Origin of the sequence: Candidatus Regiella insecticola LSR1 (assembly GCF_000143625.1) — a bacterium.
Lineage (GTDB): Bacteria > Pseudomonadota > Gammaproteobacteria > Enterobacterales > Enterobacteriaceae > Regiella > Regiella insecticola.
In genome coordinates this window covers 230,687-346,029 of the sequence record NZ_GL379592.1, presented here as the reverse complement: position 1 = coordinate 346,029, position 115,343 = coordinate 230,687, and the positions used below count along the sequence as shown (strand labels likewise).

At 42.5% G+C, this 115,343-nt stretch carries 106 protein-coding genes, 3 tRNA genes, 1 other RNA gene and 7 pseudogenes (2 of these 117 running past the window's edge); 42 read left to right on the top strand and 75 right to left on the bottom strand.

Annotated elements, in window-relative coordinates:
* The 5 genes and pseudogenes from REG_RS07385 to prfB all read right to left on the bottom strand — a co-directional run.
* A pseudogene (locus REG_RS07385) lies at positions 1 to 224 on the bottom strand (peptidylprolyl isomerase); it reaches 270 nt to the left of the window's first position.
* Between the two features lie 78 nt (positions 225 to 302).
* Positions 303 to 1,115: pseudogene (gene yidA, locus REG_RS07380) on the bottom strand (sugar-phosphatase).
* A 127-nt stretch (positions 1,116 to 1,242) separates the two neighbouring features.
* Positions 1,243 to 2,490, bottom strand: a complete 1,248-nt coding sequence (gene mtr, locus REG_RS07375; protein WP_006705071.1) for a tryptophan permease — start codon at positions 2,488 to 2,490, stop codon at positions 1,243 to 1,245.
* A gap of 214 nt (positions 2,491 to 2,704) precedes the next feature.
* A complete protein-coding gene (lysS, locus tag REG_RS07370; RefSeq protein WP_006705070.1) occupies positions 2,705 to 4,219 on the bottom strand; it encodes a lysine--tRNA ligase in 1,515 nt (504 codons plus the stop codon).
* A gap of 9 nt (positions 4,220 to 4,228) precedes the next feature.
* Positions 4,229 to 5,327 (bottom strand): peptide chain release factor 2 gene (gene prfB / locus REG_RS07365; RefSeq protein WP_141553640.1). Its coding sequence is split into 2 segments (ribosomal slippage): positions 4,229 to 5,251 and positions 5,253 to 5,327, totalling 1,098 coding nucleotides; the frame shifts between segments, so codons are not numbered across the junction.
* Between the two features lie 323 nt (positions 5,328 to 5,650).
* On the opposite strand from prfB, the gene mutS reads away from it, so the two are divergent.
* A complete protein-coding gene (gene mutS / locus REG_RS07360) occupies positions 5,651 to 8,254 on the top strand; it encodes a DNA mismatch repair protein MutS (protein WP_006705068.1) in 2,604 nt (867 codons plus the stop codon).
* Between the two features lie 154 nt (positions 8,255 to 8,408).
* Here the strand turns inward: mutS and bamD are convergent, their stop codons facing one another.
* Positions 8,409 to 9,149, bottom strand: a complete 741-nt coding sequence (gene bamD / locus REG_RS07355) for an outer membrane protein assembly factor BamD (protein WP_006705067.1) — start codon at positions 9,147 to 9,149, stop codon at positions 8,409 to 8,411.
* A 196-nt stretch (positions 9,150 to 9,345) separates the two neighbouring features.
* Between bamD and rluD the strand changes: the two genes are divergently transcribed.
* The 3 genes from rluD to REG_RS07340 all read left to right on the top strand — a co-directional run bounded on the left by rluD (position 9,346) and on the right by REG_RS07340 (position 12,432).
* Positions 9,346 to 10,323 carry a 23S rRNA pseudouridine(1911/1915/1917) synthase RluD gene (gene rluD / locus REG_RS07350; RefSeq protein ID WP_006705066.1) on the top strand — a complete coding sequence of 326 codons (978 nt, stop codon included), beginning with the start codon at positions 9,346 to 9,348 and terminating at the stop codon, positions 10,321 to 10,323.
* Positions 10,316 to 11,083: a purine nucleoside phosphorylase YfiH gene (gene yfiH / locus REG_RS07345; RefSeq protein WP_006705065.1), complete on the top strand. Its 768-nt coding sequence runs from the start codon at positions 10,316 to 10,318 to the stop codon at positions 11,081 to 11,083. The genes rluD and yfiH overlap by 8 nt, the downstream gene beginning before the upstream one ends.
* 389 nt (positions 11,084 to 11,472) lie before the next feature.
* A complete protein-coding gene (locus REG_RS07340; protein WP_006705064.1) occupies positions 11,473 to 12,432 on the top strand; it encodes a hypothetical protein in 960 nt (319 codons plus the stop codon).
* A gap of 67 nt (positions 12,433 to 12,499) precedes the next feature.
* Here the strand turns inward: REG_RS07340 and REG_RS07335 are convergent, their stop codons facing one another.
* From REG_RS07335 to zapA, 3 genes are all read right to left on the bottom strand, one after another.
* Positions 12,500 to 13,135, bottom strand: coding sequence for a 5-formyltetrahydrofolate cyclo-ligase (locus REG_RS07335; protein ID WP_039907820.1), 636 nt, complete (start codon positions 13,133 to 13,135; stop codon positions 12,500 to 12,502).
* A 31-nt stretch (positions 13,136 to 13,166) separates the two neighbouring features.
* A non-coding RNA gene (ssrS, locus tag REG_RS11340) (6S RNA) lies at positions 13,167 to 13,352 on the bottom strand.
* Between the two features lie 82 nt (positions 13,353 to 13,434).
* The gene (gene zapA, locus REG_RS07330; RefSeq protein ID WP_039907722.1) at positions 13,435 to 13,782 is read right to left on the bottom strand and encodes a cell division protein ZapA; all 348 of its coding nucleotides are present in this window, start codon (positions 13,780 to 13,782) and stop codon (positions 13,435 to 13,437) included.
* A gap of 122 nt (positions 13,783 to 13,904) precedes the next feature.
* Between zapA and pepP the strand changes: the two genes are divergently transcribed.
* The 3 genes from pepP to REG_RS07315 all read left to right on the top strand — a co-directional run bounded on the left by pepP (position 13,905) and on the right by REG_RS07315 (position 17,131).
* Positions 13,905 to 15,215: a Xaa-Pro aminopeptidase gene (gene pepP / locus REG_RS07325; RefSeq protein ID WP_006705061.1), complete on the top strand. Its 1,311-nt coding sequence runs from the start codon at positions 13,905 to 13,907 to the stop codon at positions 15,213 to 15,215.
* Positions 15,215 to 16,396 carry a 2-octaprenyl-6-methoxyphenyl hydroxylase gene (gene ubiH, locus REG_RS07320; RefSeq protein WP_006705060.1) on the top strand — a complete coding sequence of 394 codons (1,182 nt, stop codon included), beginning with the start codon at positions 15,215 to 15,217 and terminating at the stop codon, positions 16,394 to 16,396. Before pepP ends, ubiH begins: the two co-directional genes overlap by 1 nt.
* A 345-nt stretch (positions 16,397 to 16,741) precedes the next feature.
* Entirely contained in the window at positions 16,742 to 17,131 is a 390-nt protein-coding gene (locus REG_RS07315) for a transposase (protein ID WP_071985193.1), read from the top strand.
* 105 nt (positions 17,132 to 17,236) lie between these two features.
* On the opposite strand, the pseudogene REG_RS07310 reads toward REG_RS07315, so the two are convergent.
* The 5 genes and pseudogenes from REG_RS07310 to REG_RS07290 all read right to left on the bottom strand — a co-directional run bounded on the left by REG_RS07310 (position 17,237) and on the right by REG_RS07290 (position 21,342).
* Positions 17,237 to 18,526: pseudogene (locus REG_RS07310) on the bottom strand (tyrosine-type recombinase/integrase).
* A 163-nt stretch (positions 18,527 to 18,689) separates the two neighbouring features.
* Positions 18,690 to 18,775, bottom strand: a tRNA-Leu gene (locus REG_RS07305).
* Between the two features lie 135 nt (positions 18,776 to 18,910).
* Positions 18,911 to 19,183: a hypothetical protein gene (locus REG_RS07300; RefSeq protein WP_050749355.1), complete on the bottom strand. Its 273-nt coding sequence runs from the start codon at positions 19,181 to 19,183 to the stop codon at positions 18,911 to 18,913.
* A 332-nt stretch (positions 19,184 to 19,515) separates the two neighbouring features.
* Positions 19,516 to 20,241 carry an amino acid ABC transporter ATP-binding protein gene (locus REG_RS07295; RefSeq protein ID WP_039907720.1) on the bottom strand — a complete coding sequence of 242 codons (726 nt, stop codon included), beginning with the start codon at positions 20,239 to 20,241 and terminating at the stop codon, positions 19,516 to 19,518.
* 487 nt (positions 20,242 to 20,728) lie between these two features.
* A pseudogene (locus tag REG_RS07290) lies at positions 20,729 to 21,342 on the bottom strand (TfoX/Sxy family DNA transformation protein).
* A gap of 1,119 nt (positions 21,343 to 22,461) precedes the next feature.
* On the opposite strand from REG_RS07290, the gene ompA reads away from it, so the two are divergent.
* Both ompA and folE read left to right on the top strand, forming a co-directional pair.
* Positions 22,462 to 23,511, top strand: a complete 1,050-nt coding sequence (gene ompA, locus REG_RS07285; RefSeq protein WP_039907819.1) for a porin OmpA — start codon at positions 22,462 to 22,464, stop codon at positions 23,509 to 23,511.
* Between the two features lie 125 nt (positions 23,512 to 23,636).
* On the top strand, positions 23,637 to 24,290 hold the full coding sequence (folE, locus tag REG_RS07280; protein ID WP_176603475.1) for a GTP cyclohydrolase I FolE: 654 nt from the start codon (positions 23,637 to 23,639) through the stop codon (positions 24,288 to 24,290).
* Positions 24,291 to 24,296: 6 nt separating this feature from the next.
* Here folE and sanA read toward each other — a convergent pair whose 3' ends face one another.
* The 3 genes and pseudogenes from sanA to metG all read right to left on the bottom strand — a co-directional run.
* The gene (gene sanA / locus REG_RS07275; protein ID WP_039907718.1) at positions 24,297 to 25,013 is read right to left on the bottom strand and encodes an outer membrane permeability protein SanA; all 717 of its coding nucleotides are present in this window, start codon (positions 25,011 to 25,013) and stop codon (positions 24,297 to 24,299) included.
* Between the two features lie 314 nt (positions 25,014 to 25,327).
* Positions 25,328 to 27,025 (bottom strand): NAD-dependent malic enzyme, encoded by a 1,698-nt coding sequence (locus tag REG_RS07270; RefSeq protein ID WP_039907716.1) that lies wholly within the window; start codon positions 27,023 to 27,025, stop codon positions 25,328 to 25,330.
* A 13-nt stretch (positions 27,026 to 27,038) separates the two neighbouring features.
* Positions 27,039 to 28,688: pseudogene (gene metG / locus REG_RS07265) on the bottom strand (methionine--tRNA ligase); the annotation flags it as partial.
* A gap of 451 nt (positions 28,689 to 29,139) precedes the next feature.
* Here metG and ubiG point away from each other — a divergent pair.
* Positions 29,140 to 29,868 (top strand): bifunctional 2-polyprenyl-6-hydroxyphenol methylase/3-demethylubiquinol 3-O-methyltransferase UbiG, encoded by a 729-nt coding sequence (gene ubiG, locus REG_RS07260; RefSeq protein WP_006705053.1) that lies wholly within the window; start codon positions 29,140 to 29,142, stop codon positions 29,866 to 29,868.
* Positions 29,869 to 30,190: 322 nt separating this feature from the next.
* Here the strand turns inward: ubiG and REG_RS07255 are convergent, their stop codons facing one another.
* The 5 genes from REG_RS07255 to rpmH all read right to left on the bottom strand — a co-directional run bounded on the left by REG_RS07255 (position 30,191) and on the right by rpmH (position 33,830).
* Positions 30,191 to 31,237: an LD-carboxypeptidase gene (locus tag REG_RS07255; RefSeq protein WP_260200231.1), complete on the bottom strand. Its 1,047-nt coding sequence runs from the start codon at positions 31,235 to 31,237 to the stop codon at positions 30,191 to 30,193.
* 212 nt (positions 31,238 to 31,449) lie between these two features.
* On the bottom strand, positions 31,450 to 33,078 hold the full coding sequence (gene yidC / locus REG_RS07250; protein WP_006705051.1) for a membrane protein insertase YidC: 1,629 nt from the start codon (positions 33,076 to 33,078) through the stop codon (positions 31,450 to 31,452).
* On the bottom strand, positions 33,062 to 33,349 hold the full coding sequence (yidD, locus tag REG_RS07245) for a membrane protein insertion efficiency factor YidD (protein WP_006705050.1): 288 nt from the start codon (positions 33,347 to 33,349) through the stop codon (positions 33,062 to 33,064). Before yidD ends, yidC begins: the two co-directional genes overlap by 17 nt.
* Positions 33,328 to 33,672 (bottom strand): ribonuclease P protein component, encoded by a 345-nt coding sequence (gene rnpA / locus REG_RS07240; protein ID WP_006705049.1) that lies wholly within the window; start codon positions 33,670 to 33,672, stop codon positions 33,328 to 33,330. Before rnpA ends, yidD begins: the two co-directional genes overlap by 22 nt.
* A gap of 17 nt (positions 33,673 to 33,689) precedes the next feature.
* A complete protein-coding gene (rpmH, locus tag REG_RS07235) occupies positions 33,690 to 33,830 on the bottom strand; it encodes a 50S ribosomal protein L34 (RefSeq protein WP_004871828.1) in 141 nt (46 codons plus the stop codon).
* Between the two features lie 525 nt (positions 33,831 to 34,355).
* Here rpmH and dnaA point away from each other — a divergent pair.
* From dnaA to REG_RS07190, 10 genes are all read left to right on the top strand, one after another.
* Entirely contained in the window at positions 34,356 to 35,744 is a 1,389-nt protein-coding gene (gene dnaA / locus REG_RS07230; protein ID WP_039907714.1) for a chromosomal replication initiator protein DnaA, read from the top strand.
* A 5-nt stretch (positions 35,745 to 35,749) separates the two neighbouring features.
* Positions 35,750 to 36,877 carry a DNA polymerase III subunit beta gene (gene dnaN / locus REG_RS07225; RefSeq protein ID WP_006705046.1) on the top strand — a complete coding sequence of 376 codons (1,128 nt, stop codon included), beginning with the start codon at positions 35,750 to 35,752 and terminating at the stop codon, positions 36,875 to 36,877.
* Between the two features lie 207 nt (positions 36,878 to 37,084).
* Complete coding sequence (gyrB, locus tag REG_RS07220; RefSeq protein WP_006705045.1) at positions 37,085 to 39,499, top strand: DNA topoisomerase (ATP-hydrolyzing) subunit B; 2,415 nt, start codon at positions 37,085 to 37,087, stop codon at positions 39,497 to 39,499.
* 186 nt (positions 39,500 to 39,685) lie between these two features.
* Complete coding sequence (gene relA / locus REG_RS07215; protein ID WP_006705044.1) at positions 39,686 to 41,914, top strand: GTP diphosphokinase; 2,229 nt, start codon at positions 39,686 to 39,688, stop codon at positions 41,912 to 41,914.
* 351 nt (positions 41,915 to 42,265) lie between these two features.
* Positions 42,266 to 42,778, top strand: a complete 513-nt coding sequence (locus REG_RS07210; RefSeq protein ID WP_260200228.1) for a hypothetical protein — start codon at positions 42,266 to 42,268, stop codon at positions 42,776 to 42,778.
* A 246-nt stretch (positions 42,779 to 43,024) separates the two neighbouring features.
* Positions 43,025 to 43,531, top strand: coding sequence for a CS1 type fimbrial major subunit (locus tag REG_RS07205; protein ID WP_006705042.1), 507 nt, complete (start codon positions 43,025 to 43,027; stop codon positions 43,529 to 43,531).
* A 204-nt stretch (positions 43,532 to 43,735) separates the two neighbouring features.
* On the top strand, positions 43,736 to 45,532 hold the full coding sequence (locus REG_RS07200; RefSeq protein ID WP_176603468.1) for a TcfC E-set like domain-containing protein: 1,797 nt from the start codon (positions 43,736 to 43,738) through the stop codon (positions 45,530 to 45,532).
* 1 nt (position 45,533) lies between these two features.
* A complete protein-coding gene (locus tag REG_RS12250) occupies positions 45,534 to 46,094 on the top strand; it encodes a CS1-pili formation C-terminal domain-containing protein (RefSeq protein WP_050749353.1) in 561 nt (186 codons plus the stop codon).
* A 2-nt stretch (positions 46,095 to 46,096) separates the two neighbouring features.
* A complete protein-coding gene (locus REG_RS07195) occupies positions 46,097 to 46,588 on the top strand; it encodes a hypothetical protein (RefSeq protein WP_006705041.1) in 492 nt (163 codons plus the stop codon).
* Positions 46,557 to 47,384, top strand: coding sequence for a hypothetical protein (locus REG_RS07190; RefSeq protein ID WP_006705039.1), 828 nt, complete (start codon positions 46,557 to 46,559; stop codon positions 47,382 to 47,384). The genes REG_RS07195 and REG_RS07190 overlap by 32 nt, the downstream gene beginning before the upstream one ends.
* Here the strand turns inward: REG_RS07190 and REG_RS07185 are convergent.
* The 19 genes from REG_RS07185 to REG_RS07095 all read right to left on the bottom strand — a co-directional run bounded on the left by REG_RS07185 (position 47,331) and on the right by REG_RS07095 (position 60,395).
* Entirely contained in the window at positions 47,331 to 48,392 is a 1,062-nt protein-coding gene (locus REG_RS07185; protein WP_006705038.1) for an EscU/YscU/HrcU family type III secretion system export apparatus switch protein, read from the bottom strand. The two genes, REG_RS07190 and REG_RS07185, sit on opposite strands and share 54 nt — an antisense overlap.
* Positions 48,385 to 49,191 (bottom strand): type III secretion system export apparatus subunit SctT, encoded by an 807-nt coding sequence (sctT, locus tag REG_RS07180; RefSeq protein ID WP_039907712.1) that lies wholly within the window; start codon positions 49,189 to 49,191, stop codon positions 48,385 to 48,387. The genes REG_RS07185 and sctT overlap by 8 nt, the downstream gene beginning before the upstream one ends.
* A 1-nt stretch (position 49,192) precedes the next feature.
* Positions 49,193 to 49,462: an EscS/YscS/HrcS family type III secretion system export apparatus protein gene (locus tag REG_RS07175; RefSeq protein WP_006705036.1), complete on the bottom strand. Its 270-nt coding sequence runs from the start codon at positions 49,460 to 49,462 to the stop codon at positions 49,193 to 49,195.
* Positions 49,459 to 50,109, bottom strand: coding sequence for a type III secretion system export apparatus subunit SctR (gene sctR / locus REG_RS07170; protein WP_006705035.1), 651 nt, complete (start codon positions 50,107 to 50,109; stop codon positions 49,459 to 49,461). Before sctR ends, REG_RS07175 begins: the two co-directional genes overlap by 4 nt.
* Before the next feature lie 67 nt (positions 50,110 to 50,176).
* Positions 50,177 to 51,148, bottom strand: coding sequence for a YscQ/HrcQ family type III secretion apparatus protein (locus tag REG_RS07165; protein WP_039907710.1), 972 nt, complete (start codon positions 51,146 to 51,148; stop codon positions 50,177 to 50,179).
* Positions 51,126 to 51,512 carry a hypothetical protein gene (locus tag REG_RS07160; RefSeq protein ID WP_006705033.1) on the bottom strand — a complete coding sequence of 129 codons (387 nt, stop codon included), beginning with the start codon at positions 51,510 to 51,512 and terminating at the stop codon, positions 51,126 to 51,128. Before REG_RS07160 ends, REG_RS07165 begins: the two co-directional genes overlap by 23 nt.
* The gene (locus tag REG_RS07155) at positions 51,493 to 51,861 is read right to left on the bottom strand and encodes a hypothetical protein (protein WP_006705032.1); all 369 of its coding nucleotides are present in this window, start codon (positions 51,859 to 51,861) and stop codon (positions 51,493 to 51,495) included. Before REG_RS07155 ends, REG_RS07160 begins: the two co-directional genes overlap by 20 nt.
* A gap of 11 nt (positions 51,862 to 51,872) precedes the next feature.
* Positions 51,873 to 53,198 (bottom strand): EscN/YscN/HrcN family type III secretion system ATPase, encoded by a 1,326-nt coding sequence (locus tag REG_RS07150; RefSeq protein ID WP_039907709.1) that lies wholly within the window; start codon positions 53,196 to 53,198, stop codon positions 51,873 to 51,875.
* On the bottom strand, positions 53,185 to 55,230 hold the full coding sequence (locus REG_RS07145) for an EscV/YscV/HrcV family type III secretion system export apparatus protein (protein ID WP_087943406.1): 2,046 nt from the start codon (positions 55,228 to 55,230) through the stop codon (positions 53,185 to 53,187). Before REG_RS07145 ends, REG_RS07150 begins: the two co-directional genes overlap by 14 nt.
* Positions 55,227 to 55,598: a hypothetical protein gene (locus tag REG_RS07140; RefSeq protein ID WP_006705029.1), complete on the bottom strand. Its 372-nt coding sequence runs from the start codon at positions 55,596 to 55,598 to the stop codon at positions 55,227 to 55,229. Before REG_RS07140 ends, REG_RS07145 begins: the two co-directional genes overlap by 4 nt.
* Before the next feature lie 77 nt (positions 55,599 to 55,675).
* A complete protein-coding gene (locus REG_RS07135; protein ID WP_006705028.1) occupies positions 55,676 to 56,662 on the bottom strand; it encodes a TyeA family type III secretion system gatekeeper subunit in 987 nt (328 codons plus the stop codon).
* Positions 56,663 to 57,301 (bottom strand): type III secretion system stator protein SctL, encoded by a 639-nt coding sequence (gene sctL / locus REG_RS07130; protein WP_006705027.1) that lies wholly within the window; start codon positions 57,299 to 57,301, stop codon positions 56,663 to 56,665. It lies immediately after the preceding gene.
* A complete protein-coding gene (locus REG_RS07125; RefSeq protein WP_006705026.1) occupies positions 57,298 to 57,897 on the bottom strand; it encodes a type III secretion system domain-containing protein in 600 nt (199 codons plus the stop codon). Before REG_RS07125 ends, sctL begins: the two co-directional genes overlap by 4 nt.
* Before the next feature lie 12 nt (positions 57,898 to 57,909).
* Positions 57,910 to 58,641 (bottom strand): type III secretion system inner membrane ring lipoprotein SctJ, encoded by a 732-nt coding sequence (gene sctJ, locus REG_RS07120; RefSeq protein ID WP_006705025.1) that lies wholly within the window; start codon positions 58,639 to 58,641, stop codon positions 57,910 to 57,912.
* Positions 58,638 to 58,931 carry a hypothetical protein gene (locus REG_RS07115; RefSeq protein WP_039907706.1) on the bottom strand — a complete coding sequence of 98 codons (294 nt, stop codon included), beginning with the start codon at positions 58,929 to 58,931 and terminating at the stop codon, positions 58,638 to 58,640. The genes sctJ and REG_RS07115 overlap by 4 nt, the downstream gene beginning before the upstream one ends.
* 68 nt (positions 58,932 to 58,999) lie before the next feature.
* A complete protein-coding gene (locus REG_RS07110; RefSeq protein WP_006705023.1) occupies positions 59,000 to 59,263 on the bottom strand; it encodes an EscG/YscG/SsaH family type III secretion system needle protein co-chaperone in 264 nt (87 codons plus the stop codon).
* 12 nt (positions 59,264 to 59,275) lie between these two features.
* Positions 59,276 to 59,497 carry an EscF/YscF/HrpA family type III secretion system needle major subunit gene (locus REG_RS07105; protein WP_039907704.1) on the bottom strand — a complete coding sequence of 74 codons (222 nt, stop codon included), beginning with the start codon at positions 59,495 to 59,497 and terminating at the stop codon, positions 59,276 to 59,278.
* Complete coding sequence (locus REG_RS07100) at positions 59,494 to 59,682, bottom strand: hypothetical protein (protein ID WP_039907701.1); 189 nt, start codon at positions 59,680 to 59,682, stop codon at positions 59,494 to 59,496. Before REG_RS07100 ends, REG_RS07105 begins: the two co-directional genes overlap by 4 nt.
* Positions 59,683 to 59,690: 8 nt before the next feature.
* The gene (locus tag REG_RS07095) at positions 59,691 to 60,395 is read right to left on the bottom strand and encodes a helix-turn-helix transcriptional regulator (protein WP_006705022.1); all 705 of its coding nucleotides are present in this window, start codon (positions 60,393 to 60,395) and stop codon (positions 59,691 to 59,693) included.
* Positions 60,396 to 60,673: 278 nt separating this feature from the next.
* Here REG_RS07095 and REG_RS14300 point away from each other — a divergent pair, with 278 nt between their 5' ends.
* Positions 60,674 to 60,910, top strand: coding sequence for a hypothetical protein (locus REG_RS14300; RefSeq protein ID WP_260200227.1), 237 nt, complete (start codon positions 60,674 to 60,676; stop codon positions 60,908 to 60,910).
* Here REG_RS14300 and REG_RS14295 read toward each other — a convergent pair.
* The 6 genes and pseudogenes from REG_RS14295 to REG_RS07065 all read right to left on the bottom strand — a co-directional run.
* Positions 60,871 to 61,197, bottom strand: a pseudogene (locus REG_RS14295) (hypothetical protein); the annotation flags it as partial. The gene REG_RS14300 and the pseudogene REG_RS14295 sit on opposite strands and share 40 nt — an antisense overlap.
* A 361-nt stretch (positions 61,198 to 61,558) precedes the next feature.
* Entirely contained in the window at positions 61,559 to 62,164 is a 606-nt protein-coding gene (gene sseD / locus REG_RS07085) for a type III secretion system translocon protein SseD (protein ID WP_006705020.1), read from the bottom strand.
* A gap of 9 nt (positions 62,165 to 62,173) precedes the next feature.
* Entirely contained in the window at positions 62,174 to 63,637 is a 1,464-nt protein-coding gene (gene sctE / locus REG_RS07080) for a type III secretion system translocon subunit SctE (protein ID WP_006705019.1), read from the bottom strand.
* Between the two features lie 102 nt (positions 63,638 to 63,739).
* Positions 63,740 to 64,183 (bottom strand): SycD/LcrH family type III secretion system chaperone, encoded by a 444-nt coding sequence (locus REG_RS07075; protein ID WP_006705018.1) that lies wholly within the window; start codon positions 64,181 to 64,183, stop codon positions 63,740 to 63,742.
* Positions 64,184 to 64,205: 22 nt separating this feature from the next.
* Complete coding sequence (gene sseB, locus REG_RS07070) at positions 64,206 to 64,799, bottom strand: type III secretion system translocon protein SseB (RefSeq protein WP_006705017.1); 594 nt, start codon at positions 64,797 to 64,799, stop codon at positions 64,206 to 64,208.
* Between the two features lie 49 nt (positions 64,800 to 64,848).
* On the bottom strand, positions 64,849 to 65,139 hold the full coding sequence (locus tag REG_RS07065; RefSeq protein WP_006705016.1) for a hypothetical protein: 291 nt from the start codon (positions 65,137 to 65,139) through the stop codon (positions 64,849 to 64,851).
* 331 nt (positions 65,140 to 65,470) lie between these two features.
* Between REG_RS07065 and feoB the strand changes: the two genes are divergently transcribed.
* A complete protein-coding gene (feoB, locus tag REG_RS07060) occupies positions 65,471 to 67,753 on the top strand; it encodes a Fe(2+) transporter permease subunit FeoB (protein WP_039907698.1) in 2,283 nt (760 codons plus the stop codon).
* A gap of 143 nt (positions 67,754 to 67,896) precedes the next feature.
* Complete coding sequence (locus REG_RS07055; protein ID WP_006705013.1) at positions 67,897 to 68,148, top strand: FeoC-like transcriptional regulator; 252 nt, start codon at positions 67,897 to 67,899, stop codon at positions 68,146 to 68,148.
* A 62-nt stretch (positions 68,149 to 68,210) separates the two neighbouring features.
* On the opposite strand, the gene REG_RS07050 is transcribed toward REG_RS07055, so the two are convergent.
* Positions 68,211 to 69,239, bottom strand: coding sequence for a leucine-rich repeat domain-containing protein (locus tag REG_RS07050; protein ID WP_006705012.1), 1,029 nt, complete (start codon positions 69,237 to 69,239; stop codon positions 68,211 to 68,213).
* 263 nt (positions 69,240 to 69,502) lie between these two features.
* On the opposite strand from REG_RS07050, the gene carA reads away from it, so the two are divergent.
* The 7 genes from carA to REG_RS07010 all read left to right on the top strand — a co-directional run bounded on the left by carA (position 69,503) and on the right by REG_RS07010 (position 79,799).
* A complete protein-coding gene (carA, locus tag REG_RS07040; RefSeq protein ID WP_039907695.1) occupies positions 69,503 to 70,675 on the top strand; it encodes a glutamine-hydrolyzing carbamoyl-phosphate synthase small subunit in 1,173 nt (390 codons plus the stop codon).
* 33 nt (positions 70,676 to 70,708) lie between these two features.
* Positions 70,709 to 73,960 (top strand): carbamoyl-phosphate synthase large subunit, encoded by a 3,252-nt coding sequence (gene carB, locus REG_RS07035; protein ID WP_006705010.1) that lies wholly within the window; start codon positions 70,709 to 70,711, stop codon positions 73,958 to 73,960.
* Entirely contained in the window at positions 73,957 to 74,439 is a 483-nt protein-coding gene (gene folA / locus REG_RS07030) for a type 3 dihydrofolate reductase (RefSeq protein WP_006705009.1), read from the top strand. Before carB ends, folA begins: the two co-directional genes overlap by 4 nt.
* Before the next feature lie 347 nt (positions 74,440 to 74,786).
* Positions 74,787 to 77,075 (top strand): class 1a ribonucleoside-diphosphate reductase subunit alpha, encoded by a 2,289-nt coding sequence (nrdA, locus tag REG_RS07025; protein ID WP_006705008.1) that lies wholly within the window; start codon positions 74,787 to 74,789, stop codon positions 77,073 to 77,075.
* A 15-nt stretch (positions 77,076 to 77,090) separates the two neighbouring features.
* Positions 77,091 to 78,221 carry a class Ia ribonucleoside-diphosphate reductase subunit beta gene (gene nrdB, locus REG_RS07020; protein ID WP_039907693.1) on the top strand — a complete coding sequence of 377 codons (1,131 nt, stop codon included), beginning with the start codon at positions 77,091 to 77,093 and terminating at the stop codon, positions 78,219 to 78,221.
* A gap of 8 nt (positions 78,222 to 78,229) precedes the next feature.
* On the top strand, positions 78,230 to 78,490 hold the full coding sequence (gene yfaE / locus REG_RS07015; protein WP_006705006.1) for a class I ribonucleotide reductase maintenance protein YfaE: 261 nt from the start codon (positions 78,230 to 78,232) through the stop codon (positions 78,488 to 78,490).
* Between the two features lie 157 nt (positions 78,491 to 78,647).
* Positions 78,648 to 79,799 carry an IscS subfamily cysteine desulfurase gene (locus REG_RS07010; protein WP_006705005.1) on the top strand — a complete coding sequence of 384 codons (1,152 nt, stop codon included), beginning with the start codon at positions 78,648 to 78,650 and terminating at the stop codon, positions 79,797 to 79,799.
* Between the two features lie 224 nt (positions 79,800 to 80,023).
* On the opposite strand, the gene rcsB is transcribed toward REG_RS07010, so the two are convergent.
* From rcsB to REG_RS11335, 3 genes are all read right to left on the bottom strand, one after another.
* Positions 80,024 to 80,683, bottom strand: a complete 660-nt coding sequence (rcsB, locus tag REG_RS07005; RefSeq protein ID WP_039907691.1) for a response regulator transcription factor RcsB — start codon at positions 80,681 to 80,683, stop codon at positions 80,024 to 80,026.
* A gap of 102 nt (positions 80,684 to 80,785) precedes the next feature.
* A complete protein-coding gene (gene rfaC, locus REG_RS07000; protein ID WP_039907688.1) occupies positions 80,786 to 81,751 on the bottom strand; it encodes a lipopolysaccharide heptosyltransferase RfaC in 966 nt (321 codons plus the stop codon).
* Between the two features lie 985 nt (positions 81,752 to 82,736).
* Positions 82,737 to 82,937, bottom strand: a complete 201-nt coding sequence (locus REG_RS11335; protein WP_006705002.1) for a hypothetical protein — start codon at positions 82,935 to 82,937, stop codon at positions 82,737 to 82,739.
* 399 nt (positions 82,938 to 83,336) lie between these two features.
* Between REG_RS11335 and REG_RS14290 the strand changes: the two genes are divergently transcribed.
* The 4 genes from REG_RS14290 to REG_RS06980 all read left to right on the top strand — a co-directional run bounded on the left by REG_RS14290 (position 83,337) and on the right by REG_RS06980 (position 85,079).
* On the top strand, positions 83,337 to 83,720 hold the full coding sequence (locus tag REG_RS14290) for a hypothetical protein (RefSeq protein ID WP_050749352.1): 384 nt from the start codon (positions 83,337 to 83,339) through the stop codon (positions 83,718 to 83,720).
* A gap of 318 nt (positions 83,721 to 84,038) precedes the next feature.
* Positions 84,039 to 84,224 carry a hypothetical protein gene (locus REG_RS06990; protein ID WP_039907687.1) on the top strand — a complete coding sequence of 62 codons (186 nt, stop codon included), beginning with the start codon at positions 84,039 to 84,041 and terminating at the stop codon, positions 84,222 to 84,224.
* Positions 84,225 to 84,279: 55 nt separating this feature from the next.
* Positions 84,280 to 84,633 carry an IS630 transposase-related protein gene (locus tag REG_RS06985; RefSeq protein WP_006704355.1) on the top strand — a complete coding sequence of 118 codons (354 nt, stop codon included), beginning with the start codon at positions 84,280 to 84,282 and terminating at the stop codon, positions 84,631 to 84,633.
* Between the two features lie 14 nt (positions 84,634 to 84,647).
* A complete protein-coding gene (locus REG_RS06980; RefSeq protein ID WP_006705000.1) occupies positions 84,648 to 85,079 on the top strand; it encodes a transposase in 432 nt (143 codons plus the stop codon).
* A gap of 6 nt (positions 85,080 to 85,085) precedes the next feature.
* Here the strand turns inward: REG_RS06980 and REG_RS06975 are convergent, their stop codons facing one another.
* The 5 genes from REG_RS06975 to prmA all read right to left on the bottom strand — a co-directional run bounded on the left by REG_RS06975 (position 85,086) and on the right by prmA (position 89,641).
* The gene (locus REG_RS06975) at positions 85,086 to 85,940 is read right to left on the bottom strand and encodes a TcdA/TcdB catalytic glycosyltransferase domain-containing protein (RefSeq protein WP_006704999.1); all 855 of its coding nucleotides are present in this window, start codon (positions 85,938 to 85,940) and stop codon (positions 85,086 to 85,088) included.
* Positions 85,940 to 86,200: a hypothetical protein gene (locus REG_RS06970; protein ID WP_039907684.1), complete on the bottom strand. Its 261-nt coding sequence runs from the start codon at positions 86,198 to 86,200 to the stop codon at positions 85,940 to 85,942. Before REG_RS06970 ends, REG_RS06975 begins: the two co-directional genes overlap by 1 nt.
* 167 nt (positions 86,201 to 86,367) lie before the next feature.
* Positions 86,368 to 87,756 (bottom strand): multifunctional CCA addition/repair protein, encoded by a 1,389-nt coding sequence (locus tag REG_RS14485; RefSeq protein WP_006704998.1) that lies wholly within the window; start codon positions 87,754 to 87,756, stop codon positions 86,368 to 86,370.
* Between the two features lie 60 nt (positions 87,757 to 87,816).
* Positions 87,817 to 88,437, bottom strand: a complete 621-nt coding sequence (locus tag REG_RS06960) for a TIGR04211 family SH3 domain-containing protein (protein ID WP_006704997.1) — start codon at positions 88,435 to 88,437, stop codon at positions 87,817 to 87,819.
* 316 nt (positions 88,438 to 88,753) lie between these two features.
* The gene (gene prmA / locus REG_RS06955) at positions 88,754 to 89,641 is read right to left on the bottom strand and encodes a 50S ribosomal protein L11 methyltransferase (protein ID WP_039907682.1); all 888 of its coding nucleotides are present in this window, start codon (positions 89,639 to 89,641) and stop codon (positions 88,754 to 88,756) included.
* Positions 89,642 to 89,669: 28 nt separating this feature from the next.
* Here prmA and REG_RS13365 point away from each other — a divergent pair, with 28 nt between their 5' ends.
* Complete coding sequence (locus tag REG_RS13365; RefSeq protein WP_176603465.1) at positions 89,670 to 89,810, top strand: hypothetical protein; 141 nt, start codon at positions 89,670 to 89,672, stop codon at positions 89,808 to 89,810.
* A gap of 31 nt (positions 89,811 to 89,841) precedes the next feature.
* Here REG_RS13365 and REG_RS06950 read toward each other — a convergent pair whose 3' ends face one another.
* The gene (locus REG_RS06950) at positions 89,842 to 90,612 is read right to left on the bottom strand and encodes an ABC transporter permease (RefSeq protein WP_039907679.1); all 771 of its coding nucleotides are present in this window, start codon (positions 90,610 to 90,612) and stop codon (positions 89,842 to 89,844) included.
* A gap of 10 nt (positions 90,613 to 90,622) precedes the next feature.
* Entirely contained in the window at positions 90,623 to 91,540 is a 918-nt protein-coding gene (locus REG_RS06945; protein WP_006704994.1) for an ABC transporter ATP-binding protein, read from the bottom strand.
* Between the two features lie 303 nt (positions 91,541 to 91,843).
* Between REG_RS06945 and can the strand changes: the two genes are divergently transcribed.
* Positions 91,844 to 92,500 (top strand): carbonate dehydratase, encoded by a 657-nt coding sequence (can, locus tag REG_RS06940; RefSeq protein ID WP_039907793.1) that lies wholly within the window; start codon positions 91,844 to 91,846, stop codon positions 92,498 to 92,500.
* A gap of 42 nt (positions 92,501 to 92,542) precedes the next feature.
* On the top strand, positions 92,543 to 94,990 hold the full coding sequence (mrcB, locus tag REG_RS06935; RefSeq protein ID WP_039907676.1) for a bifunctional glycosyl transferase/transpeptidase: 2,448 nt from the start codon (positions 92,543 to 92,545) through the stop codon (positions 94,988 to 94,990).
* 211 nt (positions 94,991 to 95,201) lie between these two features.
* Here the strand turns inward: mrcB and truB are convergent, their stop codons facing one another.
* From truB to REG_RS14280, 12 genes are all read right to left on the bottom strand, one after another.
* Complete coding sequence (truB, locus tag REG_RS06930; protein ID WP_006704991.1) at positions 95,202 to 96,134, bottom strand: tRNA pseudouridine(55) synthase TruB; 933 nt, start codon at positions 96,132 to 96,134, stop codon at positions 95,202 to 95,204.
* Entirely contained in the window at positions 96,134 to 96,550 is a 417-nt protein-coding gene (rbfA, locus tag REG_RS06925; protein WP_006704990.1) for a 30S ribosome-binding factor RbfA, read from the bottom strand. The genes truB and rbfA overlap by 1 nt, the downstream gene beginning before the upstream one ends.
* A 175-nt stretch (positions 96,551 to 96,725) precedes the next feature.
* A complete protein-coding gene (gene infB / locus REG_RS06920) occupies positions 96,726 to 99,374 on the bottom strand; it encodes a translation initiation factor IF-2 (protein ID WP_006704989.1) in 2,649 nt (882 codons plus the stop codon).
* Between the two features lie 23 nt (positions 99,375 to 99,397).
* Positions 99,398 to 100,918, bottom strand: a complete 1,521-nt coding sequence (gene nusA / locus REG_RS06915; RefSeq protein ID WP_006704988.1) for a transcription termination factor NusA — start codon at positions 100,916 to 100,918, stop codon at positions 99,398 to 99,400.
* Positions 100,919 to 100,941: 23 nt separating this feature from the next.
* The gene (rimP, locus tag REG_RS06910; protein WP_039907673.1) at positions 100,942 to 101,394 is read right to left on the bottom strand and encodes a ribosome maturation factor RimP; all 453 of its coding nucleotides are present in this window, start codon (positions 101,392 to 101,394) and stop codon (positions 100,942 to 100,944) included.
* A gap of 213 nt (positions 101,395 to 101,607) precedes the next feature.
* A tRNA-Met gene (locus REG_RS06905) sits at positions 101,608 to 101,684 on the bottom strand.
* Positions 101,685 to 101,744: 60 nt separating this feature from the next.
* Positions 101,745 to 101,831, bottom strand: a tRNA-Leu gene (locus tag REG_RS06900).
* An 81-nt stretch (positions 101,832 to 101,912) separates the two neighbouring features.
* Complete coding sequence (gene secG / locus REG_RS06895) at positions 101,913 to 102,239, bottom strand: preprotein translocase subunit SecG (protein ID WP_039907790.1); 327 nt, start codon at positions 102,237 to 102,239, stop codon at positions 101,913 to 101,915.
* A gap of 162 nt (positions 102,240 to 102,401) precedes the next feature.
* The gene (purC, locus tag REG_RS06890; RefSeq protein WP_006704985.1) at positions 102,402 to 103,151 is read right to left on the bottom strand and encodes a phosphoribosylaminoimidazolesuccinocarboxamide synthase; all 750 of its coding nucleotides are present in this window, start codon (positions 103,149 to 103,151) and stop codon (positions 102,402 to 102,404) included.
* A gap of 65 nt (positions 103,152 to 103,216) precedes the next feature.
* Positions 103,217 to 104,263, bottom strand: coding sequence for an outer membrane protein assembly factor BamC (gene bamC / locus REG_RS06885; protein WP_006704984.1), 1,047 nt, complete (start codon positions 104,261 to 104,263; stop codon positions 103,217 to 103,219).
* Positions 104,264 to 104,279: 16 nt separating this feature from the next.
* Positions 104,280 to 105,161 (bottom strand): 4-hydroxy-tetrahydrodipicolinate synthase, encoded by an 882-nt coding sequence (gene dapA, locus REG_RS06880; protein ID WP_039907672.1) that lies wholly within the window; start codon positions 105,159 to 105,161, stop codon positions 104,280 to 104,282.
* A gap of 65 nt (positions 105,162 to 105,226) precedes the next feature.
* Positions 105,227 to 105,349, bottom strand: a complete 123-nt coding sequence (locus tag REG_RS14280) for a hypothetical protein (RefSeq protein ID WP_260200226.1) — start codon at positions 105,347 to 105,349, stop codon at positions 105,227 to 105,229.
* A 290-nt stretch (positions 105,350 to 105,639) separates the two neighbouring features.
* Here REG_RS14280 and REG_RS06875 point away from each other — a divergent pair, with 290 nt between their 5' ends.
* Both REG_RS06875 and REG_RS06870 read left to right on the top strand, forming a co-directional pair.
* Complete coding sequence (locus REG_RS06875; RefSeq protein ID WP_039907670.1) at positions 105,640 to 105,828, top strand: hypothetical protein; 189 nt, start codon at positions 105,640 to 105,642, stop codon at positions 105,826 to 105,828.
* A complete protein-coding gene (locus tag REG_RS06870) occupies positions 105,777 to 107,102 on the top strand; it encodes an anthrax toxin-like adenylyl cyclase domain-containing protein (RefSeq protein ID WP_087943405.1) in 1,326 nt (441 codons plus the stop codon). Before REG_RS06875 ends, REG_RS06870 begins: the two co-directional genes overlap by 52 nt.
* Before the next feature lie 22 nt (positions 107,103 to 107,124).
* Here the strand turns inward: REG_RS06870 and rluA are convergent, their stop codons facing one another.
* The 5 genes and pseudogenes from rluA to REG_RS06845 all read right to left on the bottom strand — a co-directional run bounded on the left by rluA (position 107,125) and on the right by REG_RS06845 (position 113,481).
* The gene (gene rluA / locus REG_RS06865; RefSeq protein ID WP_006704981.1) at positions 107,125 to 107,763 is read right to left on the bottom strand and encodes a bifunctional tRNA pseudouridine(32) synthase/23S rRNA pseudouridine(746) synthase RluA; all 639 of its coding nucleotides are present in this window, start codon (positions 107,761 to 107,763) and stop codon (positions 107,125 to 107,127) included.
* Between the two features lie 12 nt (positions 107,764 to 107,775).
* Complete coding sequence (gene rapA / locus REG_RS06860; protein WP_006704980.1) at positions 107,776 to 110,679, bottom strand: RNA polymerase-associated protein RapA; 2,904 nt, start codon at positions 110,677 to 110,679, stop codon at positions 107,776 to 107,778.
* A gap of 354 nt (positions 110,680 to 111,033) precedes the next feature.
* Positions 111,034 to 111,965: pseudogene (zitB, locus tag REG_RS06855) on the bottom strand (CDF family zinc transporter ZitB).
* A 153-nt stretch (positions 111,966 to 112,118) separates the two neighbouring features.
* Complete coding sequence (gene gpmA, locus REG_RS06850) at positions 112,119 to 112,871, bottom strand: 2,3-diphosphoglycerate-dependent phosphoglycerate mutase (protein WP_006704979.1); 753 nt, start codon at positions 112,869 to 112,871, stop codon at positions 112,119 to 112,121.
* 316 nt (positions 112,872 to 113,187) lie between these two features.
* Positions 113,188 to 113,481 carry a helix-turn-helix domain-containing protein gene (locus tag REG_RS06845; RefSeq protein ID WP_006704978.1) on the bottom strand — a complete coding sequence of 98 codons (294 nt, stop codon included), beginning with the start codon at positions 113,479 to 113,481 and terminating at the stop codon, positions 113,188 to 113,190.
* Positions 113,482 to 113,580: 99 nt separating this feature from the next.
* Here REG_RS06845 and REG_RS06840 point away from each other — a divergent pair, with 99 nt between their 5' ends.
* From REG_RS06840 to rpsB, 3 genes are all read left to right on the top strand, one after another.
* Positions 113,581 to 113,943 (top strand): hypothetical protein, encoded by a 363-nt coding sequence (locus REG_RS06840; RefSeq protein ID WP_006704977.1) that lies wholly within the window; start codon positions 113,581 to 113,583, stop codon positions 113,941 to 113,943.
* Positions 113,940 to 114,164, top strand: a complete 225-nt coding sequence (locus REG_RS11330) for a hypothetical protein (protein ID WP_006704976.1) — start codon at positions 113,940 to 113,942, stop codon at positions 114,162 to 114,164. The genes REG_RS06840 and REG_RS11330 overlap by 4 nt, the downstream gene beginning before the upstream one ends.
* Positions 114,165 to 114,623: 459 nt before the next feature.
* Positions 114,624 to 115,343, top strand: partial view of a 30S ribosomal protein S2 gene (rpsB, locus tag REG_RS06835; protein WP_039907665.1) — the 5' portion only. 9 nt of this gene lie beyond the right edge of the window; only the first 720 of its 729 coding nucleotides appear in the window; it begins with the start codon at positions 114,624 to 114,626; the stop codon falls past the right edge of the window.

The window sequence follows — 115,343 nt, the reverse complement described above, 5'->3', positions numbered from 1 at the left end:
GCCGTTATTCGCTTCATTTTTGATTGAAGGCTGTGCTTTTTTTCTTGCATATTTGGCTCGAAGCCACCACCTTGGACTATAAATCCATGGATGGCACGATGAAAAATAGTGCCATTATAAAATCCTTGGCGGCAATGTTGTAAAAAATTCCTCACGGTAATGGGAGCCTTACTATCAAAAGTATTAATAACAATATCACCGTGATTGGTATGAAGAGTAACCATATTATCCCTATTAAATATAATTAAAGTGCCATTTAAGCAGCTCTTATAGCATATCGATATGACTGAGTCAGTTAGGATTTAATTCAAAACATATTTTTTAATTGCGTGCGCAACACCGTCCTCTGCATTGCTGTGGGTGGTATATTGGGCTATTTTTTTCAGTTCGGGAATGGCATTTCCCATGGCGACACCGATACCTGCATAATGGATCATTTCGCTATCATTAGCTTGATCGCCCAATGCCATAACATTTTCTTGAGCAATGCCAAGGTGCTCTGCCAGTATTTTCACCCCAGCGCCTTTATTGGCTTGTTTATTCAAAATTTCTAGAAAATGCGCTGCGCTTTTTACAAAAGTAAAGCGTTTATGTACATCTGCCGGAATGCGGGCAATGGCGTTATCTAATATTTCAGGTTCATCAACCATCATGAGTTTAGGAAAACGTGATGTGGTATTCATTTCACTGACAGCGCGACGTTTTATTGGAATACCGGTCAGTGCAACCTCATGCAACGTATATTTGCTAACATTTTGATTGGCGGTGTATAAACAATCAAAATCAATAGCATGGAAATGTACCCCTAAGTCTCGCGCTAATGCTTCTAATTCGAGATAATCGGCAAAACTCAGTGTCTCCTGTGATATACATTCCCCAGTCATGGCTTTTTGTACCAGTGCGCCATTACTGGTGATACAAAAATTATGCTCATTATGTAAATTCAATTTATGTAGATGTTTTTGTACTCCGATATAAGACCGTCAGGTCGTCAGTACGACATACACTCCTTTTTGTTGAGCGTCATGTATGGCCTGTTTTACCGCTGGAGTAATAGTATGATTTGGATCGAGTAGGGTTCCATCCATATCAATTGCAATTAATTTAATAGCCATAATGCTCTCCTTGATTCAGCTACTGTCACCATACTACAAAATAGAGTATGAGTGAAATCTACTTATATACCCTTCGCCTTTGAAGCCGCCGCGTTGTTGGCTGCGGGTATAAGGCGTCCATAATTGTTTACTGATAGAGCGGTAATAAATTTAATAACGTAGCAATAGGTATGCACGCATTAAGCAGGCCAAAAATCACAATAAAAATGATCATCGCCTGGCCTCCCGGGACTTGATAACTCGCCTGTGGAAAACGATCGCGACTAGCACGTGCCATTAGCGCCGGAACAATAACCGCCCAGATGGTCGCGGCTAAACCCGCAAAACCGATGGCATACAAGAAACCATTAGGGAAACACAGTGCACCTAATGTGGGGGGCAAAAAAGTCAAAAGCGCGGTTTTAGCACGGCCACTTTTTTCATCGGAAAATTTAAAAAAATCGGCTATATAATCAAATAGGCCAAGTGATACGCCTAAAAATGAACTGGTTAGCGCCATATAAGAGAAAGCATTAAGCAACTGATTGGTGAGACGACTATCGCAGATGGTATCCATGTTTTTGAGTAGACTGCCAATGTTACCTCCCTCGGCAATAATTTGTTTAAAAACATCACGGGTTATATTTCCTTGAATAACAAATTGCCACAGAAAATAAATGATTAACGCAATTAAGGTGCCATACAATAGGCAACTTACTACGGCGCGACTGTCTTTTTGATAATATTTCACTAATCCAGGGACGTTACCGTGATAACCAAAGGACGTTAAGAGATAAGGTAATGCTGCTAATGCATAGGGTAAATAACGAGCATTATTATCATCTTGATCAAATAACACTTTGATTTGAACATGTGTAAACATGTCGCTGACTGAAAAAACAAAACTGACTATCATACCAATAATTAAAATCGTGCTTAAACGGTCAACCGCACGAGTAGATAACCAAACGATAAAGGTGACGATCAAGGCAAAAATCAAAGTCGCTTCGGTTTGATTCACATCCATTATTTTTTCCAACGTGTGAGAGGTTATCGACCCCCCAGCGGAAATATAGGCATAAGTTAAAATATATAATACAAAGATAATCGACAGGCCGTTGATAGCACTCCATACCTTGCCCAACAGATCACCGACCATGGTGTGAAAGCTGGCACCGGTTGGATAGTTAAGATTGACTTCTAAAATCATTAAGCCAGAAATAAACATGCAAACCCAGGTATAGGTCAGTAGCAGCACAGCGCCACTAAACCATACTCCCGCCGTTACAATGGGAATTGAAAACATACCAGCACCCACAGCAGTACCGGCAACAATCATGGTTCCCCCAAGAATTGACGGCCTGCAGCCGGCCTGTTGAGATGAAATTATCGACATAGAGGGTTCCTGGAATATTTAAACAACATTTCTTGCTGATTGAACGAGGCTTTCCAATTTAAAGGTAATTTAATAGACTTCTTGCAAAACCGTAGCGAGGGGTGTGAAGTCAAGGCGCCCGGAGCGCAGCAACCTTCGTTACCACGCGAGTACATGAGGATTGCGAGCACCGCGTAACGCCGAATTCACCCACGCAGTAGGTTATGCAAGAAGTCTAATGGGGACGCATGGCTGGGAACAGTATGACATCACGAATGCTATGGCTATTGGTAAACAGCATCACCATACGATCAATACCAATACCGAGACCCGCGGTGGGTGGCATGCCATGTTCTAATGCTGTCACGTAATCTTTATCATAGAACATCGCCTCGCTATCCCCTCCTGTCCGCGCCTTCACTTGTGCATCGAAACGTTCGGCCTGATCTTCCGCATCGTTCAATTCAGAGAAGCCATTGCCTATTTCACGCCCGCCGATAAAAAATTCAAAACGATCAGTGATAAGAGGATTATCGTCGTTACGGCGTGCCAATGGGGAGACTTCTGCCGGATATTCAGTAATAAAGGTGGGTTGTACTAGATGCTCTTCAGCTGTTGCTTCAAAAATTTCACACTGAATGCGACCTAATCCCCAATTTTTGTCTATTTTAATGCCGAGAGATTGGGCAATTTTTACCGCTTTATCCATTTTATCAAGATCGGGTGCATCAATTTGTGAGCAATATTGGCAAATCGCCTCTTTCATTGTCAATCTGGCAAAGGGCTTAGCGAAATCAAAAGTATTATCGCCATAAGTGATGATATTACTACCTAACACGGTTTGAGTCAGTGTACGAAAAAGTTCTTCGGTTAGTTTCATCAAATCACGGTAATCGGCATAGGCCATGTAGAGTTCCATCATGGTGAACTCTGGATTGTGGCGGGATGAAAGGCCTTCATTACGGAAATTACGGTTAATTTCGAATACACGTTCAAAACCGCCAACCACTAAGCGTTTCAAATACAGTTCAGGGGCAATACGCAGGTACATATCGATATCGAGCGCATTATGATGAGTGATAAAAGGCCGCGCCACCGCGCCACCGGGGATCACCTGCATCATGGGGGTTTCCACTTCCATAAAGCCTTTATCCACCATAAATTGGCGCATACCGGCAATCAGCTGTGATCGTATTTTAAATGTACGGCGGGCTTCTTCATTAACGATTAAATCAAGATAACGCTGACGATAACACATTTCTTTATCCGCAAGACCGTGAAATTTATCCGGCAGTGGACGCAATGCTTTTGTTAACAGGCGTAGCTCTGTGCAACGAATGGAAAGTTCGCCGGTTTTGGTTTTGAACAAGGTACCCTGAGCGCCTAAGATATCGCCTAAATCCCATTTTTTAAATTTTTCGTTATAAAATTCTTTTGGCAAATGATCACGCTCGACATATAACTGAATACACCCACCGGCATCTTGCAGCGTAACAAATGAGGCTTTGCCCATAATACGGCGGGTCATCATACGACCCGCAACCTTAACTTTGATATCAAGCTTGCTAAGATCATCATTATCTTTATTATCATATTGTTCATGCAACTCATGAGATAAAGTATCACGCCGGAAATCATTGGGGAAAGCGATGCCGTTTTCACGCACTGCCGCCAATTTTGTTTTGCGCACTTGTTGTTCGTTAAGCTCTGTTTCTGCTTGCTCAATGATTGATGGTTTTTGCTCTGACATTGATGTTCCTTATAACCCGGCTTTTAAACTTGCTTCGATAAATTTATCTAGATCGCCATCGAGGACAGCCTGTGTATTACGTGTTTCCACATTGGTGCGTAAATCTTTAATCCGTGCATCATCTAACACATAAGAGCGAATTTGACTGCCCCAGCCGATGTCTGATTTATTGTCCTCTTGCAGCTGCTTGTCCGCATTTTTTTTCTGCATTTCAAATTCGTATAGCTTTGCTTTCAGTTGCTGCATTGCCTGATCTTTATTTTTATGCTGTGAGCGATCATTTTGGCATTGAGTGACGATATTGGTAGGAATATGAGTAATACGGACGGCGGATTCAGTTTTATTGACATGTTGCCCACCAGCACCGGATGCACGATAAACGTCAATACGTAAATCTGCTGGGTTAATTTCAATATTAACCTTATCATCTATTTCAGGATAAACAAAAGCTGAACTGAAAGATGTGTGACGACGACCGCCAGAGTCAAACGGGCTTTTTCGCACTAAACGATGAACCCCGGTTTCTGTCCGTAACCAGCCAAAAGCATAATCGCCGATAATTTTAATCGTTGCCGATTTTAGCCCCGCCACGTCGCCGTCAGAGGAATCAATAATTTCTGTTTGAAAGCCTTTCGCGTCAGCCCAACGCAAATACATGCGTAGCAACATATTGGCCCAGTCTTGTGCTTCGGTTCCTCCCGAGCCGGCTTGCAAATCTAAATAACAGTTGGCGCTATCGTATTCCCCTGAAAACATACGCCGAAATTCTAATTGAATGAGGTTATTTTCAACTGCTTTTAATTCAGCGAGAACTTCGTTAAAAGTTGCTTCATCATTTTCTTCAACGGCTAAATCCAGCAAGCCATTTACATCAGCCAATTGTCGCTCAAGTTGCTGAATGGTTAACACTATTGCTTCAAGCGTTGAGCGCTCTTTACCTAATTGCTGCGCATACTCTGGTTTATTCCAAACATCAGGTTGTTCCAGCTCAGCACTAACTTCTTCTAGTCTTTCTTGTTTGACATCATAGTCAAAGATACCCCCGAAGGATCTTTGTTCGTTCAGTAAAATCTTGAATACTTTTTTTTATCGGACTGATTTCAAACATAATAGTCATATCTTACGTTGGATCGTGGATGGGTAAAAATCATGGAAAGCCTCGATTTTAACGGATCTACGAAAGGGTTAGTAGAAAAAATTATCGGTGACCTATGAGCTGAAATCCCTTTAGGCTTTCCTTTATAGCCGAATCAGTTTAATTTGATTTAAGTGTTGTCGTCGCTTGCCGTACTATTTGTACTGTCTGCGCGCCTCAGCCTTGAATCAAATTAAACTGATTCGGCTATTACCCTTCGCTTTATCTTCTTGAGTGAGCATAAGAGATTTCCAACAGACCCTAAGAAGTCTAATAAATTTTAATGGAATAATAGCATGCATAGAAATGAAAAATTAGACGCACACACCCCGATGATGCAGCAGTATCTTCGTCTAAAGGGTGAACATCCTGAAATATTATTATTTTACCGCATGGGTGATTTTTATGAGCTTTTTTATGACGATGCTAAACGAGCCGCAAAGTTATTGGATATTTCTTTAACTAAACGTGGCCAATCTGCTGGAAAAGCGATTCCTATGGCAGGGATCCCCTATCATGCTATCGAAAATTATTTGGCTAAACTGGTTCAATTGGGTGAGTCGGCGGCGATTTGTGAACAAATAGGCGATCCCAGCAGCTGCAAAGGTCCGGTAGAAAGAAAAGTCGTCCGCATTGTGACCCCTGGTACGGTCAGTGATGAAGCCCTGTTGCGAGAACGACAAGATAATTTATTGGCCGCAATTTGGCGTCAGGGCACGCAGGGTTTTGGTTATGCAACATTAGATATTAGTTCGGGTCGTTTTTTAATCACCGAACCCGCCGATAGGGAAGCCATGATGGCAGAATTAGAGCGTACTAATCCTGTCGAGTTATTATATTCAGAAACATTTGAAGACATGGCGCTGATCGAACAACGTCATGGACTGCGACGCCGTCCTGTGTGGGAATTTTCACTTGAAACCGCGCGACAACAACTCAACCGGCAGTTTGGCACACAAGATTTAAGCGGATTTGGCGTCGAACAAGCTGATTTGGCACTCCGGGCAGCTGGCTGCTTGTTGCAATATGTTAAAGATACTCAACGTACTGCGCTACCGCATATTCGAGAACTGATTATGGCACGTCAGCAGGACAGCATTATGATGGATGCCGCTACTCGTCGTAATTTAGAACTGACACAAAATTTATCAGGAGGCAGTGAGAATACCCTGGCCGCAATTTTAGATCACAGCGTGACGCCAATGGGCAGCCGGATGTTGAAACGTTGGTTACACATGCCAACGCGAGACAACAGCGTACTTCTTCATCGGCAGCAAGCGATTCAAGAATTACAGCCGATAGCGACTAATTTACAACCGCCCCTGCGTCAGGTGGGTGATTTAGAACGCATATTGGCGCGATTAGCATTGCGTACAGCCAGGCCGAGGGACTTAGCAAGAATACGTCATGCTTTTCAACAACTGCCTGAAATTCATGATTTACTCAAATCAAATAAAACGACTCACATACAAAATTTGCTATCACACATAGGGCAATTTGATGAATTGCTGGATCTGTTAACGCGAGCGATTGTTGATTCTCCTCCGGTATTAGTACGTGATGGCGGTGTTATCGCGCCAGGTTATAACGCTAAATTGGATGAATGGCGCGCCTTGGCGAATGGCGCTACTGACTATTTGGATCAACTGGAGATCCGTGAACGGGAAAAATTAAAGATAGATAGCTTGAAAGTCGGTTTTAACGGCGTGCACGGTTACTACCTTCAAGTGAATCGGACACAGAGCCATCTTGTTCCGATACATTATGTACGCAGACAAACGCTCAAAAATGCGGAACGTTATATCATTCCGGAACTGAAAGAGTATGAAGATAAAGTACTCACTTCCAAAGGAAGAGCACTCGCCATTGAAAAAATATTGTATGAAGAAATTTTTGATTTGTTACTGCCCCACCTTCCGGCTTTACAATCTAGCGCTAGTGCTTTAGCTGAACTCGATGTGTTGACCAATCTGGCTGAAAGGGCAAACGTACTAAATTATGTTTGCCCGCGTTTACATGACAAATCTGAAATTACTATTACCAAGGGACGTCATCCCGTTATTGAAACCGTGTCAAAACAGCCGTTTATTAGCAACTCATTATTGCTTTCTTCACAACGTCGAATGCTACTGCTAACCGGGCCTAATATGGGCGGTAAAAGTACTTATATGCGTCAAACAGCACTGATTGTGTTACTGGCTTACATAGGCAGTTTTGTCCCTGCAGAACAGGCAGAGATTGGGCCAATTGATCGTATTTTTACTCGGATTGGCGCAGCAGATGATCTTGCCTCTGGCCGATCAACTTTTATGGTAGAGATGACTGAAACGGCAAATATTTTACATAATGCTACAGAAAATAGCCTGGTTTTGATGGATGAAATTGGCCGTGGAACCTCTACTTACGATGGCCTCTCCCTCGCCTGGGCTTGTGCCGAAGATCTCGCCCAGCGCATTAAAGCAATGACGTTATTTGCTACACATTATTTTGAGCTGACAAGGTTAGCAGACAATTTATGCGGGGTGGTGAATGTCCATCTTGACGCAATGGAGCATGATGACACCATTGCTTTTATGTACAGCATACAAGAAGGGGCGGCGAGTAAAAGTTATGGTCTGGCAGTGGCGACATTAGCGGGTGTCCCACGCCATCTGATACAGCGAGCGCAGCAAAAATTAAAAGAATTGGAATCTGTTACGCACCATACTCCCGCAAGCAACGATGGTGATCCACAATATAATCATGCGCCATTTAAAAAATATCAAAATAAGGCGTTACCAGCAGAGATCCCACCAGTAAAAGTAGCCCCGGCAATAGAGGCATTAGCCGGTCTAGATGCCAATGCACTCACACCTCGACAGGCTTTGGAATGGATATATCAGCTGAAGAATATGATTTGATCAATATACCCTTCGCCTTGCAAGTTACGGCGGCGTTGGCAGCTCGCACTCATCCCAGTCATGTACTATCTGTACACTCCTGGGATTCGATTGATTGCCGCCTTGCCGTAACTCGAAATTCATTGGGTATAAAACGAACTAATTAGCGATACTTTCACTCTCCGCCGACTGGATTCGCCGCGATCAATTTGGCGACTTGATCTGCTTGTTCGTTTAATTGCAACCGTTCATAGGCATTTTTCATCAAGGGTAAAGCATCGCGGGTTGCTTGGGTATCAGGGTAGTTCTGCATCATCTGTTCTATACGGTTAACAACGGCGACATGAGCACCCCGTTTAGTGTAGTATCGTGCGATATCCAGTTCATGTTTAGCGAGTCGATTCTTTAAATATAACAGCCGTTTTTGGCTGTCCGTAGCGTATTGGCTGTCTGGATAATTTTCAATCAACTGAGTGAAATCACGGAAAGCAGCAAGTACATATATTGGATCACGATCTGAACGGTCAATACCAAAAAGGCCTTGTAGTGCACTGTCATCTAATGCCATATCGGTCAAACCACGCAGGTATAGCATATAGTCAATATTAGGATGTGTGGGGTTGAGACGCATAAAGCGGTCGATCGATACCAGAGCCATCGACAAATTTGCCGACTTGTAATAAGCGTAAATCAAATCAAACTGAACTTGTGATGAATACGCACTGAAAGGATAACGGCTATCTAAGGCTTCCAGTTGCGTAATGGCGCCCTGAAAGTTGCCACTCTGTAATTTTTGCTGAGCATCAGTGTAAAGCTCAGTAGGTGGACTGTCGGGAACAACGTCGTTACTGTTGGAGCAGCCCATCAACAATAAGCTCCAAATGGCGGTCGCGACCAGATATTTTATGCGTTTCATGACGTTTTATTATCCTCGGAGTGTTATTTTATTAAACTTTTTAGAGCCTGTTCCAAATCTTCTTGAGCGACGCTCTACCCTTCGCCTTTGAAGTAGAAGCCTCGCCCAATAGGGCAGGGAGCAGTCTCTGCAATAACTTATTATATTAAACGGCTTTGCCGTCAAAACCCAACGTTAACAAAAGAAGCCGCATATTATGGTACAAAAATTACAACTCAGCGCAACAGTCGCTGAATCACAAATTGGACAACGTTTAGATCAAGCTTTGGCTGAATTGTTTCCTGATTATTCACGCTCTCGTATCAAAGAATGGATCTTGGCAGATTGCGTCCTCGTCAATGGTAAAAAAATTAACACACCCAAAGGAAGAGTGCTTGGTAGCGAATCGGTCACCATTAATGCTGAAATCAAAGAAAATGTTCGTTCGATACCTCAACAGATCCCTTTAAATATTGTTTACGAAGATAACGATATTTTAGTCATTAATAAGCCCCGTGGTTTGGTTGTTCATCCCGGTGCGGGCAACGCTGATGGTACAATATTGAACGCACTACTGCACTATTATCCTGCCATCAGCAATGTTCCACGGGCAGGTATCATTCATCGTTTGGATAAAGATACGACTGGCTTAATGGTGGTCGCTAAAACCGTCCCCGCACAAACCCATTTGGTGGAGGCGTTACAAGCACGCAAAATCACGCGCGAATATGAGGCGATTGCTATCGGTAACATGATAGCCGGCGGAGCCGTTGAAGAGCCAATCGCTCGCCATGCCAGCAAACGAACACATATGGCGGTACATCCTATGGGCAAACCCGCAGTCACTCATTACCGCATTATGGAACATTTCAGAGCGCATACCCATCTTCGTTTACGTTTGGAAACAGGCCGTACTCATCAAATCCGCGTTCATATGTCTTTTATTAGACATCCGCTGGTGGGGGATCCACTCTATGGTAGCCGCGCATGTCATCCTAAGGGGGCATCTGATGCTTTTATCAAAATACTGCGGGGTTTTGATCGTCAAGCACTGCATGCCAGTATGCTCCGTTTAAAACATCCTATCAGTGGTATTGAAATGGAATGGCGAGCTGCTTTACCACAAGATATCGTTGATTTGATCTCGGCATTACAAGCAGATAAAAAAATAGTCGACGAGCAAAAATATGGATGAAAATGGCTTAATCATTCCTGCTTGGCCTGCCCCTGCCCCTGCCCCTGCCCCTGCCAATGTCAATGTCAAGGCTTTTAGCACTACCCGCCATGGCGGGATAAGCTTATCTCCCTATGATTCGCTTAATCTTGGTCTTGACGTAGGTGATGTTGCCGCTAACGTCATTGCTAACCGCCTGCGCTTAATGAAGCAAGCCAATTTACCTCATATGCCAATTTGGCTAGATCAGGTGCATGGCATCAAAGTACTCAATGTGGGTAAAGAATGTGGCCCAGATCGGCGAGCAGACGCCGCTTACAGCCAGATCCCTAAACAGGTTTGTGCGGTGATGACCGCTGACTGCTTACCGGTACTTTTTTGTTCATTCGATGGCAGCGAAGTTGCAGCAGCGCATGCTGGATGGCGGGGGCTGTGCGCAGGGGTGCTTGAGAGCACGTTGAGGCAATTTCGTGCTAAACCTTCTACTATTCTTGCGTGGTTAGGACCCGCTATCGGGTCACAACAATTTATTGTCGGGGCTGAAGTCAAGCAAGCATTTACCCGTATCGATGAGCAATCTAGCCTCGCCTTTACCCCTCATGACAACGACCCTGAGTATTCAGCAAATATCTATTTATTGGCAAAATTACGGTTACAAAAAGCAGGTATTGAAGCGATTTACGGAGGAGGGCGTTGTACTGTGACGGAATCCAGCCAATTTTTTTCTTATCGGCGTGAAGGTATCACCGGGCGGATGGCGAGCTTAATTTATATCTGTTGATTTAGCTAAGAGCCTATTCTGTTGGTTTATATACCCTTCGCCTTTCGAGTTACGGCGGCGTTGGCAGCTCGCACTCATCACAGTCATGTACTACCTGTACACTCCTGAGATTCGCTTGATTGCCGCCTTGCCGTAACTCGAAATTCATTGGGTATAGCCCCAACTTTAGTCGCGGTTTTTACTGTTTGGCAAGTTTTCCAAAAAAGTGCACTTTTAGCATCATGTTATCGCTTTTATCGGCGTAAAAGTTTAGCTTGATTGAGAGGTATTTATCTCCTCTGCGAATGCATGGTAATCCTCGTCTTTAACGTATTTCTTACTGCGGATATTTCTATAAAACATATTAATCTGAAAGAAACTTAATTTTTTAAATTAATAGATATAACCAGATGCTCTCGAATATTACAAATTGTCTCCCCATTGGGGTAACGCCGCTAGAGCGAAACTCAATACAACTATCAGAGCTGATAAAACGACTTGATTCTGTAAGAGCATCACCCATTCAATTAAAACAAGTACCAACCCCACTAGAAAAACCACTGACCCGATTGGAACAATCACTAATTTCAGAAATACTTGAGCTATGTCGAAAAGCATTTGAATTCATTGCTGAGAATAAAGTACATAAAAGAATTGAAAAGAGTATGGCAGGAGTGAAAATAGCTACGCTTGTTGCTACAGATCTAGGGGGTGAGATATCCACTCTAGGCCCAGCAGCTATGGGATTTGTTGCAGGATGGTTCAGCCTCGACTACATACCGGAGATAATAAAGCAAATAGAAAAAACAGCCTGTAGTTTGAATCAACAACATTTACATGACCCATCATTACAGCTTTTTTTGGCATCAATATCAGGAATGGCAGTCGGTAACCTAATCGCTTCTCTAAGTGGCGCTAAAAAGCATAGTATTGAGATTGCATCGGTTTTAGGCAGCCTATGCGGTGGTTTAGGAGCAATAACAGGGGATCCGGCAAAATATATGGAAATCATTACTTCTGTTAGTATCGCTCTTGGTCTTATAACAGGTTATTCCACATTAAAACCCTTTGGTCTTACTGGTCATTTCAAAATAAATACGCTAAAACTTGATCCCAGTTCGTGGATTAGGCTAGCAGCGACCATAATCGGTTCGGTTGTTGGAACACTACTCATTCGAAAAAAATTCATAAATGAAATAATATATTCAGCATATGATGTATTACCCATTGCTTTTTCTGCTACTACTGCTGGGTATAAAGGATGCTCTTTGACTTTTTTATTTTCAATATTTAACGCGGTAGATAAAGCAACCGAGGGACAGTTACAGCAAAAAATAGATTATTTGACTTGGCCACTTTGGGATAAATGATGGGATCTCAAGAATGGTCAATGGCCTGCATCAAATACCGAATGATATAGCTGAATCAGGATCCGCGTCACTCAGTAGGTTTCGCAAGAGGTCTAATAAATGGGTTTTTAAATTGCCAAACTTGGGCAGGGGTGATGACTTCAGGCAGTGGAATATCCCAATCTTCAGCCACCAGCTCATCGACTAACTGACAGTCATGCGCCAAGCCAATAGGATAAAAACCGCTTTGTTGCCAATATTGCAAGGTGCGATCATAAAAACCGCCGCCTCGTCCCAAACGCCTCCCTTGACGATCAAATGCCACCAAAGGGGTGAGAATAATATCTAATTCTGCTAACGGGAGCACAGTGCGTACGTCTAATTGAGGCTCAGGGATCTTGAAACGATTAACAATCAGTGGTGTGTTGGCATGGTAATGCAAAAATAAAAGATGACCCTTGCTGAAAGGATGTAAAACAGGGAGATAAACCTGTTTTTGTAGAAACCAAAGTTGTTTAATCAGAGGTTGAGTCTCTATCTCGCCATCACAAGAAAGAAAAACAGCAATATTCTTGGCGTGCTGGATTTTTTCATGATTAATCACTCGTCGAGTGACCATTTTTGCTGCAAATTCTTGCTGTTCTGGCAAAAGCGAAGCGCGCCGCTGGCGCATCTCAGACCTGATCTGCTGGCGTAATAAAATCTGCTGCGCGTTTAGCGTCATAAACGAATTGTTTACAAATAGATGAAATGAAGGGGTCTCCGCGAGATGCCGCTGTAGGCGGTAACCCTTGAACCAAGGGTTCAAGGCGAACGTAACGCCATAACCTTCAGGCTTCTCATTAGTACCGAGCATGCGCACAGGTAACGAGTCATCACATTCTTATTAGCATAAATATCGGCTCAGGGGATTGGCCCACTGGCAAACATCTCAGAGAATTTTTTTATGTACCACCGAAATCTATCACTCGACAGTAGACCTCTTTCGAAACTTACTGCGTGACAAAGGGTCTAGTATTTTATTCAAGTTGCCTGTTCCAGCGATTCAGAGATACAATTTTGATTCGGTAAAGCTTGTTCAATAACCTGTTGGAGCAATCTGATACGTTGTTCCATTTTATTTAAAAACTCAGCCTTTTTTATGTTTTCTTCACGCATTTTCTTTGTTTGCTGAGCAAGTTCATGACAGAGATTTAAAGCCGCGGTCAGCGCTAAACATTCCGTTTTATTGACCTTAGTACGATTTTTGAGATCATGCAATCGTTGTTCAAGATCTGCCGCCGCTGTATTTAACGCATCTTGTTGTTCTGGAGGACAATTAACCCTGAGTGAACGTCCAAAAATTTGAATATCTACCGGTTGTGCAGACATGTCACCTTCCTGCCTATATCTTTGTGCCAAATATCCAACACTAGAAAAAAAAGTATATCACAACATCATGTATCGCTTTATTCAACATAATCTCATTAATTAAAAAATTTCAAGGCAACGTAATGACGCAACAAGAATACCAAGAACGTCGCAAAAAACTGTTGGCTAAAATGGCAGACGGCAGTATCGCCATTATTTTTTCCGCCCCGATCCTATTCCGCAACAATGACTGTGAATATCCTTACCGTCAGAACAGTGATTTTAGTTATCTAACTGGTTTTCATGAGCCAGAAGCTGTATTGATATTAGTCAAAAATAGCGCAATTAACAATCAATGCGAATGCATGCTGTTTAATAGAGCGCGTGATCCTGCCGCTGAAATCTGGTCTGGGCGCCGTTTAGGGCAAGATCGTGCTCGTGATGAATTAGGCATTGAAAAAGTTTACCGTTTCGATGAATTTGATCAGCAATTACATTTGCTGCTGAGTCAGCATGCGATCCTTTATCATGCATTGGGACAATATGTGTATGCTGATCAAATCCTATTGACCACATTAGAACGCTTACGCCGTGGTTCACATGCACCATCAACATTAATTGATTGGCGTCCGCTATTGCATGAAATACGTTTATTTAAATCACCAGAAGAAATTGTTCTCATACGTCGTGCCGGAGAAATCAGTGCGAAAGCGCATCTACGTGCAATGAAAAAATGTCGTCCAGGGATGTTTGAATATCAACTCGAAGGTGAAATACAGCACGAATTTATCCAAAATGGCGCCCGTTTTCCGGCCTACAATACGATTGTTGGCAGTGGCGCTAATGGTTGTATTTTACATTACACTGAAAATGAATCTAAGCTGAGTGACGGCGATTTAGTGCTAATTGATGCGGGATGTGAATATCAAGGCTATGCTGCTGATATCACTCGTACCTTTCCGATTAATGGTAAATTTAGCCCGGAACAACGGGCACTTTATAATATTGTGTTGGCATCAATGAATACGGCATTGGCGTGGTATAAACCCGGTATCAGTATTGGTGAGGTCAACGAACAGGTAACCAGGATCATGATCACAGGTCTCGTTGAATTGGGGATCTTACAGGGTGACGTTGAATCATTGTTAGAAAATAAAGCGCATCGCCCTTTCTTTATGCATGGTTTAAGCCATTGGTTAGGAATGGATGTTCATGATGTTGGCGATTACGGCGAAAATAAGAATCGAAAATTGCAAAGCGGCATGGTGTTAACCGTCGAGCCCGGTCTGTATATCGCCGCCGATGCGTCTGATGTTCCAGAAGAATATAGAGGCATCGGTATTCGTATTGAAGACAATATTCTGATCACTGAAGAGGGTAATGAAAATTTAACGGCAGGCGTTGTAAAAGAGGTGGAGGACATTGAAATGTTAATGGCATCCGCAGCGAACTGATGACGATTATTATTGTTGGGGCGGGGATGGCAGGCGCCACCTTAGCATTAGCTATTTCATCTTTAAGTCATGGCAAAATTCCGATTGCTTTAGTGGAAACGCTTTCGCCCGATAACACAAGTCATCCTGGCTTTGACGCTCGGACGATTGCTTTGACACAAGGAGCCTGTCAACAATTAACCGATTTAGGCATTTGGCCGACGCTGGTGGATTGTGCGACCGCGATAACGCACATTCAGGTGAGTGATCGGGGTCACGCTGGTTTGGTTAATTTGTCGGCTGAAGATTATGGTATAGCGGCACTGGGGCAGGTTGTTGAATTGCCTGAAATGGGTAAACGGTTATTTTCGCTATTGGCGCAAGCGCCCTGCGTTAGCTTATTTTGCCCGGCCAAAGTGGTCGAAGTGACAAGAACAGAGAAAACAGCCAGGGTCACTTTAGATAATGGGCAGCAATTAACGGGTAAATTACTGGTTGCTGCCGATGGCTCTGGTTCATTATTGGGTCGTGCATGTCACATTCAGTGGCAACAGCAAGACTATCAACAGATAGCCGTTGTCGCCAATATTATGACGGAAAAAAAACCGGTAGGATGGGCTTTTGAACGCTTTACTTGTTCTGGCCCCTTGGCGTTATTACCAATGTCACAACAGCGCTGTTCACTGGTTTGGTGTCATAATGAACGGGATCGTGAACAGGTGGGTAATTGGTCTGATTCTCGTTTTTTATCGGAATTACAACAAGCTTTCGGTTGGCGCTTAGGAAAAATATTACAAGTGGGCAAGCGGTATAGCCATCCTCTGCATTTATTGACTGCATCGCGTCATATTAGCCATCGCGTCGCATTAGTGGGGAATGCGGCGCAAACATTACATCCGATTGCTGCTCAAGGGTTTAATCTCGCCTTGCGGGATGTGATCGCTTTATCTAACAGCATTGTGCAAGCCGTTCAGGCGGGTGTCGATCCGGGAGAATATCGGGTTTTGAGTGAATATGAATCAGGGCGGCGTCACGATCAGCAGGCAACCATCAAGGCGACGGATGGTTTAATTCGTTTATTTGCTAATAATGACTTCCCTTTGGTTATCGGGCGTAATCTGAGTTTACTCGCTATGGCACAGATACCCTGCATGCGGCATGCCTTTATTCGGCAGACGTTTAAAAATGCGATAAGGCGTTAGCGCATTTATGCGTTGTAGCCTGTATAGAAACCCTGAAGAACCGATAAAAGTAGTCTATTCTGTCATTAATAATTTTTTTAGGTTAATAGTGAAATGAAAACGAAATCGACGAGACGAGCCGACTTTTTAGCGCAAATGAATAAGATAGTTCCCTGGGAAAAAAATTCTAGCCAAACTCAGTCGTCATTACCCGAAGGCAAGCCCTAAAGGCGGGATGGGTGTGAGTGCCAGGGGTATCTGTGATGCCTTAAAGCGGGCGGGTTTTAGCTATAAAAAAAACATTTTATCCCCCCAAAGCCGACGTCCAAGCTCGAAAAGATTTTCAGACTAAGCTCCAGGGCTAACGTGGATGAAAGCGGTTTTGCTCATGATATGCCGCGTCTTTATGGTTATTCAGTGAAAGGGAAGCGCTGTTACGGCCAACACGATTGCCATGCCAAAGCACGTACTAATGTCATTGGTGCACAGCTTAACGGAAAATTAACTACGGTTTGTACCTTCGACTGCCATATCAACAGCGATATTTTTTATGCCTGGGTCACCCAAGATTTACTGCCAAAATCCCCTCCAGGGGCAGTCCTTGTGATGGATAATGTGCGCTTCCATAAACGCCAAGACATCCAGACTGCTATACAGAAAGCTGGCTTTATTCTCGAATATCTCCCCACGTATTCTCCTGACATGAATCCCATTGAGCACAAATGGGCTCAAGCTAAAGCCCTTCGCAGAAAGTGACTATGTGATATCGATACCTTGTTTTCTGACCCTTTATTTTAAATCAATTTATACCGCATAAGCCATAATGCCTATTTCAGACTAGCACCGTCTACTCACCCAGCGCTAAGCTGACTGGCTAAATAGCCTTTGCATCACATTTTTCGTCCGTGCAAATTCATAGGGGGTGATGGCGCAGTCTCTATTCGCATCCAGATAATCTGCCCACCATTGCACCATTAAACGTCTTTCTTCTAGGTGTTCAGATGTGTGGATGTACGCCGCACGAACCCCATTGCGCTCTGTATGGCTCATTTGGCGCTCTATAGCATCTTCAGCCCATAGACCTGATTCCCCCCCATAGCACCCCGAGCCATCGTCCTGAATCCATGCCCACACACTTCCGTTTGTGTGTTATAGCCCATCACTCGCAATGCATTATTCACCGTGTTCTCACTCATTACCCTGCTTGGATCATGGTCGCCCGGGAAAAGTCGTTGATTATCTCTGCTCAGTTCTTTGAGTTGCTGTAAAACATCCATCGCTTGCCTACTCAACGGGACAAGGTGAGCCGTTTTCATTTTCATACCACGGTAAGAATACCGTACCCCTTTGATTGGCTCACGCTCACCGGGGATTTCCCAGACAGAGCGATCAAAGTCAATCTCATGCCAGCATGCAAAACGTAGCTCACTAGAACGAACAAAAGTGAATAAAGTCAATTCCACTGCCAAACGTGTCATTTTTCTGCCACGATAACCGCTTATGCGGGCTAATAATTCAGGAAATCGACCAGGTGGCAATGCGGGGTAATGCTTAACTTTAGTTGTCGATAACGCTCCCGCCATATCTGTAGCGGGATTGCTATCGATAATGGTTTTGTACAGCATAACGCATAATAGCCGTCACTCGCTGCTGAAGTCGTTGTGCTACATCGTGTTTTCCTGACTCATCCACCACCCGAATAGGTGCTAATAGATGACTAGTCTTTAACTGACGGATATCCGTTTTACCGAGATGAGGAAAAATATATTGTTCAAGACTACGCAGTACTAGTGCCCTATTATATTCACCCCATCGTTTATTACTGGCGTGCCATCTTCGTGCTATTTTTTCAAAAGTGAATTCACCTGTTACTGCTGCTTGTGTTTCCCTCTTTACTGCTTTGGGATCGACACCGTTGGCAATGAGTTTTTTCGCTTCATCACGTTTAGCCCGAGCATCAGCAAGTGAAACCAGCGGATAAACACCAAAGGCTAATCTATCTTCTTTTTTATCGGTAGGTCGGCGGTATTTCATGCGCCAATATTTTGAGCCGCGAGGAGTGACCTCTAGATACAATCCTCCACCGTCAGTGATTTTATAGGGTTTATCCTGGGGTTTTGCTGTCTCTATCTGTCGGGCATTGAGTTTCATTGGGGGCACATTATTTATCGAATCGGCTGATGCCCCCAATTATGCCCCCACTTGAAGGTAGAATGCAATGGACGACGGTTGACCTTGGTAGACTGGTTTTGTTGGATATATTAATGAGTTACGGGGAAAAATAGACTTGAGTAGACCGCTGTAAAATTGTTAATGGTGCCGAAGGCCGGAATCGAACCGGCATGCCCAGAAGGCGGTTGATTTTGAGTCAACTGCGTCTACCGATTTCGCCACTTCGGCACTGAAATACTATACTGCTTGAAGCGGGATGGATTATACCGTTCATTGTCGTGTATGCAACTATTATTCTATTCATGGCCATCTAACTGTTGAAAAAATGGCACTACGACATACGGATATCGAATTTTATTTATGTTATGGAGTACTGTTAAGGAGATAAAACATCGGCCACATTTGCTGAGATTCCCAGCAGGGAATGCCCAGACCAGTTTGCGTATCCACACCAATATGCACTTTCATACCAAAGTAACACTGATTGCCTTTACCGGCGGCTTTCATGTCAGAATCGCGGCCATTTTGCCGGTTTTTAGTTGAGCCAGGTACATGAATACGCGTGGCACCAACAATGCCGCCCCGTTTGATAAAAAGCTTGCGTGAAGATAAATACGCATTGATCTCCTCACACAACGATTCGCTTAAAGCGTATTTTTCCAGCCAGTGTCAAAAATACAGGATCGTAATTTTCTCAGGAATAGCATCAATGGAAATACCGGTAAATTGACATAATAAAGGGATGTCGTATAACGCTTCTTAGCGCCTATTCGAAATCTCTTGTACTCACTGATACTTTGTCAAAAAAGGCGCCTTTACACACGCCCCTGTAAATAAAAAAGCGACCGGGTTTTTACATCCTTTTTCATTCAGGAATGATTTCAAATAGCGCTAGGGTCATCTCTCTTCTGATCCTTAATTAATAAGCAATAATAGGTGACGGAGTTTCGAAAAAGGGTGCTTATCGCTTAATGTATAATTTTCGCCAAAAAATCTTTAGCACGATCAGATTTGGGGTAATTGAAAAAATCATTTTTATTACTATCTTCAACAATTCTACCTTCATCCATAAAAATAACTCGGTCAGCAACTTTACGAGCAAAATCCATTTCGTGGGTTACCACCATCATGGTCATACCTTCATCCGCTAATTCGACCATGACATTCAATACTTCATTAATCATTTCCGGATCGAGTGCAGAGGTAGGTTCATCAAATAATATTGCAATAGGATCCATACATAAGGCTCTTGCAATAGCGACACGTTGTTGCTGACCACCAGACAATTGGGCTGAAAATTTTTCTGCATGAGAAGCAAGCCCTACACGGTCTAGTAATTGCGTACCTTTCTCATAGGAAATAGTTTTATTGCGTTTGAGTACTTTCATCTGTGCTAGAGTCAGATTTTGAATAATAGAGAGGTGTGGAAATAGTTCAAAGTGCTGAAATACCATGCCAATTTTAGATCGTAATTGTGCTAAATTGATATTTTTATCGTTAATGGAAATGCCATTAACAGTAATATTTCCTTTTTGAATAGGTTCTAGGGCATTAACCGTCTTAATTAAAGTAGATTTTCCTGAACCTGAAGGGCCACACACTACTACTACTTCACCTTTTTTTACCTCAGTAGAGCAGTTTATTAAAACTTGAAAATTGTCATACCACTTAGATACATTTTCTAGGGAAATCATAAACAATCCTTCTAGGTGACTTCTCCCCGCCCTATTGGGAGAGGTTTCTCACTTTAAAAGCCGCCACTTGTGCATGACAAGTCTAGAGCCTATTCAAAATCTCTTATACTCGCTGATACTTCGCAAAAACGAGCTCAAAATGCTCATTTACTCTCTTGTTTTGTACAAAAAAGACAACTGCGCTTTTTCGCTCGTTTTTTCCTTGTCTGAGCGCAGCTCAAAGAAGATTTCGAATAGGCTCTTACGCAGGCCTCCATGGGCAGAAACGACGAGACCCGCGGCGCCTGTAATTCAAATATGCTTTGCTGCTTGATATTCAGCGCGGCGTTAATGTAGCCATCCTTAAGCCCTCGAGCTTTTTACCTTATATCCCCGCCCGTATTCAGCGAGGGTTTACGGCGAATTTTGCTAAATAATAAATTATGAATATGGGGATGTATAGGAAATCATCACTACTAATCTAAAATCTTCTACTCAAGATCTCTGATTAATGAGTGCTAACTATCGACCCCTTTATCCCCTCAAACCACTCAAGTAATTCATGGCGAAGAATTTTGGGTAATACCGCATATTAATAGCTCCAGCCAGTGCTAACAGTATATTCACACCCAACGAACTTTTGAGTGCACGGAGTTGTAAATAACTTGATTTTGCACCTTTAAGCCGCAATTCACTAACATTTTTAATTCCTACTTTCCACAATAATCGCTCAATACCAATACTTAAATTAGGTAAATCCTTTAGCCTAAGTGCTCTATATTTTTTATTTAGCGCTTCAGTTACAGCACCCTGATAGGCAAGTTGAACAAAATTAATCAAGGTATCGTTATCCATCTATAATGCTGGGTCAACCCAATAGTAACGCAACAAAACGGGTATTCCACGCTTAGCATAAACTAAATTGGGCATGTTACGCTCAATAAATAGGTGTTCAACATTATCGTTGGCTCTTAAATAAAGCTCACCTTCGGAGACAAGTGCAAACATGACATTATTAGATAGCAAACCATATCCCCCAAACTGGGAACGAGAAGTGATAGGCTCAAGAAAGGTAAAATCTGTCTTAATCCGAGCGATTACTTTTTCTGATAAGTGCTTCATTTAACTGCTCCTTTCGTAGAATTAAAATCACTATTCCGTTGTAATAAGTGTTACAGGAACAACTAATATAAAAAATACGCAATATGCACCAGGTATCCAAATACAAAGTGCGTTTTCATCCACTTACATCACAATTCTGCGAAGCGCTTTGAAAAATTGACTATATCTTCAACACGACATTGAAAAATATGTTTAAATACGGGTTAAGTAATATGAAGCTGACTAACATATATCCACAGTCCTTCAAATTACCTCTTGAGCAGCCAGGAAGTGAGACCGATGAGCATAGACATACTAGCTGATTCGGGCAAATCCCCGCCGCCAACAACACGGCAGCTTCAAGGGCGAAGGGGATACACAAGTACATGAGGATTGCGAGCACCGCGCAACACCCGAATTCACACCACGCAATATGGCCGAATCAGTTTAATTTGATTCAAGGCAAGGAGTGCAGACAGTACAAATAGCACGGCAAGCGACGACAACACAGAATCAAATTAAAATGATTTGGCTATAGGTTTTGCAAGAAGTCTAAAGTATCAGCGAGCACAAGAAATTTCGAACAGACCCTAACAGGAATCCTTCCATGAATTTCAGCTAAGGAGAGTGTCAAGGTTCTTTATGTGAATCAAGGTGTCCAAGGCGCGCAGCGACCACGCTGTCAACAGCGGTATATGAAGATTACGAACGCTGCGTAGCATAAAATTTTCGGCCGTCAATATGGTTTTGCACAAAAAGTCTATTTCACCGTGGCATTTTAGTACGCCTCAGCTTGATGCGAAAAAATTTAACAATTTATTATGTTAAACATAAAAAATATCTATAAAACTAAGTAAAGCGGGCTTTACTGGTTGAATTTATGCTGTAAATATCGTTAATTTATGACAATAATCATTAAACTTTAGATATAATTTCATGTTTTTTTAGGGCGCTTCACCACATCATACTTGTAAGTTTTCTACTACGTTGTAGACTTTACATCGCCGGGGTTGCTTTATAATGCCAAATTACACTGGCAACGTCATAAACGGGAGCATAAAAATCTTGGCGAAAATTTTAATCAAGAGCTTAAATAATGTTTCAGGCTCATTGCCTATTTGGATGATAACGAGGCGTAAAATGAAAAATACAGCTATAGCATTAGCAGTGGCACTGGCTGGTTTCGCTACTTTAGCGCAAGCCGCCCCTCGCGATAACACTTGGTACGCTGGCGCTAAAGTAGGTTGGTCTGGGTACCATGATACACTTATGAACCATACTTACAAAGGTGTGGGTGATGGTTCAACTCGAAAAGATCAATTGGGTGCCGGTGCGTTTTTAGGCTATCAGATAAACCAATATCTTGGCTTAGAAATGGGATACGATTGGTTTGGTCGCATGCATTACAGCGGCGATGTCAAGAATGGCGCTTTTAAAGCACATGGGGTTCAACTTGCAGCTAAACTGAGCTACCCGGTCTTAGAAGATCTGGATGTTTATACTCGTCTGGGGGGTATGCTTTGGCGTGCTGATTCTACAGGTAACCTCGGCGACCCTAGAAAAAAAATTAGAGATTATGATATAGGTGTTTCTCCAGTAGCTGCCGTGGGTCTTGAATACGCCCTTACCCAAAATTGGGTAACACGTTTGGACTACCAGTTCGTTAATAATATGGGTGATGAAGCCACTCTTGGTACTCGTCCAGATAACACTAATCTAAGTTTGGGTGTGGCGTATCGTTTTCAAGATGCACCGATAGTACCGGTAATTCCGCCTACACCAGCAGAGCCTGAGAGATTCACTTTGAACGCGGATGTTTTATTTGATTTTAACAAGTCTGCGCTAAAACCAGAAGGTCTGACACAGCTGGATGATCTGTATAGCCAGTTAAGCAGCATCAATCCTAAAAATGGTAGTGTGCTGGTGTTAGGTTATACTGATCGTATGGGTAAAGAGGCATATAATCAAGCACTGTCTCAAAGACGCGCACAAAGTGTTATGGATTATCTGATTACTAAAGGCATCCCAGCTGATAAAATATCAGCGCGGGGTATGGGTGAAGCAAACCCAGTAACAGGCTCTACTTGTGGTGACGATATGAAAAGAGCAGCGAAGATTGAGTGCTTGGCTCCAGATCGGCGCGTAGTAATCGAAGTAAAAGGTGAAAAAGAAGCGGTTGTTCAGCCATAAGCTGAATCAATTTCTTATGTATAAAACCCTGCAATGCGGGGTTTTTTTATTTAAAAAAGCGGTGGGAAAAAATAATGCCGTTGCTAAGTGAAGAAATGAGCCAAATAAATAAAAAAGCAGAAAAAATGAATAAAGAAGCAGAAAAAGTCCGTGATGCGCTGAAAAAAGAAGGCCTTGAAACACCATTATCAGGTGAAGTGTTAGATGCTAAAACGCGTAAAAAATGTATTGAAGAGAATATGAAAGAAATTATGGAGTTACTTAACCTTAATTTAAACGATGATAGCTTGGCTGAAACACCGAATCGAATAGCTAAAATGTACGTTGATGAGATTTTTTCCGGGTTAGATTATGCTAATTTTCCTAAAATTACTCTCATTGAAAATAAAATGAAAATCAATGAAATGATTACAGTCCGCAATATTACCTTGACGAGTACCTGTGAACATCATTTTGTTGCCATTGACGGTAAAGCAACCGTTTCTTACATTCCAGAAAATTGTATTATTGGTTTATCAAAGATTAACCGTATCGTCCGTTTCTTTGCTCAACGGCCACAAGTGCAGGAGCGGCTAACACAACAGATTTTTCTGGCGTTAAAGACTTTACTTAATACGGAAAATATAGCGGTATCGATTGATGCGGTTCATTTTTGTGTCAAAGCCAGAGGGATCTGTGATGCGACCAGTGCAACCACCACCACTTCTCTCGGTGGATTATTTAAATCTAATCAAAGTACGCGGCAAGAATTTTTACGGGCAGTTAATAATAACGATTAATTCAACTTAATGATTTTTTCTTTTCTCTATGCTTCTTTCCCGCCCTAATTCACTCAGTTCAGGATATCCTGTATCACTGGGAATAATTACCGCGGGAATTTGGATCTTTGGGCCAAGAAAGCGCGGTTCACGTTTAAAAATGTAGAGATCAGCAAAGGTGCTAAAGCGTGCAAAAACTTCACGTATGCGAACTAAAAACATATTTTTAGGCGATGGGATAGCATAACATTGCGCTTGTAAACCCATATAAAACGCAATAAATAATGCCCGTTCACAATGAAAGCGTTGAGTAATAATAGTAAAATCATTGGTAGCGAAGACTTTATGTGTCCGCACGATAGAGTCTAGGGTACGAAATCCGGCGTAGTCCAATACGATGTCAGCTGGAGCAACACCGGCGGTGATCAAGTCACGGCGCATCGTTTTCGGTTCGTTGTAATTGTGCTGCGCGTTATCACCACTCAGTAATAAATAGCTTATTTTTCCGCTGTTATAGGCATTAAGTGCGCCCTGCATACGGTAGCGATAAAATTGATTAATCACCCCCCTACGATAATATTTTGCGGTGCCTAAAACCACACCAACCTCTCGATGTGGTAATAATTGAACTTCTTCATAGATATAAAGCGTCGTTTTCCAACTCACCCAACGATCAATGGCTATCGCCATTATTATAAAAATCCCGAAAATGACTAATAAGCTAATTATTATACGCTTTAACATTATGTCACCTTCGCACATTGCTTTAATTAATCTGTCACTAGGCTACTGCAGCTAACAGGATGAAGCAAGGCTCACTACAGCACTGAACAAATGATCTCCATTAAAGAGTGATACTGATCACAGTGTCGGGCTTCTATTTCAGTGGACAGCCTAAGAGCCTATTCCAAATCTTCTTGAGCGACGCTAAGACAAGGAAAAAATGGGCGAAAAAGCGTAGTTCCTTTTTGTACTTAATGAAGAGCGTAAATGAGCATTTTTAGCTCGTTTTTGACGAAGTATCAGCGAGCGCAAAAGATTTCGAACAGGCGCTAAGATCAAAAGGAGGTTCTTTTATACATACGATATTGTGGCCGCCAATAATTACTTTTGATAGATTCAGCTAAAGCTTGCTCGGATACCATTATTGCCACCCCTTCTGCTTGTGCTTTTTTACCTACCTGCATAGCAATCTCTTTTGATACTTTTTGGATATCATTTATATCAGGCAATAAGGCACCTTTCCCATCAATGGCCAATGGCGAAAGATCCGCCAGGGCAAGACTTGCCGCCATCAACATACCATCAGTGATTTTACGGGCGTTTGATGCTAATACACCTAAACCAATTCCGGGGAAAATATAAGAATTATTACATTGGGCAATAGGGTAAAGTTGTCCTTTATAACTTACTGGTGGAAATGGACTCCCAGTCGCGACAATTGCTCTGCCTTCTGTCCAAGTAATAATATTCTCTGGCAGCGCTTCAACTTTTGACGTCGGGTTGGATAATGGCATGATAATAGGACGTTTACAATCATGGCACATGGCGCGGATAAGTTCTTCATCAAACAGCCCTGGCTGACCAGAGACACCAATTAAAACGGTAGGTTTAGCATTACGTATCACATCTAATAAGGAAATCTTATCAACCGGTAAGCCCCAGCTTTGTAACTTATCACTGCTTTGTTGCAATTTACTTTGAAAATCGAGTAAGTGAGATGATTTATCAGTCATTAAACCAGAGCGGTCTACCATAAAGATCCGATTACGGGCTTCTACTTCACTCAATCCTTCTGACCGCATCTGCGCGATAATTTGTTCCGCGATCCCACAACCCGCCGAACCGGCACCAAGGATAGCCACGGTTTGATCACGTAGCTGACAGCCCGCCGCCCGACTAGCGGCAATTAAACTACCGAGTGTCACTGCCGCTGTTCCTTGAATATCATCATTGAAACAACATAGTTCATCACGGTAGCGATTTAACAATCGGGTGGCATTTTTTTGAGCAAAATCTTCAAATTGCAAGAGTACATTCGGCCAACGACGTTTTATCGCTTGAATAAATAGATCAACAAAAGCATCATATTTATCATCCTCAATACGCCGATGTTTCCAGCCCATATACAGAGGATCGCTTTGTAATTTTTCATTATTGGTGCCAACATCAAGTACCACCGGCAATGTATAGGCGGGACTAATACCGGCACAAGCCGTATAAAGTGAAAGCTTACCAATAGGGATCCCCATACCACCAATGCCTTGATCACCTAAGCCAAGAATACGTTCACCATCCGTAACCACTATCACTTTTACATTTTGTTTAGTGGCATTTTGTAACATGTCATCAATATGAACACGGTTAGGATAAGAGATAAATAACCCTCGTGCGCGCCGATAGATAGCCGAAAAATTTTTACAAGCTTCACCAACAGTAGGAGTATAAATAATAGGCATCATTTCACTAAGATGCGTGTCGAGTAGGCGGTAGAATAGTGTTTCGTTAGTGTCTTGGATACTACGTAGATAGATATGTTTATCATTGTCATTATTAAGCGCTTGATATTGTTGATAGGCGCGCTGAGTTTGAGCCTCTATTGTTTCTACTTCTTTGGGCAGTAAACCATGCAGATTAAAATGGTTACGTTCATCTTCTGTAAAGGCGCTTCCCTTATTGAGTAATGAAAACTCCAGCAGTATCGAGCCGGTGTAAGGAATATAAAGTGGGCGTTTACTTTCGCATTCAAGTTCCATCGGTTTTACTCTCAAGATTTTCTTTCGATGAATTGACCATTTGGTTAACTTTATCTAAATCAATACGGTTAAACAGGGCGTTAAATTTATTTATTTGATGGTTCAACAAGGGGAAAGCAAGCTTATCCCAATCCAATTCACTGTTTAGAAAAGCTTGGCTGCGAGTACTTAAGCTTGGCATAACAGGTTTGAGGTAGATCATCAGTACTCGAAATAAGTTGATTCCCATAGAACAAATCATTTGCAAATCTGTGGTGCGACTCGCGTCTTTTGCCACCACCCAGGGGGCCTGTTCGTCTACATAACGATTAGCTAAATCAGCCAACGCCATAATTTCGCGGATAGCTTTACCGCTTTCACGGTTATCATAGGCTTGTGCAATAGTAACAGCTGCATCAGTAAAGGTTTTATACAGCGCCGCATCAGCAAGCTGATGCGCTAACTTGCCAGCAAATTTTTTATTAATAAAACTCGCATTGCGGGCAGCTAAATTGACCAATTTATTAACGACATCGGTATTAACCCGTTGCACAAAGTCTGCTAAATTTAAATCTATATCATCAATACGAGAAGATAACTTAGCCGCATAATAATAACGTAGACAATCAGGATCAAAATAGTTCAGATAAGTGCTCGCTTTAATAAAAGTGCCTCGTGATTTAGACATTTTAGCGCCATTAACCGTGACATAACCGTGAACAAATAAGTTAGTTGGTTTACGAAAACCACTTCCGTCTAACATCGCTGGCCAAAATAAACTGTGAAAATACACAATATCTTTACCGGTAAAATGATATAAATCAGTAGTCGCACCTTCACACCAAAATGCATTAAAATCCAGATCGCTGCGTTTGCTACAGAGATTTTTAAATGCACTCATATAACCGATAGGAGCATCTAACCAAACGTAAAAATATTTACCAGGCGCATCGGGTATTTCAAAACCAAAATAGGGTGCATCGCGCGTTATATCCCACTGCTGTAGACCTGATGTAAACCATTCCTGCATTTTATTGGCAACTTGTTCTTGCAAGGTTCCTGAATGGATCCAACTTTGCAGCATGTCACTAAAAGCAGGTAGATCGAAAAAAAAATGTTCAGATTCACGTATCAGGGGGACAGCGCCAGAAAGTGTAGATTTTGGATCCATCAACTCTATCGGGCTGTATGTTGCACCACAGGCTTCACAATTATCACCATATTGGTCTGGGGATTGACACTTTGGGCAACTGCCTTTCACAAAGCGATCCGATAAGAACATTTCTTTTTCAGGATCATACAATTGAGAAATAATACGCTTTTTGATATAGCCTTTTTCTTTCAAACGACAATAAATTAACTTTGATAGTTCCAGATTTTCTTCGCTATGGCTGGAGTGATAATTATCATAGCTGATGGAGAAACCAGCAAAATCCTGTTGGTGCTCCTGGTTCATTTCCGCAATCATTTGCTCTGGCTTTAGCCCTAGCTGCTGTGCTTTTAACATAATAGGTGTGCCATGTGCATCATCCGCACAGATAAAATAAACCTCGTTGCCACGCATTCGTTGATAGCGAACCCATATATCAGCCTGAATGTGTTCAAGCATGTGGCCAAGATGAATAGAGCCGTTAGCGTAGGGTAATGCGCACGTTACCAATATTTTTTTTGCCATTTTATCCATAAGAGAATATTTTTAACCGTGATTTGCATTAAACGATGCCAAATGTTAACCGATCATACCCTTGGTCGCTAGCTGTGTTGATGTTTGATTATTATTTGCATGATAATTAAGTGAAAGAAAGCCTTGTCTGTCATTTACACGAAAATGTTTTATTTGTTTTTAATAGACCTCTTTGGAAACCGTAGTTCGTTATGTGGAGTCAAGGCGCCCGGTGCACAGCAACCTTCGTTAACATAAAGTACATGAGGATTGCGCGCACCGGACAACGCAGGATCCGTATCACGCAGTAGGTTTCCGAAGAGGTCTAATGAATGATTTTACATTAGGGGCACTAAGAGCCTGTTCCAAATCTTCTTGAATGATACTCAGACGAACACAAAAGATTTCAAATGGCTCTTAGTAATTCATGTGTATAATTTTCCTCAACGATCAATTCAAGAGATACTGATTTATGCACGCCAAACTCACCAATAATCCACCTAACATTGATCAACAAGAAATAGCTAAATTTGCGGCAATCGCGTCTCACTGGTGGGATTTACAAGGTGATTTAAAATCGCTTCACCGCATTAATCCATTGCGCCTTAACTATATTTTACAACGCGCAGAAGGTATTTTTGCGAAGAAAGTATTAGATGTTGGTTGTGGTGGCGGTATTCTCGCAGAAAGTATGGCCAGAGAAGGTGCAGAGGTGACTGGACTGGACATGGGTAGCGAACCGTTACAAGTAGCACGATTGCACGCCTTAGAAAATAAAGTACAACTCAATTACATTCAGCAAACAGTCGAAGAGCATACAAAAACCCACAGGGAACAATACGATTTAGTCACTTGCATGGAGATGCTAGAACATGTTCCTGATCCCGCATCGGTGGTGCATGCTTGCGCGCAATTAGTTAAACCCGGGGGACATGTTTTTTTCTCTACCATCAATCGCAATATTAAATCCTGGTTAATGGCAAAAGTTGCAGCGGAATATATTTTACGCCTGGTTCCGAAAGGGACACATGATGCGAAAAAGTTTATCCGACCGGCGGAACTAATAGGATGGCTAGAGTCAACATCATTAATTGAACGTCACATCATTGGACTACATTACAATCCATTCAATGATAATTTTAATCTGGGTTACAAGGTAGACGTTAATTATATGTTGCATACACAACGACACCATCATTAAACCTCTTTCCAAACCTACTGCGTGACGCGGATCCTGCGGTGCCCGCTGCGCGCAATCCTCATGTTTATGGCAACGAAGGTTGCTGTGCGCCAAGCGCCTTGCATTAGCCTCACTCGCTACGGTTTGGAAAGAAGTCTATTAAAAAAAAACCTTTCTGCAGCCTGAGCTGAAGAAAGGTTGCCAATTCCGGCCTAATACCAGGGAAGAGGCTAATATACGCCATTTATAAGTAAAATCTACCTTTTTATTTGCCAGCCAGGGCAATAACATTTTTACATCCTCCCCACTATAACGTTCTATGCGATCCTCGTGGCTTCTAAAACTATTTTGATTTATTCGATAACGCCATTTTTTTCTGCGTCAAAGAACAATATTCATCATTTTTGTTGCAGTTGATCTTCACATCATTAAAAAGAATCAGTGGTTTATTAGTTTTGCCGTGTCCAAAGAGCGGGTAATAGTAAACAGGATAAGGTGCTTTAGCTGCAAAATCTTTAATCACTGTTTTAAATATTAACCGCTCTTCATCTGTAGCAGAAAGAGAATAAAACTGCCCAAAGATGATGCCTTTAGGTTTGAATTGATTTTTATAAAGCAATTGATGTAAGGAGCGGTCAAGTTGACGATAGGTCACACCAACATCTTCAACAATGAAAATATCGTCAGCGCTTACCGTTTCGTATTTTGTTGAGAAGAGAGATTGTAATAAAGTCAGGTTGCCGCCAAAAAGTTTACCCGCAATATTTTTTCTAGCCTGATTATTCAGTGGTATCACATCACGATATTTAATCTCCTTTTCCGCTAAAGAAAAAATATCCTCTACATCACTATTCCTACTGATTTCTGATTTTGTTTCATTGGGAACATACAGGTTTTTATTGAAAGAAGCCAAAACCCCATGAACAGAAGGCCACTTTATCTGTCTATTGATAAAATAATGGATGGCAGTAACATCACTAAACCCGACGATAATTTTTGGCGTGGATTTTTTTATCTTATCTTCAGCAGCATAAAGATAGGGTAATAAATTTAATGCCCCTGCCCCACCGCGTACAAACCATAAATATTTAACATTATCGTCGGTCAGAGCGTTAATAAGGGTCTTTGCTCTGCTTTTATCCGTATTAACATAACCGAAATCAGAAACCTGTTGATCGAGGTATCGGGTATCTACAGGATGTCCTTTTTCCTTGAACATGGTAATTATGCTAGGGATCACTTCCTCGTTATATTCACTAGAACTTGATATAAGATAAATCGTTGATTTTTCTTGTGCAGTTAGCTCAAATGATAAAATAAAACCTAATAAAAAAATAAAAATATAGGACACTTTCATATCAAAGCTCCGCTGTAATTTTCGTTTTATCAATCGTTCCCTAGACCCTTTTTCGAAACCTATTGCGTGATGCGAATTCTGCGTTGCCCGGTGCGTACAATCCTCATGTACTTGCATGTTAACGAAGGTTGCTGTGCGCCGAGCGCCTTTGACTTCGCATAACGAACTACGGTTTCGAAAGAGGTCTACTGAACTTTTTTTCACAAAACAGGTTATCAGTGATCAAATGGCTTCTTTTCATCAAGTCATTTTTTTTCGCGTTGATGTAAGCCGCGTTTCTCTAAACCATGATAAATCAAATATTGCTGCAAGATAGTCACCAAATTACTGACGATGTAGTACAGCACCAAACCAGCGGGAAACCATAAGAAAAATACCGTAAAAATAACAGGCATAAACGTCATGATTTTTTGCTGCATAGGATCGGTGATAGTGGTTGGTGACATCTTCTGAATAAAATACATGGTGATACCCATCAAAATCGGCAAGATATAGTAAGGATCTTGCGCTGATAAGTCATGGATCCACAATATAAAGGAGGCGTGGCGCAGTTCAACCGAACTCATCAACATATAATACAATGCTAGAAAAATCGGCATCTGAATCAGTAACGGTAAACAACCGCCCAACGGATTAACCTGTTCAGTTTTATACAACGCCATCATTTCTTGGCTCATGCGTTGCTTATCGTCGCCAATACGCTCGCGCATTTCGGTGAGCTTGGGTTGAATCATCCGCATTTTTGCCATCGAAGTATATTGAGCCTTTGTCAGTGGATACATAATGCCACGGACAATAAAGGTAATAACAATAATGGAAAAACCCCAATTACCGATAAAACCTTGAATAAAATGCAATAACTTAAACAATGGCTGAGAAATAAACCATAACCAACCATAATCTACTGTCAAATCAAGATGAGTGGCAATTGCTGCCATCTTGTCCTGGATCTCTGGACCGATCCATAACGTCGCTGCTAAATCTTTTTGTTCCCCCGGAGGGATAACCACTGGCATACTCTTAAAACCAATAGCAGCCAGGCCATTGCTGAGCTTATTGGAGTAAAAAGTGTGAGTCTCTTGAGCGGCTGGGATCCAAGCAGTGGCAAAATATTGCTGTAACATCGCAACCCAGCCACCTTGGGTTACCGTATTTAAGTTAGTCTCTTCAATATCACTAAAACTGTATTTTTTATATTTCGTTTCATCAGAAGAGTATGCCGCTCCACGATAAGTCTGTAACGCAAAATTACTACTGCCGGTATCGCGGTATTGAGGCAAATTAATACTTTGTTTCAATTGACCAAATAAACTGAATTCCAAGGGCGTAGCAAAGGTATTTTTAACCTGATAATGCACTCCAATCGCATAATCGTTACGCTTCAGCACAAAGGTTTTAGTAAATATTACGCCTTCTTGGCTAGTGAAAGTTAATGGGATACGTAGTTCATCTTGGTTTTCAGCCAGTACAAAGTGATCCTGAGTGGCCGTAAATAACGGGCGAGCCCCGTTAGCAGGATTATCCGGCCCATTTTTGCCGGTTAAACCGCTTTGTGCTTGATAAATAAAAGCCGGGGTGGTTTCTAATAGTTCAAAAGGCTTATCTGAACCTAATACATTTGGATAGGCGAGTAAATTGGCCTGTTCAATATCCCCTCCACGTGTATTAATGGTCAAAGACAATACATCAGTCTGTACTTTAATCAATTGCTTTTGAGTATCAGCTGCCGTTTGGTTTGCCATACTGACCGTATCCGTACTCTGTTGCGCAGTCTGGGAAGAGGAGGGTGGGTTATTGTCCACTTGCCACGTTTGCCAGATCATGAAAGAGACGAACAACAAAGCGATGAGGAGGAGATTACGTTGCGGAGCCATCGTGAGTGTTCTCTAAATTATCTTCGGGTTTTGGCGGCACAAGATCAGTGCCACCTGGGTTCAAAGGGTGGCATTTTAATACACGCTTCAGTGTTAACCCACTGCCTTTTAGCAGGCCAAACTTAATCAAGGCTTCAATTGCGTAATCGGAACAGGTCGGATAAAAACGGCAGCGAGGCCCCAAAAATGGGCTAATAATGCGCTGATATCCCTTAATCAGTCCGATCAGAACATGGCAAATTAGCGGTATTAACGACAATAGCGATGCCATAATTTTTCTAACATTTTCGCCAGTACCAAATTATCAAGCTCAACGGCACCTTTTTTAGCCAACACCACAAAATCCATAGATGGCAACTGATGCTGACGCAAACGAAAACTTTCGCGGATTAGACGTCTAATCCGGTTACGCTCATGTGCTCGTTTAATCTGCTTTTTTGCAATGGCAAAACCTATTCGAGGGTGGCCTAATTCGTTCATACGGCCAAGGAACGTAATTTGCGGTGTACCAGCCTGTTTTGGCTGTTGAAAAACAAAAGCAAAACTAGCAGGAGTTAACAAACGTAACTCCCTAGGAAATGCTAACTTAACCACTTAAACGGTGAGCTTAATTACTTAGACACAGTCAGGCGAGCACGGCTTTTTGCTCTACGGCGCGCCAACACTTGACGGCCATTTTTTGTCGCCATACGAGCACGGAAACCGTGACTGCGATTACGTTTCAATACGGATGGTTGAAAGGTACGTTTCATAACAATTTTACCTAATATAACAGGGCGAAGACGGCGATTATACTGACTCCCGTTCAAATCGCAAGAACATATCCGGAGAATTTTTTTAGCCTGTAATTGACATCTTCCTCGCCTTGAAGGCCGAGGTTTTACGGCATATCCCCTTCGCCTTTCAAGCTGCCGCGTTGTTGGCGGAGGGTGTTCGCCTGAATCAAATTAAAATGATTCAGCTAGAGTATGTCTACGCTCATCGGCTTCACACTCTGGCCACCTAGCAGCAACTTGAAAGCCTTTGGGTATAAAACTGTGATGAATTAGCCGCTTCGGTATAATGATCGCCTGTCAGCAAATCGTCTGTCGACAAAAAGGCTTGAATCTGCAAGTTAAGGGGAAGATATATTGCTGCGTTTGCGCTATGATCTTCTGCCCTGTTGGTGATCTCGATACTCCAAATTGGACAGCACGTAGCAGGTCGTTGTCGTATGATGAATTCATAGCCTTTTCTTTTTATTTCTTTTTATTGGTCTTGTTAGAGTGGAGTTTACCGTGTCACTTTCGCTTTGGCAGCAATGTCTTGCCCGATTGCAGGAAGAATTACCTGCCACAGAATTTAGTATGTGGATCCGCCCATTACAGGCGGAACTGAGTGATAACACACTAGCTCTTTACGCCCCTAATCGTTTTGTTTTAGACTGGGTTCGCGATAAATATTTAAACAATATCAATGGATTACTTAATGATTTTTGCGGGGAAAATATTCCTTTGCTGCGTTTTGAAGTCGGGAACAAACCTGTAATACAAACGACTAACCCGTCGGCGATAAGCAGTGTTGGTGTACCAATCGTGCCTATCACTCACAATGTCACTGGGCGACTTGGTTGGGATAGTGCGCTTACGCAACCTCAGCGTGATTACCGTTCAAATATCAACACGAAGCATTCATTTGATAATTTTGTAGAAGGAAAATCTAATCAGTTGGCTCGAGCAGCCGCACGTCAGGTTGCTGATAACCCTGGTAAAGCATATAACCCCTTATTTCTGTATGGTTGTACCGGTTTAGGTAAAACGCATCTTTTGCATGCAGTGGGTAACGGTATTATTGCTAATAAATCTAAAGCGAAAGTAGTGTATATGCACTCTGAACGCTTTGTGCAGGATATGGTTAAAGCACTACAAAACAATGCGATTGAAGAATTTAAACGTTATTACCGTTCACTTGATGCTTTACTCATTGATGATATTCAATTTTTTTCCAACAAAGAACGTTCTCAGGAAGAATTTTTTCATACTTTTAATACGTTATTGGAAGGCAATCAGCAAATTATTTTGACATCAGATCGTTATCCAAAAGAAATCAATGGCGTGGCAGATCGGCTAAAATCTCGCTTTGGTTGGGGTCTGACAGTCGCCATTGATCCACCAGAGCTTGAAACCCGTGTCGCTATTTTGATGAAAAAAGCAGATGAGAATGATATTGTTTTGCCGAATGAAGTCGCTTTTTTTATCGCAAAACGTTTACGTTCTAACGTACGTGAATTAGAAGGGGCCTTAAACCGCGTGATTGCTAATGCCAATTTTACCGGCCGAGCAATCACCATTGATTTTGTGCGCGAAGCACTGTGTGATTTACTTGCATTGCAAGAAAAGCTTGTTACCATTGATAATATTCAAAGAACGGTCGCTGAATATTATAAAGTTAAAGTCACCGATCTGCTTTCCAAACGGCGTTCTCGTTCAGTAGCACGACCGCGTCAAATGGCCATGGCCATGGCCAAAGAATTAACCAACCATAGTCTGCCTGAAATTGGTAATGCATTTGGAGGTCGTGACCATACCACGGTGTTGCATGCCTGTCGAAAAATTGAACAATTGCGTGAAGAAAATCACCATTTTAAAGAAGATTTCTTAAATCTAATTAGAACCTTATCCGCCTAAGCGCCATGAAATTTACTATTAAACGTGAACATTTGCTCAAACCCTTACAACAGGTCAGTGGTCCGCTCAGTGCACGTACAGCCTTGCCGATTCTGGCTAATTTACTGCTACAAGTTAGCGACAACACACTGACCTTGACCGGTACTGACCTAGAAATTGAGATGGTGGCAACAATTGCTTTGTCTCAGTCTCATAAAACTGAAACTGGATCCACTACGGTACCCGCCCGCAAGTTTTTCGATATTTGTCGAGGTTTGCCGGAAGACGCTGAAATCACCGTGACACTAGAAACTAAACGTTTATCAATACGTTCAGGTCATAGCCGTTTTTCGCTTTCCATACTGTCCGCTAGGGATTTTCCTAATCTGGCCGATTTGAAAAAAGAAAAAGAAGTCGAATTAACTGTTTCACCGGCAGCCTTAAAGTGTTTGATTGATTCAACTCAATTTGCTATGGCGCATCAAGATGTACGCTACTATCTCAATGGAATGTTATTCGAAGTTGAAGGTGAAAAATTATGTGCGATCACCACTGATGGTCATCGTTTGGCAGTCTGTTCAACCTCTATAATTCAAAAAGACACCGCGCAAGAGTTGAAAAAATATTCGGTGATAGTACCACGTAAAGCTGTCATCGAATTAGCGCGCTTACTCAGTGGTGGCGAGGATAGGTTGTGTCTACAAATTGGCAGCAATAATATCCGTGTTCATCTCAATGGCTTTATTTTTACCTCAAAATTAGTTGATGGCCGTTTCCCTGACTATAAACGTGTCTTTCCTAAAAATCCGTCAAAAATAGTTATTGCAAACTGTGAGCAACTTAAACAAGCCTTTTCACGGGCGGCGATTTTATCCAATGCAAAATTCCGGGGTGTCCGGCTGCATATTAGCGCGGGTAAACTTAAAATTACCGCAAATAATCCAGAGCAAGAAGAGGCAGAAGAAACCCTCGATGTCGACTATCAGGGCGAGGATATTGAAATCAGTTTCAATGTAGGTTATCTGCTGGATGTCCTTAATGCGCTTAAATGCGACAAAGTCAAGCTGCTACTGATTGACTCGGTTTCTAGTGTGCAAATTGAAAATATTGAAAATCAAATCACCACCTATATTGTGATGCCAATGCGTCTTTAAATATACCCACAGTACTTCAAGTTACCGCTAGGCGGCAGGGGGTGAGAGCGATGAGCATAGACATACCATGAGGGCGAGCACCCGCAGCCAACAACACAGCGGCTTCAAAGGCGAAGGGTATAGGCTCTAATAAAGGCAAGATGTTCCGTATCGAACATGGCAAAATAGAGTTTCAATCACAGGATTACAAATAAGCGAGAAACGTTGATGTCAAATATTTATGACTCTTCAAGTATCAAGGTATTAAAAGGACTCGATGCGGTTCGTAAGCGTCCAGGCATGTATATCGGCGATACTGATGATGGTACTGGTCTACATCACATGGTATTCGAGGTGGTAGATAACGCTATCGATGAAGCGCTTGCCGGCCATTGTAAAGAGATCATCGTTAAGATCCATATGGATAACTCAGTATCTGTACAAGATGATGGGCGAGGGATCCCTACTGGTTTACATGAAGAAGAAGGGGTTTCCGCAGCGCAGGTTATCATGACAGTGTTACACGCTGGCGGTAAATTCGATGATAATTCCTATAAAGTCTCCGGCGGGTTGCATGGTGTCGGTATATCGGTAGTGAATGCTTTATCTGAAAAACTAGAATTGGTCATTCATCGTGAAGGGAAAATTCACGAACAAACTTATATGATGGGAGAGCCCCAGACGCCCCTTCGAATCGTTGGTGAAACAGCACAAACCGGAACCCGTGTGCGATTCTGGCCGAGTTTGCAGACATTTACCAATAACACCGAATTTCAATATGATCCCCTGGCAAAACGACTGCGAGAGCTGTCTTTTCTTAACTCGGGTATTTCCATTAAATTGCATGATGAACGTGATAATAAAGAAGATCATTTTCATTATGAAGGGGGGATCAGGGCTTTTGTTGAATACTTAAATAAAAATAAAAATCCAATCCATCCTAAAATCTTTTACTTTTCCACTATAAAAGATGACATCGGTGTAGAAGTAGCATTGCAGTGGAATGATGGTTTTCAAGAAAATATTTACTGTTTTACTAATAATATTCCACAACGTGATGGTGGCACCCATTTGGTGGGATTTCGTACGGCAATGACACGTACTTTGAACAGTTATATGGATAAAGAAGGTTACAACAAAAAAACAAAAATCAGCGCAACAGGGGATGATGCTCGTGAAGGTTTGATCGCGGTGGTTTCGGTTAAAGTGCCTGATCCTAAATTCTCTTCACAAACAAAAGACAAATTGGTCTCATCAGAAGTGAAAACCGCCGTTGAAACTTTGATGAATGAAAAATTAATAGAGTATTTATTAGAAAATCCGACTGACGCTAAAATTGTCGTTAATAAGATTATCGATGCGGCTCGCGCACGTGAAGCGGCGCGTAGAGCACGTGAAATGACAAGGCGTAAAGGCGCTTTAGATTTAGGCGGATTGCCGGGTAAACTGGCGGACTGCCAAGAACGTGATCCGGCGCTATCGGAGCTCTATTTAGTCGAAGGTGATTCGGCAGGTGGCTCGGCAAAACAAGGTCGTAATCGTAAAAATCAAGCGATTTTGCCGCTAAAGGGTAAGATCCTCAATGTAGAAAAAGCCCGCTTCGATAAAATGCTATCTTCACAAGAAGTGGCAACACTTATCACCGCCCTGGGATGTGGCATCGGACGAGATGAATATGATCCTGATAAACTACGCTATCACAGCATTATTATCATGACCGATGCCGATGTTGATGGTTCACACATCCGAACGTTGTTATTGACCTTTTTCTACCGCCAAATGCCCGAAATTATTGAACGTGGCCATGTCTTCATCGCGCAGCCCCCACTGTATAAAGTTAAAAAAGGTAAACAAGAGCAGTACATCAAAGATGATGAGGCGATGGAACAATATCAGATATCATTAGCCCTTGATGGCGCTGCATTACATACTAATGCTTATGCTCCTGCGTTAGCGGGTCAAGCACTGGAGAAATTGATTACAGAGCACTATGCGGTGCAAAAAATCATAGCCCGTATGGAGCGTCGCTATCCCCGCGCTTTGTTGAATCATCTCATTTATCAACCCAATTTACTGCAAGAAACATTGGCTAATAAAGAAACTGTTCAGCAATGGATCGACTCGCTAGTGATTTTATTAAACCAAAATGAACAACAGGGTAGCCACTATAGCGCTATCGTACGTGAAAACACCGAGCGCCAATTATTTGAACCCCTATTACGAACCCGTACTCATGGTGTTGATACTGACTACCCTCTAGATTTTGATTTCATCCACAGTGGTGAATATCGAAAACTTTGTCAATTGGGTGAAAAATTACGTGGCCTACTGGAACAAGATGCCTTCGTCGAGCGTGGGGGACGTCGCTTAGCTGTTGACAGTTTTGAAGCGGCACTCGATTGGCTAGTAAAAGAGTCTCGGCGCGGTTTGACTATTCAACGTTATAAAGGATTAGGTGAAATGAATCCTGACCAATTATGGGAAACCACGATGGATCCAGCGAATCGCCGTATGTTACGTGTTATGGTCAAGGATGCCATTGCTGCAGACCAGTTATTTACTACATTAATGGGTGATGCCGTAGAGCCTCGGCGCGCATTTATCGAAGAAAATGCATTGAAAGCGGCCAATATCGACATTTAATGAAATTTGTTGAATGCGCCTGAAAAGGAAAAAGATCTGGATTATACCCAATGAATTTCGAGTTACGGCAAGGCGGCAAGGGCGACCGACCGATGAGCATAGACAGGCTACCTGATGAGGCGAACACACGCAGCTAACGCCGCCGTAACTTGAAAGGCGAGGGGTATAGGCTCTTAGAGGAAAATTATGGTTGCTATCAGAAGGACACATTTGAATTCAACAGGTGAATTTTCTCTCGACCCTTGGATCGCTAATTTAGGACTAAGCAATTTACATTCATCTAAAAAACTCGCTGAAACCTGGCATTACTGTGAACAAAAGACGAAAAATCATCCAGAGGCTTCATTGCTACTGTGGCGTGGCCTGGAAATGGTTGAAATTCTTGCCACACTGGGTATGGATAATGACAGTCTGTGCGCCGCACTGTTATTTCCTTTGGTAAATGCCAATTTGCTGGAGGGAAAAACACTCAGCGAAAAGCATGGCAAAGATATTGCCGCATTGATTCGAGGTGTGCGCGACATGGATGCTATTCGCCAATTGAGGGCGGTTCATCATGATGCAACAAACGCCAATCAAGTAGATAATGTCCGACGTATGTTGCTAGCGATGGTCGAAGATTTTCGCTGTGTCGTTATCAAGTTGGCAGAAAGGATCACGCAGCTACGAGAAGTGAAAAATGCGCCAGAAGAAGAGCGGCTATTGGTAGCGAAAGAATGTTCAAATATCTACGCTCCCCTGGCCAATCGACTGGGTATTGGTCAGATGAAATGGGAGCTAGAAGATCTTTCTTTCCGCTATTTGCATCCCACTGAATATCAAAAAATCGCCAAATTATTGCATGAACGCCGCATTGATCGCGAACAATTTATCACCAATTTTGCCACGACATTACGTAAAGCAATGGCAGATGAGGACATTAAAGCTGAAATTTGCGGTCGACCAAAACATCTCTACAGCATCTGGCGTAAAATGCAGAAGAAATCATTAACCTTTGACGAATTGTTTGATGTACGTGCGGTTCGTATTGTCGTGGAACGTTTACAGGACTGTTATGCGGCGCTAGGTGTTGTCCACACGCATTTCCGCCACTTACCTGATGAATTTGAAGATTATGTCGCTAATCCTAAACCGAATGGTTACCAATCCATTCATTCTGTCGTTTTGGGGCCAGGAGGAAAAACATTAGAAGTTCAAATTCGCACTAACCAAATGCATGAAAATGCCGAACTGGGTATTGCCGCTCATTGGAAATATAAGGAGGGTACTACGGTAGGGCGAGCAGGCTATGAAAGTCGGATTGCTTGGTTACGAAAATTGATTTCCTGGCAAGAAGAGATGGCAGATTCGGGCGCCATACTGGATGAAGTACGCAGCCAAGTATTTGATGATCGCGTATACGTTTTTACCCCTAAAGGCGATGTTATTGATTTACCGGTTTATTCTACCCCGCTGGATTTTGCTTATTACATTCATAGTGATGTTGGCCACCGTTGTATTGGCGCTAAAGTTGGCGAACGCATCGTGCCTTTTACCTATCAATTAAAAATGGGTGACCGAATTGAAATCATCACGCAAAAGCACCCCAATCCAAGCCGTGATTGGCTAAATCCTAATCTGGGTTATATCACCAGCCCTCGGGCGCGCGCGAAAATTCACAATTGGTTCCGTAAACAAGATCGCGAAAAAAATATTTTGGCCGGGCGTCAAATAATAGATAACGAATTAGCACAGCTCGATATTAGTTTAAAAGAAGCCGAAAAATGGTTGGTCCCACGTTACAACGTTAATTCACTCGATGAAGTCCTAATGGCGATTGGTGCAGGTGATATCCGCATCAACCAGATGGCTAACTTCTTACGCGGTAAATGCAATAAACCCAGCCCAGAAGAAGCCGATAAGCAGGCAATGCAGTATTTGGCCGACAGAACACAACAAGGAGCGGTCAATAGTAAAGAGCCTGGGCGCATTATTGTCGGAGGGGTGGGTAATCTGATGTACTCTATCGCCCACTGTTGCTATCCGATACCAGGCGATAACATTGTAGGTTTTATCACTAAAGGGCGAGGGATCTCCATTCATCAGGCGCATTGTGAACAATTAACCGAGCTTCGACTGCATGTACCTGAACGTATTGTCGATGTGGCATGGAGTGAAAATTATTCTAGTGAGTATTCACTGTTAGTGCGTGTTACCGCTCATGATCGCAGCGGATTACTGCGTGATATCACCACGGTTTTAGCTAACGAAAAAGTGAAAGTGTTAAAACTGGCTAGCCATAGTGATGCTAAGAAAAAATTAGCTACCATTGATATCGATATTGTTATTGCAAGTGCAACGGCGCAGCAGCGGGTGCTCGCCAAACTAAAGGCGTTAGCAGAGGTGATTGATGCGGGGCGTTTTCCTTTGCACTGATATACCCTTCGCCTTGAATCAAATTAAACTGATTCAGCGATAGCATATTGAATGACATAACTTGAAATTCATTGGGTATATTAATAAATGGAAAACCCTTAAATAATCTTAAAATTATTTCGTTTCTTTATTTTTAACCAATAAAGTCAAAGTATACTCGTGATTATAAAAAATAATAAATATAGAATTCCCCCACGTTAAATCATTTTAAATAGCTACATTTATACCTTGATTTATTAAACGGATTTAATTAAATGAAAAAATTATTCCCCTTTTATTTCTTCTTACTAGTTATTTTTTTCTTCTCTAGTGACAGCGTCTCCTGCTATTAATATTGGCAGTATGTATGACATGTTAATGCCGGGAGAAAGCACATTAACCAAACGAATTTATAATTCTGGTAGTAGCACCGCTTTTGTGCTCGTGGATATTTTAGAAATAACGCTTGGTGAAAAGAAGAATACAGAAACACCGATTATTCAAGTAAAAAATAATAAAGTAAATAAAGAAACATTAATAGTCACGCCACAACGCTTGATTATTCCTCCTTCCGGTTTTCAATATGTACGGCTTATTTTTCCTGGTAAAAGAGATAAAGAGCGTTATTACCGTGTGCGTTTTACACCCGTATTACCCAAAAATAATGACGGCTTTAATCTCACTGAAAAAGAATTAAAAGATTATAAATCGACACAAGAAATTAAAGCCGGTGTCAATGTTATGACAGGTTATGGTAGCGCGCTTTTTGTCTTGCCAGAAAATCCACACTTTGATACGCAATTCATTAAAGATAAACAGCTTATTACAGTAAAAAATAACGGCAATGCTACGGTGCTATTAGATAAAATAAAAATCTGTTTATAATAAAAAGATAAAAAAAGATGCGAAGAAGAAAGACGTACTTTTATTCTACCGGGCAAGAGTTATCAGTTGGATAAAAAAACGGCTGAAGGGGAAATAAATTATACGCTTATTGAAGGCAAGAGTACGTAAGCTACTCTGTATTAGACAAAGCAGTAAAACCCTATTTTAAATATTAACCATTAGGTTAAATTTAAAGAAAACATCCTAATCAGGATAACATTATGAAAGTAATCATTAAGGGAAAATATGAAAAATACAATGGTAAAAAATAAAACACTTTTAGCTTCAGCTATTTTGGCATTAACGGCTTTTTCTTCTGGGGCTTATGCTCAGACATTTTCACAAGATCATACTATTAATCTGTTGGCGCGTATTACTCCGGTTGTCTTTGAAGTCAAACCTACCAGTGATCTTGAAAGCCAGTATGAATTAACCTTCAATCCTGCTGCAAGAACATTAGGAACAGTGGATGTGCCCTTTACTCATGTTAATACTACCGGAAAGGCTATCAATGCTAGACTAACTGGTGAGGCAGTATTAACTGATGGTAAGAACAATACAATACCATTGTCGATATATTATAATGGTGTTGAAATTAGTCATGACTCTTCATCTGCTGTCGTTGATGAAACAACCAGCGCCACTCGTGGCAACGCTAATTTAAAAATACAGCCTGTCTCTTTAAATCAGGATACGACACCAAGCGGAAACTATACAGGAGAAGTTACCGTTACGTTTGAATCTGACGTGTAATTAATCTCTGTAATAATATAAACATACCAATCCGTCATTCTTATTAGTTTTATTAAGTTACCATGCTAAAAGATTGACGGACTGATCCTTTTTTTAATAGTCATTGGAAATTAATATCAAATAAATTTAATTAAAAATATTATGTTTTTATCTTTGTTTTTTCTTTTTCTTATTATAGCTATCTGTTCTACTTTCAATTACGCAGTGGCTAATCCTATTTTATTTTCGCCAGATCAACAGGCGATGCCTGACGATTTCAAAGATTATTTTTATCACTCAGAAATTCCGGTTCAGGTTTATTTAAACGATAAAATATTATTTGATGCTGATATGACCTTAACTGAAGCAGGCACTATTACTTTAGTGAGACTAACCAGCAAGAATGAAAGTGTTTATGACTCAGCTGATATTCATCGTTGGGAAGATTCTTTACTGCAAGGCATTCAGCTTGGAAAATGTGAAGACCACTGTCCATCAGGCTTGATGGCGGCAGAATATAGCCTAAGTGCCTCTTCATTAAAGCTGTATTCGAAAGAATATGAAAAAGAAAAAACACAGAGTCGTTATCTTGCGATGCCTACCGGAACCCCTGCGGGACTGATTATCAGTAATGATTTTAATTATTCTGGCGGGCAGAATGCCTCTCATCGTTCGCGGCTTAATTCATCCTGGATCTCGTCGCTAATGGGCTGGAGCCAAAAGCTGTCTTTTCAATCGGCAGCCTATAACACACAGGGTTCAGCAGAGAATACGATCAATTTATATGAATTTTATACGCAAAAAGAATGGCAGGGACATTTTCTTCGTTTTGGCTATTTTACGCCCAGCTCTGCGGCAGGCAATGTGCAAACGGGCGGTTTTGGTAATGAAAGAACCTTGGGCATGATGTGGACCAGCTCAGATAATTTATTGGCTGACTATGATAACGTCAGTCTCTATCCCATCTATGTCACCGGTCGCAACGCGGCTATTGCGGAAGTTTACCGTGATAATCGCTTAATTTACAGCCAACAATTGCAAGCGGGTATACAGCCTCTCAATACGCTGCGTTTGCCCGCCGGTATTTATGATATCAGGATTGATATTATTGAAAATGGTAAAAAAACAGATAGCCAGCGTGCTCAGGTGTATAAACCAATACGCTGGAAAGATAATAGTAAGCGTTGGCGCTATAACCAGTGGTCCGGTCAGCTTCAACCTCTGTCATCATCTCGGGGCTCGCAAGATAAGGAAGGGATTGCCTTAGGCGGCAGCGCTGATTTTTTACTCCATCCCCGCGTGATTTTAGGCGCGGCACTGGCGCAAAAAGGCCAGCGGCAAGATATCAGTGCACGCACTGAAATTATGTTAAATAACCAAAACGCGCTCTATGCCCAAATCAGTGCTAACAGTGAGCGAAGGATCTCAACGGATCTTCGTTATTACCAACGTTATTCACAAGGGAGTATTGGCCTGCATTGGCGCCGTATCAATACACCAGATGGTAAGCAAGGTAACAATAAAAACGCTAATAAAGAAAGTTGGGCGATCACACTCAATCAGAATTTAACGCGCCACAGCAGCATGATGCTTCGCGGGCAATATATCAGTGCGGGCTCGCAACCTGGGCTGGCGGCGGATATCGGCATCAATACCTCAGTGAGGATCGCCGGGCGTGATGTTAGCCTTAGGTTCGTGGGCTATGATCGGCCTCGCTATTACTCCTATCAAGGGCGTGATAGAGGAATCGAATTAGGCCTTTCTTTTAGTTTAGATAAGACGCTAAAAACACACAGTATTGCGGCACAGCTCGGCTTAAAAAATGACAATCCCTACACCAATCTGCATTATCAGTGGCGACCAGAGCACCCTGCCCCCTTCAGTTATGCCAATACCACTGTCTCAGCAGATCCTGATGGCCTGTCGCTAAGTGGTAACCTAGGCGTTGATACCCCTCTGATTAACGGTGATGTTTATTTGCAGCGAGGAGCGAAGACAACCGGATCTCTACGGCGGTGCTAATTTGAGTAATATTTTAGTTTTCGGCGGTAACAGTATTGCCGCTGGACGACAATTGGATGCGCAAGCCGCGTTGATCTTAGAGGTAGAAAGTGATCAAAAGGATCTCAAGCTTGAGATATCCGGCGCGGAGGCTAGCTCCTCCTTTTTACAAACCGGTAAAAATATTGTCAGTGTGATGCCTTGGCAAGAGAAATTGTTGCAATTTAGCGCGCCTTCTGGCGAGGGGATAAAAATTTATCCGGAAAATTACACTTTACGCATGAACCGCGGCAGTGTTAATTACCTTAAGCTGCGGGCAGTAAAAACAGAAACCGTGGTCGGCATGCTAACCGATGAAAACGGCGAATTATTGTATAACCAAGAAATTTCCAGTGATGTGGGCAAAGCACGTATTAATAGTGATGGCGTGTTTACGCTTGAGGTGAATGCGGCTAACCCGAAAATTACCTTGACTGGCCAAGGAGAGCAACCTGGGCTGATCTGCCCATTAGCTCCTGCCCCTTTTGCAGAAAAAGGTAAAGTCCGTTTTGTTGATACCTTAGCCTGCCATCGGAGTCGATAACTATGTCAATAACTATGTCGATAAAAATAATGAGCAGTAAAAATCGCTTTCATAACCCTCTTATGGGGCTGTTGTTATTATTGATGATGACCAGTGGGGTAATGGCAGAAACCGTGGTGATAACGGCAGATTTTCAGCCGCATGTTAATGATAAGACCTTTCACCATCTCAGCCAAAAAGGGGGCGATTGCTTAAATAAAAGTCGAATCTCTGACGATGGAAAAAAGCTCATTTTACGCCTTTGTTTACCTGTCAACACCGGTTGGGTTGATATACAGGCAAATTATGATCAAAAACATGGACTTTATTTTGCCGGGTTTTCTTCAACATTAGCGCTCGAAAATATCAACGATGGCGATAGTCTCAATACCCCCTATGCGTACCAGCAGCTCGCATTTAAAGTGACAGAATTGGAATTTCAATATAATAAAAAAGAAGCGAATACGAATACTAGCGAAGCGGGTGTCTTTTCTTGTAACAGGCGGCTCTGGTGATACGCCTTGTTATGAAATCCTGCCGGTCAATAGTGCTGTTGCTCTAAAAAATATTAGCATCACCGCTGAATTAACCCTGCCAAATCCATTAACCATGGAAAGCGGTATTTATATTACGAATGACGATTTGAATCTTGATTTGGGCGAAACCTTTTCACCCTGGTTACCTGATGTGCTCTTCGGTCTTAATTTCTACTTTAGAATTAATCACGAACTCAGAATAACGCCTCAGGCCGGTGCTAATTCGTCAGTATTACTGGCACCTAAACAGGGCTGGGAGAATATTAGCTATAACGAAAAAAAACCGATTAGCCTCATTGCTCGCAGTAATTTTGGTATTTCGTCTTCAGGTCCTTTCACTGTTTATCTTAAATGTGATCAGACAGAAGAGGAGCATTGTGCGATACGAAGCGATCGCGATCCCAGTATTACCGTGCCTGTTGAGAGCTATCTGACGTTACCGGTGAATATCAATCAAGAAAAGGTGAGCAAGCAGCTACTCAAGGTCGGTAAGGATTTGGAGAATAATATTTTTAATACCATTAATAGGGTACAAAATGGCTCCGGTCATATCGATTTTAAAGTGAAGCCATTTCATGTTGATAATATGATCAAGCGTGGAGCGGATACCTATAGAGGGACGGTCACTGTGATATTTGATTCAGACCTGTGTTCAGCACCGCTGGAAAATCATATTAAAAACGAGCTGTTTGAACGCCGAGTGACCGACGCCGCTATGGCCCTAGCTTTTTTCATCATCATCATCATCGGTTTGATAAGCCAATACCATCCGTAATAATGTTGCTACCGGTTCAAACAATTTTTCAGGGATGGTGTTGCCACAATCAACATCTCGATAGAGTGCTCGTGCCAAGGCGACATTCTCGATCACTGGCACACCGGCTCGCTCGGCCATTTTGATAATGGTCTTGGCCATTTCATGGTGGCCTTTTTCAAGCACTATAGGTAGCGGTGCCTCTTCAGGATGATAAAACAAACAGACAGCAAAATGAGTCGGATTACGTACCACTGCCGTTGAGCGATTCACATTGGTGGATAAACTTCCGCTTTGTATTTGTTGCTGTAGCTCTCGCCGTTTTTGTTTGATATGGGGGTCACCTTCACTGTCTTTATATTCCCTCTTGATTTCTTCAGGCGACATTTTTAGTTGTTTCATAACGCTATGACGTTGAAAAGAATAATCAAGCAAAGCAAAGAGTAGGTAACAGGCAATTAACGATCCCAGTAACCAACTCATTAGGGTGCCAAATACCGGCATAGCACAGACACTGCCGCAATAGGATAAATAGCCAAAGGTGGGAGCATAACGACTGAGTAAATAGCCAAAAATTAACGACAATGAAACAATTTTAATCAGTGATTTTCCTAATTCAAATAGACTGCGAAACGAAATTAAATTACGTAAATTATTAATAGGATTAATACGCTCTCCTTTAATAGAGAGCGCTTTCGGTGCCCATAATGGTCCAATTTGGCTGATTCCCATTAATAACGTTATTATGATTAAAGCGCCGCCTAATATTCCGGTTATATGCATCAGCAAAGCCGTGGCTTCCGCGCCGATGCGTAATGCAGCAATATTCATTGGTTGGCTTAATTGCTCAATACTACTACGTATTAAAGCGGCGGCTTGATCGATTAAGTCATTGCCGGTCAATGTAAAATAAATTAATACCACCACCAGTTGCGCACCCGAGGTAATTTCAACACTTTTGATCACCTGTCCTTTTTCACGAGCGTCTTTAATTTTTTTAGGCGTGGGTTTTTCATTTTTTTCAGCCACTTTCTTCCCCTTTTTTTTCTTCTTTTTTTAGTGACTGAATCAAAACACTCATCTCTTTCTCAATATGACTCACCTGAGATAAATAATGATGGAATGCTAAAGGTAAGCCGATAAGTAATAAAAATAATGCCATGGCGCTTTTTATTGGCATAGCGAGAAAAAAAACATTGAGTTGTTGCGCCGAACGGTTAATTAATCCCAGTGCCAGATCGGTTAATAACATCACCAATAATGCAGGCAGAGCAAAAGTTAAACACAATTCAAACATTAATTTCCACTGTACTCTGATAAAGGTAAAAAAGGCGTCAGACAGCGTGATGCCTTGCCCAGTGGGGAGTATTTTATAAGAGCCATACAGCACTAAGAGTAATTGGTTAAAACCACCGGATATTAAAAACAATACCGATAAAATTTGCGTAAACAAAATACCAAAAATAGAAGACTGCATACCCATGGTAGGGTTAAGTAATGTCGCCATGGTGGCACCACGTAACGTATCAATCAAAAATCCTGCCATATCTATCGCCCAAAATGGCAACGCAGCAAAAAAACCAATAATGATACCAATCAGTAATTCGATCATGATGATCGAGCACCACAGCATGATGGAACTCGAATGGATAAGTGGCGATGAAAAAAACATTGGGGTCATAGGCAAGGCAATGGCAACCACTAAACCATTGCGCAGTAAACTGCTCCCCAGGCTCTGCGCGGTGAACAGCGGTAAAATCAATAGGATCCCCAAGGGTCTCATCATCGCTAGCGCCAGGGCGACCACCCAAAACAAGTATTCTTCCATGCTAGTTGCGCATGCTGCCAATTTGTAAAAAAACTTGCTGGGTATAATTGAGCAAGGTGCTACCCATCCAATGGTAACTGACCAATAATGTGATAGATACCGCCAATAGCTTGATTAAAAACTGTAATGTTTGATCCTGTATTTGCGTTAATGCTTGAAATAAGCTGATGATTAACCCCACTGCTGAAGCGACCACCACCACAGGCATTGAAAGCATTAGTACAATCCAGAGTACTTGAGTGGCAAGTTGAACAACAATAGCCTCACTCATGCGTATGATCCTACTAATTGCCCCAGCAACAAATGCCATCCCCCTACCATAATAAAGATCAGCAGTTTAAAGGGGAGCGAGATAGTCATCGGTGATACCATCATCATTCCCATCGCTAACAATATATTAGAAACAATTAAATCGATGGCGACAAAGGGCAGGTAAAGCAATAACCCTATTTTAAATGCCTCGGTCAATTGACTGACCGTAAAGGCAGGCATCATGATGAGTAATGAATCTGGCTTAATTTTATCGCGATATTTTTCTGGCCAATCCTTTTTAATAATTTCAGCAAAGAAATTCGTTTGCTCAACTGAGGTATTCCGCACTAAAAAGGCGCGATAAGGCACCAAGGCTTTTTCATCGATATGCTGCATAAAAGCCCCGATGTCATCCGGAAGTGCCTCGCCTTGCAAGCGGTCATACACATCGAATCCGACCGGCGCCATAATAAATAACGTTAATACCAGTGCAAAACCATAAATAGCGATATTGGGCGGAACTTGTTGCACACCCAGTGCATTACGTAGCAAAGAAAAAACCACTGATAATTTTAAAAAGGCGGTTCCCATTACCATTAATAAAGGCAAAATAGATAATAACGACAGCAAAAAAATCAATTTATAGGAGGTGTTGAGTAGTTCCATGCTAATTCCACTAGGGTGTTAATTTTATGTTCGAAATCTCTTGAGCGTCGCTCAAGAGATTTCGAGTCTATTTCAGCGCCCACCGATCAATTCTCACCACCAATTCTTCTCCACAACGTACTAGATTGCCAGAGCCAACCTGTTGTCCATCTAATCGGATGCCGACTTCGCCATAGCAGCTACTTTCACAGGCTAATGTCTGCCCCACGCTAAGCGCTTTAATATCTTCTATTTTCATGTCGAGGCGACCGATTTCCATTACCAAGGTTTTTTCCAACGCATCCAAGGAAACCGAATGTAAATTTTCCATCGCGGATCCGGCAGTAGTATCCGTATCCAAGTGCAGTAATTCATCAATATCCTGATTAATATTTTGTATTGTCATTTGGTTTTCCTCGCTTAACCTGATGTAAAACTGTGGCCCACCCAGCTGCCACAACCAACAGCAGTTATTTTCTAGATCGGCGGCGGCACACACACGTAGCCCATCACCCACCTTTAGCGTGCGTAATTGCGTCAAAGACAAACGACACCAACCGGCGACTAATCCACATTGATAGCCTAATGATTGTGATTTAGATCCTAATGAAGATGGCTGGTCGCTAGGCCAATCGGCGAGAATTTTATGTAATTTCATCAGCGGCCAGTCAAACAATACTGCATTAAATTGCTGGTTTTCTAAGGTAAATGTGCATACCACTGCCCATTGTTTCAAGAGGTCGTATGGGCGGGATAGCTGGTTACTGACGACAAGTAACGGCAATACGTGCTGGAGAGAAGAAAGCAGCCAATGAGACATGCCAACCAATAAATCGTTGTTTAAACAGTTGGGATCGGAAACAGCAAGTACAGATTCAAGCCAACTCGCCCATTCTTGTTCAGATAACCAAATGCCACAGTTAACGCCCTCGATGCTGACTGGCAAACAAACACCCTTCCCTTCCATCATCTTAAAGGTTGTAGTGACTGCCCCTTGCGTGCGTCCATTGCCTATTAATGCACTTAATTCCTTCAATTCAGGGGACAGTGTCAACTGCATCAATGACCTCCAATTCACAAGGAAGACCGAGCTGTATCAAGCTACGCTGCCAACGTTTTTTAACACTTAAGACACGTTTTTTTGTTTCATTATTAGGGCAAAAAAGCTGTAACAGGACGCCATTGCCCCTCAAGTGAACACGAATAAGGGTGCCCTTAAGTGCCCCTGAAGTAATGCGGTAATTCGCCCATTGCTCCGCTGGTAACAATTCGCTCTGAGTCGCATTTTTCTTCACCAATTTAGGACATGAATCTAAGCGTAAATGACGCAAAAAACGTTCTCGCTTTCGAGAGCCATCCTCTGTTTGATTATCACCGATGCTTTGCCATAAGGGTATGGCGCCTTCAATATCGATTCGTCTCATCTTTGATCAGTATCCGTAGTTTTTCCTGTTCCAGCAGATTACGCTGTAATAATGTTCGAAGCGCTTCTATCTTGATTGTAAGCTGCTTATTTTCTTCAAGATATTGAGTAATTTGCACCTGTTGGCTACGCTCTTGTTGATAAATTAAATGCAGCTGATTTTTTTGTTCACTGAATTCCCTCGGGGCTAACAAACCACACCATTGGGTCAGCTCTCGCAGTTGCTGACATAACTTTTGACGTTCCGTCCGCGATCCTTCTATTCGCGCCTCCAGTTCAAGCTGCTCATTACCATGCTCGGCAATGCTACGACGTAAACTTTGCTCCCTTCGTGCGCGTATCGTTAACAAACGGTTTAAAGTTAGGATCCCAGCACTTTTGCTAGCTGACTTAGTGTTTTTTCCAGATCGCAACGCTCATGTCTCCCCTGTTGCAAAAATGCACAAACGGCAGGGTAACGTTTTAATGCTTCATCGGCCTCCGGATCTTGACCGGTTTTATATTCCCCTACTCTGACCAATAATTCGATTTCTTGATAACGCGCTTGTATTAAACGTAATTTTTGCGCCAACGCCATATGTTTGGCTGAAACCACCTGCGGCATAATTCGGCTAACACTGGCGGCAATATCAATCGCAGGATAATGTCCAGCGCCGGCAAGTTGTCGCGATAAAACGATATGACCGTCCAATAGTGAGCGTACTTCGTCGGCCACGGGTTCGTTCATATCATCGCCTTCAACCAGTACCGTGTAAAATGCCGTAATGCTCCCGCGAGCACTGTTGCCTGTTCTTTCTAATAAACGCGGCATCGCCGCAAATACGCTAGGGGGAAAACTGCCCGCCGCCGGGGCTTCACCGGCCGCCAAACCGATTTCACGTGCCGCTCTAGCATAACGTGTTAGTGAATCGACCATCAGCAACACTTTCAGCCCTCGCTCGCGAAAATATTCAGCAATGGTGGTACCGGTGTAAACCCCTTTTAGTCTTTCTAACGCCGGGCGATCAGAAGTGGCAACCACAACGATCGTACGAGCACGTGCCTCAGGGGTCAAAACTTGTTCGAGAAATTCTCGCACTTCCCGTCCTCGCTCGCCGATCAGCGCTAACACCATGACATCGGCGTCACTGTTTTCACACAACATACTCAGCAAAGTACTTTTTCCAACTCCTGCGGCGGCAAAAATACCAATGCGCTGCCCTTCGCCACAGCACAACATGGCATCTATTGAGCGAATACCAGTAATAAACGGTTTTTCTATCGGCTTACGGGTCAATGGATCAGGAGGAGAATTATCTAGCTCACGCCAATGACCCTTTAATGCGGATCCCTCATCTATCGGTTGTCCTAGACCATCGAGAATGCGGCCTTTTAGCCTTGATCCGACGGCCACTCGATGCGCATGTTTTAAAGGTGACACACTTTGGCCACTACTTAATCCATCGGAGGAAGAAAAAGGTGATAGTAATGCCACTTGCTGTTCAATAGCGACCACTTCAACCAATGTGCCAATAGGCTCTATGCGACAAAGCTCCCCCATGCTGACACCAGGTAAACTCGCGCGCAGCAACGTGGGGCCAACATCCAGTATTGAGCCGCTGTAATTAAGGCCGGTGGGCGGTGCGGTTGTAAAGCACAATCGCTGCTGTAAACTGGCGCTCAGTTGCTTAATATCAGGTAACTCCATCCAGCTCTTCTCCAATCAGCTCAACCGTACCGACGACTTTAATATTAATTTCATCCCCCAGTTCTTGCCAGGACAGCACAGGCTGAGCAAACATCTCATGTTCGACAATTTTGCGTAAAAAGCGACGCACATCAACAGAAGTTAACAGCACTGCGCCATGATGCTCTGCAATAGCCGTTTTTATTTTCGCTAAAATTAAACGTGATTGTGGAGGGTCAAGTGATGAATAAGTTCCGGCAGAGGTCTGGCGAATAGATTCGCGGACAAGGTTTTCTACCCCTTCACCAATGCGTAACGCGGGCAACCAGTCGTTGCCCTTACCAAAGCGAAAGCATAAATGACGGCGCAGCGCAATGCGCACATATTCGGTTAACATGATGACGTCTTTTTCTTTTGGTGCCCATTCCACCAGCGCGCCAAAAATAGTACGTAAATCGCGGATGGAGATACCTTCTTCTACTAAGCGTCTTAAAATTTCAGTTATTTTGCCCACCGGCATCTGGCGTTGCAATTCTTTCACTAATTCGGCGTAACGTCCTTCCATCGCGTCCATTAAGTAACGTGTTTCTTGTACGCCAATAAATTCTGAAGTATGTCGTTCCAATACCCGTTTTAAACAGGAAATAATACGCTGACGTCCCTCGGCATAAGGGAGACCCAAGGTGATAGCACGTTCTTTTTGCGCTACTGGGATGAAATACAATTCACCCATATTATGCGGCAATATTTCAGTCCGTGATTCCAATTGAGCACTGGACTCCTGTAGCAGTAAATCATCATGTGGTAACACTAATGTCATTACCGGCTCTTGATAAAGACGAATCGATATGCTGTTATTTTCCAAAGCAGGATCGCAACGAACAATCACTTCAGGCAGTGGAACGCCGAGGTATTCAAAACGTTGCCAACGTAGTCCATCCACTTCCCGTTTTAGATCATCGTGATAGAGATTAGTGGCGCAATACAACATCAGGGGTACCGCACCGGGTGTCATCTCTGCGCCCTCTTTATAATCTGACGCTGCACCGTCCACACCCAGTGTATTGCCTGGCCGACGTTTTTTGCGATAAATCAAAAATGCTGGCATGGCAATAAGCGCTGCCAGCCCGGCAAAATCAATAAAAGGAAAGCCTGGTAATAACGCAAACATCAGCAGCAAACCCGCCGCCATCCACAAGGCTTCAGGCTGTCGAACCACTTGACTGGCTAAATCTCTCGCTAAACTCTGTTTTTCTTCCGCCGGGACCCGCGTCACAATAATCCCTGCCGTAATGGAAATCAGTAATGAAGGGATTTGCGCCGCTAGCCCATCACCGACAGACAGCACCGCATAAATTTTTACCGCTTCCCCTGCTGACATTTCATGCTGAAACACACCAATGGCAATACCACCAATAATATTGACCAGGATCACGATGATCCCGGCGATGGCGTCACCTTTAACAAATTTCATCGCCCCGTCCATGGCACCAAACAGACGGCTTTCTTTTTGCACACGAGCACGTTGACGGCCGGCTTCAGCCGCATCGATAACACCGGCGCGTAAATCACCGTCAATACTCATTTGTTTACCCGGCATGCCATCAAGCGAGAAGCGTGCACTGACTTCTGCTACTCGTTCAGAGCCTTTGGTGATCACAATAAATTGCACGACAGTGATAATGGTGAAAATGATCAAACCGACGGCAAGATTTCCGCCTACAACGAATTGACCAAACGCCTCAACGATTTCTCCGGCATCATGTTGTAGTAATACTAACCGACTGGTACTAATGGTTAATGCTAGTCGATATAAAGTCGTGATCAGCAGTAATGAGGGAAAAACGGAAAAATCCAAAGGATCACGTAAATAAATAGCGATCATCAGTAAGGTGACAGAAAGCGCCAAGTTAATCACAATCAACACATCAACCAGGGCAGTCGGTAACGGCAGGATCATCATGAAAATGGCGACTAATAACATAATGGCCAAAAATATATCTTGCCGATCTGCTAGTAGCATTAGCGCACGTTTAACGGGCTCGAACATCATGACCATTCGCCTTCGAGAGTTTTAAGTAATGCATATTGTTGCTTATAAATTTGATACCAAAATTCAGCGCCTGACGCGGTATGAGGACAGCAACTTACCATGATGCCAATACTGAGCAGATAGATGCGCTGCGGAATACCGTAAAACCGTTCAAGGCGCCAACGTTGTTGCAGGGTGCGTAATTCTTCTAGGTTTGCCTGCGGATTTAAACGCCCGGTGGTGAGCAATATTCTCTGTTGATGAACCTCAATAAACACCGCTCTTTGACCAATGCGCCATTCCATAGAGGGTTTAACTTCGGTATAGGGCAATTCTGCTAAACGAAAAAATAACTGCAAATTACGAACCACCACTAGATCCATGTCCATATCGTTGATGCTCCGTTTTAAAAGCCTGTAAATCTCTTGTCACTGATATACTTCATCAAAACGCACTCAAAATCGCATTAAGAGTAAAAATTCTGCAAGATTTCTAATATCTGCTCACGCTGTTCATCGTCATTAAAATGAGCAGCAGGCATCAATTTAAACAACTCATTCAAACGCAGGAGAAAAATAGGTTGTTGCTGTGGAGATAAATGTTGCAAGTTAGCTAACCGACGTTGTAAGCATTCTTTAAATAGCCAAGGTTGTCCGACAATGGCCAACACTTCTTGCAACACGATGTCGCCTTCCAGCCCGCAGGCGTCACCGACATGCTTACAATGATCTTCCAATCCAAGAAACAGCAGTAATCGACGTAGTTGACCCAATATCGCCGCCAATCGATGACCCCGTTTGGTGGTAGGCTGAGTACTCATATCGAATGCTAATGCACGCAACAAGACCAAAACCTTAGGTTTACGATTTTTCCAATGGCTAACACGTTTAAACCATTTATCGAGCGATTGCTTTTCTTCCTCATCAATACTTTGTTGAAACAAGTGTTTCACTGCACGCAATGAATCGCCATTAAGAGAGCCAAACTCTAATAGCCCAAACAGTTCAACTTCCCAACCGGCTTCTTCCATCAACTCAGATAATTCTTGCGATGCAGTTTTACGTCGCGCGGGATTATTCCAATGTTGCCGTAAAAAACCACCGATCTGTAACATTTTTGCCGCGCGCGCAAATTCGCTATCTTGATTAGGAAGCGGAGATGACAGTAAGTTTTTCCCCTCACTATGCCCCGCCATATGCTCAATAATTTTGAGGAATTCTCGCTGTCTACAGGCATCACGACGTATCTTTTTGGCCTGTTGATCGTCTTGCACTTTTGCGCTAAAGAGGAATGCTATGTCTTCTTGAGTATCCTGCAACGATAAGGCTGCCTCCGCTGCTTCTTTCATTGCTGAAGTTGGGGGTTGAACTACCGTCCCTAATGCACCGCCAGAGTACGACGACCCGATAGAATGAGGAGGATTATGAGCAGGATTGATCGGTTGAGTCGTCATTTAATGTTCATCCGATAATATTGCAGAAGATTCATGCAACCATGTAACCAATTGGGATAAATGATCACTCAGTGATAGGTTTAGTGAAAGCAACGGAGAGGCTAAAATAGCCTGTTCAACCTCCAAACTGGCATCCGCTTGTAGCGTCAGTCGATCCCCCAGTGCTTGCGTCAACGAGTCAATTTGCTGAGGATGTACCCTCAGTGTGATCAAACCCTGCTGTGCCATTTCTTCTACTTGGTCAGTTAAGCGCGCGAGCAAAATTTTGTCGACGGACTGCTGACCCGCCCAAGATTTTATCACCGAGGTGAGCGCTTGCATGATACGACTACGCGCTTGCTCTACCAACCGGATATCGAGCTGTTCAGCTTCTACCAACCAATTAACATGTTGTTGTAAAAATTTTTTTTCCATTTCAGCCCGCGCCAACTGCATCGTCTCTGTTGCCTGTTGTTGCGCAGCCGCCAATAAGGCGGTTTTTTCTTGTTCTGCTTGTTGCAAAATTAATTGCGCGCGCGCGTGTGCTTGTGCTTCTATTTCCACGCCACTGTCTATTTTTTTTACTATCTCGGCAGGAATATAAAGCCCAAGCGGTAAAACATAATCTCGCTTTGCTATCTCAATATGAAAAACATTCACAATAAACGCTCCAGCCTAGCTAACCAGAGATCGGCCGAGGGTAACCATATTGCTCGTGGTAAAGGCGGTAATAAAATGGATAACGCTTGCCAGGTAACTGCTGCTGAACTGGTTGCATGCAAAATACCTCGACCTAGCTGTAATGCGATAGAGGGTAATATTTCTGGGCTCAATATCGCCGCGCGTTCGCCTGGACAACCAATACCAAGAAGTTGGCACACATCCTCATCATTGAGTATAGGATACAGCGCTTGTCGATAGTGACGGATGCGTAAGTAATCACTACATCTTAGGCTCACCAGCCCCAATGCCATACAAACCGTATCTAACCTGGGCTCTAACGCCATTTGTGCTTTTTGTTTATTCGTCAACACCGCCGGAAGCGGTTGTTTTGGAAATCCGCGCCAGTCAATTAGCTGAAGATTTAAAATATTATCCAGTGTCTGGCAATCACCATAATGATATTTTTCGCTACGCAATCCCATTTTCATCAGCCATGAAGGGTGAGCAAAACGGGCAGGCTGCCACGCGAGCTGATGTAGTCGCACTATTTTTTCATCAATAGGGCTAGCAGGAGCTTGGTATTTAGCCAGCATGATAAAATACCATCATTTACGTAAATATTTAGTCAAACCGAAAAACATCAAAGCAATAATCAACACGCCAAGCACGGCGAATATGCTTTGAACCATTGTCGCGTTGGCTAATAACCATTGTAGATTCCATGAATGTGTTGATTTAGCGGGTGTAGTCTGTGCACTAAAACGAAAACTCGCCGGTTGGATCAACACACTGATTTTTTCATAGGCAACACCAGGAACCGCATCCTGCACCAGGCTTTTTATTTGTGGGCTATAGCTGGCTAAATTAACCTCAGGAGAAAATTTGATAAATACCGAGGCGGAACTGGGTACGCTGACTTTTCCATCGACTGGCGCCATCATCGCAATAGTAACATCAGCATGGATCACGCCATCCATATGGCTCAACATACTCTCTAATTGCTGCTCTTTCAGGTAGACCATTTTGGCCTGCTCTTGAACCGGAGAAGTGACTAGCTGATTAGAAGGAAACAGCTGATCCACCGTGGCGTAACTTTTACGTGGATAACCATTTTGGCGCAGTAATTCAACCGCAGTGATAAAGTGGTCACGTTCCACTTTTAGCCCCACTTTTCCACCTTTTTCTGACTCTTTATTGGCACTGATATTATGCAACATCAGCAAAGCCAGCATCTCATTCGCTTCACCTTCGGCTAAACCGTTGTACAAATCAACCTTGCAGCCGGTCAGTGATAACAAGATCAATAACACCATAAAACCACGTTGCATTATTTTCATTGCAGGGAAGTAACTTTGTTAACAGCACTGACTAATTTATTGGCAGCCGCAGCTGCCCAGTCTACTTTGTTATTGAGCTGCGCCACGTTAGCTGAGATTGTTAACGCTTCTTTAAGGGCTAGCGGCGGCATCGGGCTAGCGGAGGCTTCTGACGCTTTCTCAGCGTGCAGCAATGCATTGAACTTGCTTATCTGTGTTGTATTATTAACGTCTGCCTGGGGCATAAATCTACCTATCAGTCCAACGATGCCAGGAACAGCAGCAAAACTACTTATAGGATCAATAGTCATTATCATCACTCCACATAGATACTGCTTTTTTTAGGATTCACGCAACCTAAGCTTTGGCTTGACATGATTTAAGGCGGTGATGCGGATTCGAACAACTGGCGCAGTGCCAAAGCATCAGGCTCCTGACTCTTTTCTAACAGCTGTAAAGCTTGCTCGGATTCACCCAAACCAAACAGCAGTATCGCCTGGCATGACAAACGCACCTCAGCATCTGGCACCAAGAAAGGCAGCACCTCTAAGATCGCCCTCACTTCTTTGTGTAAACCATGATTAACCCCAGCCATTGCGGCTTCAACAATCAATTGTCGACAGGATTGGGTCAATAGTGTCATTACTTACTCTTCCTAGGCTGAAATCTTGCTAATGATCGATCTCACCAAATCACGTAACATTTTGATAATCGAACTGGTAAATTCTGTTTTTGCTACCATTAGCCGTGAAAGATTCTGTATTTCTAATTGAGCTTTTGGATCTGAAGCATCAACATTCGCTATTCGCTTTCCAAATTGCTCCATACTGACATTGGTGTTATTCAGTAAACCCTTAACAGCGTGATCTAAATTCATCTGTTTTCTCCTAATTTACCGTTGTACTTATTTGCGACCGATACTATTTGTTGTGAATAATCCTGCTCCTTTATTTGAGCTTGTGGATCTGAAGGGTTAGTCTCCGCTATTTTTCGCTGCCGTTGCTCTATACTTGTATCGATTTTATTCAGTAAACCAGCAACAACATTTAAATCCGCCATCATGTTTTCTCCTAATTCATCGCTGAACGTATTTGTGAAGGACATTGCTGATAACGACGGCGAAAACTATCAGAAAAGTGGGCATGATTACTAAAACCACACTCCATCGCAATATCCGCTACCCGCAAATGGGTTGAAAGTAATAACTCACACCCTTTTTTTAAACGCTGTTCGAGTAACCATTGCTTCACCGACATGCCAAATTTTTGATAAAACAGAAAATTAAGCTTACGTGTTGAAATGCCTAGTTCATCAGCGTAGCGCGAAACACTCCACGGATTAAGACTGTTCTGCTCAAAGAATTCTAGCAGCTCATTGTTAGTTCCGACGATTAAATTGAGTAAATTTGCAAAATAAATATTTTCCAGCCCTAGGCAATACAGATAAAGAAAGCGTAGCGCTACACCGCGTTTCATCTGCGTTAATTGCTCAGCCGCCTGTATAATATCTTCAGAAGCAGGCAGTATTTTACAAAAATCAGCTATCATCTGTTGTTGCTGCTGACTTGGTTGCATTGATTGTTCTGCTACCGATTGGTAAAGCGACAGTAAATCAATCGGATAACAAAATACCGTGGTTAATGTACTACGGCAAAAAGTGGATGCAACGGCATTCTCTTCTGCTACCACTAAATGACCTGCAGGTATCGTATTGCACTTATCACCACACCGTAAGGTACCGTCTTGCCGGAATAAAATAAATTGAATTGATTTCATGTTACCCTCCGGAAAAACTACATTTGCTTACAGTGTCGTGCTGTTTTAAGCATTAATCTATCAGGTCTATGCCCCATATTTTTCAATTATTAGGAATATCATCAATAATTATTAGTTATTGGTGATAAGAATTTTTATTTATTTTAGAAATGAGTAAAACAAATAAAGTATTATTTACTTTAAATAAATATAATTTATTAATTTTTGTATATACTCAATGAATTTCGAGTTACGGCAAGGCGGCAATCAAGCGAATCCTAGGAGTGTACAAGTAGTACATGACTGGGATGAGTGCGAGCTGCCAACGCCGCCGTAACTTGAAAGGCGACCGACCGATAAGCGTCAATAGACTACCTGATGAGGCGAGCACCCGCAGTCAACAACGCGGCGGCTTCAAGGGCGAAGGATATAGAGTAAAAACCAGCCAGTCATCCCCATTATCGTCGGTAGACAATACTGCCCCTTTTTTCAAAAGTATATTCATCAAGCGAACCCTTGTTTCATGTAGCTGCTGATTGAATACCTCTTTTATTATCATGCCTTTTATTTCCGTTATTTCATTCACTTCTCTGCTCATGATACGAAGAAAAGCAAATAAACTCAGTAGCCCTGTCGCAGAAGGTGCTGCATTTTCTAAACGCGTTAATTCACAGATAATCAAACTATTTTTTTCAGTACGAAAAATAATCTTATATTGTTTCAATACAAATTCGTAGCCCAATAATAGTTTACTCCCAAGAAAATAGGCAGGCTGTAAGGATATTCTTTTCTGTTTCAAGAAATTGGCGATGGGATCAGTCATTATCTTCTCCTAAGAGGCTATTCGAAATCTTCTTGATCGACACGCAGACGAAGAAAAAAATGGACGAGAGAGAGCGAGAAAGCGCAGTTTACAGAACGTAAAAGCGTATATTTGAATCTATTTTTGACAAAAAATTGCTTGCAAAACGGTAGCCAGGGAGTGAAGTCAAGGCGCACGGCACACAGCAACCTACGCTAACATGCTAATGAGGATTGTGAGAGCACCGTGCAACGCAGAAATTCACACCACCTAGTCGGTTATGCAAGCAGTCTAAAGTATCAGTGAGCACAAGATATACCCTTCGCCTTTGCAGCCGCCGCCAACAACGCGGCGGCTGCAAAGGCGAAGGGTATAATTTCGACTAAGAAAGACGCATCGACGCAAGTATCTTTCCCATAACATCCACGAGACTTCTTGTATTGTTGAGCATTGCACTGACCACCTCAGTCGCATTATCTAGCAGCTTCCTGGCAGAATCAGCATATGACTGCGCATTTTTCATTTGTAACTCCCCTGCAAGCTGTGAAAGATTGGCTGAGCGTGTGTCATTTGATGCAAAATATTTACCGCTACCTTCTGTGCTTTTCGCCCCCCCCATTCCTACTGCCATTCCAGCGGGGATTGATGAAAAAGGAAGCGTAAATAACGATAATGCCCCCCCACCAATCATTGTATAAGCTTCAATGTTGGCCGCTGTCTTGTTCTCTTCGATAGCTTCGGCTTTATTTTTATATTCAGCCTGTACGATTTCCCAGCCTTGGCTTTGCTGTACTGCTCCGTAGACACGCATGATGTCACGCAGCTTCAGCATAAGGTCATTGAGCATGAGGATAAAACTAGACACACTGGCCATCACATCTTGACTGTCCATCACATCCAGACCAGTGCCTATTTCATTGCTCTTGATACCATTATTATCTTTTGGCAAGCCAACGGATCCCACTGGATTTTGTATAACCTGTGACATAATCCCCCCTCATGCTATTGAATTAGCAATTTTTGTCTGTAGTAAGGCATATTGATTGTTATTGCTAAATGTTCTTTCGGTCAAATCAGCATAACTTTCAACGATTTTTTTTAGCATTTTCTGATCTTGTTGTTTACTTCTTTCCGCTATGTCTAATTTATTTTGATCGAATTCTTGATTTAAAATCAGTTTTTGTATTTTTTCGGTAATATCTGCTGACTCGCTTTTCAGTAAGCCGTTATGAATGGTCACAATGCTGCCACTGAAAAATCGTAAGTATGTTAACCATGTAAACACAATATTTTTCATGATTTTACCGCTCACCTTGGTCATTACTTTTTGCAATATCTTTTTTTCTATTTGCCCGGCGATTTCTTCTGCCGCTTCTTTGACTGCTTTTTTTGCGGTTCCCTTTATCACTTCTTCCATCGTTTTTTTTGTCGCACTGGCAAGTGCTTCCTTGAAAGCCTCTTGAGTGAAATATTTAGTGACATCAACGATGACCAATTCCGCCGTTTCCTGAGCAACAAAACGAGCGGTGGTATTGATAATTTGTTTCACTTCTTCTGTCGTGATGGTGTCACCTGCTTCTCTAGCCAGATTACCAAGCATTTCACTGGTTCCTGCTTTTAATGTTTCTTCTAGCGCCGGCTTGATCATATTACGAGCGACGCCAATAAGCGCGCAGCCTTTAATCAGATCGAACAGCATCGCAGTAATTTCAAGTCCTAGCTGTATCTCTCCTTCTTTTTCGATGAATTTTTTTAATTGCTCTTTATCGCCATAACCTAAGGCGAGACACATTTCTGCAGTACCTTTACTGATGCCCGCGCACCCGGCACCAATATAAGCAAGCCCTGCCGTTATCGCTGCAATCCCTGCCCCGGCAGAAAGCCCCCCCGTTAATACAGTGCCAGCAAGTTCAACCATTCCTTCAACCATCTTGCAAACACCCCACACGACTTCTGCCGCTCCGATGATCCAATCAAAAACAGCGGCACATACCCCCGCTTTTTTAGCCTTTTCACCTTGTTCAACAGCCTTAGCAATTTGCTTTTGAAAATCTTCAACCTGTTGGTCGCGTAAAAAAACTTGTAAATCGCTCGAGCGGGTGATCACTTTACTCAATACGGCATTTGAGTCCTTGGTGAATTTCGCAATAAGCATCATAACTAAGATGTTGATCCGCATGGGGTTTAAATCATTTAAAGAAACCGTTTCTTCATGATGACTAAAAAGATGATTTAACGCTTGTTGAGCGGCGTGCGCGGAAATTTTATCCGCTCGAGGATAGTCTAAGGGATTGTATGTCTCACTCTCACTGGGTAGATAATGGTGGCCATCCAGGGCACTGAATTCTGCCCAGTGAGCTGAATGCAATTGATTGCTACGGCTGGTTGGAGCCGAGGATTTGTCCTGATCGTTGATTTTTGCCCATTCAACGGAGGGTAACCTGGTATCTATCTGTCTCATAATAAGACCTCCAATGCAGGGCGCTTTGACTTCGCACCACGAATGCCCTGGCAGCCGAAGGCAACTTCAAGGGCATTGTGGGTACAGCAGTCTTGCAAGCGTCTAATTCATCAACCCCCGTTCTGCTCTCTCACGAATGTCTTTCATTTCTGGATGAACATGGCACCAGTTTAAGGCAGCCAGAAAGGCTTTTTTGGCATAACTTTGATTACCACAAGCGCTATAACACTCACCAGCACAGCAGGCGGGCAAAGGGTTATCAACACAAATCTGCCCTGCCCGACTGAAACAATAAATTGCCTGATGATACTCAGCAACCTGCTGATAACATTGCCCCAATGTTTGCCAATAGGAAAAATTCCAGTGGTCGAGGCGTATTAACAAATTAAGTAATGATTTAGCACCTTCATACTCCCCTCCTTCATACGACTGAAGACTGTATGCATATAATAAAGCTAAACCTTTAGGATCCATCTTCGCTAACATATGAAGAGAACCCCCATGACGCATAAAATTAACTAACACATTATTCAGTTGAGCGCTCATCGTTATTTCCTTATTTTAAGCGCTAGTTAAGATTACGAATAATAGTACTAATCATGTCTCCACGCTGTTTTATATAGGAGCTCTCGTTACTGATGGTATTATTTAAATTTTGCAAAAGATTTTGCAGTTTTAGCTGATTTTGACTGGAGAGATCAGTAGAACGATTGGCCGCATTATCTAATGCATTTTTCACTGCCGTAAGTTCACCTTTATCAAGTTCACCAACGTGTTTATCTTTATGTGTACAACCCTTGATGTAGTCAGTAATACTTTTATCACCTACTGTAATCCCATGTTCAGTCATAAAAAGGATGATTTGTTTATCGAGAGCGAGGGTGGCGTCAGGGCTTGGATTTTTAGAAATCTTTGCAATCTCCGCGTCTACATCATTACTCTCTTTTTGCTCGTCACGCGCCGTCGCCGTGTCATTCCGTATCTGGGCGTATAAATTGGTACTTAATGAGGCAAGAAAATTATAAATATCATTTAATGTATCAAGTGCATAATTATATACATCTTTATCATTCGAACTGGCGCTATCGGCAGCCATAGAGACATTTGGGTTAACAGAAGGGGCTTCTACATTGTTTTCACCCACATGCATATCAATGTTCATATATACCTCTCTTAATAATTATTAAGTTAATAATTATTTGTAAATTTTCTTACTGTGTTGAAATATGAAGATTATTTATATAAGTCTTGAGCTGTTTAAATTGAACTTTAAGATCATTAACACAGGATTCTATCTGGGCTTTTTCTTTTTTTAAGCGACCTGGATAGACCATTTTTAATTCTTCTATTCTTTTTTTTGCTTTTAGATCACCTTCCCCCGCTTGATTTAAAAAATGGATTTCTTGTTCTAATTTTTTGAATTTTTCGAGATCTTTTTTTAATTTCTCACATTGAGCATACATTTTGCCGACCATGATATTAGACTGTTCTTGCTTTTCCATTTTGACCTCGAAAAGTTTGCTTAATTATTGTCCGTCCACTTAAAATCCTAGTCCACTATCTTCATTTGGTCTTTTAATTTTATGTCATTTCTACCGAAATTGAGGAAAAGAATCAATTTATCACCTGATGGTATTTTATCGGGTATAACGGTTAATAAAAACAATGCTAGTATATGCCCTTCGCCTTTGAGGTTACGGCGGCGATAGAGCGAAAACAGCCGATCAGTCACAGGTTATGTCAATGATAGATCGAACAATAATATAATTGTAATTTAATATCTAACGATAGCAAATTTTATATTAATCAATTGAATTATAAAGAATAAATACAATGATAACCATCGGTTTAATGGGGAATCCCAATACAGGAAAAAGTACATTATTCAACCAACTCACCGGTTCCCGTCAGCGCGTAGGAAACTGGGCAGGGGTAACTGTTGAGAAAAAAGAAGGGCATTTTTCCACCACACAACATAAAAAAATAACCTTGGTCGATTTGCCCGGCACCTACTCTCTTACCACGCTTTCCGAACAGACTTCAGTGGATGAACAAATCGCTTGCCGTTATATATTAAGTGCTCAGGCTGATCTCGTGGTGAACGTGATCGATGCCGTTAATCTGGAACGTAATCTTTATCTGACGCTGCAATTAGTCGAATTAGGTATCCCTTGTATTGTTGCACTCAATATGCTGGATATCGCTCAGTGTCAACATATTAAAATTGATATTAATCAATTATCTAAACAATTAGGTTGCCCCGTCATTCCATTGGTTTCCTGCCGAGCGAGCGGTATCAAAGAATTAAAAAACAAGATTGATGAATGTTTAGTCGATAAAACAAAAAAAACTAAAAGTAAAATGCCGGTTGATTATCCACCAGCATTGTTAGAAGAACTGGATAAATTGGCACAAGCCATGCCAGTATCAATCTCTATGCAACAGCGCACAGGGCTGGCGTTGCAAATACTCGAAGGGGATGTCCATGCTTTAGCGCATGCCGATATTCCTGCTAGCCTGTTGCTGAATGTGCATCAACGGTTGACGCAATATGAAGATCTAGGATTACTGATTGCCGATGCTCGCTATCAAAGTATTGCAAAAATCTGTCGCGAGGTGGGTAATTCACAGCAAGCTGAGCCGCATCGCCTGACACAAAAACTAGATAGCATTATCCTGAATCGCTGGTTAAGTGTCCCTATTTTCTTATTTATTATGTATTTAATGTTTGTTTTAGCCATTAATATTGGCGGGGCGTTCCAACCCATATTTGATATAGGGTCGTCAGCGATTTTTATCCAGGGATTGCAATGGCTAGGTTATACACTTCATTTTCCTTCCTGGTTGACTGTTTTTCTCGCGCAGGGGGTGGGCGGAGGCATTAATACCATGCTACCTCTAGTGCCACAGATTGGTATGATGTATTTATTCCTTTCTTTTCTTGAAGATTCAGGTTACATGGCTCGAGCCGCATTTGTGATGGATCGACTGATGCAAGCACTCGGGTTACCAGGTAAATCTTTTGTTCCTTTAATCGTTGGTTTTGGTTGTAATGTGCCGGCTATTATGGGCGCTCGTACTCTGGATGCGGCGCGAGAGCGTTTTATTACCATTATGATGGCACCCTTTATGTCATGTGGCGCACGATTAGCCATTTTTGCAGTATTTACTACGGCATTTTTTAACCAAGGCGGCGCCAGTATTGTTTTCTCCCTTTACCTGTTAGGTATTGTCGTCGCCATTGCTACGGGATTAGCGCTGAAATATACCATTATGCGCGGAGAGGTCACGCCCTTTGTTATGGAGTTACCTGTTTATCATGTGCCCCATATAAAAAGTTTATTATTGCAAACCTGGCAGCGATTAAAAGGCTTTGTGGTGAGAGCCGGTAAAGTGATTATTGCGGCTTGTATTGTAATTGGCGGATTGAACAGCTTCTCTTTTAACGGTCAACCCGTTGACAACATTAATGACTCAGCACTGGCGTCAGTCAGTAAAACCCTAACCCCGCTTTTAATACCCATCGGCGTTCATCCTGATAATTGGCAAGCGACAGTAGGTTTAATCAGTGGAGCGATCGCTAAAGAAGTGGTGGTCGGTACACTGAATACACTGTATACGGCCGAAAAAATTAACAATGAATCCTTTGATGCCGAAAATTTTAACCTATTAGCACAATTGCAAGAGGGATTAGATGAAACGGCACAGGGGTTGAAAGATACCTTCAGTTTAAATGTATTATTGCACCCACTAGAAGCGAGTAAAGGAGAGGGTGAAATGGCCGCCGGGGCGATGGGGATCATGAGCAGTAAATTTGGCTCTAGTATTTCTGCTTATAGCTATCTTATTTTTGTTTTACTTTACGTCCCCTGTGTTTCTGTTATGGGCGCTATTGCTCGAGAAACCAGCCGTGGTTGGATGATATTTTCTATTTTATGGGGATTAAATCTTGCGTATTCACTGGCAACCCTGTTTTATCAAATTGCCACCTTTAGCCATCATCCGCAACAAAGTCTTATTATTATCGGTGTGGTTATGATTATTAATGCATTAATTTTTTGGGGTTTGCGCCGTCGATCAATGAACCTCTTTCCAAACCGTAGTTCGTTATGCTAAGTCAAGGCGCCCGGCGCACAGCAACCGGAGTGTACCTAAGTACATGAGGATTGCGAGCACCGAGCAACGCAGAATGAGCGTCACGCAGTAGGTTTGGAAGGAGGTCTAATGTCGGATCACGCTGAAATTAGGGGATAAAGTTTATGGCCAGTCTACTACAGGTACGTGATGCCATAGCGCTTAATGGCATAGCAGAAGCACGTCAACTCAGCTTACAGTTGACGATACCTCTACGGTTGGTGGAGGCTATGCTGGAACAATTAATGATGATGGGTAAAATCGAGCGCATTAAAAAAAATACCCCCTGTCTCACCGGCAGCTGCAAAAGCTGTCCGGAAAGTTCAAAATGTGATCGGGTTATCTATCGGTTAAGAGCCTATTCGACATCTTCTTAAGCGACAGCGACGCTCAATTAGACCTCTTTCGAAACCGCAGTTACGCTTCTTCAATAATTGTTTTAGACATGTTGGCCGATATGCTTTTTACTATTTTCTATCCGTTGAATGGTAATACCGTTCCATTTTTCCCCGCTAAATTCTTTACCGTCGACAAGAAATTTCGTGTTGCCATTGTAAATGATCGTCACATGTTCAGGCATGAAGGTTAATTCTATTTCCTCAATCTCGCAGCCGCTTACATTAAGTGTCATTAAATTTTTAAATTCAGATAATATTGGCAAATATCTTAGATTGGTGTTATTGACATCGAGCTTTGTTAAGGAACGGGGAATTTCTTTAGGATCCAAGGTTCCTAGTTCACGATTATTACTGAGATTTAGCTCTTTTAACTTCTCGAGTGAAGAAAGTGTATGCTGTATCATCCCTGGAGTGTTACTGGGTAGCTGCTCTAAATCCCAGTTACTTGCTATATCGCGTTCTTCGCCTGTATTGATCTTTTTTTCTGCTTCTTTAGACGGTCGTACCGTGGGAAGAATATACAGTGTACCTAGATCATTGTTACTGAGATCGAGAGATGTAAGATTCGTTAGTACGGCAATAACTGGCGGGATTGTACGGAACTGGTTATCACTGAGGTCAAGTTCGTTTAGCGATAGCAGTACACTTGGATGATCAGGCAGAGATGTTAAACCCAACGCGGAGGCATTCAGATTAGAGACATTATTATTATCAAGTTGATTTTTAATCTGATTGATTATTTTGTCATGCCTAGACCACGGGAGTAGCTCACCTAACCAATTAAAATGAGTAACAATATCTTCTTTCTTTTCCTCTAACCCCTGCTCTGATGCCTCTTTTTTCATTTCCTTCATCTTGTTTATAAGATTAGGATCTATAAGAAGATTAGCAAGAACATGATCTTTCGATCTATCTTCTTCTGACATCAGACCAAGTTCTACCAAATAGCCCGACATTTTTTGGGTTATTTTGTCTCTCAGAGATAAATCCGTAGACGTGTCCTTATTTTGTGAAGCCGATGCAGAAGACACTGGAAGAGCTGAAGTAGCAGTGGGCATAGTAGTGTTCATATTGATATTTTTCCTAATTACGGTTAAAGAAAGATCACTATTTAAGTTAAGTTATAATAAGCAACCCATTCTCAACCCAACCTCACTAGGCGCTAAGAAATATCATTTTGATGAAAGGCGAGGCTATAAGTGGACAAATAGACTACTCGCCATTAAAATGCGCACAATTTGTCAAAAATTAGCAAAATTCGCGGTAAACCCTCACTCAATGCGGGCGGGGAGCAGTCACCTTGCAGGCAGTTTTCTATTCTTCGGAGGATGTTTTGATTAAGTCAGCGTTATTGGTTCTCGAAGACGGAACCCAATTCCACGGTCGCGCCATTGGCGCAGAGGGAGCGGCAGTGGGGGAAGTGGTCTTCAATACCTCAATGACCGGTTATCAAGAAATCCTTACTGATCCTTCTTACTCCCGCCAAATCGTCACCCTTACTTATCCCCACATCGGCAATACCGGCACCAACAGCATCGATGAAGAATCGGGCGCAGTACAGGTGCAAGGGCTGATTATCCGCGATTTGCCATTAATGACCAGTAGCTATCGTAGTGAAGAAAGCTTATCGCAGTATCTTAAACGTCATCATGTTGTTGCCATTGCCGATATTGATACACGTCAACTGACACGACTATTACGTGATAAAGGAGCCCAAAACGGTTGTATTATCACGGGTCAACCCTCGCCGGCCTTACTCGCCTCGGCATTAGAAAAAGCACAACAATTTCCCGGTTTAGTCGGGATGGATTTAGCAAAAGAAGTCAGTACCAAAGCAGCCTATCCTTGGTTACAAGGCAAATGGACGTTAGACAATGAACGCCCGCACGCTTGCAACACCGCTGATTTACCGTTCCACGTCGTGGTTTACGATTACGGTGTGAAGCATAATATTCTACGTTTGCTGGTCGAGCAGGGTTGTCGATTAACGGTAGTACCAGCACAAACACCGGCGGAAGACGTCTTAAAATTAAACCCAGACGGTGTTTTCTTATCCAATGGCCCGGGTGATCCCGCGCCCTGTGATTACGCGATCAGGGCGATTCAACGTCTGCTCGAAACAAAAATCCCCCTCTTTGGTATCTGCTTAGGCCATCAACTACTGGCATTAGCCAGCGGCGCTAAAACAGTAAAAATGAAATTCGGCCACCATGGTGCTAACCATCCGGTAAAAGATCTCGATACCCAATCAGTGATGATTAGCGCACAAAATCATGGTTTTTCCGTGGACGAAGCGAGTTTACCGCCCAATCTGCGTGCGACCCATCGTTCTTTATTCGATGGCTCATTACAAGGGATCCACCGTACGGACAGAGCGGCGTTTAGTTTTCAAGGCCACCCCGAAGCGAGTCCTGGCCCCCATGATGTCGCTCCACTGTTTAATCATTTTATTGCGTTGATCAAAGCGTATCGGATACAACCAAAAAGTCATATACCCACAGCCTAACTGTTAATAATCGAAAGTGAAAAAGCGAACATCATGCCAAAACGTACAGATATAAAAAGTATCCTGATTTTAGGTGCCGGTCCTATCGTTATCGGTCAAGCTTGTGAATTTGATTATTCAGGCGTCCAGGCTTGTAAAGCGCTGCGTGAAGAAGGTTATCGGGTGATCCTGGTTAATTCCAATCCCGCAACGATTATGACAGATCCCGACATGGCGGATGCCACCTATATTGAGCCGATTCATTGGGAAGTGGTGCGCAAAATTATTGAAAAAGAACGCCCAGACGCGGTATTGCCAACCATGGGGGGGCAAACCGCTTTGAACTGCGCTTTAGAACTAGAACGTAAAGGCGTGTTAGCGGAATTTGGTGTTGCCATGATAGGGGCAACGGCAGCGGCGATTGATAAAGCAGAAGATCGCCGTTTGTTTGATATCGCCATGAAAAAAATCGGCTTAGCAACCGCCCGTTCGGGTATTGCGCATAATATGGAAGAAGCGTTAGCGGTGGTGGCCGAAGTCGGTTTCCCTTGTATCATTCGCCCCTCTTTTACTATGGGTGGCACAGGGGGCGGGATTGCTTATAACCATGAAGAGTTTCAAGAAATTTGCCAGCGTGGATTGGATTTATCACCCACCAAAGAATTGTTGATTGATGAATCACTGATCGGATGGAAAGAATATGAAATGGAAGTCGTTCGCGATAAAAACGACAACTGTATTATTGTCTGTTCGATTGAAAATTTTGATGCGATGGGGATCCACACCGGGGATTCTATTACGGTGGCACCCGCACAAACCTTGACCGATAAAGAATATCAAATTATGCGTAATGCTTCGATGGCGGTATTACGTGAAATTGGCGTCGAAACCGGGGGATCTAATGTCCAATTTGCGGTGAATCCTAAAAATGGCCGCTTGATTGTGATCGAGATGAACCCACGGGTATCGCGTTCTTCCGCATTAGCATCCAAAGCCACCGGTTTCCCGATTGCTAAAGTGGCTGCCAAGTTGGCAGTGGGTTATACGCTCGATGAATTAAGTAATGATATTACCGGAGGGCAGACCTCGATAAGTATCCCTGCTTCTTTTGAACCTGCTATTGATTACGTGGTGACTAAAATTCCGCGCTTTAATTTTGAAAAGTTCGCCGGGGCGAATGATCGCTTAACCACTCAGATGAAATCAGTCGGTGAAGTGATGGCTATTGGCCGTACACAGCAAGAATCATTACAAAAAGCGTTGCGCGGCTTAGAAGTGGGCGCAACTGGCTTGGATCCGAAAGTTAATTTGGATGATCCACAAGCGTTAAGCAAAATTCGGCGCGAGTTGAAAGAGGCCGGCGCGGAACGTATTTGGTATATCGCTGATGCTTTTCGAGCTGGCATGTCGGTGGACGGGATTTTTAATCTGACCAATATTGACCGTTGGTTTTTAGTACAAATTGAAGAATTAGTGCGTTTGGAAGAAAAAGTTGCCGAATCGGGTATCAAGAGTCTCAACGCCAATTTTTTGCGACAACTTAAACGTAAAGGCTTTGCCGATGCACGTTTGGCGGCATTGGCCTCTGTAACCGAGAGCGAAATACGCCAATTACGCCATGATTTTAACTTACACCCGGTTTATAAGCGGGTAGACACCTGTGCGGCAGAATTTGCCACTGATACCGCTTATCTGTACTCAACCTACGAAGCAGAATGCGAATCCTATCCCAATCATGATCGTCGAAAAATTATGGTGCTAGGAGGCGGGCCAAATCGCATTGGGCAAGGAATTGAATTCGATTATTGCTGCGTTCATGCCGCACTGGCGCTGCGTGAAGATGGCTACGAAACCATTATGGTTAACTGTAATCCAGAAACCGTTTCAACCGATTACGACACCTCTGATCGCCTTTATTTTGAATCCGTCACCTTAGAAGACGTCTTAGAAATTGTACGTATCGAACAGCCCGAGGGGGTGATCGTGCAATACGGTGGTCAAACACCGCTGAAATTGGCGCGTGAATTAGAAGCGGCGGGTGTGCCCATTATTGGCACCCGTCCTGATGCGATTGATAGCGCAGAAGATCGTGGGCTTTTTCAGCAAGCGGTTAATGATTTGGGTTTAAAACAACCGGCTAATGCCACCGTTACTGCACTGGAAGACGCGGTTGCAAAAGCGAACATATTAGGCTACCCACTGGTGGTGCGTCCTTCCTATGTATTGGGAGGGAGAGCAATGGAAATCGTCTACGATGAAGTGGATTTGCGCTGTTATTTCCAATCGGCCGTGAATGTCTCTAACGATGCGCCGGTATTACTTGATCGCTTTCTCGACGATGCCGTTGAAGTGGATGTTGATGCCATTTGTGACGGTGAGAAAGTGCTGATTGGCGGCATTATGGAGCATATCGAGCAAGCCGGCGTTCACTCCGGTGATTCCGCCTGCTCACTGCCTGCTTATACGTTAAGTGAAAACATTCAAAATACCCTACGTCAGCAAGTAGAAAAATTGGCTTTTAAACTTAATGTCCGTGGTTTAATGAATGTACAATTTGCGGTAAAAGACCAAGATGTTTATTTGATTGAAGTTAACCCGCGTGCTGCTCGTACTGTTCCCTTCGTCTCTAAGGCCACCGGTGTGCCGCTGGCAAAAATTGCCGCCAGAGTGATGGTAGGTCAATCATTGACACAGCAAGAGGCATTAACCGAAGTGATCCCGCCTTATTATTCGGTAAAAAAAGTCGTGTTGCCCTTTAACAAATTCCCTGGCGTTGATCCTATTTTAGGTCCAGAAATGCGATCAACCGGTGAAGTCATGGGTGTAGGTCAAACTTTTGCCGAAGCTTTTTCTAAAGCCATGTTGGCCAGTCAATCAGGGATAGAAAAACGGGGGCGTGTGTTGTTATCTGTGCGAGAAGGGGATAAAGCACGGGTCGCCGATTTAGCAGCCCAATTGTTGCAACAGGGTTTTGAACTCGATGCAACGCATGGCACAGCCGTGGTCTTGGGCGAGGCGGGGATCAATCCACGTTTAGTCAATAAAGTGTATGAGGGGCGCCCTCATATTCAAGACAGAATTAAAAATGGCGAATATACTTATATCGTCAATACCACTGCCGGGCGTCAGGCCATTGAAGATTCTAAATTACTGCGCCGTAGTGCTTTACAATATAAAGTGCATTATGACACGACCTTAAATGGAGGCTTTGCCACTTCGATGGCATTAAATGCTGATCCCACCACCAGCGTCATTTCAGTACAGGAAATGCATGCTAAAATAAAACAAGCACAGGCTATAAAGTGATAATTAGCTTAATTGCTGCCCTGGCGCATAACCGGGTGATAGGCATGCAAAACCTGATGCCGTGGCATTTACCGGCTGATTTAGCCTGGTTTAAACGTAACACACTGGGTAAACCTGTCATCATGGGACGTAAAACATTTGAATCGATAGGGCGCCCCCTGCCTGGTCGGTTAAATATCGTTCTTAGCCATCAACCGGAGGCGGCTCAAGGTGTGATCTGGGTCAGTTCCATTGATCAGGCGTTAGCAACAGCAGTAAATGTGCCAGAAGTGATGATCATCGGCGGAGGAAATCTCTACACCCAGTTTTTGCCGTATGCTAACCGGCTGTATTTAACGCATATTTCGGCCATAGTTGAAGGTGATACCTACTTTCCAAATTATGCAAATGATGAATGGGATGAGTCATTTAAAGAATGCCATGAAGCCGACAATAACAACAGTTACCGCTATTGTTTTCAAATTCTTGAGCGGCGCTAAGAAAATCCTTAGCCAATTGTTTTTGTAACCGCCTGTAATCACATCGCTTACAGCAATTTATCCACATCATGCCCCTGTTTTCGCACTTGTAAAAAGGGTCAATACACATTATCTTGTTATCATATCAACTCATAACCACTATATGTTGTGTTTATATCCTACTCGCCTCTGCCTGGATTATCTGGGCAAAATGACAGGGTGTATACCCAATGAATTTCGCGTTTCGGCAAGGCGGCCAGGGGGTGAGACCGATGAGCGTAGACATACCATGAGGCGAGCACCCGCAGACAACAAAGCCGTAACTTGAAAGGCGAAGGGTATCAGCATATTTAAAGGCACCAAAACACATGAATCAAAGCTTACTTGTTACCAAACGTGATGGCCGTAAAGAACGCATTAATCTTGATAAGATCCATCGAGTAGTTGATTGGGCAGCAGAAGGCTTACACAATGTCTCTGTCTCTCAAGTAGAACTACGTTCCCATATTCAATTTTATGATGGCATCAAGACCGCTGATATTCATGAAACCATCATTAAAGCAGCAGCCGATCTGATCTCCACTGATGCACCAGATTATCAATATTTGGCCGCCCGTTTGGCGGTTTTTCATTTGCGTAAAAAGGCCTATGGCCAATTTGAGCCCCCGCCACTGTTTGAACATGTGTCAAAAATGGTGGCGATGAAAAAGTACGATCAACATTTGTTGGCAGACTACAGCGCCGCTGAGTTCGCCGAGATGGAGAGTTTTATCGATCATTGGCGTGATCTCAATTTTTCCTACGCCGCGGTGAAACAGTTAGAAGGAAAATATTTGGTACAAAATCGAGTGACCGGTGAAATCTACGAAAGCGCCCAGTTTCTGTATATCCTTGTCGCTGCTTGTTTATTTTCTAGCTACCCACGTGAAAGCCGTCTCGATTACGTAAAACGTTTTTATAATGCGATATCAACGTTCAAGATCTCGTTGCCAACCCCCATTATGGCAGGCGTAAGAACACCAACACGTCAATTTAGCTCATGCGTATTGATTGAATGCGGTGACAGTCTGGATTCGATTAACGCCGCCTCCAGCGCCATCGTAAAATATGTTTCTCAACGGGCTGGGATTGGTATTAACGCCGGTCGTCTTCGGGCACTGGGTAGCCCTATTCGCGGCGGTGAAGCTTTCCATACCGGTTGCATTCCATTTTATAAATATTTTCAAACCGCGGTGAAATCTTGTTCTCAAGGGGGTGTTCGCGGTGGAGCTGCCACCTTATTTTATCCGCTATGGCATTTAGAAGTAGAAAGTTTGTTGGTACTAAAAAATAACCGAGGGGTTGAGGATAACCGCGTACGCCATATGGATTATGGCGTGCAAATTAATAAATTAATGTATCAACGCCTGCTAAAAGGCGAAGATATCACGCTATTTAGCCCATCGGATGTGCCGGGGCTTTACGACGCTTTCTTTGCAGATCAGACGGAATTCGAGCGACTGTACATGAAATATGAGCAAGATCAAACGATTCGTCAGCAACGGATAAAAGCGGTTGATTTATTTTCGCTGATGATGCAAGAACGCGCGTCTACCGGGCGGATTTATATTCAAAATGTAGATCATTGTAATACCCATAGCCCATTTGATGCCAAGGTGGCACCCGTCCGTCAATCTAACCTGTGTTTAGAAATCGCGCTGCCCACCCAGCCGTTAAATGATATCAATGATGAAACCGGTGAAATCGCACTCTGTACCTTATCTGCTTTTAATTTGGGCGCGATTGATCGTCTTGAGGAATTAGAAGAGTTAGCCACACTAGCCGTGCGCGCGCTCGATGCGCTACTCGATTATCAAGATTATCCCATTGCTGCCGCCCGTAATGGCTCGCTGGGACGGCGTACTTTAGGTATTGGCGTGATCAACTTAGCTTATTATTTAGCAAAAAACGGGGTCGGCTATTCCAACGCCGATCTCAAGAAGAATGCTAACTCTTTAACACACCGCACCTTTGAAGCGATTCAGTACTATCTGTTAAAAGCATCGAACGATTTAGCACGTGAAAAAGGGGCTTGCCCATGGTTTGATCAAACCACTTATGCGCAAGGGCTGTTACCGATCGATACTTATAAAAAATATCTAGATGAAATTTGTAATGAACCCTTGCATCTTGATTGGGAAGGTTTGCGCCAGAATATTAAGCAATGGGGGCTACGTAATTCAACGCTTTCCGCCCTGATGCCTTCAGAAACATCATCACAGATCTCTAATGCCACTAACGGTATTGAGCCACCGCGCGGTTACGTCAGTATCAAGGCGTCGAAAGACGGTATTTTGCGTCAGGTGGTGCCAGAATATGAACGACTAAAAGAGCATTATCAGCTGTTATGGGATATACCGAATAATGACGGTTATCTGCAATTGGTTGGCATCATGCAAAAATTTGTTGATCAGGCGATTTCGGCCAATACCAATTACGATCCCACACGTTTTTCCGACAATAAAGTGCCGATGAAACAATTATTAAAAGATCTGTTAACCGCTTATAAACTGGGGATAAAAACGCTTTATTATCACAACACTCGCGATGGTGCTGATGACGTACAGGGTGATATAACAACCCATGATGACTGCGAAAGCGGTGCCTGTAAGATTTAATTGCCAGAGGACATTATGGCCTACAGTACATTTTCACAAAATAAGAATGATCAATTAAAAGAGCCGATGTTTTTTGGTCAGTCGGTTAACGTGGCACGTTTCGATCAACAAAAATACGCCATTTTTGAGAAACTAATTGAACAACAACTTTCTTTTTTTTGGCGACCAGAAGAAATTGATGTCAGTCAGGATAGAACGGATTATCAAAAGCTACCACCTCACGAAAAACACATTTTTATTAGCAATTTAAAATATCAAACTTTGCTCGATTCGATTCAGGGGCGTAGCCCTAATGTGGCTTTATTACCATTGGTTTCAATTCCTGAATTAGAAACTTGGATAGAAACTTGGTCATTTTCAGAAACCATTCACTCACGATCTTACACCCATATCATCCGCAATATCGTTAACGATCCCTCGCTGATATTCGATGACATCGTTACCAATGAGGAGATCCTAAAGCGCGCAGAAGATATCTCTGCCTATTATGATGATTTAATCAAAATGACCAGTTATTACCATCTATTAGGTGAGGGGACGCATCATATTAATAGTGAAACAATAACAGTAAATTTACGTGCGCTGAAAAAACAGCTTTATCTGTGCTTGATGAGTGTCAATGCTTTAGAAGCGATACGTTTTTATGTCAGTTTTGCCTGCTCTTTTGCTTTTGCAGAACGAAAACTAATGGAAGGCAATGCCAAAATTATTAAATTGATTGCGCGTGATGAAGCGCTTCATCTCACTGGCACCCAACATATTATCAATTTGATGCGTGAAGGGACGGATGATCCCGAAATGGCAGAAATTGCTAAAGAATGCCAAAACAATTGCTTTGAATTATTTAAAAAGGCCGCTGAGCAAGAGAAAGAATGGGCAACCTATTTGTTCCGTGATGGCTCGATGATTGGCCTTAATAAAGATATTCTTTGCCAATATATCGAATATATTACCAATATTCGTATGCAGGCTGTGGGGCTGGCTCTGCCTTTTAAAATACGCTCTAATCCTATCCCCTGGATCAATGCTTGGCTTTCCTCTGATAATGTACAGGTAGCACCACAAGAAGTGGAAGTAAGCTCTTATTTGGTGGGGCAAATTGATGCTAAAGTCAGTGCCGATGATTTCCGTGATTGTGAACTCTAATCTATTATATGACTAAATCGACCATTAGCTTAGGCAAACGCGACGTTAAACTAGATTATCCTGCTTATAGCAATAACCTGCTTGAAGTGTTAGAACAACATCAGATACCGGTCGAGTATCAATGTCGCTCGGGTTATTGTGGCTCATGTCGCCTCACATTGCTCAAAGGCGAAGTAGATTATTTAGTCTCCCTCCTCGCCTTTATTCAACATAACGAAATATTAGCCTGCTGTTGTTATCCATGCGGCGATATTGAGATTGATATTTAATTCTAGCGCCCAGATTGTACCCTTTGTCTTTGAAATTGCCTTCGGCTGCCAGGATGTGAGGCCGATGAGCGTGGACAGCGAGAGCTGGCAGCCAACAATGCGGCAGCTTCAAAAGCGAAGGGTATAGAAGTAAAATTTATTTATCGAGTCAATAGTAATGAAATTACCGATTTATTTAGATTATGCGGCTACTACACCTGTCGATCCACGTGTGGCTGAAAAAATGATGCAATGTTTAACCTTGGATGGGATCTTTGGTAACCCTGCTTCTCGATCACACCTTTTTGGTTGGCAAGCAGAAGAAGCCGTTGATATCGCACGTAACCAGATTGCTGCATTGGTGGGAGCCGATCCACGAGAAATCGTTTTTACTTCCGGCGCCACTGAATCCGATAATCTGGCGATTAAAGGGGCGGCACATTTTTATCAGACCAAGGGTAAGCACATTATTACCTGTCAGACTGAACATAAAGCAGTGCTAGATAGCTGTCATCAATTGGAACAGACTGGCTTTGAAGTGAGCTATTTAGCCCCACAAAGTGACGGCATGATAGATTTACAGCAGCTTAACGCGGTGATACGCGCTGATACTATTTTGGTCTCTATTATGCACGTGAACAATGAGATTGGTGTGATACAGGACATTGCAGCGATAGGTGAACTATGCCGTAATCGAGAAATCATTTTCCACGTTGATGCGACACAAAGTGTGGGAAAATTGCCGATTGATTTAACGCAGTTAAAAGTGGATTTAATGTCTTTTTCCGCGCATAAAATGTACGGGCCAATGGGGATCGGTGCCTTGTTTGTGCGCCGTCATCCAAAAGTACAGATTAAAGCGCAACAACAAGGCGGGGTGCACGAACGTGGTATGCGCTCAGGAACACTGCCGGTGCATCAAATTGTCGGTATGGGAGAAGCCTGCCGTATTGCTCAGGAAGAAATGGCCGACGAATCGGCGCGCCTCACCAAGCTACGTGACCGCTTATGGCATGGCATCAAAGAAATAGCAGGTGTTTATTGTAATGGCGCGCTAACAAAACGGGCTCCTCACATTTTGAATGTCAGTTTTGATCATGTTAACGGTGAAACGCTAATGATCGCATTAAAAGATTTAGCCGTCTCCGCAGGCTCTGCCTGTACTTCGGCCAGTGTAGAGCCTTCACATGTCCTGAGTGCACTGGGTATCAGTAATACATTGGCTGACAGTACCCTGCGTTTTTCTCTTGGGCGTTTTACCACTGAAGAAGAAATTGACTATGCCATTGGGTTGTTGCAAGAGGTGATTCAACGTTTGCGAGCCATGTGAAATCTTCTTTGAGCTGCGCTGATACTTTGTCAAAAACGAGCTCAAAATGCTCATTTGCTCTCTTCATTAAGTATAAAAAGGAACTGCGCTTTTTCGCTCATTTTGTCCTCCTCTGAGCACAGCTCAAAGAAGATTTCGAATATACCCTTCGCCTTTCAAGTTACCGCGGCGTTGACAGCGATCACTCATCCCAGTTATGTACCACACTCCTGGGATTCGATTGATTACCGCCTTGCCGTAACGCGAAATTCATTGGGTATAGAACAAAGGTAATTAAGTAAGTCGATATCAGTATCGACACCCAACTTTGTCATTGCTGATTTTTTCTGACTACTAATTGTTTTTATACTACGGTTAAACTTTTTAGCAATTTCCGTCACAAGAAAACCATTAGCGAATAAACGCAAAACTTCACTCTCTTTCGGTGATAACGGTTTATTGCTGTAATTATTTACATTCATACTGTCTATCAGTTTAATAACGTTTTTTGGAATATATCTTTGTCCTTTTTGTAAAGCAGCAAATAACTGAGCTAAATCTGTTGGTGCGCCTTGTTTTAATACCATGCCAGCAATATCTAGCCCTAAAACATTATTCAGGATCGCTGGATTATTATTGAGAGTAAGGATGATGATCATTAGGTGTGGATAATGACGTTTGATGTATTTAATAAGTCTAATGCCATCACCATATTTCCCACCAGGCACCGAGAGATCGGTAATCAAAATATTGGCACTAAGTTTAGATAAATTATTGATTAATGTTGTTGATTCTTGAAATTCAGCAACTATATTCACTTGCTCAAGATCTTCAAGCGACTTGCGAATGCCGAATAATACGATGGGATCATCATCGACAATAATGACATTAACAATTTTATCCATGATATCCCTCAAGAAAAACACAGCGAGCCCTGCGCCGCCGTCGAGTAGATTTTGCAAAAATAAAGTAATAACAATTTTAGATAAGCGCTATGATCAGTACTTTCATGAAATAATTTTTTCCAGTTCCGTTATGATAATAGAGGCGGTAAGCGTATGCATCTTTTTATGCTTGGAGATAAGCGCGATCTGATTTTTTCCATAACCACCGATTAAAGCCGGATCCGTTGGGCCAAATAACGTGATGTTAGGACGATCTAACGCCGCAGTAAGATGACTCAGTCCAGTATCAACAGAAACCACCGCCGTGGCATTGAATAAAATTTCGGCTATTTGTTGCAATGGAAGTTTTGGCAACACCTCGACATGAGGGAAGTCGCCTGCCAAACGTATCGCTCGCTGATGTTCATGCTCATTTCCCCAAGGTAGTTTGATCTTCAGCCCTGTTGCCTGTACCCATTGAATCAGTTGGATCCAATGCGCTTCTGGCCAATATTTATTGCTACGGGTTGTCGCATGTAAAAATACTAAATAGGGCGCCGCCGTTGCCTCTGATCGATAGAGAAAATGTTGGGCAATACCATAATCTCCCTTGCTGTGAGGCCGTTCATAATTAAAACTCTTAGCAAAGAGCTGGCGGGTACGCTCTACAGCGTGCTGTTGCTTATCGATGGCATGGCGACAGTGATAAAACCAGCTAGCAAATGACTCGCGGGCACTTTTATAATCCGGGCCATGTTTGATCCCTTTAGCAAAACGAGTCACTAACGCTGCACTTTTCAATAACCCTTGTGCATCGATTATCAGATCATAGTGCCGCTGCTGTATCCTGTTTATAAAGGCGTAACGTTCCTGACGAATATGACGAGCGAACCAGTTTTTTCGCCACCGACGGATAGCAACAGGGATGACTTGATCAACGATTGGGTGCCAGCTTGGAATTTGAGAAAATTGCTCTTCGATGACCCAATCGATATGGAGATCGGGTATTGCTTTCATTGCATCGGTTACGGCGGGCAACGTATGTAACACATCCCCCATTGAGGAAGTTTTTACCAGCAAAACATGCATCAATCTGTCTCTCTTGCGGCTATTTGGCGAATAGCTGTTCAAAAATAAAATAAATTATTTAAAACAAGTAGATGTATTATTCTAGAGCAAATAACAGGCAACAAAAGACAACATTTTGGTCATTATTTATCAATATCTCACCTCTTCATTTTGACCTGTCATTTTTGTCATTGTACATCAACATTCTCGTTGCTTGTCTAATAAAATTCTTTTTTATTATAGCCGAATCAGTTTAATTTGATTCAAGGCGACAGGAGCGAAGACAGTACAAATAGTACGGCAAGCGACGACAACACTTAAATCAAATTAAACTGGTTTGGCTATAGGCAACAGATATAAGGTTTATGCTCTAAAAGCCAGCCATGTTGTTTCGTGTCTTTTCCACAGCCATCTCCATAAATACTGCCTGCTCATTCAAGGTAATCTAGAGACTGGTACTGAGTATAGCCGTCTCATCCTCTGGCAGCCGAAGGCAACTTCAAGGGCTGTGGGTATATTTGTACTGTCTGTGTTCCTGTCTAAGCCTTCAGAAGAGCTTCTCATCAATTATCTTGCAATCAAAATGTTCACAATTAAAGTCGCGATTTGTATTTTCTTCATAGGATTTTCCCCACATTTTTTTATGTTTTCCTTATATATTTTCCTGTTTGTTGACCCGTAGAAAAAAAGCTCAATACATTGTTAATGCAAAAAAATCCAAAACTACATAAAAATAATTGGAATAAAAATTTGTAACAATAATAAACGCAATCTATAGTAATTTCACAAGTATCACGCAGAATTATTATATAGACATGATGAATATTTCAGAGGTTATCCGTCTGCAAAGGATAAACAAGGTTAATATCGCTGAATATAAAAGATACATCTTAGATAATTAGGAGAAGGTATTATGACAATATCAATATGCAATCCAGTGTTCTTAGTGGCAGTTAGTCAAATTCAAACAAAAAATTCAACCCATGTTAAATCTTAATGGACTGTATTAACCCGCGGTCGTCGAAATTTCGGAAAGGTAACTTATAAAATTAAGGATTTTATTTTTATACCCTTCACCTTTCAAGTTACGGCTTTGTTGTCTGCGGGTGCTCGCCGAATCACGTAGTAGGTCTACGCTCATCGGTCGGTCGCCCTTGCCGCCTTGCCGTAACGCGAAATTCATTGGGTATAGAGTTTTATAAATCATCGAAAAATCCGGTTTTAGAACGAATCATCTATAACAGCAATAAGCAATAAAATAGCTGATTTGTCGAAAAAATAATGATTGGGACTCAGTGGCACAGGTCAGGACTAAAAATAAACTACCCATTCAGAGGTAGATTTACATGAAAATGTATACCCACCGTCCTTCAAGTTGTCGCTAGGCGGTCAGGGCGTGAGACCGATGAACGTCGGACGACCCCCTCGCAACTAACAATGCGGCAGCTTCAAAGGTGAAGGGGACAAATACATTTCAGTATGTGTTGACATGCGCCTTTCAGGGCGTCTAAAACGGGCAGCGTTGTTGCCGGCCACTATTACTCATTTTTTGCTCCAGTGAAATAGTTTTGTACTTTTTCACTTAACCTAATTTTGAGGAACATATATGCCGACATCGCCGCAACGTTTTATTTCACTTGCCGTTTTGGTTCTCGTTACCCTGACCACACTTCCCGGTTGTGCCCCGAGAGCAAATAAAACTGTGCAACCCCTCCCTACTACTGAAACGAGTAGCAGCAACCAATGCATGAACAATTTCACCCTACTCCAAAAGCTTAACCCGTCTGCCTATACCAAGTACCAGGCTCAGTTCAACAAAATCAATGATTCTTATCACTATTACCAAAAAAACCGGGGGCTGCTGGAGAAAGATCCGTCAGAGTTGATAGAGCTGAACCTGAACGACAAACTAAACATGATATGCGAGCGAGTGAAGAGTCAAACGTTTATCGAACACCAGCAACGAATGAAAGTGATTTCAACCATCTGAAAAACATCACTTGTATTTCTTAGATGGAAGGCTTTTTTTCGCCTGACGATTAAATATCCGATTGACTTTAAGGGAAAAGCATCATGAATTGGTTGTCCCCCCTTGTTAAAAAAAGAATATCTTTCTGGCTGCTTATTAACTGGTTTTTCTCCTCTCTGATACTGCCTCTTTATATGCCGTTGGCACAGGCCGCAGAAACGAATGAGATGAGACAACTCATGGCAGACAGCGCTCTCGACACAGACAGCCGTATGTCGGTAACCGGTAATTGTCAATGTAGTTGTCGCCCAGGATGTAAAATCCTAGGCGACAACTACATTGACAATTACCGATACCTATCGCCTGACAGCGGTGATGACTGACAGGAAAGGAAACAGTACAGATCTGGCAGAGATGCTGCTGCAAGTGGAACCGAATACCGCCCAAATCGGCAGTGGTGATCTGGTGGTGAACAAAGAAACCGCCGTGGCAGATGGTGCCGATATCGTCACCTATATGGCTTAGGTGTTATAAATTGACGTACAATATCGAAATGATTTATTGACCTATAAATACCAAAATGACTTATCCCTTAAAATTTCGTCAACATGTATTGGCTTTCAAAAAGAAAGAAGCCCTCACTTATGCTGAAACCGCCGACCGTTTTGGTGTAGGAAGTGCCAGTTTGATGCGATGGGCGAAACGCCTGGAGCCTTGTTTGACGCGTAATAAACCCGCTACCAAAATAAACAGAGCGGCGTTGATTCTGGATGTGGAAACCTACCCTGACGCGTCTCAGCACGAGCGGGCGCCACGGATGGGTGTGAGTGCCAGGGGTATCTGTGATGCCTTAAAGCGGGCGGGTTTTAGCTATAAAAAAAACATTTTATCCCCCCAAAGCCGACGTCCAAGCTCGAAAAGATTTTCAGACTAAGCTCCAGGGCTAACGTGGATGAAAGCGGTTTTGCTCATGATATGCCGCGTCTTTATGGTTATTCAGTGAAAGGGAAGTGCTGTTACGGCCAACACGATTGCCATGCCAAAGCACGTACTAATGTCATTGGTGCACAGCTTAACGGAAAATTAACTACGGTTTGTACCTTCGACTGCCATATCAACAGCGATATTTTTTATGCCTGGGTCACCCAAGATTTACTGCCAAAATCCCCTCCAGGGGCAGTCCTTGTGATGGATAATGTGCGCTTCCATAAACGCCAAGACATCCAGACTGCTATACAGAAAGCTGGCTTTATTCTCGAATATCTCCCCACGTATTCTCCTGACATGAATCCCATTGAGCACAAATGGGCTCAAGCTAAAGCCCTTCGCAGAAAGCGACTATGTGATATCGATACCTTGTTTTCTGACCCTTTATTTTAAATCAATTTATACCGCATAAGCCATAGAGACATCAGCACGACGAAAAGGCTTTAATACATTTAATTTTCTAAGTTCACTTTGTACACCACCGATATAGAACCAAAATACGCCTCTCATGTAAGAGAACTCATTCTGTGGATAATAATCATTGATAATTTTTCTTTTATTGATGTTGTCAAATAAATCTGTTTTTATCTTTTGCCAAAGCCTGTTATCTGGGTGCGGTAAAAGATCAACATCAAGATAAATGCCGCCTTCTTTGTAAAGGATCATGTAACGGGCTTTATCAGAAGCAGAAGCTGCGTTTTGGCGCAAGCCAAGTTCTTTGAGGTAATAGTGGTAATAATCTTTTTTTGCCGGAGTCTGAAACAGAGCCGCATTGATCTCAATCAAACGAATCGGCATCTTTGACTGGGCTTGAGTCGCGCGACCTTGGGCGATTTTGAGCGCATTAATGGCCTGATTGAAAGAGTACGCATGGGTCGATTTTATTTGCTCTAATTCATCTAAGGTACTCCATCCTTTAGCCAATAAAAATTGCGTTGCACAATCATCAAAAGTGCGCTGTTGACTTATTCCGGGGAGAAAATAATCGTTATAAAATTCGTTCTGTAAATCGATAATGGCTCTAACATGGATCGAGGCGGTGCTTTCAATGTCGATGTTATTACCGATACCCTGCAGTGTCCCTGCGTAGAGCTTGATTTTTTGGCGCAGGATACCGCAGAGCAAAGCCTGAGGATAGTGCCATAACTGAATTTCGTAATCAGGGTTGTAATAAGCCCAGGTTTTCATGTAAGCAATTTGAAAAGAGCCAAGCACACCGATCCAAACGAAATGGATTTTTTTCTCTATCGGCATTAATAGACTTTGTTTTTTTGCAATACGTAGTTTAAAGCGATTTGAATCTTTGGCTTCGCAGGCGGGTCAGCGAATCTGTTCTCACCGATTAAAAGTAATTCCAGCTCGGTTTGGAGACGAGCCAACAGGCAGAGTTCCTGAGTGTCGCTAACAATACTTAATGCTTGGTATTCATTCAGTAAGCGTTTGATTCTATAAAAAAAAGGGGCGTCAATACTGAGTACATTATGTATTTCACGTATTAATGTTTCTTTGTCCATAATTCAATTAGTCCATTTAATTGAGTTACCCATAGCCTTTTAAGCTGCCGCTAGGCGGCTATTCCAAAGGCTGTGGGTATATCCATTTATTTCGCTCAATTTGCCGGTTAACTGTTTTCTTGACAAGTTATTTTTTTATATTTCTGGGGGCTTAGGTAAAATCGGTACTAACAAGGGCACTGAGGAGAGCACTGCATTAACTGTGTCAAAATCTGTTGGCGGCGTTGTCTGAGTTCATTATTGATAGCTTGCCCGCGTAATCCGCTAGCGACCAGCTCTCTTGCCGACACTGCCTGCACAACACGCAAAGCACGGCGTAAGTAATCACCCTGTGGATAATGTTGATCTTCAAGATCCGTCAGATCTCGCGCATCCGCTTGACTGGCTAAAATTATTTGCTCTAGACGCTCTGGTTTACGCCATACATCTATTGCATCAAACAGTTTTAGTAGTGATTGTGGCGATAATGTATTGGCTTGATGAATGACACCATGATACTCAGCGACCAATCTAGCCAAATTGCGGTATGAATTAGGTATTCTTAAGCGTTGGCATAGTTGCTCAATTAAGGGTATTCCTGTCACATTATTCCCTAAATCATGCGCTAAACTAGGGTCTTGATAATGTAATTCGGGTTGTTGAATAGCTTTATGCACATCACGACAGAGCACGGCAAAACGCACGGCCGGTTGCGCGCTAAGGCGGGCTGCCATGTGGAGCGTCATCATGGTTTGCAGCCCCGCATTATACCCTTCGCCTTTGAAGCAGCCGCGTTGTTGGCTGCGGGTGCTCGCCTCATCAGGTAGTATGTCTACGCTCATCGGTCGCCCTGGCCGCCTAGCGGCTGCTTCAAAGGCGAAGGGTATATCTATTGCGGGATGTGATTTTACCGCGGCAGGTACGTTAAATAAGGCATCAATTTCGGGAAACAATACCGCTAATGCCCCACAATGATGCAACACTTGAAAATAAATTTGCGGACTTTGACTTAGCAGCGCTTTTTCTGTTTCTTGCCAAATACGTTCAGGCATGAGGGTAGAGAGCTCCGCGTTATCGGTCATTGCGGTCATTAACAGCTCGGTTTCAGGGGCGATGGTGAACCCCAAAGAAGCAAATCTGGCAGCAAAACGTGCCACTCTTAAGACGCGCAAGGGATCTTCACTAAAGGCATCGGAAACATGACGCAATACGCGGTTTGCAATATCTTCTTTGCCATGATAGGGATCGATTAATTCGCCGCCATTATGAGTATCACGCCACGCCATGGCATTAATCGTCAAATCCCGCCGGCGTAAATCCTCTTCCAGAGTGACGTCCGGCGCTGCATGGCAAATAAAACCCGTATGCCCCGATCCTGTTTTACGTTCTGTACGAGCAAGCGCATACTCTTCTTGACTCCTGGGATGCAAAAAAACGGGGAAATTTTTGCCTACTTGTCGATAACCTTGAGAAAGTAATTGGTTGGCTGTGGCGCCAACCACTACCCAATCGCGTTCGGTGACGGGCAGTTTTAATAAATTGTCACGAACGGCACCGCCGACCAGGTAGATATTCATTTGATGCTCCTACTCAGGTATATAGCCAAATCATTTTAATTTGATTCGGCTATATCAATATCAATTCATCCAACGATCTTGTTTTTTACGACTGGGGATCAGATAAGGCAGTAATAACCCTAAAATTAAACCTATTCCTGCTACGCCGCCACCATACATAAACCATTGCAATATGATGGCACGTTGTTTGTTATCCTGTTGCAAACTCATTGCACTGATTTCTGTTTGTGCTTTAACTAATTGATTTTCCAATCTATCATTTTCTTCGTTTAATTTGCTTATTATATCGTCACTGTCGGCTAATTTTTGTTGCATTTCTGCAGTACGCTGATTCCAGTCTGCATCAATGTTTTGTAATTGACTCGTTAAGGTTTCCAATTGCTGTTCAAGCTCTGGTAGTTTCAAGCGTAAGCTAGCTGATGAGCTCAGCTGATTTAGCGGAAGCCAAACAACGCGGTCTTTTGCATCACGGATTTGAGCATAATTCTCACTCTGATTAACACTAAGAAGCGTCACTTCATCACCCACATTGAGTGAACCGACAATACGATATTGACTACCAGGCCCACTATGGACATAGGTAATCAACTTATCAGAAATATAACGTTTTTCTTCGGCTGATGAATGCCAGGAAATAGTAAAAATCAGCATAGCGAAACAGACTATGGGTAATTTATGCATAGTATTGTCATTTATCCGTAAAATTAAAAAATCAATAAAATGATAGTAGAGGGTTAATTATGTGGACGCAATGAATACGCTCTAAGAGCTTGTTCAAAATCTTCTTGAGCGACGCTCAGACAAGGAAAAAACGAGCGAAAAAGCGCAGTTTACATAGGGTAAATGAGCATTTTGAGCTCGTTTTTGACGAAGTATAGCCGAATCAGTTTAATTTGATTCTGCGTTGTCGTCGCTTGCCGTACTATTTGTACTGTCTGCGCTCCTCCGCCTTGAATCAAATTAAACTGATTCGGCTATATCAGCGAGCACAAGAGATTTATAACAGGCTCTTAGTACCGGTGATTCGGCACCAATCTTCCTTGCTAACCACAGGATCAAATATAAAATTTTGTTGATATGCTTGAATAACAGTGGCAGCTTGGGTCGTCAGTATGCCGGAAAGCGCCAGGGAGCCATTGTTTTTTACTAGTTTACTAATGGGGAGAGCCAATTCACGTAAAGGGCCGGCTAAAATGTTAGCAACCACGACATCGGCAGCAATATCTGTCGGCAGATCTTCTGGTCGATACAGATCAAGATTTTCTGAAACACCATTACGTTGCACATTATCTCTGCTGGCTTGAATTGCCTGAGCATCGATGTCAATGCCAATAGCATGTGCTGCGCCTAGTTTTAAAGCGGCAATAGCTAAAATTCCTGAACCACAACCAAAATCGATAATGGTTTTACCAACGAGATCGAGGCTATCAAGCCATTGCAAACAAAGTGCTGTGGTCGGATGGGTACCGGTACCAAACGCTAATCCTGGATCTAACATAACATTGACCGCCGTCGGATCGGGAACCTCTCTCCAACTGGGACAAATCCATAACCGTTGCCCAAAACAAACGGGATGGAAATGCTCCATCCATTCTCGCTGCCAATCTTTATCTTCAACTTGTTCAATTTTATGAATAAAATTTTTATCTAATTGAGGCGATTGCTCCAATATCATAATAACGTTAGCGATGTCGATCTCCGCACTGTATAGACCAATAACATCAGTATCCCCCCATAAACGGGTTTCGCCTGGCAATGGTTCGAAGATGGGATGGTTGTGAGCATCTTGAAAAGTGATAGAAAGCGCTCCGCTTTCAATTAATACCTCTCCAAGGGATTCGGCACGGTCACCCGAGGTGTTTATTTTGATTTGGATCCAGGACATGATAAATCTCATTATTATAATAGACCCAATGAATTTCGAGTTACGGCAAGGCGGCCAGGGCAACCGACCGATGAGCGTAGACATACTACGTGATTCGGCGAGCACCCGTAGCCAACGCCGCCGTAACTTGAAAGGCGAAGGGTATAGACCTCTTTTGCGCTTCGCATAACGAACTAGGGTTTCGAAAGAGGTCTAATTTATTAGCTACGTAAACCTTGGCCACGGTTAATTAAATACCAAGCTAAGGTATAAAAGACACTAATAAACGTTATTAATACAGTCAGAGTGAGCGGCAATGATAATTCAGTCATACCAAGAAAACCATAACGAAAACCACTAACCATATAGACGATGGGATTAAGTTTGGATAAATCTTGCCAAAATGGAGGCAGTAATGACAATGAATAAAAAACCCCACCCAAGTATGTCAATGGTGTTAAGACAAAAGTAGGCACTAAGCTAATATCATCGAAGGTTTTAGCAAATACGGCATTTAACAAGCCGCCGAGTGAAAATAAAATGGCGGTAAGCAGTAATACCAAAACAAGTACCGACCAAGAATAAATTTGTAATGGTACAAAAAATGACGAGACCCCTGTCACCAATACACCGGTGATCACGCCTCGAGCCACTCCACCGCCGATATAACCGATGATCACAATATAAGTGGGCACAGGAGCCACTAGCAGTTCTTCAATATTGCGTTGATATTTAGCATTGAAAAAAGAGGAAGCCACATTCGCATAAGCGTTAGTGATCACCGCCATCATAATCAAGCCAGGGACAATAAATTGCATATAATCCACACCAGCCATATTTCCGATCCGCGAACCCATTAAGCTGCCGAAAATAACAAAATAAAGTGACATGGTGATAACCGGTGGTAACAGTGTTTGCACCCAAATACGACTAAAACGTATGATTTCTTTAATCCAAATACTCTGTAAGGCAATCCAATACAAGCGGATCATGTTTTTTCCTCTATTCACTGTGATTATTCACCAAAGTAATAAATAGTTCTTCTAACCGGTTGGTTTTATTGCGCATACTTTGTATGTTAACTTTCTGTGCATTGAGTTGACTAAACAGCGCATTCAATCCTTGCTCGCGCTTGACATCGACTTCGAGTGTAGAAGTGTCGATCAGACGAGAGCGATAGCCTTCCAATCTCGGTAGCGGACTTTTTGCAGCGAGATCAAGAATAAATGTTTCTGATTCCAATTTGTTCAGTAGTTGCTTCATTGACGTATTTTCTACCAATTTACCACCCTGGATAATACCAATATTGCGACACAGCATTTCGGCTTCTTCCAAATAATGTGTGGTCAGAATAATGGTTGTTCCTTCTGCGTTCAGCTCTTTTAAAAAGCACCACATAGAGCGCCGTAATTCGATATCGACTCCGGCGGTGGGTTCATCGAGAATAAGTAGCTTCGGTTTATGCATCAAAGCCCGTGCAATCATTAGTCGGCGTTTCATTCCTCCGGATAAATGTCTTGCGCTTTGATTACGTTTGTTCCACAGCTCGAGATGACTGAGATATTTTTCCGCTCTAATGCTCGCCTGACGCCGACTCACTCCGTAATAACCGGCTTGAGTAGTGACAATTTGCAATACAGTTTCAAAGGGATTGAAATTGAATTCCTGTGGAACCAAACCCAGCTGGCGTTTAGCATTCACAAGATCTTTATCCGTATCATAACCAAACACTTTAACCTTGCCGGCGGTTTTATTGACTAGAGAACTAATAATACCAATGATAGTTGATTTTCCCGCTCCGTTCGGGCCAAGCAATGCATAAAAATCGCCTGCTTCGACATGTAAATCAATATTGCGTAGGGCACGTACTCCTCCCTTATACGTTTTGGTCAGTTGCGATAACTCTAGCGCGTAAGCCATAATAAAACCCTATTAGAAGTTCAATATTATTTAATTAACAGTATATCAAATGGATCTTTTACCAGTCCTTTGTTAGCTAGATCCCTGACGATTTTATCGCATATAGCCAAATCAGTTTAATTTGATTTAAGTGTTGTCGTCGCTTGCCGTACTATTTGTACTGTCTGTGTTCCTCCGCCTTGAATCAAATTAAACTAATTCGGCTATACCATTCACAACAAACCATCAGCAATCTAATTGCTGATTTAAATGCCCCTTTATATTATCCTATTGCAATATATTTATTACAGATTATTAACATTTATGAAGAAAATAGAAGATCTTATCCGCAATAATGAAGCCTGGTCTTCAGCTATTCATAAAGAAGATCCTGGCTTTTTTGAGAGTTTATCTCAAGTACAAAAACCGCATTTTCTCTGGATTGGCTGTTCTGACAGCCGGGTACCGGCGGAACTTTTGACTGGCCTAAAACCTGGCGAATTATTTGTCCATCGTAATGTTGCCAACTTGGTTATTCACACTGATTTAAACTGTATGTCTGTGGTGCAGTACGCCGTTGATGTTTTAAAGATAAAAGATATTATTATTTGTGGCCATTACGGTTGTGGTGGTGTTCAAGCCGCGCTGGAAGATAAAGAAATAGGGTCGATCGATAACTGGTTGCTGCATATTCGTGATCTTCGGTACAAACATCAACGTCTATTAGATCAACACTCAGAAGCGCATCGTACTGATTTGCTATGTAAAATTAACGTTATTGAGCAAGTTTACAACCTGGGGCACTCCACTATTATTAAATCAGCATGGAAAGGTGACGAAAAAGTGACGCTACATGGTTGGGTTTACGATATTAATGGTCGCCTGAATGATTTAAAACTTCTTATCACGGGTAGAGAAACGTTAGAAACGAATTATCGCGCAGCGATAGCGGCGCTTTACAATGCATCTCCCTTACTGTAAGAGTTTTATATCTATTAAACGATGATGATTTGGAGAAAAAATATGTCTGAGGATCATCGTAACCCTACTGGCCGGAAAAAACGTAAATCAGTCACGAATACTGAGCCGAAAAAACCATTGCATCGACGTGATGATGATGAAAATAACACCGAAGATAATAAATCAATGCTAAAAAAAGAAAAATCACGATTAATGCGCAAAAAACGTTACTGGTTTGGATTATTTGTTAAATTATTTTTAATGATTGCATTGTTGTTGGCCATTTATGGTTTTTATCTCAATGAAAAAATCCGTCAACGCATCGAGGGCCAGGTTTGGGATTTACCTGCCGCCGTGTATGGCCGAGAGTTGAATCTTGAGCCAGATATGGCTTACAGCAAAGAGGAAATGGTTAAGTTATTGGAGGCTATGCAGTACCGTCAGGTTAGCAAGATAATCCGTCCTGGTGAATTTGCTGTTAAAAATAACAGTATTGAAATGCTCCGCCGTGCTTTTGATTTTTCAGACGGTAAAGAAGGGGAAATACATGTCCGTTTGGTCTTTAGTGACGATAAATTGATACAAATCGAAAATCTAGAAAATCAGCGTCACTTTGGTTTTTTTCGGCTCGATCCTAAGCTGATCACCCTGTTGCAATCACCTAATGGTGAACAACGTCTGCTTGTTCCCCGTTCTACTTTTCCCGATCTGTTAGTCGACACATTACTGGCAACAGAAGATCGTTCTTTTTATCAACATGATGGTATTAAATTATATTCGATTGGCCGTGCCGCATTAGCTAACCTAATCGCCGGAAAAACAGTGCAAGGGGGCAGTACTTTAACCCAGCAATTAGTTAAAAATATGTTTTTGACGAATGAGCGTTCTTTGTGGCGTAAAGCTAATGAAGCCTATATGGCATTGTTGATGGATTATCGTTACAGCAAGGATCGTATTTTAGAGTTATACCTTAACGAAGTTTATCTTGGTCAAAATGGCAGCGATGAGATCCGTGGTTTTCCCTTAGCAAGCTTGTATTATTTTGGTCGCCCAATTGATGAATTGAGTCTAGATCAGCAAGCGATGCTGGTTGGAATGGTGAAAGGTGCGTCATTATATAATCCGTGGCGTAATCCTAAACTGGCCTTAGAACGGCGTAATTTGGTATTAAAATTATTGCAAAATCAAAGTGTCATTGACGAAAAATTATACGATATGCTGAGTGTTAGACCGCTCGGAGTACAACCTAAAGGTGGTGTCATTTCTCCTCAGCCGGCATTTATGCAAATGGTGCGTCAAGAGTTACAAGAAAAATTGGCTGATAAAATTAACGATTTATCTGGCGTGAAAATTTTCACCACATTAGATCCTGTATCACAGGAAGCAGCAGAAAAATCCGTTGAAAAAGGGATCCCAGCATTAATAAAAGCGCGGCAGGTTGATGATTTGGAAGCCGCGATAGTCATCGTTGACCGCTTTAGTGGTGAAATCCGTGCAATGGTGGGAGGTGCTCAGCCACAGTTCGCTGGATTTAACCGTGCCATGCAGGCGCGACGGCCAATAGGCTCTTTAGCCAAACCCTCAACTTATTTAACCGCACTGAGTCAACCCGATAAATATCGCTTAAATACCTGGCTAGACGATAAACCTTTATCTCTTACACAACCTAATGGCTCTGTTTGGCAACCGAAAAATTACAGCCGTCAGTTTCGGGGAAGAGTGATGTTACTGGACGCATTGGTTAATTCTATAAATGTGCCAACGGTTAATTTAGGTCTCGCATTGGGATTAGATCAAATTAGTGCAACTTTGCAATTGCTGGGGATCTCTCAATCGGTGATCAATCCAGTGCCAGCAATATTGTTAGGCGCAATCAGCTTGACACCGATGGAGGTGGCACAAGAGTATCAGACTATTGCCAGTGGCGGTAATCGAGCACTATTGTCTGCGGTGCGTTCTGTGATTGCTGAAGATGGAACCGTGCTGTATCGTACTTTTCCACAAGCGGAAGCAAGGGTTTCAGCTCAGGCCGCTTATCTCACATTGTATGGGATGCAACAGGTTGTCGCACGAGGTACTTCACGTTCGCTGGCCGTAAAATTTTTAAACTATCATCTGGCAGGAAAAACAGGAACGACCAATGATCTTCGTGATAGTTGGTTTGCTGGGATCGATGGTAAAGAAGTGGTTATTGTTTGGATTGGACGTGATGACAATGGCCCGGCTCAATTAACAGGGGCTAATGGAGCACTAACACTGTATCGCCGTTATCTAGAAAATCAAACCCCCTTACCTTTAACGTTACAAGTACCTGAAGGGATTAGCCTGATGAATATTGATTCTACAGGCAACTTTATCTGTAGTGTTGACAATGGTTGGCGCACTATTCCTGTCTGGACAGAGGATCCAAACAAACTTTGTCAAACCTCTCTGCCAGAATCCCAGCCAGCTAATGATGATCCAGCTGATGATGATGTTGCCAGTTGGATTAAAGATATGTTTGAATCATGAGATTGACAATAGGTTTTTGTGTATACCCTTCGCCTTTCAAGTTACGGCTTTGTTGTCTGCGGGTGCTCGCCGAATCACGTAGTCTATCTACGCTCATCGGTCTCACCCCCTGGCAGCCGAAGGCAACTTCAAAGGCAAAGGGTATAATTCCTGCGTGGCGTGAATTAGGTTACTCAGGGCGATTCACGTTGCTCCGTTTCACTCGCTACGGTTATGTAAGAACGTTAACTAAACGTTTTGGCGCGACACGTCCATCATCATCAATGATGCCAATACCAATGAAGTGACGCCCTTCGCCTTCAGTAATACGTACCATACCTTCAACAGGAGCGGATGAAACTTGAACGGGTTGGCCTTGTTTTAAATAAGCAGCGACTACCGGCAATAAGTTTACTTCAGGAAAATTAACTACAGCACTGTCCATCGGTAACAGTAATGGATCCAAAATCGGATAAGGTGAAGAGGGGGTCGATTCAACTATCGTATTCAGTTGTGTTAAGGTCAGCATACGTTCGGGTGGATAAGTTGCTACTTGTAAGCGACGTAGTTGACTAACATGGGCACCACATCCTAATAATTCGCCTAAATCATCAATCAAAGTACGAATATAAGTCCCTTTTGAGCAATGAATTTGTAATTCTAAGTCATGGCCTTGCCAGCGAATAAATTGCAAATCAAAGATGCTAATTGCCCGCTTTTCGCGTTCTACTTCAATCCCCTGCCGGGCATAATCGTATAATGGTCGACCCTGGTATTTCAATGCTGAATACATTGACGGGATTTGCAGGCTTTCGCCTCGTAAACTTTCTAATGCGTTATCCAATTGAGCCTGCGTAAATTTTATTTCTTTTTCATCAAGCAGTTTACCTGCCGCGTCAGATGTGTCCGTTCGTTGACCTAAACGCGCTATTACATGATAGTGTTTATCTGCGTTGAGTAAAAATTGAGAAAATTTAGTCGCCTCACCCAGACAAATGGGCAACATACCTGTTGCGAGTGGATCTAATGCGCCGGTATGACCAGCCCGGTTAGCACCAAAAAGGCGCTTAATTTTTTGTAAAACATCATTTGAAGAAAAACCAGGGGGTTTATCTAAAAGTAAGATGCCATTGATGTCGCGGCCACGCCGACGGGGGCGCCCCATTATGATGTCTCCTCATTATTTTTATCTGTGATGTTACGACGTGTAACATCATTTTTAATTACATTCGTCACTAAATTTGCTATACGAACGCCTTCAATCTGTGATTTGTCGTAATCAAAGGTCAGTGTGGGTACGACACGTAATCGCATCGCTTTACCCAATAAGGTACGGATATAACCTGAAGCATCTTGCAAAGCTTTAATGCCGTCTTTGATTTTTTTTTGATCGTCATCCTGAGTTAATGTATTTAAAAAAGTAACAAACACTTTGGCGTAAACTAAATCACGAGAAAGCTTCACGCCAGAAACCGTCGCCATACCCACCCGCGGATCTTTAATTTCACGCTGCAAAATAATGGCGATCTCTTTTTGTAGTTCTTGTGAAACACGTTGAGCACGGCTGAATTCTTGTGCCATTTAGATTCTCCAGATCAGAAAACAAGGGAGCCAAAAGGCTCCCTCATCTGTAATATACCCGTCGCCTTTGAAGCCCTGCCGCATTGTTGGCTGCGAGCCCTCATGGCATGTCCACGCTCATCGGGTCTCACGCCCTGGCCGCCTAGCGGGCAACTTCAAAGACAAAGGGCATAAGTTAATCAATGGTGCGTTTAATTTGTATCGTTTCAAAGACTTCGATCATATCGCCTACCCGCACATCGTTGTAATTTTTAACACCGATGCCGCATTCCATCCCGTTACGAAGCTCATTAACATCATCTTTGAAGCGGCGTAGCGATTCCAACTCACCTTCATAGATAACCACGTTGTCACGTAAAACACGAATGGGGCTACTACGCTTGATAGTACCTTCAGTTACCATACAACCAGCAATAGCACCGAACTTAGGCGATTTAAACAGGTCACGTACTTCCGCTAGACCAATAATTTGCTGTTTATATTCAGGCGCCAACATCCCGCTCATCGCATGTTTGACTTCATCGATCAAACTATAAATAACAGAATAGTACCGTAAATCTAAATTCTCTGTTTCTATTACCCGCCGCGCTGAGGCATCGGCACGAACATTAAAGCCAATGATAATGGCTTTAGAAGCTGTTGCTAAGGTCGCATCAGTTTCTGTAATACCGCCGACACCAGAACTGACAATCTTCACTTTCACTTCATGAGTAGAGAGCTGTGTCAAAGAATGACAAATAGCTTCACAGGAACCCTGTACATCAGATTTCAATACAATATTGAGTTCTGAAACCTCACCTTCAGCCATGTTAGCAAACATGTTCTCTAGTTTTAGCTTCTGTTGACTTGCTAGTTTAACTTCGCGGAATTTACCTTGGCGATATAATGCAACTTCACGGGCTTTCTTTTCATCACGCACCACGGTGACACTGTCCCCTGCTACAGGCACTCTTGATAACCCCAAGATTTCTACTGGGATAGAAGGTCCGGCAGACTCGATATCACGCCGCATTTCATCACGCATAGCACGAATACGACCATATTCAAAACCACAGAGCACGATATCACCTTTGTTTAACGTGCCGCTTTGAACTAACACGGTCGCAACAGGCCCACGGCCTTTATCTAGGAAAGATTCAATCACTACACCACTGGCCATGCCGCTGTGAACTGCTTTTAGTTCCAGAACTTCAGCCTGTAGCAAGATTGCATTGAGTAGATCATCAATCCCTGTTCCCTTTTTAGCTGATACGTGAACAAATGGGGAATCTCCTCCCCACTCTTCTGGCAGGATACCGTGCTGAGATAGTTCTGTTCTAAGACGCTCTGGATCAGCGTTTGGTTTATCTATTTTGTTGATAACAACGACAACGGGGACTTTCGCTGCTTTAGCATGTTGGATGGCCTCGATCGTCTGTGGCATGACCCCATCATCGGCCGCAACAACCAAAACCACGATATCTGTTGCCTGAGCACCTCGTGCACGCATTGATGTAAACGCAGCATGCCCTGGTGTATCTAAGAAGGTCACCATCCCGTTTTCGGTTTCAACGTGATAAGCCCCGATATGCTGTGTGATCCCTCCTGCTTCCCCTGCCGCAACTTTGGTCGAACGAATGCAATCAAGCAATGAAGTCTTACCATGATCAACATGACCCATGATGGTGACGACGGGGGCGCGTAAAGCAGATTCACCCGCCACTCCCATATCGCGATCACTCATCAGTGCTTCTTCGAGTTCATTTTCACGACGCAAGATAACTTTATGACCCATTTCTTCAGCAACCAGTTGCGCTGTTTCCTGATCAATAACCTGGTTGATTGTTGCCATACCACCTAGTTTCATCATTGTTTTAATGACTTGAGAGCCTTTAACTGCCATTTTATTCGCTAGTTCAGCAACGGTGACCGTTTCACCAATGATAACGTCGCGGTTGACTACAGCAACTGGCTTATTGAAACTCTGTTGTAAAGTGCTTGGCTTTCTTTTGCTTTTACGGCCAACAGCCCGCGCTTCTTCACGATCTGCTTTTGACTCGGAGAGTTTATTGCCTTTTTTCTGTTTGGTAGTTTTACTTCCCCGGCTGCGACTACGGCGATCTCCTTCAACCTTGGCATCATTTTCATCTTCTGCTGCCCGAGCGTGTTGTGAGGTAGTGACATGGTAATCGGTCAATTCGATTTGTTCGGCTATGGGTTCAGGCCATTTACCTTCATTTTCTGCTGCCATTTTACGCGCTTCTTCAGCAACCCGTTTCGCGTCTTCTTCTATCTTACGGCGCACTTCTCGTTCTACAGAACGTTTCAGTTCAGCCGCTTCTGCCTCACGGCGGGTCTTGTCACTTTGTTGTTGAGTCGTCAATTTTTTCTTTTCTACAATCGGCTTACTTTTTGTGTCAGCGATTTTTTTCGCGTTAGCTTCCTTTGCACTTTCACTTTTTGCCTGCTCTTCTGCTTTAGCTGGCTTTTTCTCAACCTGCTCAACCTGCTTTGCCTGCTCTGTTTTAGCTTTTTCTGTGTTCGCTAGCTCGGCATTAGGCGTATTGATGTAAGTTCGTTTTCTACGAATTTCAATTTGTACCGATTTACTTTTTCCACCGGAGCTCGGAACATTTAAAGTGCTCCGTATTTTCCGTTGCAACGTAAGTTTATTTGGCACTTGACCTGGTTCATGTTTTAAATGTGCTAGTAATATTTCTTTTTCTTGCTGAGTAACAGAGCTTGTTTCAGATTTTTTTAAACCTGCATCAGCAAACTGCTGTATGAGGCGATCAACTGAAGTTGAGATCTCTGCTGCCAGCAACTTTATGGTTACATCTGTCATGCTGTTCCTTCCTGCTACAGTTATTACGCATTATCGCCAAACCAGCAGATATTGCGGGCTGCCATAATTAATTTACCGGCTTTTTCATCATCTAGCTCTTCAATATCGGCTAAATCGCTAACACCCTGTTCGGCAAGATCTTCCAGCGTACAGACCCCGCACGCTGCTAATTTGAATGCCATATCACGATCTAAACTTGCTAAATTTAACAAGTCGTCAGCGGGTTTGTTATCACCAAAACTTTCTTCTTTTTTTAGAGCCAATGTGGTCAGTACATTCTGGGCACGATCACGCAGCTCTTGAAGCCTCTTTTTGTCAAAACTATCAATTTCCGGTAATTCGCTTTCTGGTACATAGGCTAATTCTTCTAAAGAAGAAAATTCTGCTTCGACCAAAACTGTGGCGCACTCTTCATCAATTTCAAGATGTTCGATAAACATATCAATCGCTGTACGGGTTTCAGCTTGGCATTTTTCCTTAAGCTCGTTGATCGTCATCACATTAAGTTCCCAGCCACTCAGCTGAGAAACTAAGCGTACATTTTGACCATTGCGCCCAATCGCTTGTGCAGAATTACCTTCTTCAACTGCTATGTTCATCGTTTTTGCGTCTTCGTCAACAACGATAGAAGCTACCTCAGCTGGCGCCATAGCGTTAAGAACGAACTGAGCAGGATTATCATCCCACAAAACGATATCAATACGTTCTCCCCCCAGCTCGTTAGACACAGCTTGAACACGTGCTCCCCGCATCCCAACACATGCCCCTATAGGATCGATACGCTTGTCGTTAGTTTTAACTGCGATTTTAGCACGTGACGCTGGGTCACGAATTGCCGCCTTAATTTCGATCAACTCTTCGTCAATTTCTGGTACTTCAATGCGGAAAAGTTCAATCAGCATTTCAGGACGTGAACGGCTAATAAATAATTGGGGACCTCGTGCTTCAGGACGTATCTCATACAAAATACCTCTAATGCGGTCACCAGGGCGTATGTTTTCACGAGGCAGCATATCCTCCTGTCCAATTATTCCTTCGGCGTTATTACCTAGGTCTAATATAATGCTCTCTCGACTGACTTTTTTAACGGTAGCTGTAACAATTTTCCCTTCTTGTTCACGAAATTGCTCAATCACTACTGCTCGTTCAGCTTCGCGTACTTTTTGTACAATAACTTGTTTCGCTGTTTGGGTAGTTATGCGGTCAAAAACTACCGATTTAATTTGGTCTTCAATATAAGTAGGGATTTCAGATTCGGTGGAAATAGGCGTGTTTTGCTGAGCCTCTTCTTTACTAATTTCCTGCGCCGCTTCTAGCGTAATTTCACGTGTTGGCATAACCACTTCACTGACCACTTTCCAACGACGGAAGGTCTCGAAATCTCCTGTTTTTCGATCGATATTAACCCGGACTTCAATTTCTTGTTCATGTTTTTTCTTGGTCGCTGTCGCTAATGCAATTTCTAATGCTTCAAAAATCTTCTCACGTGGAAGGGATTTCTCATTAGAAACGGCTTCTACAACAGCCAGAATCTCTTTGTTCATCCTAAGTTGCCTCGTCTAAATTTTTAAAAGTGGGGTGCCCGGTTTGCTTTGCGGATATTGCTTAGTGCGAACACTTCATCTTTTCCATCTACAGTAACGATGATCATTTCTCCATCGACAGCCTTGATGATACCTTGCCACTTACGACGGTTTTGCATTGCTATACGTAACGTTAAATTGATTCTTTCCCCCAAATAGTCAGTATAATCTTCAGCGGTAAACAACAGGCGCTCAAGACCTGGGGATGAGACCTCTAAGTTGTAGGGACAGGTAATCGGCTCTTCAACATCTAGCACGGCACTCACCTGGTAGCTAACATCTGCACACATATCAACGGTGACGCCATCGCAGTTATCGATATAAATACGCAGTGTGGATTGGCGCCCTGGAATAAATTCGACCCCTACTAATTTGTGTCCCAAGGCTTTTACCGGTGCTGAAATTATCTCTGTTAATTTTTGTTCCAACGTGGACAAACTCACCCCCAAGGCATAAAAAAAAAGGGCCTTATAGCCCAGTCATTTTTTTCAAATAACAAAAAACCCCGAAACTCGGGGTTTGATACAACTGGACCCTATTCGCCGCTGAAAGAATCCCTCGGCATGACTTCCGATAAATGTTTTTTCAAATCAAAATCGATATCAGTTTATCTCTCTAAATATCGTATTTGAAAAAAATTTTTCTAGAAGTGGTTGCGTGAGCCGGATTTGAACCAGCGACCTTCGGGTTATGAGCCCGACGAGCTACCAAGCTGCTCCATCCCGCGTCCGAAAACGTAGCAAATAGTACGTTGATCATCATCCAAAAGCAAGCTATCTCTATGAATTGGTACCGAGGACGGGATTTGAACCCGTAAGCCCAATCGAGCACTACCACCTCAAGGTAGCGTGTCTACCAATTTCACCACCTCGGTATTGAAGATAACATTTTTTTAGATCATTAGAGCCAATTTAAAATTTCTTTGTGCTCCGATACAAAGATAAGTACTAGTCTATCACTGAGGAATATCGCTGCTCGGTTTTGGAGGCGCGCTTATTTTCTCATCTTTAGCTGGTTGACTCAGATTTTCCCACTCACTGCTTTGACGGTGTTGCTTGCTACTCATATTACCTAAGACCAGACTAACAATAAAAAATAATGTCGCCAATATAGCGGTCATACGGGTCATAAAGTTGCCTGAACCACTAGATCCAAACAGAGTTGAGGAGGCACCCGCTCCAAATGAAGCGCCCATATCCGCACCTTTACCTTGTTGCAATACGATAAGCGCAATAAGTCCAATCGAAATCAGTAAAAAAAATACTAGCAGCGTTACGTACATAGTTGTACCTATTCTCCCTATGGGGTCACCACATAAAAAATGCTCTTTATTATGTGCCTCTATTTCTAGCATCGCTAAAGAAGATTGCAAACAACCTCAATGCTATTTAAAACGGAGTGGATACTAACGAAAGCCTGCAGTCTGTGCAAGCGCAATTTCACCTTAAATCTTTTTATTCGCTGATACGTTGTCAGAAAAGGGCGCTAACGGAACCCCGATACGTTTAGCAACTTGCTCATAGGCTTCTATCACACCGCCTAAATTGCCACGAAAGCGATCTTTATCCATCTTTTCTAACGTCTTTTTATCCCACAAGCGACAGCCATCGGGGGAAAACTCATCACCCAAGGTGATTTTATTTTCAAACAAGCCAAATTCCAGTTTGAAATCCACTAGAATCAAACCAGCATCGTCAAACAATTTACTGAGTACATCATTAACTTGATAACTCAGCTTTTTCATTTGCGCCAGATGCGCTTCACTAGCCCAGCCAAAGGCTTTACAGTAAGCCTCACTGACAATGGGATCGTGCAGCTGATCATTTTTCAAAAACAGCTCAAATAATGGGTGATTTAGCACTTGGTTTTCTGTAATCCCTAACCGCTTCACCAGTGAACCCGCGGTACGATTACGGATGACACATTCGATAGGGATCATCTCTAATCTTTTTACCAATGCTTCGTTGTCTGAAAGCAGTCGTTCCATTTGTGTGGGGATACCCGCAGCTTCAAGTCGGTTCATAATGAAATGATTAAACTTATTATTGATCATTCCTTTCCGATCGAAGGCTTGAATACGTTGACCATCCATTGCTGATGTATCGTTACGGAACTCCAGCACCAAATAATTAGGATCTTCAGTAGTGTAGACAGTTTTAGCCTTTCCGCGATACAACTCGGCTAATTTTTGCATCTCAATATGGCTCCAATAGTGTGATTATTTTTGACTCAAGATTAAAGAAGATCACCGCTTTCTTTTTATTTTGCATCATTTTGATTCAATGCAGCGCGTAGCACCGCAACCAGCGCATCATTTTGTTGTTGATTTAATGTATGCCCTTTAGAATCGGTGAATTGCACGCTACTACGGTTGCCAAAATCACCCACTTGCAACTGATAGCTACCGGATTTTAATTTAGGATCTTGCGCACCTAATGCATCCCAATCACGGCTGTTGATAGGGCTATAAGTTACAGCAATGTTACCCTGTTGTCGGTCACGTTTAGTTACGGTCATCCCTATTTTTGCTAACGCAGGCGGCAGACGTTGCCAAACGATGGCGTAGGGTGCTCGTACAATAAGTCTGGGTAAAGCGCTATCGTCACGTGCCGCTTGTACCTCTAGGCGACCGATTTTGTCTGTGTTTTGAGCATTATTGCTATTACTGCGGATTTTATCTAAGCCTTCAATCAATTTATTCAACATAGCACGATTGTAATGTTGTATCTCGATATTCGAAGTAACCATTTTTTCTTGTTGTTGTAAACCCAGTGATTTCACCACTAAAGCAAGCTGATTTCCTTGCTGTTGCACACTAATCTGATAACGGCCTGCAAAGGGGACATCTTCATCGGCTCGGTTCCATTTTATCCAATCGGTAGTGAGCGTTTGATTTGCATCCTGACGATCGGCGATGGGGAGGCTCTCGTTTTGCATCACTGTGGTAATTTGTGACCATAATGTATCGTTTTGACGATTATTGTCTAACAATAATTTACTAATATCAGCAGTGGACTCTATCCGGGAACCCTTTAATAGTACCAAGGGTTGAATTGGTGGCCGAATGTCTAACTGTTTGCCAACGGCACCTTGCTGTGATACTTGCGCAATATCGTAAGTTCCATGCTGTAATGGCAGGATTATCCCCTGTGATGCATTGAGCCTTTTTAGCGCTGGTGCATTAAGATAGGCTTCATCACCGCTCACTTGGCGTTTATAACGTTGTTCTGTCGAACAAGCGGCTAACAACATCAGCCACAAAACGCTTATTATCTTTATCATTACTGATTTTTGTAATATAGCCATTATATTTTCCTAGCAATCAAGATAGTAAACCCGCACTTTTCAAGGCATCCTCGACGCGCTTCTGATTAACAAGGGTTAGCGATGTCATCGGTAAGCGTAAGGTTTCTGCTGTTATTAATCCCAGTCGTTTACAAGCCCACTTAACGGCAATTGGATTGGCTTCGATAAATAATTCTTTATGTAGTGGCATTAAACGCTCATTTAAACGGCCTGCTTCGGTAAATTTACCTTCAGCTACCCGTTGACAAAGCTCCGTCATTCCACCTGCTGCCACATTGGCCGTTACTGAAATAATCCCTTGCCCTCCTTTTTGTATAAAATCAAAACCTGTCGCATCATCACCGCTCAGCAGAATAAAATTATCACCAACGCTGGGTTTTATCATGCTAAGCCGCTCTAAATTTCCAGTGGCTTCTTTTAACCCGATGATATTGGGGATTTGAGCTAATCTCACCACCGTTTCGGGCAATAAATCACAACCGGTGCGTGATGGTACATTATAAAGAATTTGAGGTAGATCGGAACTTTTAGCAATGGCTTCAAAATGGCGATATAACCCTTCCTGTGTTGGACAATTATAATAGGGGGTAATGGTTAAACAAGCGGCTACTTTGCTATTTTCAAAACGTTGGGTGAGTGATATTGCATCTCGCGTCGCGTTAGATCCGGTACCTGCTATGATCGGGATACGTCCGGCCGCCAATTCTACTGCTTTTAATACGAGAGAAACATGCTCTTCACGCTCCAGTGTCGCGGCCTCTCCAGTCGTCCCCGCTACTACTATCGCTGAAGTCTTATTTTTGACGTGATAATCGATCAGTGTTTGCAAACTCTCTTCATCGACAGCTGCCTCGTCGTCCATCGGTGTGATCAAAGCTACTATACTTCCGCTAAACATTAGGCTATTCCCTCCCACAAGCAAGATATACCCTTCGCCTTTGCAGCTGCCGCTAGGCGGCAACTTCAAGGGCTATGGATGCTCATGGTACTTTTGACCCCTATCAAAAAGCAAGTCACGAATCGTGCCTTATACCCTTCGCCTTTCAAGTTACGGCGGCGTTGGCGGCTCACTCTCATCCCAGTCATGTACTAACTGTACACTCCTGGGATTCGACTGATTGCCGCCTTGCCGTATATATCCATTCTATTTTGTCGTAATTAAACTGAGTTATTTAATCATGATTGATTATTTTAATTTTTTAAAAATATTCTTTAATATTTTTCATTATCACTAATAAATAATTAAGTGTTTACACTTATACCTTGTCTATGGGTAGCATCATATATTAAAAAATAAATTAACTAAAAATTAAAATTTTAACGCACTACATAACCATTATTATAAAAATTTTTAATTTAAAACCAGGGAAAAGACAATGAGTATTATTCATTTTGGATATAGTCCAATGCCTAACTATTTTTCATATAGTGATGCTGTTGATAGTGTAACGATGGATTCAATGAACCATGTGGCTCACTTAGAAGAACAAAAAAATGCATATAATAAAAAAATATTTACCCCTTATTTTTCAGTATTACAGAGCCGAAAGGGGAAGAAGCAATAAAAGCCGCGGGCATCGTTGATCAACATGTTTATGGTTTTACGGAATTAGCAAAAAAAGAAGATGTTTATTTTATTTTCCGTCCCGTTAATTCTCTATCGACCTCTTTAATTTATAATGGTATGGCAACTAAGGGATTGGATGTACATGGTAAAAGTTCGGATTGGGGACCCATGGCTGGCTATATTCCATTCGATCAAAATCTCAGTAAGATATTTGGCGATCAGTATGCAGTAAATAAAGGAAATGAAGAAAATAGACAGGCTCTTGAAGAGAAAAGTGATCGTTTTGCTAAAAAACAGCTTTATATTACCTCTGAAAGACTCAATGCATTACAAAGAGAAGAAATATTAAAATGGAATGTAAAAACATTAGAAATTACACCATTACATGAAGGTGCTGGCAGCTACCAATTTCGCTTAATACCGCATCAGAAGGGTTATCTAGTTGAATATAGAAAATTTAATACTATCCATCCGTTACCTTGGCTTAAATTAGAATTAATGGGAAAAAAAGTAAATAATGAAATTAAACCCCTGACAGCTGATTATGATTTATTTATGGTAGCTCCAAATGTAAAAAATATCATACATCCTGATGAAGTGTCTCAAGCGTTGGCAACCGATACCGAAAAATTTAGAAATCTCGTTGCATTGATGCGTGGAAAAGCATTAAGCCAAGAAAATAGACGCAAGGTAGATCCAGAAATTGGCCGCGCTCCGACCTGGATGCCATATTACATTGATAAATTAAATGAGAAAGCAAAGGAACGTGGATATAGTGGTGGAAATGTGGTTAATCATAGTTCTGAGATGGATAATCCAAGGCCGGAATTTAATCAAAGTTTATTTTTTATTACCCCAAAGGGAAAGATCCTTCTGACTCAAAATTGGCAAGAAACACAAGATGTCATCGACTATATTAAAAAAGATAATTATGTGGTTTATAGCAATAGAAATTACAATTCACTTTTCATTACCGAGGATATTAATGGTAATCAAAAAGTCAGCATTATTCCCTGGGGGGATAGTTTACCTTTATTAAAAGAATTCGATAATTATACGGAGAGTATTAAGAAAATAAAAGGAAGTGAAATTATATCAAATGACTTAAAGATGATTAGAAAAAAATTAGAGGATTACCATAATGGAAAAATAGGCAACAAACAGGTTAAGAAAGAAATAATAGATAGTATTACTGAACAATTGGAAAAGATGCTGCTAGATTACCGTGATCAATACACTAATTTAGCCCTCGCTTTGGAGGGGTTGTATTAAATAGAATGCTAAACGATTCAAGTCAAAAATCGGCATCACAACGAAAATACATCGGTGTGGAGAACATGGGATGCCGAATATAAAGTTCTTGTGCATGCAACTGTAAACGCGTTGCCATCGATTTAGCTCCCGGAGGCGCATAGAAGCCATCCCCCAAAATCGGATGGCCCAGTGCTAACATATGAACTCTTAATTGATGGGAGCGGCCGGTAATAGGCGATAATTTTACTCGGGTGCTGCTGTTGCTATGTCCTGGGGTTTCATCATGACGAGATAATACCTGGTATTCAGTTTGCGCGGATTTACCCGTTTCATAACACACTTTTTGCTTAGGGCGATTTGGCCAATCGCAAATTAACGGTAAATCAATCAATCCCTGATCTTTTTTTACATGTCCATAGACACGAGCAACATAAACTTTTTTCGGCTCACGTTCACGAAATTGGCGTTTTAGTTCACGTTCCGCTGCTTTAGTTAACGCGACCACCATCACCCCGCTGGTCGCCATATCTAAACGATGAACCGATTCTGCTTGCGGGAATGCAGCCTGAATACGCATCATGACACTGTCTTTATTTTCAGGTGCGCGCCCAGGGACGGAAAGCAATCCACTGGGTTTATTGATTACCATAATATGTTGATCTTGATATAGAACATTCAATGGAGGATCACTCTAGTGTGTTACCACAATCAAACGAATAGCATCAAGTCGGTAGTTCGCTTGATTTAAATGAGCCAACACCTGCTCACGATTATTTTGTAATGTGATTATTTCCTCATCACGGATACTGGGATTAACTTTTTTTAACGCGATGAGGCGTGCTAATTCGTTACTAAGCTTATCATCCGCTTCATCTTTCGCTGTCGTGATCACGCCTTGCGCATATTGTGCCGCCCATTTCTCTGCTTGTTGTAGCATGTGGTGAACCTCTTTTTGAACCGAATTGATCAATTTACGTGCGGTATGGCGATTAAGGGCTTTTAACTGTCGATTCAACTGCTCGAACTCTACTTGATCGGCTAAATCTTTTCCTTGAGCATCCATTAATATACGTATCGGGGTTGGCGGCAAAAACCGAGTCAATTGTAAATATTTAGGGGCTTGTGCTTCAACCACATACACCAATTCAGTCAGTAAAGTACCTACGGGTAATGTTTTGTTTTTGAGTAAAGAAACAGCGCTGCTACCTGTATGACCAGATAGGATCATATCTAAGCCGTTACGTATAATCGGATGTTCCCAACTAATAAATTGAATATCTTCTCTCGATAATGCCTGGTGACGATCAAAGGTAACAGTGCAGCCATCTTGCGGTATATCAGGAAAATCTGGCACTAGCATATGGTCAGAGGGGGTAAGAATCATCATATTATCACTGTGATCTTCTTGATTGATTCCGATAATATCGAGCAGATTAATCGTAAAATTAATTAAATTAACATCGTTATCTTGCTTAGCAATGGTTGCTGCGAGCTGCTGGCTTTGCTCTCCTCCGTTTGAATGCATTTCTAATAGTCGATCACGACCTTCTTCTAACTTTGATCTTAGATGATGATGCTGCTGGTGACAGCGATCAATAAATTCATCTAATTTTTGTCCTTCGGCAGAGGTAATCAGATACTCCATCAGCTCTTGATGGCAATGATCATAAAGGGTACGTCCGGTTGGGCAGGTATGTTCAAATGCGTCTAGTCCTTCATGATACCAGCGCAGTAAAATAGCTTGCGGTGTTTTTTCCAGGTAAGGCACCATAATTTGAATGTCATGATTTTGGCCGATACGATCTAAACGTCCTATTCTTTGTTCTAGTAAATCAGGGTTAAACGGCAAATCAAACATGACTAGACGACAGGAAAATTGGAAATTACGCCCTTCAGAGCCGATTTCAGAACAGATTAAAACTTGAGCGCCTTCTTCTGCTGCCGCAAAATAAGCGGCAGCGCGATCTCGATCAATCAATGATTGATCTTGATGAAATAAGGCCGCTCGGATGGCACCGCGTTCACGTAGTGCTTGCTCTAGTTGTAATACGGTAGTGGTGTGAGCGCAAATGATCAGTACTTTTTTATCACGATGGGCAATCAAATAATTTAATAGCCATTCAACCCGTGGATCAAAGCTCCACCAGGTGGCATTTTTTCCTTCTAATTCTTGATAAATTTGTGCTGGGTACAGTACGTCTCTAACGCGATCTTCTAATTTTTTATTAGCGCCTATAATGCCAGAGACTTTAATCGCTGTTTGATATTGGCTGGGTAACGGTAATTTTATGGGTTGTAACACTCTGCGCGGAAATCCCTGAATGGCATTCCGAGTATTACGGAATAAAACTCGACTGGTACCGTGCCGATCCATTAACAAGGTTATTAATTTACGGCGAGCAACTTTATTATTTGTATCATTACTGTTCGCTTCTTCAAGCAATGGCTCGATATTTTGTTCATTAATCAGCTGCCTTACTAAATTCAGTGTGCCTTCCGCTAAAAATTCGTCGTTAAGTAGCGCCATGACAGCATCAGCAATAGCGCGATAGCTTTGTTGTTCCTCAATGAATGTTGGGTAATGATGAAAACGGTCGGGATCCAATAGTCGTAAACGCGCAAAATGACTTTGCTGACCCAATTGCTCTGGAGTTGCAGTTAATAGCAGTACACCGGCAATGTTGTTAGCAAGTTGTTCAATCGCTTGATGTTCAGGGCTTGGGGTCTTTTCGTCCCAGCTGAGATGATGGGCTTCATCCACGACCAATAGATGCCAATCAGCGCTGGCGAGCTGTTCTAAGCGTTGTTTATTTTTTTGAACAAAATCCAACGAACAAATTACCCATTGTTCGGTTTCAAATGGATTAGTGCTGTCTTGTAACGCTTCGGTATAGCGCTGATCGTCGAAAAGCGAAAAGCGTAGATTAAAGCGTCGTAGCATCTCTACTAACCATTGATGTTGCAGGTTTTCTGGTACCACCAATAATACCCGTTCAGCTCGTCCAGTCAGCAATTGTTGGTGAATGATCATTCCGGCTTCAATGGTTTTTCCTAAACCTACTTCATCGGCGAGTAAAACACGGGGGGCATGACGTTGTCCCACTTCATAGGCAATGTGTAATTGATGTGGGATCAAATTGGCACGTACCCCACGCAATCCACTCCAAGGAAGATAAAACTGTTCGCTTTGATATTTATGAGCACGGAACCGTAGTGCAAAATGCTCCATGCGATCAATTTGGCCAGCAAATAAGCGGTCTTTTGGTTGAGTGAATGTCAGTTTACTATCAAGGAAAACTTCAGGCATGACCACATTGGTTTCACCGGTATCCAAACGAGTACCGATATAACTGATTATCCCTTCTTCTTGTTTTATTTCCGTTACTTTTAGCTGCCATCCCTCGTAATGATTGATAGTATCGCCGGGGTTAAAAATAACGCGGGTGATCGGTGAATGATGCTTCGCATAAAGGCGATTTTCACCTGTTGCGGGAAACTGTAAAGTGATCATACGTACGTCGACCGCAACGACGGTACCCAATCCAAGTTTACTTTCTGTATCGCTTATCCAGCGTTGGCCAAGAGTAAAAGGCATAAAATTATTTGCTCGATTTTTTCAATAGACTTGATTACAAAATTAAAATACCGCATGCCTTATGCCTTGCTGTATTGATTGCTGTCATAGCTATACCCTTCGCCTTTTAAGCTGCCGCGTTGTTGGCTGCGAGGGTTCGCCCGAATCACGTAGTATGTCTACGCTCATCGGCCTCACCCCTGGCCGCCTAGCGGCAACTTAAAGGGCGAAGGGTATATGCCGAAGCTTTCGCTGTTAGCCGCAGTATTTTAACACAGGTTAGTTGGAAAACCCTGCCTTGCCGATTCAAAGGCGAAGGATATAAGGCATACCGGATAAAAATAGGGTTATAGAGAGTGAAATGAAAAATTTTTGTTAATGCCGGTGTTGAGTGCCGCTAATATTGGCTAATTGACTGATATCACAATCTTCTCCTTTACAAGGCTGGTATTCTGTCTGAATAGTCGCATGGCCAATATTATGATGCTTTAATAAATACTGTTGGATACGTTGTAATAGATTATCGTGATCTTCAGGCGGTGTGACGCGGACATGCAGTGTCATTAAGCGTTGCTCACCTGCTTGCCATAAATGAACATGATGAACATCATCTATTTCATCAATATTAAGACATAATTCTTTACGTAATTGGTCGATATCCACATCTTTCGGCGCCCCTTCAAGTAATTCGTGAAAGCTTTCTTTTAATAAACGCCAGGCACTGCGCAGTACTAATACTGAAACGAGTATGGATAAGATAGGATCTATTGGACTCCAGCCAGTTGTCAAAATAACCACTGCTGCAATGATGGCACCTACAGAACCCAGTAAGTCACCCAGTACATGTAAAGTGGCAGCCCCCGCACATTAATATTTTTTTCTTCAGTGCCGCGGTGCAGTATCCAAAAAGAAAAGAGATTAGCGCAAAATCCGGCGACGGCAATAACCAGCATTGGGAGACCCAGCACATGATGGGGTTCGATAAATCGGTGAACGGCTTCCCAAATGATTAATAAGACAATCAGCAGCAATGCCGTAGCATTAACAAAGGCGGCTATCGTGGTTAATCGCAGATAACCAAAAGTATGGCGAGTATTGGGTTTACGCCGAGAAAAGTGCACGGCAACCAGCGCGATGAATAACGCCATCGCATCGGTTACCATATGACCGGCGTCAGCTAATAATGCGAGTGAACTAGAGATCAAACCGCCAATCACTTCTGCCAGCATAAACAGCACAGTGACGACAAAAGCGATGAATAAGCGCTTACTATTACTATCTTGCAAAAATGATGAAGAATTAGTCATAGGGTTTATTCCTAAATTTTTTCTATACCCTTCGTCTTTCAAGTTACGGCGGCGTTGGCTGCGGGTGTTCGCCTCATCAGGTAGTCTATCTACGCTCATCGGTCGGTCGCCCTGGCCACCTTGCCGTAACTTGAAAGGCGAAGGGTATACAGGCTATTGAGCGCTACCTTGATGAGCAACAGCTGCTGCTTTTTTCGCAATTTCTTCGCTGTCTCCCAAATAATAATGTTTGATAGGTTTTAAATCTTTGTCAAGTTCATACACCAAGGGCACAGCGGTGGGGATATTAAGTTCCATAATCGCTTCTTCGCTCATATTATCAAGATATTTCACCAGTGCTCGGAGCGAATTACCATGAGCGACAATAATGACACCTTTGCCTTCCATGACACGTGGTTTGATGACTTGTTGCCAGTATGGAATAACTCGCTCAATAGTTGAAGCCAGACTTTCAGTGAGAGGTAATTCATGGGAAAGTAGCGCGGCGTAACGTGGATCATGGCCAGGGTAGCGCTCGTCCTCTTTTGTCAATTCAGGTGGACTGATGGCGAAACCACGGCGCCACTGTTTCACTTGCTCCTCGCCATACTTTTTAGCCGTTTCAGCTTTATCCAACCCCTGTAACGCCCCGTAATGACGTTCGTTAAGTTTCCAAGATGCTTCAACGGGCAACTCAGATTGGCCTAAACGCATTAGCACAGATGATAAAGTACTGGCAGCACGTTTTAATACTGAGGTATAGGCAAGATCGAATATAAAACCTTCTTTCTTTAGTAAATCACCGGCCTGTTTGGCTTCGAGGCGACCTTTATCAGACAAATCGACATCAGCCCAACCGGTAAAACGATTTTCTTTATTCCACTCACTCTCACCATGCCTTACCAAAACTAACTTAGTGACTGTCATTACTTGATATCCTCAAATATTATCTTAGACTTCGTGCTTAATATTTTTCTTGCCATAAACGGCGTAACCTTGCTGCTATACCCTTCGCCTTTGAAGCCGCCGCGTTGTTGGCTGCGAGCTCTCGCCCTCATGGTATGTCCACGCTCATCGGTCGGTCGCCTTGGCAGCCGAAGGCAACTTCAAAGGCAAAGGGTATATACCTTGATATCAAAATGTAGCAAGAAAGGTTTTCAAATCATAAATTAATATTTATCAAAATAATTTTTTTCGGAGCAAATACCGCCTTTTCCCCATGTTTTTTTAATTTTATCCGCAGTTAACCAGCCTTTTGGTCTTTTAGGTGGTTGAATATATTTTCGTGCCCACCAGGGGAGAGCGCCGGCGATATTTGTCCGGCTTTTGGGGCTGCATTACCTGTCATCAACCATAAAGTATATTTTATGAAGAGGGGATGCTGAGTAATTTTCATGAGTGTAGCACCACTCGGTTCAAATTTACCCATTTCATATTTATCTAATGTACTCAATGGGATATTCGTAAATTCACAAAATTTAGCCTTACTCAACCCTTCAGATTTTCTTATTGCTTTTATTTTTTCACTTAGCGTCATTGACAGTAATCCTATATAGGAGTTAATCTTCGGCCAATACTCTTGTGCCTAGCAGGAGCAATGACGAAGGATTCGCAATCCACCGAGTAAGGATAATTCATGAAAGAAATGCCGCAAAATAAACTAAGGGAAAGCAATGTAATTTCAGTGGAAAAATCAAAACGGAATATGATCCCATTGAAAAAAGATATGAATTCATTACTTTCCATACATAAAGACAGGGAGTTATTTCTTTTCTATTTAACCACGAGCAATATCAAGCCAAATATCCTCAATAACGACAGCTATGCAATATTTTTCGCTATGTTGTTACACCCAGCACAAAATGATCTCGAGCATCATTATTTCTTATTATTAACGCAAATCATTAACCATCAGCAGGGATTGAAGTGCGTTAAATACTCTACTGTTTTTATCGAATGTGTTGGCAAAATAGCAATGGGGGCTTGGGAAAAAAAATGACTCACACCCTCATAACACTTAGCCGCCATTCACACCAGTACCGTGAATTTACTATTGTTCGTCATCCGAAAACAGCAGTTAATCCTATCGTTCATTATCATTTATGGCTAGATAATAATTCGTTTGGAAAAGTAGACACATTAGAACAGGCAACAGGCTACATCGATTGCAGGGCGGGATTCCACTTTGTATTTTTTGTCATCAATAAGATCAATATTTAAGCATTTCGCAGGCGAAATTTTCTCATATGTTTAATTAATATACACAAATTGTGTGTTTTATAATCTAAAATTGATTAATTAATGAGTTGGATCCCGCCCTGACATCGATTGGCTTCATAAAATGAAAGAGGGAGAGTGTTTATCACATGATCTACACCAATGAACTCCTTATTTTAATCGCAATTATTCTCATTATAATGATTATTAATCCGCCTAAAAAATAAACTAAGAAGAAAGCGTTCTAAAAAACCAAGAAGGGAACAAAAATTGGTGTATGGTGGCGGTTTATGGTATAAAACGCGCCTAATGTGTCAAGAACACACACAAATCGTCACATACACCGGGGTGCTCAGGAATTTATCACTTAGTTTAATAAAAAATAGGTGGAAGGTATTTACTGGGTCGGCGTTATGGGATTTGTGGAGGCATAACCCCAACCAAAATAAAGAGGCTTTAATCATGGCAATTGTTTCCATGCGCAAAATGCTCGAAGCGGGTGTCCACTATGGTCACCAAACTCGTTACTGGAATCCGAAAATGGGTCCTTACATTTTCGGAACACGTAACAAGGTTCACATCATTAATCTAGAAAAAACAGTTCCGATGCTCAATGAAGCTTTGGCTGAATTGAAAAAAATTTCTACTCGTAAAGGTAAAATTTTGTTCGTTGGAACTAAACGTGCAGCAAGTGAATCGATCAAGAAGACGGCTGAGGATTGCAAACAGTATTTTGTTAACCATCGCTGGTTAGGCGGGATGTTGACTAACTGGAAAACCGTTCGTCAATCTATCAAGCGTTTAAAAGAGTTAGAAAGCCAGTCTCAAGATGGCACCTTTGAGAAGCTAACTAAAAAAGAAGTATTAATGCGTACACGTGAATTATCCAATCTAGAAAACAGTTTGGGTGGGATAAAAGACATGGGAGGACTGCCCGATGCGCTCTTTGTTATTGATGCCAATCATGAGCATATTGCTATCAAAGAAGCCAATAACTTAGGTATCCCCATATTTTCAATTGTTGATACGAATTCTAGTCCAACGGGTATCGATTTTATTATTCCAGGTAATGATGACGCAATCCGGGCAATTAATTTGTACCTGGAAGCGGTTGCTACCGCGATTCATGAAGGCCATTCTCAGGATTTAGCTGTGCAAGCGGAGCAAATATTTAGCGAACAA

Coding starts and splice junctions, on each gene's coding strand:
- REG_RS06985 (WP_006704355.1), top strand. CDS start 84,280: ATGACTTATCCCTTAAAATTTCGTCAACATGTATTGGCTTTCAAAAAG.
- folE (WP_176603475.1), top strand. CDS start 23,637: ATGAATAAAGAAGCAGAAAAAGTCCGTGATGCGCTGAAAAAAGAAGGC.
- REG_RS07205 (WP_006705042.1), top strand. CDS start 43,025: ATGAAAAATACAATGGTAAAAAATAAAACACTTTTAGCTTCAGCTATT.
- REG_RS06840 (WP_006704977.1), top strand. CDS start 113,581: ATGAAAGAAATGCCGCAAAATAAACTAAGGGAAAGCAATGTAATTTCA.
- REG_RS07145 (WP_087943406.1), bottom strand. CDS start 55,230: ATGATGTTCGAGCCCGTTAAACGTGCGCTAATGCTACTAGCAGATCGG.
- REG_RS06960 (WP_006704997.1), bottom strand. CDS start 88,437: ATGCATAAATTACCCATAGTCTGTTTCGCTATGCTGATTTTTACTATT.
- rpmH (WP_004871828.1), bottom strand. CDS start 33,830: ATGAAACGTACCTTTCAACCATCCGTATTGAAACGTAATCGCAGTCAC.
- REG_RS07335 (WP_039907820.1), bottom strand. CDS start 13,135: ATGACGCTAAACGCGCAGCAGATTTTATTACGCCAGCAGATCAGGTCT.
- REG_RS07050 (WP_006705012.1), bottom strand. CDS start 69,239: ATGAACACTACTATGCCCACTGCTACTTCAGCTCTTCCAGTGTCTTCT.
- sctE (WP_006705019.1), bottom strand. CDS start 63,637: ATGAGACAGATAGATACCAGGTTACCCTCCGTTGAATGGGCAAAAATC.
- dapA (WP_039907672.1), bottom strand. CDS start 105,161: ATGTTTAGCGGAAGTATAGTAGCTTTGATCACACCGATGGACGACGAG.
- REG_RS07100 (WP_039907701.1), bottom strand. CDS start 59,682: ATGATGGCGGATTTAAATGTTGTTGCTGGTTTACTGAATAAAATCGAT.
- REG_RS06950 (WP_039907679.1), bottom strand. CDS start 90,612: ATGATCCGCTTGTATTGGATTGCCTTACAGAGTATTTGGATTAAAGAA.
- bamD (WP_006705067.1), bottom strand. CDS start 9,149: ATGAAACGCATAAAATATCTGGTCGCGACCGCCATTTGGAGCTTATTG.
- mtr (WP_006705071.1), bottom strand. CDS start 2,490: ATGTCGATAATTTCATCTCAACAGGCCGGCTGCAGGCCGTCAATTCTT.
- rapA (WP_006704980.1), bottom strand. CDS start 110,679: ATGCCTTTTACTCTTGGCCAACGCTGGATAAGCGATACAGAAAGTAAA.
- zapA (WP_039907722.1), bottom strand. CDS start 13,782: ATGTCTGCACAACCGGTAGATATTCAAATTTTTGGACGTTCACTCAGG.
- REG_RS07125 (WP_006705026.1), bottom strand. CDS start 57,897: ATGCTGGCTAAATACCAAGCTCCTGCTAGCCCTATTGATGAAAAAATA.
- REG_RS07175 (WP_006705036.1), bottom strand. CDS start 49,462: ATGAGTGAGGCTATTGTTGTTCAACTTGCCACTCAAGTACTCTGGATT.
- truB (WP_006704991.1), bottom strand. CDS start 96,134: ATGGGGCGCCCCCGTCGGCGTGGCCGCGACATCAATGGCATCTTACTT.
- rcsB (WP_039907691.1), bottom strand. CDS start 80,683: ATGGATAAAATTGTTAATGTCATTATTGTCGATGATGATCCCATCGTA.
- yfiH (WP_006705065.1), top strand. CDS start 10,316: ATGGATGAAAATGGCTTAATCATTCCTGCTTGGCCTGCCCCTGCCCCT.
- infB (WP_006704989.1), bottom strand. CDS start 99,374: ATGACAGATGTAACCATAAAGTTGCTGGCAGCAGAGATCTCAACTTCA.
- REG_RS07195 (WP_006705041.1), top strand. CDS start 46,097: ATGTCAATAACTATGTCGATAAAAATAATGAGCAGTAAAAATCGCTTT.
- REG_RS14290 (WP_050749352.1), top strand. CDS start 83,337: ATGCCGACATCGCCGCAACGTTTTATTTCACTTGCCGTTTTGGTTCTC.
- prmA (WP_039907682.1), bottom strand. CDS start 89,641: ATGTCCTGGATCCAAATCAAAATAAACACCTCGGGTGACCGTGCCGAA.
- REG_RS07095 (WP_006705022.1), bottom strand. CDS start 60,395: ATGAAATCAATTCAATTTATTTTATTCCGGCAAGACGGTACCTTACGG.
- REG_RS07110 (WP_006705023.1), bottom strand. CDS start 59,263: ATGACACTATTGACCCAATCCTGTCGACAATTGATTGTTGAAGCCGCA.
- REG_RS14300 (WP_260200227.1), top strand. CDS start 60,674: ATGACTGGGATGAGTGCGAGCTGCCAACGCCGCCGTAACTTGAAAGGC.
- nrdB (WP_039907693.1), top strand. CDS start 77,091: ATGGCCTACAGTACATTTTCACAAAATAAGAATGATCAATTAAAAGAG.
- yfaE (WP_006705006.1), top strand. CDS start 78,230: ATGACTAAATCGACCATTAGCTTAGGCAAACGCGACGTTAAACTAGAT.
- sctR (WP_006705035.1), bottom strand. CDS start 50,109: ATGGAACTACTCAACACCTCCTATAAATTGATTTTTTTGCTGTCGTTA.
- feoB (WP_039907698.1), top strand. CDS start 65,471: ATGATAACCATCGGTTTAATGGGGAATCCCAATACAGGAAAAAGTACA.
- lysS (WP_006705070.1), bottom strand. CDS start 4,219: ATGTCAGAGCAAAAACCATCAATCATTGAGCAAGCAGAAACAGAGCTT.
- REG_RS07065 (WP_006705016.1), bottom strand. CDS start 65,139: ATGGAAAAGCAAGAACAGTCTAATATCATGGTCGGCAAAATGTATGCT.
- sseD (WP_006705020.1), bottom strand. CDS start 62,164: ATGTCACAGGTTATACAAAATCCAGTGGGATCCGTTGGCTTGCCAAAA.
- REG_RS14485 (WP_006704998.1), bottom strand. CDS start 87,756: ATGAATATCTACCTGGTCGGCGGTGCCGTTCGTGACAATTTATTAAAA.
- bamC (WP_006704984.1), bottom strand. CDS start 104,263: ATGGCTATATTACAAAAATCAGTAATGATAAAGATAATAAGCGTTTTG.
- rfaC (WP_039907688.1), bottom strand. CDS start 81,751: ATGCATGTTTTGCTGGTAAAAACTTCCTCAATGGGGGATGTGTTACAT.
- REG_RS07075 (WP_006705018.1), bottom strand. CDS start 64,183: ATGAGCGCTCAACTGAATAATGTGTTAGTTAATTTTATGCGTCATGGG.
- REG_RS06945 (WP_006704994.1), bottom strand. CDS start 91,540: ATGGCTTACGCGCTAGAGTTATCGCAACTGACCAAAACGTATAAGGGA.
- REG_RS07160 (WP_006705033.1), bottom strand. CDS start 51,512: ATGAGACGAATCGATATTGAAGGCGCCATACCCTTATGGCAAAGCATC.
- REG_RS07105 (WP_039907704.1), bottom strand. CDS start 59,497: ATGAATTTAGATCACGCTGTTAAGGGTTTACTGAATAACACCAATGTC.
- REG_RS07340 (WP_006705064.1), top strand. CDS start 11,473: ATGCTCTCGAATATTACAAATTGTCTCCCCATTGGGGTAACGCCGCTA.
- nusA (WP_006704988.1), bottom strand. CDS start 100,918: ATGAACAAAGAGATTCTGGCTGTTGTAGAAGCCGTTTCTAATGAGAAA.
- yidC (WP_006705051.1), bottom strand. CDS start 33,078: ATGGCTCCGCAACGTAATCTCCTCCTCATCGCTTTGTTGTTCGTCTCT.
- yidD (WP_006705050.1), bottom strand. CDS start 33,349: ATGGCATCGCTATTGTCGTTAATACCGCTAATTTGCCATGTTCTGATC.
- rluD (WP_006705066.1), top strand. CDS start 9,346: ATGGTACAAAAATTACAACTCAGCGCAACAGTCGCTGAATCACAAATT.
- sanA (WP_039907718.1), bottom strand. CDS start 25,013: ATGTTAAAGCGTATAATAATTAGCTTATTAGTCATTTTCGGGATTTTT.
- REG_RS07010 (WP_006705005.1), top strand. CDS start 78,648: ATGAAATTACCGATTTATTTAGATTATGCGGCTACTACACCTGTCGAT.
- sseB (WP_006705017.1), bottom strand. CDS start 64,799: ATGAACATTGATATGCATGTGGGTGAAAACAATGTAGAAGCCCCTTCT.
- ubiH (WP_006705060.1), top strand. CDS start 15,215: ATGACGATTATTATTGTTGGGGCGGGGATGGCAGGCGCCACCTTAGCA.
- dnaN (WP_006705046.1), top strand. CDS start 35,750: ATGAAATTTACTATTAAACGTGAACATTTGCTCAAACCCTTACAACAG.
- can (WP_039907793.1), top strand. CDS start 91,844: ATGAAGAAAATAGAAGATCTTATCCGCAATAATGAAGCCTGGTCTTCA.
- gpmA (WP_006704979.1), bottom strand. CDS start 112,871: ATGACAGTCACTAAGTTAGTTTTGGTAAGGCATGGTGAGAGTGAGTGG.
- pepP (WP_006705061.1), top strand. CDS start 13,905: ATGACGCAACAAGAATACCAAGAACGTCGCAAAAAACTGTTGGCTAAA.
- sctJ (WP_006705025.1), bottom strand. CDS start 58,641: ATGAAAATAATGCAACGTGGTTTTATGGTGTTATTGATCTTGTTATCA.
- REG_RS07115 (WP_039907706.1), bottom strand. CDS start 58,931: ATGACTATTGATCCTATAAGTAGTTTTGCTGCTGTTCCTGGCATCGTT.
- mutS (WP_006705068.1), top strand. CDS start 5,651: ATGCATAGAAATGAAAAATTAGACGCACACACCCCGATGATGCAGCAG.
- REG_RS06975 (WP_006704999.1), bottom strand. CDS start 85,940: ATGCCGATAGAGAAAAAAATCCATTTCGTTTGGATCGGTGTGCTTGGC.
- ubiG (WP_006705053.1), top strand. CDS start 29,140: ATGCACGCCAAACTCACCAATAATCCACCTAACATTGATCAACAAGAA.
- REG_RS07140 (WP_006705029.1), bottom strand. CDS start 55,598: ATGGACATGGATCTAGTGGTGGTTCGTAATTTGCAGTTATTTTTTCGT.
- gyrB (WP_006705045.1), top strand. CDS start 37,085: ATGTCAAATATTTATGACTCTTCAAGTATCAAGGTATTAAAAGGACTC.
- REG_RS06875 (WP_039907670.1), top strand. CDS start 105,640: ATGAGTATTATTCATTTTGGATATAGTCCAATGCCTAACTATTTTTCA.
- REG_RS11330 (WP_006704976.1), top strand. CDS start 113,940: ATGACTCACACCCTCATAACACTTAGCCGCCATTCACACCAGTACCGT.
- REG_RS14280 (WP_260200226.1), bottom strand. CDS start 105,349: ATGACTGGGATGAGAGTGAGCCGCCAACGCCGCCGTAACTTGAAAGGC.
- mrcB (WP_039907676.1), top strand. CDS start 92,543: ATGTCTGAGGATCATCGTAACCCTACTGGCCGGAAAAAACGTAAATCA.
- purC (WP_006704985.1), bottom strand. CDS start 103,151: ATGCAAAAATTAGCCGAGTTGTATCGCGGAAAGGCTAAAACTGTCTAC.
- sctT (WP_039907712.1), bottom strand. CDS start 49,191: ATGGAAGAATACTTGTTTTGGGTGGTCGCCCTGGCGCTAGCGATGATG.
- REG_RS07135 (WP_006705028.1), bottom strand. CDS start 56,662: ATGACGACTCAACCGATCAATCCTGCTCATAATCCTCCTCATTCTATC.
- nrdA (WP_006705008.1), top strand. CDS start 74,787: ATGAATCAAAGCTTACTTGTTACCAAACGTGATGGCCGTAAAGAACGC.
- REG_RS07055 (WP_006705013.1), top strand. CDS start 67,897: ATGGCCAGTCTACTACAGGTACGTGATGCCATAGCGCTTAATGGCATA.
- rbfA (WP_006704990.1), bottom strand. CDS start 96,550: ATGGCACAAGAATTCAGCCGTGCTCAACGTGTTTCACAAGAACTACAA.
- carB (WP_006705010.1), top strand. CDS start 70,709: ATGCCAAAACGTACAGATATAAAAAGTATCCTGATTTTAGGTGCCGGT.
- REG_RS07210 (WP_260200228.1), top strand. CDS start 42,266: ATGTTAATGCCGGGAGAAAGCACATTAACCAAACGAATTTATAATTCT.
- REG_RS07165 (WP_039907710.1), bottom strand. CDS start 51,148: ATGCAGTTGACACTGTCCCCTGAATTGAAGGAATTAAGTGCATTAATA.
- REG_RS07295 (WP_039907720.1), bottom strand. CDS start 20,241: ATGATTTCCCTAGAAAATGTATCTAAGTGGTATGACAATTTTCAAGTT.
- secG (WP_039907790.1), bottom strand. CDS start 102,239: ATGTACGTAACGCTGCTAGTATTTTTTTTACTGATTTCGATTGGACTT.
- REG_RS11335 (WP_006705002.1), bottom strand. CDS start 82,937: ATGATTTATAAAACTCTATACCCAATGAATTTCGCGTTACGGCAAGGC.
- REG_RS07270 (WP_039907716.1), bottom strand. CDS start 27,025: ATGGAACTTGAATGCGAAAGTAAACGCCCACTTTATATTCCTTACACC.
- ompA (WP_039907819.1), top strand. CDS start 22,462: ATGAAAAATACAGCTATAGCATTAGCAGTGGCACTGGCTGGTTTCGCT.
- REG_RS13365 (WP_176603465.1), top strand. CDS start 89,670: ATGAATTTCGAGTTACGGCAAGGCGGCCAGGGCAACCGACCGATGAGC.
- REG_RS06970 (WP_039907684.1), bottom strand. CDS start 86,200: ATGGACAAAGAAACATTAATACGTGAAATACATAATGTACTCAGTATT.
- REG_RS07150 (WP_039907709.1), bottom strand. CDS start 53,198: ATGGAGTTACCTGATATTAAGCAACTGAGCGCCAGTTTACAGCAGCGA.
- REG_RS06845 (WP_006704978.1), bottom strand. CDS start 113,481: ATGACGCTAAGTGAAAAAATAAAAGCAATAAGAAAATCTGAAGGGTTG.
- relA (WP_006705044.1), top strand. CDS start 39,686: ATGGTTGCTATCAGAAGGACACATTTGAATTCAACAGGTGAATTTTCT.